Annotated in this window: 92 protein-coding genes, 1 pseudogene and 1 riboswitch (1 of these 94 cut by a window edge); of the genes and pseudogenes, 66 read left to right on the forward strand and 27 right to left on the reverse strand. The window is 47.5% G+C overall.

The features are described 5' to 3' along the window. Positions 1 to 1359: the 3' portion of an amino acid permease gene (locus tag BGM27_RS13745; RefSeq protein ID WP_007410036.1), read on the forward strand. 54 nt of this gene lie to the left of the window's left edge; the window shows 1359 of its 1413 coding nt (coding positions 55-1413); the start codon falls outside the window, past its left edge; its stop codon occupies positions 1357 to 1359. A 51-nt stretch (positions 1360 to 1410) separates the two neighbouring features. Here BGM27_RS13745 and BGM27_RS13750 read toward each other — a convergent pair whose 3' ends face one another. Both BGM27_RS13750 and BGM27_RS13755 read right to left on the reverse strand, forming a co-directional pair. Further along, positions 1411 to 2325, reverse strand: coding sequence for a class I SAM-dependent methyltransferase (locus tag BGM27_RS13750; RefSeq protein ID WP_007410037.1), 915 nt, complete (start codon positions 2323 to 2325; stop codon positions 1411 to 1413). A 146-nt stretch (positions 2326 to 2471) separates the two neighbouring features. Further along, entirely contained in the window at positions 2472 to 3410 is a 939-nt protein-coding gene (locus tag BGM27_RS13755; RefSeq protein ID WP_007410038.1) for an iron-hydroxamate ABC transporter substrate-binding protein, read from the reverse strand. A gap of 247 nt (positions 3411 to 3657) precedes the next feature. Here BGM27_RS13755 and BGM27_RS13760 point away from each other — a divergent pair, with 247 nt between their 5' ends. From BGM27_RS13760 to BGM27_RS13770, 3 genes are read left to right on the forward strand one after another with little or no spacing between them, the layout of a single operon-like run. Continuing rightward, positions 3658 to 4695, forward strand: coding sequence for a FecCD family ABC transporter permease (locus BGM27_RS13760; protein ID WP_031378357.1), 1038 nt, complete (start codon positions 3658 to 3660; stop codon positions 4693 to 4695). Beyond that, positions 4695 to 5705 carry a FecCD family ABC transporter permease gene (locus tag BGM27_RS13765; RefSeq protein ID WP_007410040.1) on the forward strand — a complete coding sequence of 337 codons (1011 nt, stop codon included), beginning with the start codon at positions 4695 to 4697 and terminating at the stop codon, positions 5703 to 5705. The genes BGM27_RS13760 and BGM27_RS13765 overlap by 1 nt, the downstream gene beginning before the upstream one ends. Positions 5706 to 5723: 18 nt before the next feature. After that, a complete protein-coding gene (locus BGM27_RS13770; RefSeq protein WP_007410041.1) occupies positions 5724 to 6527 on the forward strand; it encodes an ABC transporter ATP-binding protein in 804 nt (267 codons plus the stop codon). A gap of 37 nt (positions 6528 to 6564) precedes the next feature. Here the strand turns inward: BGM27_RS13770 and BGM27_RS13775 are convergent, their stop codons facing one another. From BGM27_RS13775 to BGM27_RS13785, 3 genes are all read right to left on the reverse strand, one after another. Continuing rightward, positions 6565 to 6987, reverse strand: a complete 423-nt coding sequence (locus BGM27_RS13775) for a regulatory YrvL family protein (RefSeq protein ID WP_007410042.1) — start codon at positions 6985 to 6987, stop codon at positions 6565 to 6567. 69 nt (positions 6988 to 7056) lie between these two features. Next, positions 7057 to 8217, reverse strand: a complete 1161-nt coding sequence (locus BGM27_RS13780) for an oxalate decarboxylase family bicupin (RefSeq protein ID WP_007410043.1) — start codon at positions 8215 to 8217, stop codon at positions 7057 to 7059. A 117-nt stretch (positions 8218 to 8334) separates the two neighbouring features. Further along, the gene (locus BGM27_RS13785; protein ID WP_007410044.1) at positions 8335 to 8490 is read right to left on the reverse strand and encodes a YvrJ family protein; all 156 of its coding nucleotides are present in this window, start codon (positions 8488 to 8490) and stop codon (positions 8335 to 8337) included. Positions 8491 to 8731: 241 nt separating this feature from the next. Between BGM27_RS13785 and BGM27_RS13790 the strand changes: the two genes are divergently transcribed. The 5 genes from BGM27_RS13790 (at position 8732) to BGM27_RS13810 (ending at position 13075) form a co-directional block, all read left to right on the forward strand. After that, positions 8732 to 9268: a sigma-70 family RNA polymerase sigma factor gene (locus tag BGM27_RS13790; RefSeq protein ID WP_087920805.1), complete on the forward strand. Its 537-nt coding sequence runs from the start codon at positions 8732 to 8734 to the stop codon at positions 9266 to 9268. Further along, positions 9265 to 9501 carry a sigma-O factor regulator RsoA gene (gene rsoA / locus BGM27_RS13795; protein ID WP_003151778.1) on the forward strand — a complete coding sequence of 79 codons (237 nt, stop codon included), beginning with the start codon at positions 9265 to 9267 and terminating at the stop codon, positions 9499 to 9501. Before BGM27_RS13790 ends, rsoA begins: the two co-directional genes overlap by 4 nt. A 173-nt stretch (positions 9502 to 9674) precedes the next feature. Next, positions 9675 to 10394 carry a response regulator transcription factor gene (locus BGM27_RS13800; protein WP_003151779.1) on the forward strand — a complete coding sequence of 240 codons (720 nt, stop codon included), beginning with the start codon at positions 9675 to 9677 and terminating at the stop codon, positions 10392 to 10394. Next, on the forward strand, positions 10391 to 12133 hold the full coding sequence (locus BGM27_RS13805) for a HAMP domain-containing sensor histidine kinase (protein ID WP_015240563.1): 1743 nt from the start codon (positions 10391 to 10393) through the stop codon (positions 12131 to 12133). The genes BGM27_RS13800 and BGM27_RS13805 overlap by 4 nt, the downstream gene beginning before the upstream one ends. 63 nt (positions 12134 to 12196) lie before the next feature. Beyond that, the gene (locus BGM27_RS13810) at positions 12197 to 13075 is read left to right on the forward strand and encodes an SMP-30/gluconolactonase/LRE family protein (RefSeq protein ID WP_007410048.1); all 879 of its coding nucleotides are present in this window, start codon (positions 12197 to 12199) and stop codon (positions 13073 to 13075) included. A 50-nt stretch (positions 13076 to 13125) separates the two neighbouring features. Here BGM27_RS13810 and BGM27_RS13815 read toward each other — a convergent pair whose 3' ends face one another. Further along, positions 13126 to 13917 (reverse strand): SDR family NAD(P)-dependent oxidoreductase, encoded by a 792-nt coding sequence (locus tag BGM27_RS13815; RefSeq protein WP_007410049.1) that lies wholly within the window; start codon positions 13915 to 13917, stop codon positions 13126 to 13128. A gap of 187 nt (positions 13918 to 14104) precedes the next feature. Here BGM27_RS13815 and BGM27_RS13820 point away from each other — a divergent pair, with 187 nt between their 5' ends. From BGM27_RS13820 to liaR, 11 genes are all read left to right on the forward strand, one after another. Beyond that, positions 14105 to 15049, forward strand: a complete 945-nt coding sequence (locus tag BGM27_RS13820; RefSeq protein ID WP_007410050.1) for an ABC transporter substrate-binding protein — start codon at positions 14105 to 14107, stop codon at positions 15047 to 15049. Then, positions 15012 to 16058 (forward strand): FecCD family ABC transporter permease, encoded by a 1047-nt coding sequence (locus BGM27_RS13825; RefSeq protein WP_020954312.1) that lies wholly within the window; start codon positions 15012 to 15014, stop codon positions 16056 to 16058. The genes BGM27_RS13820 and BGM27_RS13825 overlap by 38 nt, the downstream gene beginning before the upstream one ends. Continuing rightward, on the forward strand, positions 16055 to 17281 hold the full coding sequence (locus BGM27_RS13830; protein ID WP_007410053.1) for an ABC transporter ATP-binding protein: 1227 nt from the start codon (positions 16055 to 16057) through the stop codon (positions 17279 to 17281). The genes BGM27_RS13825 and BGM27_RS13830 overlap by 4 nt, the downstream gene beginning before the upstream one ends. Beyond that, entirely contained in the window at positions 17278 to 17847 is a 570-nt protein-coding gene (locus tag BGM27_RS13835) for a cob(I)yrinic acid a,c-diamide adenosyltransferase (protein WP_007410054.1), read from the forward strand. Before BGM27_RS13830 ends, BGM27_RS13835 begins: the two co-directional genes overlap by 4 nt. Positions 17848 to 18011: 164 nt before the next feature. Next, complete coding sequence (locus BGM27_RS13840) at positions 18012 to 19280, forward strand: MFS transporter (protein WP_007410055.1); 1269 nt, start codon at positions 18012 to 18014, stop codon at positions 19278 to 19280. A gap of 166 nt (positions 19281 to 19446) precedes the next feature. Further along, positions 19447 to 19827 carry a protein liaI gene (locus tag BGM27_RS13845; protein ID WP_007410056.1) on the forward strand — a complete coding sequence of 127 codons (381 nt, stop codon included), beginning with the start codon at positions 19447 to 19449 and terminating at the stop codon, positions 19825 to 19827. Positions 19828 to 19840: 13 nt separating this feature from the next. Beyond that, positions 19841 to 20518, forward strand: a complete 678-nt coding sequence (gene liaH / locus BGM27_RS13850) for a stress responsive protein LiaH (protein WP_007410057.1) — start codon at positions 19841 to 19843, stop codon at positions 20516 to 20518. A 105-nt stretch (positions 20519 to 20623) separates the two neighbouring features. Next, on the forward strand, positions 20624 to 21493 hold the full coding sequence (liaG, locus tag BGM27_RS13855) for a LiaG family protein (RefSeq protein WP_007410058.1): 870 nt from the start codon (positions 20624 to 20626) through the stop codon (positions 21491 to 21493). Between the two features lie 26 nt (positions 21494 to 21519). Then, complete coding sequence (liaF, locus tag BGM27_RS13860; protein WP_003151794.1) at positions 21520 to 22251, forward strand: cell wall-active antibiotics response protein LiaF; 732 nt, start codon at positions 21520 to 21522, stop codon at positions 22249 to 22251. Next, positions 22248 to 23330 (forward strand): two-component system sensor histidine kinase LiaS, encoded by a 1083-nt coding sequence (liaS, locus tag BGM27_RS13865; RefSeq protein WP_007410059.1) that lies wholly within the window; start codon positions 22248 to 22250, stop codon positions 23328 to 23330. Before liaF ends, liaS begins: the two co-directional genes overlap by 4 nt. Then, complete coding sequence (liaR, locus tag BGM27_RS13870; protein WP_007410060.1) at positions 23308 to 23940, forward strand: two-component system response regulator LiaR; 633 nt, start codon at positions 23308 to 23310, stop codon at positions 23938 to 23940. Before liaS ends, liaR begins: the two co-directional genes overlap by 23 nt. A 42-nt stretch (positions 23941 to 23982) precedes the next feature. Here liaR and BGM27_RS13875 read toward each other — a convergent pair whose 3' ends face one another. From BGM27_RS13875 to gerAA, 3 genes are read right to left on the reverse strand one after another with little or no spacing between them, the layout of a single operon-like run. Next, complete coding sequence (locus BGM27_RS13875; RefSeq protein WP_007410061.1) at positions 23983 to 25098, reverse strand: Ger(x)C family spore germination protein; 1116 nt, start codon at positions 25096 to 25098, stop codon at positions 23983 to 23985. Further along, positions 25095 to 26195: a spore germination protein gene (locus tag BGM27_RS13880; RefSeq protein WP_007410062.1), complete on the reverse strand. Its 1101-nt coding sequence runs from the start codon at positions 26193 to 26195 to the stop codon at positions 25095 to 25097. Before BGM27_RS13880 ends, BGM27_RS13875 begins: the two co-directional genes overlap by 4 nt. Beyond that, on the reverse strand, positions 26170 to 27612 hold the full coding sequence (gerAA, locus tag BGM27_RS13885; RefSeq protein ID WP_020954311.1) for a spore germination receptor protein GerAA: 1443 nt from the start codon (positions 27610 to 27612) through the stop codon (positions 26170 to 26172). Before gerAA ends, BGM27_RS13880 begins: the two co-directional genes overlap by 26 nt. 116 nt (positions 27613 to 27728) lie before the next feature. Here gerAA and BGM27_RS13890 point away from each other — a divergent pair, with 116 nt between their 5' ends. Both BGM27_RS13890 and fumC read left to right on the forward strand, forming a co-directional pair. Then, on the forward strand, positions 27729 to 27914 hold the full coding sequence (locus BGM27_RS13890) for a YvzF family protein (protein ID WP_003151806.1): 186 nt from the start codon (positions 27729 to 27731) through the stop codon (positions 27912 to 27914). 67 nt (positions 27915 to 27981) lie between these two features. Further along, a complete protein-coding gene (gene fumC, locus BGM27_RS13895; protein WP_007410064.1) occupies positions 27982 to 29370 on the forward strand; it encodes a class II fumarate hydratase in 1389 nt (462 codons plus the stop codon). 36 nt (positions 29371 to 29406) lie between these two features. On the opposite strand, the gene BGM27_RS13900 is transcribed toward fumC, so the two are convergent. Beyond that, positions 29407 to 30282, reverse strand: a complete 876-nt coding sequence (locus BGM27_RS13900; RefSeq protein WP_007410065.1) for a TetR/AcrR family transcriptional regulator — start codon at positions 30280 to 30282, stop codon at positions 29407 to 29409. A 178-nt stretch (positions 30283 to 30460) separates the two neighbouring features. On the opposite strand from BGM27_RS13900, the gene spxO reads away from it, so the two are divergent. Beyond that, positions 30461 to 30625 (forward strand): anti-adapter protein SpxO, encoded by a 165-nt coding sequence (spxO, locus tag BGM27_RS13905; RefSeq protein ID WP_007410067.1) that lies wholly within the window; start codon positions 30461 to 30463, stop codon positions 30623 to 30625. Positions 30626 to 30652: 27 nt separating this feature from the next. On the opposite strand, the gene cssS is transcribed toward spxO, so the two are convergent. Together cssS and cssR are read right to left on the reverse strand one after the other, a co-directional pair. Then, a complete protein-coding gene (gene cssS, locus BGM27_RS13910) occupies positions 30653 to 32008 on the reverse strand; it encodes a two-component system sensor histidine kinase CssS (RefSeq protein WP_007410068.1) in 1356 nt (451 codons plus the stop codon). Beyond that, positions 32005 to 32682 (reverse strand): two-component system response regulator CssR, encoded by a 678-nt coding sequence (gene cssR / locus BGM27_RS13915; RefSeq protein ID WP_007410069.1) that lies wholly within the window; start codon positions 32680 to 32682, stop codon positions 32005 to 32007. Before cssR ends, cssS begins: the two co-directional genes overlap by 4 nt. 276 nt (positions 32683 to 32958) lie before the next feature. Here cssR and BGM27_RS13920 point away from each other — a divergent pair, with 276 nt between their 5' ends. Beyond that, the gene (locus tag BGM27_RS13920) at positions 32959 to 34320 is read left to right on the forward strand and encodes a S1C family serine protease (RefSeq protein ID WP_007410070.1); all 1362 of its coding nucleotides are present in this window, start codon (positions 32959 to 32961) and stop codon (positions 34318 to 34320) included. Positions 34321 to 34366: 46 nt separating this feature from the next. Here the strand turns inward: BGM27_RS13920 and BGM27_RS13925 are convergent, their stop codons facing one another. Next, positions 34367 to 34831: a Dps family protein gene (locus BGM27_RS13925; protein WP_007410071.1), complete on the reverse strand. Its 465-nt coding sequence runs from the start codon at positions 34829 to 34831 to the stop codon at positions 34367 to 34369. A gap of 89 nt (positions 34832 to 34920) precedes the next feature. Continuing rightward, a complete protein-coding gene (locus BGM27_RS13930; protein ID WP_007410072.1) occupies positions 34921 to 35763 on the reverse strand; it encodes an oxidoreductase in 843 nt (280 codons plus the stop codon). Positions 35764 to 35895: 132 nt separating this feature from the next. Here BGM27_RS13930 and BGM27_RS13935 point away from each other — a divergent pair, with 132 nt between their 5' ends. From BGM27_RS13935 to BGM27_RS13950, 4 genes and pseudogenes are all read left to right on the forward strand, one after another. Continuing rightward, entirely contained in the window at positions 35896 to 37677 is a 1782-nt protein-coding gene (locus tag BGM27_RS13935) for a M3 family oligoendopeptidase (protein WP_007410073.1), read from the forward strand. A gap of 118 nt (positions 37678 to 37795) precedes the next feature. After that, positions 37796 to 38233, forward strand: a complete 438-nt coding sequence (locus BGM27_RS13940) for a YusW family protein (protein ID WP_007410074.1) — start codon at positions 37796 to 37798, stop codon at positions 38231 to 38233. A 155-nt stretch (positions 38234 to 38388) separates the two neighbouring features. Continuing rightward, a complete protein-coding gene (locus BGM27_RS13945) occupies positions 38389 to 39213 on the forward strand; it encodes an ABC transporter ATP-binding protein (RefSeq protein ID WP_007410075.1) in 825 nt (274 codons plus the stop codon). 2 nt (positions 39214 to 39215) lie between these two features. Beyond that, positions 39216 to 39483 (forward strand): annotated as a pseudogene (locus BGM27_RS13950) (YusU family protein). Between the two features lie 192 nt (positions 39484 to 39675). On the opposite strand, the gene BGM27_RS13955 reads toward BGM27_RS13950, so the two are convergent. Then, positions 39676 to 40716: a ketopantoate reductase family protein gene (locus tag BGM27_RS13955; protein ID WP_007410076.1), complete on the reverse strand. Its 1041-nt coding sequence runs from the start codon at positions 40714 to 40716 to the stop codon at positions 39676 to 39678. 12 nt (positions 40717 to 40728) lie between these two features. Further along, positions 40729 to 41475 carry an acetoacetate decarboxylase gene (locus BGM27_RS13960; protein WP_007410077.1) on the reverse strand — a complete coding sequence of 249 codons (747 nt, stop codon included), beginning with the start codon at positions 41473 to 41475 and terminating at the stop codon, positions 40729 to 40731. A gap of 122 nt (positions 41476 to 41597) precedes the next feature. Between BGM27_RS13960 and BGM27_RS13965 the strand changes: the two genes are divergently transcribed. After that, entirely contained in the window at positions 41598 to 42485 is an 888-nt protein-coding gene (locus BGM27_RS13965; protein ID WP_007410078.1) for a LysR family transcriptional regulator, read from the forward strand. Positions 42486 to 42599: 114 nt separating this feature from the next. On the opposite strand, the gene BGM27_RS13970 is transcribed toward BGM27_RS13965, so the two are convergent. From BGM27_RS13970 to BGM27_RS13985, 4 genes are all read right to left on the reverse strand, one after another. Then, positions 42600 to 44195: an MDR family MFS transporter gene (locus BGM27_RS13970; RefSeq protein ID WP_007410079.1), complete on the reverse strand. Its 1596-nt coding sequence runs from the start codon at positions 44193 to 44195 to the stop codon at positions 42600 to 42602. Positions 44196 to 44215: 20 nt separating this feature from the next. Continuing rightward, entirely contained in the window at positions 44216 to 44677 is a 462-nt protein-coding gene (locus BGM27_RS13975; protein WP_003151828.1) for a MarR family winged helix-turn-helix transcriptional regulator, read from the reverse strand. A 138-nt stretch (positions 44678 to 44815) separates the two neighbouring features. After that, positions 44816 to 45148: a spore coat protein gene (locus BGM27_RS13980; protein WP_003151830.1), complete on the reverse strand. Its 333-nt coding sequence runs from the start codon at positions 45146 to 45148 to the stop codon at positions 44816 to 44818. Between the two features lie 11 nt (positions 45149 to 45159). Beyond that, complete coding sequence (locus tag BGM27_RS13985; RefSeq protein WP_003151832.1) at positions 45160 to 45417, reverse strand: hypothetical protein; 258 nt, start codon at positions 45415 to 45417, stop codon at positions 45160 to 45162. Positions 45418 to 45506: 89 nt separating this feature from the next. Here BGM27_RS13985 and BGM27_RS13990 point away from each other — a divergent pair, with 89 nt between their 5' ends. Continuing rightward, positions 45507 to 46415, forward strand: coding sequence for a proline dehydrogenase family protein (locus BGM27_RS13990; RefSeq protein WP_007410080.1), 909 nt, complete (start codon positions 45507 to 45509; stop codon positions 46413 to 46415). A 29-nt stretch (positions 46416 to 46444) separates the two neighbouring features. Here the strand turns inward: BGM27_RS13990 and BGM27_RS13995 are convergent, their stop codons facing one another. Next, entirely contained in the window at positions 46445 to 46585 is a 141-nt protein-coding gene (locus BGM27_RS13995) for a YuzL family protein (protein WP_003151836.1), read from the reverse strand. Between the two features lie 190 nt (positions 46586 to 46775). Here BGM27_RS13995 and BGM27_RS14000 point away from each other — a divergent pair, with 190 nt between their 5' ends. The 19 genes from BGM27_RS14000 to sufB all read left to right on the forward strand — a co-directional run bounded on the left by BGM27_RS14000 (position 46776) and on the right by sufB (position 63558). After that, a complete protein-coding gene (locus tag BGM27_RS14000; protein WP_007410081.1) occupies positions 46776 to 49145 on the forward strand; it encodes a 3-hydroxyacyl-CoA dehydrogenase/enoyl-CoA hydratase family protein in 2370 nt (789 codons plus the stop codon). 10 nt (positions 49146 to 49155) lie between these two features. Continuing rightward, positions 49156 to 50331 (forward strand): acetyl-CoA C-acetyltransferase, encoded by a 1176-nt coding sequence (locus BGM27_RS14005; protein ID WP_003151841.1) that lies wholly within the window; start codon positions 49156 to 49158, stop codon positions 50329 to 50331. An 18-nt stretch (positions 50332 to 50349) separates the two neighbouring features. Further along, complete coding sequence (locus BGM27_RS14010) at positions 50350 to 52134, forward strand: acyl-CoA dehydrogenase family protein (protein ID WP_007410082.1); 1785 nt, start codon at positions 50350 to 50352, stop codon at positions 52132 to 52134. A gap of 113 nt (positions 52135 to 52247) precedes the next feature. Further along, positions 52248 to 52604, forward strand: coding sequence for an arsenate reductase family protein (locus BGM27_RS14015; protein WP_003151843.1), 357 nt, complete (start codon positions 52248 to 52250; stop codon positions 52602 to 52604). Positions 52605 to 52663: 59 nt separating this feature from the next. Further along, positions 52664 to 53047 (forward strand): glycine cleavage system protein GcvH, encoded by a 384-nt coding sequence (gcvH, locus tag BGM27_RS14020; RefSeq protein WP_003151844.1) that lies wholly within the window; start codon positions 52664 to 52666, stop codon positions 53045 to 53047. A gap of 54 nt (positions 53048 to 53101) precedes the next feature. After that, positions 53102 to 53338: a YusG family protein gene (locus BGM27_RS14025; protein WP_003151845.1), complete on the forward strand. Its 237-nt coding sequence runs from the start codon at positions 53102 to 53104 to the stop codon at positions 53336 to 53338. Between the two features lie 69 nt (positions 53339 to 53407). After that, positions 53408 to 53773 carry a toprim domain-containing protein gene (locus tag BGM27_RS14030; RefSeq protein WP_007410083.1) on the forward strand — a complete coding sequence of 122 codons (366 nt, stop codon included), beginning with the start codon at positions 53408 to 53410 and terminating at the stop codon, positions 53771 to 53773. A 2-nt stretch (positions 53774 to 53775) separates the two neighbouring features. Beyond that, on the forward strand, positions 53776 to 54096 hold the full coding sequence (locus tag BGM27_RS14035; RefSeq protein WP_007410084.1) for a thioredoxin family protein: 321 nt from the start codon (positions 53776 to 53778) through the stop codon (positions 54094 to 54096). Positions 54097 to 54192: 96 nt separating this feature from the next. Further along, positions 54193 to 54543, forward strand: coding sequence for an SCP2 sterol-binding domain-containing protein (locus tag BGM27_RS14040; RefSeq protein WP_007410085.1), 351 nt, complete (start codon positions 54193 to 54195; stop codon positions 54541 to 54543). A 108-nt stretch (positions 54544 to 54651) separates the two neighbouring features. Continuing rightward, positions 54652 to 54758, forward strand: a riboswitch (SAM riboswitch). 105 nt (positions 54759 to 54863) lie between these two features. After that, on the forward strand, positions 54864 to 55889 hold the full coding sequence (metN, locus tag BGM27_RS14045; RefSeq protein WP_003151850.1) for a methionine ABC transporter ATP-binding protein MetN: 1026 nt from the start codon (positions 54864 to 54866) through the stop codon (positions 55887 to 55889). Then, entirely contained in the window at positions 55882 to 56550 is a 669-nt protein-coding gene (locus BGM27_RS14050) for a methionine ABC transporter permease (RefSeq protein WP_007410086.1), read from the forward strand. Before metN ends, BGM27_RS14050 begins: the two co-directional genes overlap by 8 nt. Positions 56551 to 56563: 13 nt before the next feature. Then, a complete protein-coding gene (gene metQ, locus BGM27_RS14055) occupies positions 56564 to 57379 on the forward strand; it encodes a methionine ABC transporter substrate-binding lipoprotein MetQ (RefSeq protein WP_007410087.1) in 816 nt (271 codons plus the stop codon). 93 nt (positions 57380 to 57472) lie between these two features. Further along, the gene (locus tag BGM27_RS14060; RefSeq protein WP_031306536.1) at positions 57473 to 57850 is read left to right on the forward strand and encodes a carboxymuconolactone decarboxylase family protein; all 378 of its coding nucleotides are present in this window, start codon (positions 57473 to 57475) and stop codon (positions 57848 to 57850) included. A 192-nt stretch (positions 57851 to 58042) separates the two neighbouring features. Continuing rightward, positions 58043 to 58195 carry a YuzK family famiily protein gene (locus tag BGM27_RS14065; RefSeq protein ID WP_003151857.1) on the forward strand — a complete coding sequence of 51 codons (153 nt, stop codon included), beginning with the start codon at positions 58043 to 58045 and terminating at the stop codon, positions 58193 to 58195. Between the two features lie 176 nt (positions 58196 to 58371). Then, positions 58372 to 59157, forward strand: a complete 786-nt coding sequence (gene sufC / locus BGM27_RS14070) for a Fe-S cluster assembly ATPase SufC (RefSeq protein ID WP_003151872.1) — start codon at positions 58372 to 58374, stop codon at positions 59155 to 59157. 17 nt (positions 59158 to 59174) lie between these two features. Next, the gene (gene sufD / locus BGM27_RS14075; protein ID WP_007410088.1) at positions 59175 to 60488 is read left to right on the forward strand and encodes a Fe-S cluster assembly protein SufD; all 1314 of its coding nucleotides are present in this window, start codon (positions 59175 to 59177) and stop codon (positions 60486 to 60488) included. Then, the gene (sufS, locus tag BGM27_RS14080) at positions 60488 to 61708 is read left to right on the forward strand and encodes a cysteine desulfurase SufS (RefSeq protein WP_007410089.1); all 1221 of its coding nucleotides are present in this window, start codon (positions 60488 to 60490) and stop codon (positions 61706 to 61708) included. Before sufD ends, sufS begins: the two co-directional genes overlap by 1 nt. Continuing rightward, on the forward strand, positions 61698 to 62141 hold the full coding sequence (sufU, locus tag BGM27_RS14085) for a Fe-S cluster assembly sulfur transfer protein SufU (protein ID WP_003151877.1): 444 nt from the start codon (positions 61698 to 61700) through the stop codon (positions 62139 to 62141). The genes sufS and sufU overlap by 11 nt, the downstream gene beginning before the upstream one ends. A gap of 19 nt (positions 62142 to 62160) precedes the next feature. Further along, positions 62161 to 63558 carry a Fe-S cluster assembly protein SufB gene (gene sufB / locus BGM27_RS14090; protein WP_007410090.1) on the forward strand — a complete coding sequence of 466 codons (1398 nt, stop codon included), beginning with the start codon at positions 62161 to 62163 and terminating at the stop codon, positions 63556 to 63558. A gap of 35 nt (positions 63559 to 63593) precedes the next feature. Here sufB and csn read toward each other — a convergent pair whose 3' ends face one another. Both csn and BGM27_RS14100 read right to left on the reverse strand, forming a co-directional pair. After that, complete coding sequence (gene csn, locus BGM27_RS14095; RefSeq protein WP_003151879.1) at positions 63594 to 64430, reverse strand: chitosanase; 837 nt, start codon at positions 64428 to 64430, stop codon at positions 63594 to 63596. A 136-nt stretch (positions 64431 to 64566) separates the two neighbouring features. Beyond that, entirely contained in the window at positions 64567 to 65028 is a 462-nt protein-coding gene (locus BGM27_RS14100; RefSeq protein WP_007410091.1) for a DUF2691 family protein, read from the reverse strand. A gap of 77 nt (positions 65029 to 65105) precedes the next feature. On the opposite strand from BGM27_RS14100, the gene BGM27_RS14105 reads away from it, so the two are divergent. The 3 genes from BGM27_RS14105 (at position 65106) to BGM27_RS14115 (ending at position 67400) form a co-directional block, all read left to right on the forward strand. Then, the gene (locus BGM27_RS14105) at positions 65106 to 65807 is read left to right on the forward strand and encodes a class I SAM-dependent methyltransferase (protein ID WP_007410092.1); all 702 of its coding nucleotides are present in this window, start codon (positions 65106 to 65108) and stop codon (positions 65805 to 65807) included. Positions 65808 to 65844: 37 nt separating this feature from the next. Then, complete coding sequence (locus BGM27_RS14110) at positions 65845 to 66960, forward strand: NAD(P)/FAD-dependent oxidoreductase (protein WP_007410093.1); 1116 nt, start codon at positions 65845 to 65847, stop codon at positions 66958 to 66960. A gap of 65 nt (positions 66961 to 67025) precedes the next feature. Then, a complete protein-coding gene (locus BGM27_RS14115) occupies positions 67026 to 67400 on the forward strand; it encodes a nucleotide excision repair endonuclease (protein WP_007410094.1) in 375 nt (124 codons plus the stop codon). Positions 67401 to 67438: 38 nt separating this feature from the next. Here the strand turns inward: BGM27_RS14115 and BGM27_RS14120 are convergent, their stop codons facing one another. Further along, positions 67439 to 67711, reverse strand: a complete 273-nt coding sequence (locus tag BGM27_RS14120) for a DUF1648 domain-containing protein (RefSeq protein WP_007410095.1) — start codon at positions 67709 to 67711, stop codon at positions 67439 to 67441. A 124-nt stretch (positions 67712 to 67835) separates the two neighbouring features. On the opposite strand from BGM27_RS14120, the gene BGM27_RS14125 reads away from it, so the two are divergent. Genes BGM27_RS14125 through BGM27_RS14135 form a run of 3 tightly spaced genes read left to right on the forward strand, consistent with a single transcriptional unit; the run spans position 67836 to position 69890 of the window. Further along, positions 67836 to 68366 carry an SdpA family antimicrobial peptide system protein gene (locus tag BGM27_RS14125; RefSeq protein WP_007410096.1) on the forward strand — a complete coding sequence of 177 codons (531 nt, stop codon included), beginning with the start codon at positions 67836 to 67838 and terminating at the stop codon, positions 68364 to 68366. Beyond that, positions 68363 to 69307 carry a sporulation-delaying protein SdpB family protein gene (locus BGM27_RS14130; protein WP_007410097.1) on the forward strand — a complete coding sequence of 315 codons (945 nt, stop codon included), beginning with the start codon at positions 68363 to 68365 and terminating at the stop codon, positions 69305 to 69307. The genes BGM27_RS14125 and BGM27_RS14130 overlap by 4 nt, the downstream gene beginning before the upstream one ends. Next, on the forward strand, positions 69300 to 69890 hold the full coding sequence (locus BGM27_RS14135) for a sporulation delaying protein family toxin (protein ID WP_007410098.1): 591 nt from the start codon (positions 69300 to 69302) through the stop codon (positions 69888 to 69890). The genes BGM27_RS14130 and BGM27_RS14135 overlap by 8 nt, the downstream gene beginning before the upstream one ends. Before the next feature lie 33 nt (positions 69891 to 69923). Here BGM27_RS14135 and BGM27_RS14140 read toward each other — a convergent pair whose 3' ends face one another. Beyond that, complete coding sequence (locus BGM27_RS14140; RefSeq protein ID WP_007410099.1) at positions 69924 to 70850, reverse strand: MerR family transcriptional regulator; 927 nt, start codon at positions 70848 to 70850, stop codon at positions 69924 to 69926. A gap of 196 nt (positions 70851 to 71046) precedes the next feature. Between BGM27_RS14140 and BGM27_RS14145 the strand changes: the two genes are divergently transcribed. The 5 genes from BGM27_RS14145 to BGM27_RS14165 all read left to right on the forward strand — a co-directional run bounded on the left by BGM27_RS14145 (position 71047) and on the right by BGM27_RS14165 (position 76043). Then, positions 71047 to 72033, forward strand: coding sequence for an SIS domain-containing protein (locus tag BGM27_RS14145; protein WP_007410100.1), 987 nt, complete (start codon positions 71047 to 71049; stop codon positions 72031 to 72033). Between the two features lie 73 nt (positions 72034 to 72106). After that, positions 72107 to 73372: an ABC transporter substrate-binding protein gene (locus BGM27_RS14150; RefSeq protein WP_032865287.1), complete on the forward strand. Its 1266-nt coding sequence runs from the start codon at positions 72107 to 72109 to the stop codon at positions 73370 to 73372. A gap of 24 nt (positions 73373 to 73396) precedes the next feature. Further along, complete coding sequence (locus BGM27_RS14155) at positions 73397 to 74287, forward strand: carbohydrate ABC transporter permease (RefSeq protein WP_020954308.1); 891 nt, start codon at positions 73397 to 73399, stop codon at positions 74285 to 74287. A gap of 3 nt (positions 74288 to 74290) precedes the next feature. Next, on the forward strand, positions 74291 to 75175 hold the full coding sequence (locus BGM27_RS14160) for a carbohydrate ABC transporter permease (RefSeq protein WP_007410103.1): 885 nt from the start codon (positions 74291 to 74293) through the stop codon (positions 75173 to 75175). Positions 75176 to 75188: 13 nt separating this feature from the next. Continuing rightward, positions 75189 to 76043 carry a PfkB family carbohydrate kinase gene (locus tag BGM27_RS14165; RefSeq protein ID WP_007410104.1) on the forward strand — a complete coding sequence of 285 codons (855 nt, stop codon included), beginning with the start codon at positions 75189 to 75191 and terminating at the stop codon, positions 76041 to 76043. Between the two features lie 24 nt (positions 76044 to 76067). Here the strand turns inward: BGM27_RS14165 and frlR are convergent, their stop codons facing one another. Further along, the gene (gene frlR / locus BGM27_RS14170) at positions 76068 to 76796 is read right to left on the reverse strand and encodes a transcriptional regulator FrlR (RefSeq protein ID WP_007410105.1); all 729 of its coding nucleotides are present in this window, start codon (positions 76794 to 76796) and stop codon (positions 76068 to 76070) included. Between the two features lie 155 nt (positions 76797 to 76951). Here frlR and BGM27_RS14175 point away from each other — a divergent pair, with 155 nt between their 5' ends. Continuing rightward, positions 76952 to 78058, forward strand: coding sequence for an ABC transporter ATP-binding protein (locus tag BGM27_RS14175; RefSeq protein ID WP_007410106.1), 1107 nt, complete (start codon positions 76952 to 76954; stop codon positions 78056 to 78058). A 49-nt stretch (positions 78059 to 78107) separates the two neighbouring features. Here the strand turns inward: BGM27_RS14175 and BGM27_RS14180 are convergent, their stop codons facing one another. Next, complete coding sequence (locus BGM27_RS14180) at positions 78108 to 78977, reverse strand: endonuclease I family protein (RefSeq protein ID WP_007410107.1); 870 nt, start codon at positions 78975 to 78977, stop codon at positions 78108 to 78110. A gap of 199 nt (positions 78978 to 79176) precedes the next feature. On the opposite strand from BGM27_RS14180, the gene allC reads away from it, so the two are divergent. From allC to BGM27_RS20545, 5 genes are all read left to right on the forward strand, one after another. Next, positions 79177 to 80418, forward strand: a complete 1242-nt coding sequence (gene allC, locus BGM27_RS14185) for an allantoate deiminase (protein WP_007410108.1) — start codon at positions 79177 to 79179, stop codon at positions 80416 to 80418. A 60-nt stretch (positions 80419 to 80478) separates the two neighbouring features. Further along, positions 80479 to 81690: a pyridoxal-phosphate-dependent aminotransferase family protein gene (locus tag BGM27_RS14190; protein WP_254122862.1), complete on the forward strand. Its 1212-nt coding sequence runs from the start codon at positions 80479 to 80481 to the stop codon at positions 81688 to 81690. Positions 81691 to 81811: 121 nt separating this feature from the next. Then, positions 81812 to 83008, forward strand: a complete 1197-nt coding sequence (locus tag BGM27_RS14195) for an MFS transporter (protein ID WP_007410110.1) — start codon at positions 81812 to 81814, stop codon at positions 83006 to 83008. A 56-nt stretch (positions 83009 to 83064) separates the two neighbouring features. Next, positions 83065 to 84198 carry a hypothetical protein gene (locus BGM27_RS14200; protein ID WP_007410111.1) on the forward strand — a complete coding sequence of 378 codons (1134 nt, stop codon included), beginning with the start codon at positions 83065 to 83067 and terminating at the stop codon, positions 84196 to 84198. Between the two features lie 124 nt (positions 84199 to 84322). Then, positions 84323 to 84502 (forward strand): hypothetical protein, encoded by a 180-nt coding sequence (locus BGM27_RS20545; protein ID WP_007410112.1) that lies wholly within the window; start codon positions 84323 to 84325, stop codon positions 84500 to 84502. Positions 84503 to 84567 lie beyond the last annotated feature (65 nt).

Here is an 84567-nt window from a genome sequence, read left to right on the forward strand (position 1 = left end):
AATATGGTAGGCTCGGGCATCTTTTCGCTTCCGAGTACGCTCGCAAAAATCGCGAGCCCGTTCGGCGCTACATCAGCATGGCTTTTAACGGGAGCCGGTGTGTTAATGATCGCGCTGGTCTTCGGCCACTTATCCATCCGCAAGCCTGAGCTGACGGCGGGGCCGCAAAGCTATGCGCGTGCGCTGTTCAGCGATCGGAAAAAAGGGAATGCAGCGGGCTTCACGATGGTGTGGGGCTACTGGGTGGCGAGCTGGATCAGCAACGTGGCGATCATCACGAGCCTTGCCGGATATTTAACATCATTTTTCCCGATTTTAACGGATAAGCGTGAAATGTTTTCGATCGGCGGTCAGGCGGTTACGCTCGGCCAGCTGCTGACGTTTGCCGTATGTACGGTTTTATTATGGGGCACTCACACGATTCTCGTCACCAGCATTAACGGTGCGAGTAAATTAAATTTTGTCACGACGTTTTCAAAAGTATTAGGATTTATCTTCTTTATCATTGCAGGTTTATTTGTGTTTCAAACGTCGTTTTTCGATCATTTTTATTTTCCGGTTCAAACAGGTCCTCACACAGTTGAGGGAATCGGCGGACAGATCCACAATGCGGCGATTTCAACATTATGGGCGTTCGTCGGAATTGAATCGGCAGTCATCTTATCCGGGCGCGCCCGTTCGCAGCGCGATGTGAAACGCGCCACCATTACCGGATTATTGATCGCGCTTGGCATCTATATCATCGTGACATTGATTACGATGGGCGTGCTTCCGCATGGTAAGCTTGTCGGCTCGGAAAAACCGTTTGTTGACGTATTGTACGCGATCGTCGGCAATGCGGGAAGCGTCATCATGGCGATTCTGGCGATTTTGTGTCTGTTCGGAACGATGCTCGGCTGGATTCTTCTCGGCTCTGAAGTTCCGTATCAAGCGGCGAAATCAGGAGACTTTCCCGCTGCTTTTGCAAAAACGAATAAACAGGGAAGCCCGGTTGTGTCGTTAATCGTAACGAACGTGATGTCACAGATCTTTATCTTTTCAGTTATTTCCCGGACGATCAGTGACGCGTTTACGTTTTTAACGACGGCGGCGACGCTCGCTTATCTGATTCCGTATCTCGTATCAGCGTTTTACAGCCTGAAGCTCATTTTTACGGGTGAAACGTATGACGAGATAAAGGGCTCAAGAGTAAGAGACGGTATCATCGCCATCCTTGCCTGCATTTATTCTTTTTACGTCATTATTACCGGAACGGCCGATTTAACGACCTTTATTCTCGGTATCGGGCTGTTTTTCGTCGGTTTGCTGTTATATCCTTTCGTCTCAAAGAAATTTGCAAACAACAGACAATCGGTATGACAAAAAGACATCTCACGTCTGTGAGATGTCTTTTTTGTTTGCGGCAGCGGGTTACGTTTTGACGGCGTGTATATAATGAATGGTCTCGAATGCGGTTAAATGGTCAGTGCGTCCGCTGAAAAAACGGTCATTGACGTCCGCCGGAGATAAATGTTCATAAATAAGCAGACCTGATGATTCTAATATTTTTTCGATTTCTTTATAACTGAAACACGATAACATCGGTTCTCCGCTTGCTGCAGCCATTTTCACCATGTTTTCCACTCTGTTTGACAGTCCTCTTTCTTCAAAAAGGGACTCATCTGCATAATCAAACACGATAGAGCTTCCCGGCGGGACTTCAGCAAATAATTGTGTGAGCAGGCGGGCGAGATGCTTTTTCGTAAGATAGTATGACACACCGAGCAGGCTGAAAAAGGTTTTTTGGCGTGAAAAACCTTCCTGATACAGACGGCTGAAAGAAAGCGAAGCGGCGAAGTCCATCGGTACAAAATGAAGATGATGGGAAATGTCGAGATTCAGATGTTTCAATCTGTTTATTTTGTCTTCCTGTGAAGCGGGATGATCGATTTCAAATATGTCTAAGGCGTTTGTCACCTCAGGATGCCTGAAACAGAAAGTATCCAGCCCCGCGCCAAGGATGACATACTGTTTGGCCCCGAGCTTCACTTCATTCAAAAGCACTTCTTCACAATATGCGGCACGGGCTAACGGTGTAGGAGACAGCTGGACTTGAGTCACCCATTTTAAGATGTCATCCGGTTGGCCTTGAAGCCTCTGGGCCATGTCTTTGCTGAAAAATGATATACCTTGAATCAGATGATCGCGAATGTCCGAATGCTCTTTTTCGGAAATCAGATCTTGTGCCATAAAATCATCAAATATCACCGGGGTGTCGTATTTACTGTGGTACGCCCTTCCGAAAGCAGACAGCAGGGAAGTCATACCCGCCTTGTTTTCTTTCATATAAAGATCCTCCGTTTTGTACATCAATCTCCGGCCGGGAGAATCTTATTATACACGTTAATCCAAAAATGTAAATTATAGCATAAACGAATTTTTTTGTCAAGTTTTAAGCGTAATAAAAAGCCGCTGTGACAGCGGCTTCGGGATTACTTCGTTAAGCTTTTTGTGATGTAGTCAAGCTGGCCTTCAAGTGAGATCGGGTCTGAGAAATAGAAGCCGATCGGATCAATGCGGTAGACATGGTTTTGTTTGACGGCATCGAGGTTCTTCCAGATTGAGCTGTCAAGCACGCCTTTGTCGTCACCGCCGGCCTGCCATGGCCCCATAAAGATGTAGTCTCCCGCGAAGTCAGGCAGTTTCTCGAGTGAAATGCTGGCGTAGCCCGGTCCTTGATTAATGGCTTTTTCCTGCGTCAGTTTTGTGGCCTTCAGCCCGAGTTTGTCATAAATGATGCTTCCGCCGCGGCCGAAGTCTTTACCGAATACATAGATGTCTTTTCCGTTTGTCTGCATGATGGAGATGGTTTTTGAGCCGACCGCTTTTTGAACCTTTGTTTTAGCGGCAGCGGTTTTCTTATCCCATTCAGCCAGCCATTTGTCTGCTTTATCTTCAGTGCCTGTCATTTTCGCAAACTCTTTGAATTGATCAATGTTGCTGAGCTTGTCATATTTAATGGCGATGGTCGGCGCGATTTTTTCCAGTTTTTCAATATCGGCGCCTTGTGTCGTCCAGACAACGATTAAATCCGGCTTTAAGTCAATGATTTTTTCAACGGACGTGCCGTCGCCGATGTTTGTCACACCTTTTGTTTTCCCTTTGTAATAAGGGTTTTTAAATACGTTTTGCGGCGCGCCGACAATATTGATGCCGAGCTGTTTAAAGTCGCCGTAGTAGCCGTCAGCCATGACGACGACCCGTTTCGGGTGCTTCGGAATTTTAATATTGCCGTTTTCGGCTTTATACGTGATGGTTTCTTCTTTTTCAGAAGAACCTTTCGAGTCTGAAGAATTGCCGCATGCGGCCAAAGCGGCGATGAGCAGCATGGCAATCAGCGCTGCGCCGATTTTCTTGTATGTATGGAACATCTGACATTCCTTCTTTCATGAGTATTAGTGATAAAGAGAATCATTATCAGTGTGATTATATCACTGCTTTCATAGAGAAGCACGCTCTTTTTTAAGAAAAACTTTCTTTTTTTATATGAAATTAGGTCTATTAAAAGAGAAGATAAAAGTGCTATACTGAAACAAGTCATTGATAATCATTATCATTACCATTCTTGTTTTGAGAAAGGAAGAACGAGTGTTGGGTCTATTGAAAAAGAAACAGACAATGACGGCTCTAGGGGCATCAGGGAGTGAAATCCAGTGGACGGCGCGTTCATTCAGAGCGGCTGTGCTGCTGTGTGCCGGGATTGCGGTTTTATTGATCGGCGCGGCCCTGTCTGTTTCCATCGGAGCTGCCGATATTCATCTGCGGACGGTGTGGGATGCTCTCTTTCACTTTCAGCCGCAAAATACATCTCATCAAATCATACGCGATCTGAGGCTGCCGAGAACCGCCGCCGCCGCGCTCGTCGGGGCTTTTTTAGCTGTGTCCGGGGCGATTATGCAGGGGCTGACGCGGAACCCGCTTGCTGAGCCTTCCATTATGGGCGTGACGTCGGGGTCAGGATTTGCGATCGCATTGGCGTTTGCTTTTTTTCCGGGCCTGTCTGCGGCGGGACTTGTTTTGTGGTCCTTCGCGGGAGCGGGAATCGGAGCGCTTATTGTGTTTGGCATCGGCCTGTTTTCAAAAGGCGGTCTGACACCGGTGAAGCTCGCGCTGGCCGGTACGGCAGTCGGCTATTTCTTAACGGGGCTTTCAAGCGCGATTGCGATCCGTTTTGATGTCGCCCAGGATGTGAAGTTCTGGTATGCCGGAGGAGTTGCTTCCGTGAAATGGGAAGGCGTGCAGCTGCTGTTGGCGGTCGGGGTTATCGGACTTTTGCTGGCATTTCTGATTGCGCGCTCAGTGACGGTGCTGAGCTTGGGTGAGGAGCTGGCCAAAGGGCTCGGGCAGTACACATCGCTTGTGAAAGTAATCGGAATGTTTGTCGTTGTCCTCTTGACGGGGGCTTCAGTCTCAGTCGCCGGAGCCATTTCTTTTATCGGCTTGGTGATTCCGCATATCACCCGATTTTTAGTCGGGGTAGATTACAGGTGGATCATTCCCTGTTCGGCGGTATTCGGCGCCGTTCTGTTAGTCTTCAGTGATATTGCCGCAAGACTCGTCAATGCGCCGTTTGAAACACCGGTCGGCGCTTTAACCGCCCTTATCGGCGTTCCCTTTTTCTTTTATTTGGCGCGCAGGGAAAGGAGAGGGCTGTAATGAATGTAAAATCGAAAAAACCGCTGGCGGTCATGGCCGTTACGTTTTTGCTCATATGCATCGTCTTTTTTATCAGCTTAAACATGGGCGTGATCCGGATTGCGCCTCTTGATACGCTACGTGTCTTTTTCGGACAAGGGGATGCCCGGGATCAGCTCGTTTTATTTGAATTCAGACTGCCGCGCATGGTGCTGTCATTGCTGGTCGGCGCCGGAATCGCGGTTTCAGGCGCGATTTTTCAAAGCGTGTCTCAAAATGACTTGGCGGAGCCGGGCATTCTCGGGATTAACGCCGGGGCGTCTTTGGCGGTCGTTCTGTTTATCTTCTTTTTCCAAGGATCAGCTGCTGATTTAAGCATGGCCGGTACATGGCTGCTTCCGGTGAGCGCTTTGGCGGGGGCTTTTCTGGCTGCGCTGCTCATCTATGTGCTGGCTTGGAAAAAAGGCGTTTCACCTGTCCGGCTCGTTTTGGTCGGGATCGGCGTCAATGCGGGGTTTAATGCGCTTCTCTTGATTTTTCAGCTGAAAATGGACCCGCGGGATTTCATGCAGGCGCTTGTATGGATTTCCGGTTCGATTTGGAACGCCAATTGGAAAATGGTGCTGTCCATTTTGCCGTGGCTGCTGGTTCTTTTACCGTTCAGCCTCTATAAAGCCAGATATTTAAATGTGCTCCAGCTCGGTGATCAGCTGGCGGCGGGGCTTGGCACCCGGGTTGAAAAGGAGCGGCGCGTTCTGCTGATGTGCGCCGTTGCCCTGACCGCGTCATGTGTTGCGGCAGCCGGCGGAATCGCTTTTCTCGGACTCATTGCGCCGCATTTGGCCAGAAGGCTTACCGGACCGCGCCACCAGACGCTTATCCCGGTTTCGGCTTTAATCGGAGCATTTTTATTTCTGCTTGCCGATACGCTGGCGAGAAATGTGCTTGCACCGTCCGAAGTTCCCGTCGGCCTGGTGATTTCCGTGCTCGGAGCGCCGTATTTTGTATATTTGCTGATGAAAACGAAATAGAGGAAGGAGACTGCCGCGATGAACTCATTATCGGCGGAACAGCTTACTGTCGGTTATGGCGACCGTTTGATAGCGAAAGAATTGGATATCGCCGTCCCGAAAGGAAAAATTACAACACTGATCGGTCCGAACGGCTGCGGAAAATCGACGGTTCTCAAAACGATGTCAAGAATCATGAAACCGAAATCCGGCGCCGTCTATTTAAACGGACAGGCGATCATGCAAAAATCCACGAAAGACATCGCCAAGGAAATGGCAATTCTTCCGCAGACGCCTGAAGCGCCGAGCGGGCTGACGGTGTACGAACTTGTTTCTTACGGCAGGTTTCCGCATCAGTCCGGAATGGGCCGTTTGAGTGATAAAGACCGTGACATGATCAAATGGGCGCTTGAAGAGACGGGGATGGCCGAATTTTACGACCGGCCGATCGAAGCGCTTTCCGGTGGGCAGCGGCAGCGTGTGTGGATCGCCATGGCGCTCGCTCAAGAAACGGAGCTGCTGCTTCTTGATGAACCGACCACTTATTTAGATCTCGCCCATCAGCTTGAAATTTTGCAGCTGCTGGACAAATTAAACAAGGAGCAGGGCCGCACCATTTTAATGGTCATTCATGATCTGAACCATGCCGCCCGTTTTTCCCATTACATGATCGCCCTGAAAAAAGGGCGCGTCATCAAGGAAGGAACGGCGGAGGAAGTCATGACTCCCGGCATATTGAAAGACGTTTTCCAAATTGACGCACAGATTGTAAAAGATCCGCGCACGAACAAACCGGTCTGCTTAACCTACGATTTAATCCGGCATGAAAACGCAACGGTATGATGAAAAAAAACGCAGAGCCATTCCGGCCTGCGTTTTTTTATTGCGCCCGGGGCTGCTTTTCTCCGGAGACGCATTTATCCAAAACGAAAAAAACCCCCGCCACAATCAGCTCCTCCGTCGTTGACAGCCAAATCTTTTCAATCAGTTTATCCGTCGTATACGCGGTCATCCAGAGGAACAGCAGCTGAACGGTGCTGGCTAAAAGGAGAAAAGGCAGCCTGCCCGTCCCAAAAAAGGTAAAGCTATGTATCATCAGCCGCTCAAGCGGTTCAAAACATAAACCGAGAAGAATAAAAAGCACGGAAAAAAGCAGGACGTACGCCATCGATCCGTAGCTCGTCCCGGCTAATGAAAATACGGCCATCATCACCATAAAATACCCGAATAATACGGCAGCGGCTGCCAGGGCATACCGAAGCACATGAAGAAAAAACATTTTCGTCCCGTTTTGATTGATCATCTGTTCAGCTCCTTTTCACACAGAGGAGACTTGCAGAGACGGAACTCTGCAAGCCGGTGTGTATCTTCTTCAGCATTTCTTTTTGACGACAGGGTGTTTCTCTTTTGAAAGAATATCCGTAAAGTCTTTGCCCAGATCCAGATGCTGCTGGACGAATTTCTCAGGAAGCATGGCAAGCCATTGGTTCAGGGACACATCGGCATAGTGGTCATCCTTGAAGATTTCCAGGAAGACGAGCGGCTCATCTCCCAAATTCTCCACATAGTGGCCCATTGCGAACGGGACGTAACCGACATCCCCGGCCTGATAGTTAAATGTTCTCGCATGGCCGTCCGATGCAAAAACCGTCATCCGTCCTTTACCGGAAATATAATACTGCCATTCATGCGTGTTCGGATGCCAGTGCAGCTCTCTCATTGCGCCCGGTTCGACCACGACAAGCGCTGAAGCGATCGTTTTGGACACTTTGAAGTTTGTGGAATCCGCGATATATACTTTGCCGCCATCCGTCTCAGCAGTCGGACCTTCATCCAGCAGGCGGTAAGTGAACGGATAAGGCACTTCACCGTTCGGGCCTTCCACAATGTCATCTTTCAGCTTCCCGGGAACCGGCTCTTCAAAGATATATTTTTCTTTCCCGGGCAGGCCGGCGAGGTCTTTTTCTGAAACCCCGAAGTTGTTGGCGATGACATCAAGCGGTGTGTGGGCAAGCCAGTCAGTCACTTGGAATGTGCTGTTTTCTGAGAAAGAACCGTCATCAAAAACCAAGAGGAATTCACAGCCTTCTTTCAGCGCCTGAATGGAGTGCGGCAGGCCTGACGGGAAGTACCACAGATCTCCTTCCTTCACGTCATCGATAAAACTGCGTCCCTGTTCATCAACAATCGTGACCCGCGCTTTGCCCGTCAGCATATATGCCCATTCCGCTTCTTTATGCCAGTGCAGCTCACGGATGGCGCCCGGTTTTAAACGCATGTTGACAGATGCCAGATTCTCAGAAATCGGCAGCTCGCGAACGGTCACCTCACGCGCGTATCCGCCCTTTTCCAGCCGGTTGTGCACATCTGAGAAAGAGAATTTCATATTATCCACTGTGCCGTGATCCGTTTCCGGCGGCGTCAGCATATCCGGATTTTGGCGGTCTCTTTCAAGGTTGCGCGGAATCGTGACGGTCGCCCCTTTGTCTCCTCTGATCGGCTGCGGGATATTGCAGTTGTTTTCTTTTGACATGTAAATCGTCTCCTCTCAAGCTTTGTTTTTTCAGAAAGAGAATGTGAAAGGCCTTTCGTTTTCCCTTCTGCTTTGTTAAGTGATGCGTTCCGATGAAAAGTCAACTTCGTGTGAAAATTAATTTTTCATTTTCTGATCTTTCAGTTCCGTCATCAGTTCGATCAGGGCGTCAAACTTCTTCTCAAACCGTGTGAGAAGATACATGGCAATCAGAGCCGGAAAGCCGAGATTGCCGAGCTGTCTGACCGCTTCTTCTATAAAAACCTGATCCATTATCAGCCACCTCCTGACTTGACCTGCAGTCATGTATATAAGTGAAAGAAAGAGCGGCTCCTGTAAACCTGATATCGCGGTTGAGGGTCTTTTTTTGTTCCGGAAAATCCGGGACATAAGGAGTGCGGAATCTTAGTCGGAAAGGAGTAGTTTACTTTTTTTTGCTTTCTTTCATTTAATTTAAATAGGGGGCGGTTTTATGGACTATCAAGTTCTTTTACGGTCAAAATGCAAGGAAATTATGAAACATCCGATCGTTAAACATTTTTTAAGTGACCCAAAGCATTACGAGAAATTTAAAAATGTGCTGGAACATTCAGACGAGAAGGATGCAAAATCACTGGACGACCATTTTAAACAGTTTTATAAGGAAATCCGGATCATCAAATATATGAACTCTATGATCCGGATTTTCTCCATCGATTTTGACAAGCGCATCCGTAAAAATCAGAAGCGCTATCCGCTGACGGTGGATCAGCCGGAGGGAGGTGAAGCGCTTCCCTATGAAATGGGAAAAGACGCGTATGAAGAGTTTCTGCGGAAGCAGGGGGATTTGAGCCAGCATGTCCAAAACCGTGATTTATACGAAGCGCTTCAGACGTTAACCGATAAACAAAAAAGCGTGCTGACGAATATTTATCTTCACGGAGCGACGATGAAGGAGATTGCCGAGTCGCTGGGTGAATCACGGCAGAACATTTCCAATATTCATAAAAAAGGGCTCGACAATCTCAGAAAGCAGCTGGACAAGCAAAAAAAGGGGGAAAATAAGCAGTGAACGGGCCATTTGACTTCAACAAAGAGAACACAGATACCGACGAAATGGAACTTTTGATTTCGCGTTTTTCGCCAATGATAAAAAAAAAACTGAGCAATACATCATACCAGGAAAGAGAAGATCTTGAACAAGAATTGAAGATTAAAATAGTTGAAAAAGCGGACATGCTGTTATGCCAGGAAGTGCCGGGTTTTTGGGAATTTATTCTTCATCTTATAAATGAAAGCTCCTGACAAAAGCGGCGGAATGATGGATATTCCGCTCTGACAACGTGAGAAAAACGAGAAGAGATGTCCGGTCTCGTTTTTCTTTTCTGTTTCCCCGCAAGACCTCCGCACTAAAAAGGTACCAAATCTTATCCATATAATGATATGATGAAAAAAACAAAGAGAAAGGAACGTCCAAGGTGGAAAATGCGTCAATTTTAATTGTAGACGATGAGAAGGCGATCGTTGATATGGTCAAACGCGTTCTCGTCAAAGAAGGCTATCACAACATTAAGACAGCCGGAAGCGCTGAGGAAGCGATCGAGTTTGTTAAACATGAAACCGCGGATCTGCTCGTGCTGGATGTGATGATGGAAGGCATGTCCGGTTTTGAAGCATGCACCGAAATCCGGAACTATACCGACGCTCCGATCTTTTTTCTGACCGCCCGTTCTTCTGATGCGGATAAGCTGTCAGGATTTGCATTGGGAGCTGACGATTATATAACAAAGCCGTTTAATCCGCTCGAATTGGCGGCGCGGATCAGAGCGACGTTAAAGAGAACCTATAAGCGCGAAGAGAAAACGGCGGTAAAGACGTATTCATACAGTCATTTTTCCTATTCACCGCAAAACGCCGAGCTGATCGTCGGGGGCGAGCCCGTCAGCTGCTCCGCACAGCTTCTGCAATTGCTTCAATATTTCTGTGAACACCCTGATGTGGTGCTCTCAAAAGATCAGATCTATGAAAAAGTATGGGGATATCCGTCTTACGGCGACAACAACACCGTCATGGTGCATATCCGCAAGCTCAGAGAAAAAATTGAAAAAGACCCCAGCAATCCGTCCTATATTGTAACGGTGCGCGGCCTCGGTTATCGGTTTATTCCCGATCAAGGAGAAAAAGGAACCCGCTCATGAGAATGCGCGGAAAATTTCTGCTCCACTTTTTCGGACAGCTGCTGCTTGTCATCCTGCTGATGTCCGTTTTGGCCGTCGCTTCTTTCTTCTATTTGGATTGGCGTTTCAGCGAAGCGGAAGCCAATGCGGGACTGACCAAAGCGACCGCGGACTCGTTTGAAGCGTGGCTTGATAAAAACGAAGACGGCACATGGGATGTCGATGAGTTTTTAAAGATGTCGGTCCGAAAGCAGAAGGGCTGGCTGCAGATCATTAATGACAATGAAAAAACGGACTACGCGTACAGAGTGCCGAAAGACGTCCCGAGCCATTACAGCAGAAAAGATCTCTTATCCATTTACCAGTACCGGAATTTTGACAACTACAAGCTGAATTACTGGACGGTCACGATAAATGATGAGACCTATTTGATTCTGTTCGGCTGGAAATCCGCCAGTGAGCAGCTTCTCACTTACATCGAATCACAGGAGCCATCCCTCGCTTCCCTTTCTCAATATAAAAAGAGCACGGTTGATTATATTAAACGGGAAAAAGGGGCGGTCTACCTTCTCGAAGACAGCGGCAGACTGCTCGGGGATATCAACAGCACGAAAAAAGAACGGAACACCGTCAATGAGCTTGAATTGCTGAAATACAGTTCCAAGCCGTGGAATTACAAACGGGAAATTTCTTTTAAAAGACTCGATAAAACGAAATGGATGGTCGCGTCGGTGCCGAACCCCGTGTACATCCCCGATCACGAGTTTAACAAATCATTTTTGAGAAATGTGATGAAAACACTCTTCCTCTTGATCGGAATCCTGGTATTTATGATCTGCATCCTGACCATCTGGTACTCTTTCCGTTTCGGCTGGCCGCTGTTTCATACCATCAAATGGCTTGTCAATTTATCAAAGGGCCGGCTTGAAGAGCCGAAGAACCGCAAAGGACAGCCGGTCAGCAAAAACAAAAAAGGCAAAACAAAACAGCCGTTCCGCTTTTTCGCCGAGATTTTCGAATCGATGGATCAGCTGACCGACACGCTGAAGCGGGATAAGAAAAACAGAGAAAAAATCCAGGCGACAAGGGAAGAATGGATCGCCGGGCTGAGCCATGACTTAAAAACCCCGCTGAGCACGATTTACGGCTACAGCATGATGCTTGAATCGAAGCAATACGACTGGACCCCGGAAGAAGTCAAAGAAATGGGGCAGATCGTCCGGGAAAAATCAGAATATATGTCTAAGCTGATTGAGGACTTAAACTTAACATACCGCCTCAAAAACGCGGCCCTCCCGATCGAACGGCGGCTGATCAACGTCGTGCCGTTTATCAGAAACGTCACGAACGATTTCACGAAAAACACGTTCTCGGAAGGCTATGACATCGCCTTTGAAACCAAAAAGGAAGACATTCTTTTCGCCATTGATGAAGCGTGGTTCCGCCGTATTCTGGAGAATCTGCTGGCAAACGCGGTTAAGCATAATAAGAAAGGGACCGCCATTCGGGTCGTGCTTGAGGAATCAGCCGAACAGCTCATTCTGAAGGTGAAAGATAACGGAAGAGGAATGGACGACGAAACGATTCACCAGCTGTTTAACCGTTATTACCGGGGAACGAATACGAAGGGACCGTCAGAAGGAACGGGACTCGGGCTCGCCATTGCCAAGGAGCTGGTTCACCTTCATAACGGAACCATCCATGTCAACAGCAGAATCAGCGCCGGAACGGTGATTACGATTCTTTTTAAAAAAGATTGAGTTTGGACGCCGCTTTGTCGGGAATAACAATAGAAGACTGACAAGCAAAAGAGGTGTTCACACATGGAAGCAGCATTACGAGCAGATACGAGAGCAGTTATCGGAGAAGGCCCTTTATGGGACAAGGACAAGCAATGCCTGTACTGGGTGGATATACTGGGCAGCCAGCTCCATATCTTCACTCCGGCTGACGGAATCAACCGTTCCGTTAAATTCAAATCATTTGTCACGGCTCTGGCCTTGTATTCAAAGGAAGAGCTGGTGATGACGATGAAAGACGGTTTTTACCTGTACAATCTTCGGGAAGACACATTGACGAAGATGAAGCAGCCGAAAGACATGCGGGAAGATATCCGTTTCAATGACGCAAAATGCGATCCGTCCGGCAGATTATGGGCGGGAACGACGAGCATGGAAGGCAAAGAAGAGGAGGCTTCGCTGTACCGTCTGAATACGGACGGCAGCCTTGCCAAAATAAAAGACCAGGTCTCCACCTCGAACGGTTTGGATTGGGATCGGGACCGAAACCTGATGTACTATATCGATACTCCGACGCAGGAAATCGTCTGTTATTCATATGATCCTGAAACCGGAGCCGTATCAGATCCGAAAACGGTCTACCGCTTTCCGAAGTCGCAAGGATCTCCCGACGGAATGACCATTGACCGTGACGGAATGCTGTGGGTGGCTCTGTTCGGAGGCGGCCGTGCCGTCCGGATTGACCCGTTTTTGCATAAGGAAATTGCATCTATCGAAGTTCCGGCGAAATACGTCACCTGCTGCGCGTTCGGAGGCAGAGACTTGAACACGTTATACATTACGACCGCGACGGAAAAATTGACGGAAGCCGAAAGACTTGAGCAGCCGCATGCGGGCGGCCTGTTTTCAGCAGAGCTTGAGACGGGCGGCTGGGAGCCGGTTCCGTTTGCAGGCATGATGTAAAAAAAGCCCTGGCATATGGGGAAGTTCCCATTGTGCCGGGCTTTTTTGTGTTAAATGGAGCGGATGATGCCGCCTTCAACCCGCTGTGCGGTGCCATTAATGGCAGAAGCCGCTGATGAAGCGAGAAATACAATCGTATTGGCGACTTCTTCCGGGGTTGCATAGCGCTGAATCAATGATGTCGGTTCATTCACTTTAAAATAATCCCGGACGAAGCTGTCTGTGTCTTCTCCGGCAGCCTTTGCGGCTCCTTCCATGTAAGAAGCGACGCCTTCGGTCCATGTCGGTCCCGGCAGCACGGAGTTGACCGTGACATTTGTGCCTTTCGTCATTTCCGCCATTCCCCGGGACAAGCTGATTAACGCCGTTTTCGTCATTGAATACGGAATCATTTGCGCAAGCGGTTTGACACCGGCTTCACTGGAGATGTTCAGAATCCGTCCGCTGTTTCTCTCGAGCATTTGCGGCAGAAAACGCCGGCACAGGCGCACGGCGCTCATAACATTCACTTCAAAATACCGAGTCCATTCGTCATCAGACACCTCAGCGAAGTCCTTTACTTCAAAAAAACCGAGATTATTGACGAGAATATCGACTTCCCCGATTACACCCGCGCGCTTTATCAAGTCATCCGCCTCATCCTGACGCGATAAATCCGCAGCGATGCCGTGGACCGTTCCGTAAGCGGAAAGCTCCTCAACCGTCCGTTCCACAGTTTCTTTTTTTCTTCCGTTTATAATCACCTCGGCGCCTTCGGCTAAAAAGCTTTTTGCCGCGGCTTTTCCGATGCCTGAGGTTGATCCTGTAATCAAAACGAGCTTTCGTTCAAGCTGTAATTCCATGATAATCCTCCTTTTTACACCATTGTGTAACAGTATACATGATGAATTTTAGTGTGTACGAACAATTTGCTTTCATGCAAAAAGGCCGGATATACAAGCCTTAAAGACTTATAGTATAATTACTGCGAAAAAAGGATACGAATGTCAAAGAGACAATCGTTTACCATAATCAGGGGGAGTTAAAAGAATGAAGAAGATCACTGCCGTCTGGGCGGCGCTTTTGGTCACCGCCTTTGTGATCGCCGGCTGTTCCGGCGCACAGGAAGAAGGAAGCGCGGCCAAACAAAAAGCCGTCTCAACCGAAGCATTCCCGGTAACCATTAAGGATGCCGCGAACGAAAAAGTAACCATAAAGCAGGCACCGGAAAAAATCGTTTCCCTCATGCCGAGCAATACGGAAATTACATACGCGCTCGGACTGGGAGATAAGGTCGCAGGCGTCACGACAAATGATACATATCCGAAAGAAGCGGTAAAAAAAACGAAAGTCGGAGATATGAATGTGAACGCTGAAAAAGTCATCGCGCTGAAGCCGGATCTCGTGCTTGCCCACGCGTCCTCTATGTCCGCTTCCGCCGATGCGATGAAGCAGCTGAAAGATGCGGGCATCACCGTCTTAACGGTCAATGATGCGCAATCGTTCCAAGATGTGTACAAATCAATCAGCATGATCGGAAAAGCGGCCGGCAAAGAAAAGCAGGCGGATAAGCTGATCAAATCGATGAAATCCGACCTTTCCGGCATAGAAAAGAAAGCGGCGGCCATTTCTGAAAAAGACGAAAAGAAAGTATTCGTCGAAGTGTCTCCTGACGGCTACACGACGGGGAAAGGCACGTTTATGAACGAAATGCTTGAAGATATACACGCGAAAAACGCCGCCGGCAGCCAGACCGGCTGGGTTCAGCTGACGGATGAAGCGATTGTCAAAATGAATCCGGACGTCATCATTACGACAGACGGCGTAAAGGCCGCTGAAGTGGAAAAACGCGCCGGCTGGGGTGCCGTCAATGCGGTCAAACACCACAATGTCTATTCTGTTGATCCCGACCTTGTCACACGCTCAGGCCCGCGCCTTGTCAAAGGGGTCGAGAAGCTTGCAGAAAGCGTTTATCCTGAAACGTTTAAAAAGTAACCGCCCGCTGGCCTACACGGTCAGCCTGCTGTTTTTAGCCGTTTGTACGGCACTCGGCATTTCAATCGGCAGTCTGCATATTCCTTTATCCGACGTTTTTTGGATCGGGATCGGCCGGACATCCTCGGCTGACCCTATGAATGTAAATATTATGATGAATATCCGCCTGCCGAGAGTCGTTCTGGCTGCCCTTGTCGGAGCCGCGTTATCCATTGCGGGAGCGGCGTTTCAGGGACTTCTGAAAAATCCGCTCGCCGACCCTTATACACTCGGGGTATCTTCGGGAGCCTCAGCGGGAGCCGTTATCACCTTGTTTTTCGGCATTCAGATTCCCGTCCTCGGCCGGTTCACACTACCGGTTGTCAGCATCGCCGCAGCCATTGCGGTCATGGCGGCGGTTCTGTTTTTCAGCCGCCTCGTTCATGCGTCGATGTCGGTTTCGACGCTCATTTTGACAGGCATCATCATGAATTCTTTTCTCGGGGCTCTCATATCGCTTGTGATCGCTTTAACGGGCAATGATCTGCTCCCGATTGTCCGCTGGCTGTTAGGAAGCGTGTCAATGAGGGGCTGGGGCTATGTCGCGCTGTTTCTGCCTTTTTTTCTGGCCGGGACGGCGCTTCTGCTTATCAATGGCAGAGAATTAAACATTATGACTTATGGAGAAGAAAAGGCAAGGCTGTTAGGCGTCAGTACGGGAAAAAGAAAATGGCTGATGATCGCCGCCGGATCTCTGCTGACGGGAGGAGCGGTTGCCGTCTCGGGGACGATCGGATTTGTCGGCCTTGTCATTCCCCACGTGACACGGCTTTTGTGGGGGACGGATCATCGCCATTTACTGCCGCTGTCAGCATTGACGGGCGCCGGGTTTCTCATTTTGGCGGATTTGTTTTCCCGCACCGTCATTGAGCCTGTCGAATTGCCGATCGGCATTATGACGGCTTTGGCGGGAGCGCCTGTGTTTGCCTTGATTCTGCTTCGCCAGCATCATGGAGGGAAACGCTTATGATCAGGGTGAGCAGCCTGTCCGGCGGGTACGGAGGCCGGATGATTGTAGAAGATGTCAGCTTTACCGCCGGAAAAGGTGAATTTGTCGGCATACTCGGTCCGAACGGCTCGGGAAAAACAACGCTGATGAAATTGCTGACGGGAATGCTCTCTCCGTCAAAAGGCGAGGTGCTCGTAGCAGGCAGGCCCGTCGGCGGATACAAGCCGCGGGAACTTGCGAAAATCATGGCCGTTTTGCCGCAGCATACGGAGCAAGCTTTTACATTTACCGTTAAGGAAACAGTGTCCTTCGGCAGATATCCGTATCAAAAAGGACTCTTCAGACAGATGGATCAACATGACGAAGACATTGTCCGGGAAGCGATGGAAATGACGGGCATCGACCGATATGCGCAGCAATCCGTCCGCAATCTGAGCGGCGGGGAGCGGCAGCGCGTCTTTCTGGCGCAGGCGCTGGCTCAGCAGCCTGAGGTGCTGTGTCTGGATGAGCCGACGACCTTTCTTGATCTCAAATATCAGAAAGACCTGCTTGATACGGTGAAGCGGTTGACGAGAGAAAGAGGCCTGACGGTCATCAGTATTTTTCACGACCTAAACGCCGCAGGCCAATATTGTGATCAGCTCCTGATGATGAAAGACGGACGCGCTTTTCCGAAGCAGACGCCGGATCAGGCTTTGAAAAAAGAGACGATTGAAGACATTTACGGCATCACCGTCAGCGCTGTTGCCCAGCAATCGTCACCGAAACCGCTGATCGCTTTCATGCCGGAAGCGCAGGAGGAAAGAGAGCCTGTCAACGTTCCGTTCGCCTCTCTGATAAACAAAAGCGGAAATACCGTAACGCTTCATACAGAACGGCCGTTCAGAATGTTGTCAACCGCATCTGACGGCCCGGGCTTTTCGTGGAGCCGCCGGCTTTCCGGCTCAGCGGCCGCTGGTTTGATCTGCCGTACGTTTGATTCGGTCACAATTGCCGTGACTGCGCAGCATACCGTTTGGGTGCTGATCAGCGGACGTTTATCGGAACAGGGATTTGTACGGCTGTTAACGGCAGCGGCTGAAGCGAGAATGCAGGCTCTTTCCGGCAGACAGGCAAAAGGCGACATTGTCATTTGCGCCTTGCAGACAGGAGAGGCGATGGATGTCCCTCACGCGGAAAGAGCCGTCAGAAGAGGAACCGCGGCATGTGTAAAAGCGGCGGAAGAAGGAGGAATACAACGATGAAGCTGTATACGAAAACCGGTGATAAAGGACAGACAAGCCTGATCGGCGGCAGAACGGATAAAGACAGTCTGCGGGTTGAAAGCTACGGGACGATTGATGAGCTGAACAGCTTTATCGGGCTTGCGCTTGCGGAGCTTGATGATTGTGAGAATTGCGGTGATGTGAAAGCCGAACTCCGAAACATTCAGCATGAGCTGTTTGACTGCGGCGGCGACTTGGCGACGGTCACTGAACATAGAAGCTATACATTAAGAGAGACATCTATTTCCGCATTGGAAGACTGCATAGACCGTTACACGGCTGAAGCGCCCCCGCTTGAGAAATTTATTCTTCCGGGCGGGCATAAGGCGGCTGCTCAGCTTCACATCGCGCGGACCGTCACGAGACGGGCTGAGCGTCTCATCGTGAAACTCGGCAAAACAGAAGAGATAAACGATACGGTGATGCGTTACTTGAACCGCCTGTCTGATTATTTTTTCGCGGCGGCAAGAGCGGTTAACGCAAGACAGGGCGTTCAGGATATAGAATATGAAAGAAGCGCCGCGGTATTCCGTGATGATGAATAATGTTTTGTTCAGCCGGCATCAGCAAGCCGGCTGTTTTTTTATAGAGATATCCATCAATTGAACCTTTATTGACAGGAGGAAAATGTATCTTATGCATTATTGACTGAAAAATTAAAAAATGAGATATTATAAGAAACATTGTAAAATAATGGGGGATTTGATAGATGGATACATATAATAAGAGCGAGAGCATCTGGAATAAAAATTTCACCCTTCTGTTTATCTCAAGGCTGGTTAAATTGTCAGGCGACGGTTTTGCCTTTAATTCCATTCTGTGGTTTTTGATTTTTGACGGGGAAGGCGCGATCGGCACGTCCCTGCTCATTGCGGTCACGTTCCTTCCGGAGGCGATGCTGGCGCCGATTACCGGGCCTTTTATGAAGCAGCATACGCTGAAATTCTGGATGTATTTCTCCGACCTGACGCGCGCGGCGGTCGTGTTGATCATTCCGGTCTGTTACTTTAACGGTTTTTCTCCTTTATGGTTTGTCATGCTTCTCATGATTGTGCATTCAGCCACGGGAGCCGCTTATAATCCTGCATCTATCTCATTAATCCCCAATATTGTCAGAGAAAACAGCCTGCAGAAAGCGAATGCGGTCATCCAGTCATCAGGCCAGATCGTCAGGCTTGCCGCCATTACGCTGAGCGGGGTGTTCTTAACATTTATCAGTCCCGCTTATTCTTTGTTTATCGCTCTTATATTCTATCTTCTATCAGGTTTTCTCGTACTCTTTATGTCATACCAAGTCCAGCATGCCAAACAGGATACAGTCGCCGTCAGACAGCGCGGGACGTATTTCGGAAGGCTCAAACGGGGTTTCGTTCTTGTCAGGAAACACCAGATTTTATACCCGCTCGCCATCTATTGTATCTTCATGAATTTTGCGGCCGCTCCGTGGGAGGCGCTCTCTGCCGTTTATGTCGCCGAAGATTTAAACATGCCGCCGATCATCTACTCGCTTTTGAAAGCGACAGGCACGGGCGGAGCCTTTTTAATGGGTTTTATTTTGGCTAAGGTGAAGGTGAACAAATACGGTCTCCTGTTTGTGTCAGCGGGAATCATAGAAGGAGCGGCATTTTTCATCACCGGCCTCAACACTTTTCTGCCGCTCGTCTTCCTCGCCGCGTTTGCGTTCGGATCTGCCGTCAGCGCTATTAATGTGCCGGAATATACGATTATTCAGACGTCTGTGGACCATGATGACCAGCCGCAAGTCTATGCCGTCATCCATATGATCTCAAACATATCCATTCCGCTCGGCGCGGTTCTTTGCGGATACGCGGCTAACGCCTTCGGTCCCGGAAAAGTCATTGCCGCCGGCGGTCTCGTTGAAGTCCTGTCCGGTCTGGGAATATTGTTCTTTACGAAGCTGGCCAAAGCTGAACGCTCAGATCTCATCAGGGAAAAAGAAGCGAGCATCAGAATATAGATTTTTCGTGAAACGCCCTGCGCCGTCCGGTGCAGCGGCGTTTTTTTATGCGAAGGTCCGGGGGCTTATACGACTCCGGTCTGATATGAAAATCAATCTCTGACTCGTTTTGCCGGCCGCGGGATTTGTTTATAGTAAAGACAAGGAAAACGAAAGGAGGATCTGCATGAATATAAATGGTAAAACGGCAGGCGGCTTTCTGCTGATTGTGTTCGGACTTTCTGTCTTTTTCGGAGGAGGCCATTTCGCATTTATCATCCCGCTGGCGATCGGAGGCCTGATGCTTTACTGGGGAATCAAACGTTTTTCAAAAGGCCGGGCGGTATCGGGTATCATCGCGGGCGTCATCGGAGCTATGATTCTCGTCGGTTCTCTTCCATTTATCGTTGCGATCGGACTGGCCGGCGCCATGGTGTATTTCGGGTGGAAGATGATGAAGCAGGGCGGCTCAGATACCGCTTCCCGCCAGTATGAACCGGAAGCGGCATCACCGGGCTATCAATCCGGATTTGACTCTGAATGGGAAGAATTTCTGAAGAAAAAATAAGGAGGAAGACAAAATGGTCTTAAAAAGAATAAGAAATATGTTCGTCGCATCTGTTAACGAAGGGCTTGATAAATTAGAAAATCCGAAAGTCATGCTGAATCAATATGTGCGTGATATGGAAAGTGACATCGCTAAGGCGAAACAAACGATTGTCAAACAGCATACGATCGTCCATCAGTTTAAGAAAAAACAGGAAGACGCCTCCGAAACGGCGGCAAAACGGAAAAACCAGGCTCAGCTTGCTTTTGATGCCGGGGAAGAGGAGCTGGCGAAAAAGGCGCTGACTGAAATGAAATACCTTGAGGGAAAAGCGGCCGAACATGAAAAAGCGTATGAGCAGGCGAAAACACAGCTGGCAGAGCTGAAAGAGCAGCTGGAAACTTTAGAAACGCGCCTCCGCGACGTAAAGGATAAAAAACAGGCGCTCATCGCCCGCGCAAACGCGGCAAATGCGAAGGAACATATGAACGCTTCTTTCGACAAAATTGACAGCGAAAGCGCCTACAGAGAGTTCCTTCGAATGGAAAGCCGCATTGAAGAAATGGAAGTCCGCGTCAAATACGGCACTTCAGCTGAGGCGAACACAGAATACAGCCGCTCCCAATATTCAGACGAGGTGGAAGCTGAGATTGAAAAAATGCGCTCGCTTTCTCTGGAAAAAACAGAGCGTCAAAAAGCGGCTCATGAATAATGTGCACAAGGGAAGATCGGCGCGTTTACGCCTCTTCCCTATACGCACGTATCAATTATCCGGCTTTTCCTTTATAATAAAATGAATGAAAAAGGATGGAACGTAATGAAGCGTAAGATTGCCAAAGGACTGATGGCGGCGTCCGTTCTGATCTGCTGTCTGTTTTTGGTGAAAGAAGTGTTTGCCGGGCGTTTTTTTCCGCTGTGCGAAACAGAAGCGGAATCGGCAAGCATACCGCCGCGTGCCGTCAACAGCCTGTCGGTTTCATCGGAACAGACGGATGTAAAAATCATCGCGGAAGCGCGGAATGATATCGCGGCAAACATGACGGGACCGGCGGGGAAAATGTTTGTCCAAAGCAGGGGAAAGACCCTCAATCTTAAAGCGAAGGAGAAAGGGTTCCAATTTCTGAATCTCTTTCAGCGCCCTCTGCTGATTGTCCGCATTCCGTATGATTATCATCGGGACATCACCGTCCATACATCAAGCGGCAGCATTGCCGTCGACGGAAACAAGGGGCTGTCTCTTGCGCACCTCGGCGTCCGTTCTGTAAGCGGGAACATGTCGCTGAAGCACGTGAAGACGGATGTGTTTGAAGCGAAGGGGCTGTCGGGCAATCTCACAGCAGCAGGCCTTGCGGCAAAAACGGGGGCTGTCCGTTTATCCTCGGGACATGTCGGGCTTCAACATGTGGCGGGCGCCCTTGACGTGCGGGTCGCTTCTGGCAGTGTCGATGCCTCGCTTGAGACGGCGGATGCTCCCGTATCCGTCAGGCTTGCGAGCGGCAGCGCAGCGATCAGCCTGCCGAAAGACGGAAGTTTTACGGTGAACGCCGAGACGGCAAGCGGAAGGATTCGGCCGTCTTATTCCTTTGAGAAAACGAGTAAGGAAGGCGGGGCATTTACCGGCATGAAAGGCAGCGGCGCCAGGCCGATTGATATAAAAGTGACGAGCGGCAATATTGCACTGCAATAGTCAAGGAAAGGAGGGGCAAGCAGCTGATGGCAAAAAAACAGATTCTCGGACTTATCATCGCCTTATTAGGCGTCAGCATGTTTTTGCGTATTATCGGCATCGGCGACTTCTTGTTTTGGCCGCTCTTTTTTCTGATCACAGGTTATATTTTTAATAAATATTCCCGCGGCTGGCTCGGCTCCGTCCTGTATATCTTCGCCGCTTTTTTATTTTTGAGGAACCTGTTCAGCGCCACCTTTAACCTGTTCGGCTATGCCTTCGCCGCCTTTCTCATATACGCGGGCTACAGGCTCCTGAAAGGAAAGCGCGTGTATGAACATAAAGAGAAGAAAATCAATCTTGAAAAAGAAGAGCAGCCAAAGCCTTCCGCCCAGACGGAAAGCAGACAGCCGGACCTCCGCAGCTTTTTTATCGGCGAGCTCCGGATGATGAAGGACCCGTTTGAGCTGAATGATTTAAATGTTTCCGGATTCATCGGCGATGTGAAAATTGATTTGTCAAAAGCGATGATTCCCGAAGGAGAAAGCACGATGACCATCAGCGGTGTCATCGGCAATGTCGATGTGTACGTCCCGCCGGATATCGAAGTGTCCGTCAGTTCATCGGCTTTTATCGGCGATATGAACCTGCTCGGCTCTAAGAAAAGCGGCATGAGCCCGAATCTGTATAAAGTATCGTCTGAGTACGGCGACTCGCCGCGGCGGATTAAAATTTCAATTTCGTTATTCATCGGCGATGTGGATGTGAAGTATTTATGAGGAAAAAATTACTCGCCAATATTCAGTGGCGCGCCATGCGGATGACCGCGGGACTCAGTCTGCTCCTTTGCGCGGTGTTTATTACGCTGATGCTGCTGTATTACGGGCTTGACCCGATGCTGCTGTTTTCTTCCGGCTGGTTCGGTATTCCGTTTGTGGTCATCCTGCTTTTGGCGTCTCTTTCGGCGGGGTTGATTTCCGGTTATGTATATGGCGGCCGCCTTAAAACAAGAATGGATACACTGATTGAAGCGGTTTTGAAATTTGAAAACGGTAATTTTGCTTATCGGGTGCCGCCGCTCGGCGATGATGAAATCGGTCTGGCGGCAGACCAGCTCAACGAAATGGCCAAGCGGGTCGAGCTCCAGGTCACATCGCTGCAAAAGCTCTCCAACGAACGGGCGGAATGGCAGGATCAAATGAAAAAATCGGTCATCACTGAAGAACGCCAGCGGCTGGCGCGCGATCTGCACGATGCCGTCAGCCAGCAGCTCTTTGCCATTTCTATGATGACATCCGCCGTCTTAGAGCAGGTGAAAGATGCGGATGACAAAATCGTCAAACGGATTCGCATGGTTGAACATATGGCGGGGGAAGCGCAAAACGAGATGAGAGCGCTGCTATTGCATTTGCGGCCCGTCACTTTAGAAGGAAAAGGCTTAAAAGAAGGGCTGATTGAGCTGTTAAAAGAGTTCAAAGCGAAGCAGCCGCTGGATATTGAGTGGGACATCAGCGATACGGGTGTGTCAAAAGGCGTTGAAGACCATCTGTTCCGCATCGTGCAGGAGGCGCTTTCCAACGTTTTCAGACATTCAAAGGCGACCAAGGTCATCGTCAGGCTCGGCGCGAAACATCAAAAACTTCAGCTTAAAGTCATTGATAACGGGGCGGGTTTTACGATGGATCAAGTGAAAGCATCCTCATACGGCCTGCATTCCATCAAGGAAAGAGCGAGTGAAATCGGCGGCATAGCGGAAATTATCTCCGTAAAGGGAAAAGGCACGCAGATCGACGTGAAAGTCCCGATTTATCAGAAAACAAAAGGAGAGAACGACAGTGATTCGAGTGTTACTGATTGATGATCATGAAATGGTCAGGATGGGTCTGGCCGCATTTTTAGAAGCACAGCCGGACATTGAAGTCGCCGGTGAAGCATCAGACGGGCAGCAGGGCGTCGATCTGGCCGCAAAGCTTTTGCCGGATGTGATTTTAATGGACCTCGTCATGGACGGCATGGACGGTATCGAAGCGACAAAACAGATCTGCGCGACACTCAATGACCCGAAAATCATCGTGCTGACGAGCTTTATTGATGACGACAAAGTGTATCCGGTGATCGAAGCGGGAGCGCTCAGCTATTTGCTGAAAACGTCCAAGGCGGCAGAAATAGCCGAAGCCATCAGAGCGGCTGCCAAGGGCGAACCGAAGCTTGAATCGAAGGTGGCGGGAAAAGTGCTGTCAAGGCTGCGCCATTCAGAGAATCAGCTTCCGCATGAAACGCTGACAAAAAGAGAACTGGAAATCCTCTGTCTCGTCGCGGAAGGCAAGACGAATAAAGAGATTGGTGAAGAGCTGTTCATTACGATTAAAACGGTGAAAACCCACATTACGAATATATTGTCAAAGCTTGATGTCAGTGACCGCACGCAGGCAGCCGTATATGCCCACCGCAATCATCTCGTGACATAAGAAAAGGAGAGCGGTGCCAGCACACTCTCCCGAGGAACGGGGTCATTGGGACATTCCCTTTGTTCCGAAATCCCTGATGGCGACTTTGACTTTGTATTCAATATCCGATTCACTGAAGTGATGATCCCAGTCAGAGGATATCTTTTTCCATTTATCGGGATAATGAATCCGGACTTGATCGCCTAACCCGGTAATATCCACTTTCAACTCATGCTGCATGTAATCAATGAATGCCATGACATCTGAATGAATGCTGCGTTTTACCGCGTTTTTGATTTCATTTATATAGGACTCCTTGAAGGAATCTTCTTTCGGGTTCCAATCCTCAGATAGACGGCCTTCAACAAACCGGGTAACGATAAACTTGAATTTTCCGTTTTTATATTGTGTTTTTACATCATATTTGCTGGAAAATACCTCGAAAGACAAATAATAATTGTCATGCTTTGCAAACGTAACGCCTCCCTTTACCGTGCCTGTGAACAGGTTCATATTCTGGACTTGTAAAGGAGTTAGATTCGCATACCAGAATTTATTTTTAATAATGGTAGCGCCCCAGATTTCCAGTCTGCTGCCCACTTTGCGAACTTGAGGAAGGGCAAAGGTCTCGCCCTTGGCGATTCTCTCGGATATTTCCCCCAATGTCACGGGCTCCATCATCCGGATGGTGACCGCATTATTCTCCGTTAAGTCATAGATCGTATTTGACGCAGGCTCTCCCTGGTCACTGATTTTGAAAATATCTTTCGTTTTATCCGGCACCGTCATCACATTGCAGCTTCTTCTCGTACCGTTGTCCCTGATAAATTGGTTCATCAATGCGTCAAGCGGGATGTCGTCCTTTAACAGCGCCTCGGAAAACAGCATGATACGCAAGTGCTGGGAGAAAGCGGGGTGATTTTTTAATGATGCCGTTCGTAAGGCTTGATGGACGGTTTCTCCGGAAGTGGAAGTCACCTTTGTCGTGTCGCTCCCTGACGACGACTGCTGGGAACTTGCTTTTTGCGGAACCAGAATCTGCTGCGTCACTTCCACGTTTTCTTCCTCGGGTTTATCGAGCCCGACGCCGATAACGAGACTCAAATCTTCTATATTGCGGCTGTCCCAGCATCCGGCTAAAAGCAATGTGCAAAGAATGATTACGATATATTTCTTCATTGCGCTTTTTTCACCTTCCTTTTCACAGCGACGACTGCAAACATCAGTAAAGGCAGCAAAAAGAAAACCAAGAAGATATAGCCTAGAATATCACTGAACAGCATCAGCTTGTTAGCGTCTTTGGGCATCAATGATCCGAAGAATGTCGCAATGCCTACGAAAATGATGCCCTTTTTGTGCTTCAGCCCGAAAATTTTATTAAGACCCGATGTCGCGAAATATCCGTACGATACATAGGTGGCGAAAAATTGGATAATCCAGACGGCAAGCAAAAAAGACTCGAATCTTTCGATAAAAAGCCCTTTGATTTCAAATGATTGAAAAAGCGCAATCGTAGGCCAGATCATTGTTTTGACATCCTGGGTGGTTAAGGCGCCGACGACGAGCACGTAGGTAATGATGTATAAAATAATCGGGATGCCAAAGCCCATGGCCGACATACGGAACGTGTGCTTTTTATTTTTGATGTGCTCAGGGAGAAACAGCATAATCTCAATTCCTAAGAATGAAACAGAAACGACGGTCAAGGAAGCCATAACGGGAGAAAACCCCTGTCCGAGCACCGGCCGCAGGTTGTCCAGATCAAATATTTTAAAGCTGAAAGAAAACACCACCAGCAAAATAATGATCGTAATCGTTAAATAGAAAGGAAAGAGCCTGCCGAGATCGCTCATGCCGCCGATAATTAAATAAACGGAACAGGCGATAAAGATAAACAGCGTAACCGGCACGGGCGTTCTCTCCAATAAAAAGAACTTGACCATTTCCGCCATCGCCCGGGCTTCGAAGCTGGCGACTCCTATAAAATAGAGACAGATCATAAGATTGACGATATTTCCCGCCCATTTGCCGAGGCCTTCGTTCATATAATCAAACAATGATCCGTACTGATGCTTTTTCATAATGAGCGTATTGAGATAAATCAAAAAGATAAAGATGACGCCTTCCAGACATAATGCAATCCAGCCGTCCGGCGAATTCGCCCTTGATGACAGCGACCGCGGCATGGTAAGGAGTCCCGCCCCGAGCATCGTGTTGGAAATCAATGCCGTCCCTTGATAGCTAGTAAGCTTATTGAGAGTTGTTTTCTGGCTCATTTACGTTTTTCGCCTCTTTTGGTTGATTTTTAATAGGGAGACGGAGAATAGAGTCGTTTGCGTTTTTTAAGCTGAAAAATCCATTCGGCGAGAAATACGGAGAACCGAAGCTTCGCTGTCTCGATAAATGAGTGTAGATCGCCAGCATAAATAAAATCATGCCGTACAGCCCGAAAGCTGCGGCGGTAAACATCGAAATGAAACGGAGCACACGGAATGACAGACCCATCCCGTACTGCGGCACCGTAAATGAAGCAAGCGCGACAATGCTGACCACGATGACCATGATGGAGCTGACAATATTCGCTTCAACGGCCGCCTGGCCGATGACGACTCCGCCCACCAATCCGATCGTCTGGCCGAGCGGGCTGGGAAGCCTCAAGCCCGCTTCTCTCAGCAGCTCTATCGTAATTTCCATTACCATCGCTTCAATGATAGGCGGGAAGGGAACGTTTTCTCTGTTCGCCGCGATGGTGACTGCAAGCGATGTCGGCAGCAGCCCTTGGTGAAACGAAACGAGGGCGATATAAATGGACGAAAAAAACAGCGTAATAAAAATAGACGTAAACCGCAGCACCCGGATGAGCGAGGCGGAAATCCACCGTTCATAATAATCATCGGGAGACTGCATTAAAATTCCTAAAGAAGCCGGAACCACCAGCGCAAACGGCGAGTTGTCGACAAGGATGGCGACGCGGCCGTTGAACAAGGCGGAAGAGACTTTATCAGGCCGTTCCGTATTTTGTATTTGCGGAAAGGGCGAATACTTATTATCCTCAATAAGCTCCTCAAGCGTTCCGGAATCCTGAATGTCGTCCATCTTCACTTCGCTGAGGCGCTTTACAACATCGCTGACGACAGATGGGTCCGCCTTATCATCTATGTACATGACCGTGGCGTATTTTAACTTATTTTCTCCGATCGGAACCTTTTTCGTTTTCAGCTTCGGATGGTTCGTGCGCTGCCTGATCATGGCGACGTTTGTATCAGAATCTTCTATGAAGGCGATTTTCGGACCTCTTACGACCTTTTCGGATGTGGGTTCATTCACGCTTCTTTTTTCTCTTTTTCCCGTGGACAAAATGTATACGCTGTCAAGTCCGTTAATAAACACGGCGCATTTTCCCCGCAGAATGGAGATGACGGCTTCCTTCGACGTAAAGACGGGACGGGCGTCGATCTTATCAAGACGTTTCGTCACCGTATCCAGCGTCAGAGTGTCTTCCTCCCGAAGCAGCGTTTCAATCGCCTCTTTTATTTTGTCTTCGTCGTTCATTTCACTCAGATACATATAATAAAAAACAAGCCCGTTCGGAAGCATCTTTTTATTTTGAACCAGGTCATCATTCTGCTCTACGTGGGGAAGCACCAGTGCCAGATTAACGTGTATGTATTCCTTGAATTCCGATTGCGCCATCGACAGTCACCCGCCTTCCAATCCTTAATTGAGGTTATCTTTTCCTGTTAAAAAAATGATATACTATGATAAAGTATTTAATGGAACAAGTTTTTTTATGAAAGCGGAGGAGAGATGTGGCACAAGTCAGACTGGCAGGAAATGCCGAAGAAATTGAACAGCTCATCAAATCATTTGAAGCGCATTACGAAGTGGCTTACACGTCGAAAGAATACCGTAAAACAAATCCGAAGTATAAATACTCTAAGGATTCGCGCGTCTATCTTGAGCTGAAATTAAAAACGGCCAAGGCCGAAAAATAAAAAGGGTTTCATCTGTTACTGGCGAATAATACTCAGGGTGAAGCAACTGTTATGGAGGGATACATAAATGGACTACAGAATTGAAAAAGACACCATGGGAGAAGTTAAAGTTCCGGCAGATAAATTTTGGGGCGCTCAGACACAGCGCAGCAAAGAGAACTTCAAAATCGGTTCAGAAAAAATGCCTCAGCGTGTTGTGAAGGCGTTTGCAATATTGAAAAGAAGCACAGCGATCGCCAACGAACGCCTCGGCAACTTAGAGTCTGAAAAAGCACAGGCGATTGCCGCTGTATGTGACGATGTTTTAAACGGCAAATACGACGATAACTTTCCGCTCGTTGTCTGGCAGACGGGAAGCGGCACGCAAAGCAACATGAACATGAATGAAGTGGTGGCCAACCGCGCGACTGCTTTATTGAAAGAAAAAAATTCCGAGCTGAAGATTCATCCGAATGATGACGTTAACCGCAGCCAAAGCTCAAACGATACATTCCCGACGGCGATGCACGTTGCGGCGGTTCTTGCCGTATATGAGCAGCTCGTTCCGGCGCTTGATCAGCTGCGCGCGACGCTTGATGAAAAAGCGAAAGCTTATCAGGATATTGTGAAAATCGGACGCACGCATTTGCAGGACGCCACTCCGCTGACGCTCGGACAGGAAATCAGCGGCTGGGTATACATGCTTGACCGTTCGAAAGAAATGATTCTTGAGTCAACGGAAAAAATCCGCGCGCTTGCCATCGGAGGCACGGCAGTCGGCACGGGAATCAACGCCCATCCGCAGTTCGGTGAATTCGTCGCGGAAGAAATCACAAAAGTAACGGGGCAGACATTCAAGAGTTCGCCTAACAAATTCCACGCGCTCACAAGCCATGATGAAATCACTCACGTTCACGGCGCGTTAAAAGCATTGGCTGCCGACCTGATGAAGATTGCCAACGATGTCAGATGGCTGGCAAGCGGCCCGCGCTGCGGAATCGGCGAAATCGTCATTCCTGAAAATGAGCCGGGAAGCTCTATCATGCCGGGCAAAGTCAACCCGACGCAAAGTGAGGCGCTGACAATGATCGCCGCGCAAGTGATGGGAAATGACGCGACAATCGGATTTGCGGCCAGCCAAGGAAACTTCGAGCTGAATGTCTTCAAACCGGTTATTATCTATAACTTCCTGCAGACCGTGCAGCTGCTCAGTGACGGAATGAATTCCTTCCATGACAAATGCGCTGTCGGTATTGAGCCGAACCAAGAGACGATTCAGGAAAATCTCTCTAACTCATTAATGCTTGTTACGGCGCTTAACCCGCACATCGGTTATGAAAACGCCGCGAAAATCGCCAAGCTTGCCCACAAAGAAGGCCTGACGCTGAAAGAAGCGGCATTACAGCTGAACCTTCTGACAGAAGAACAATTTAATGAAATGGTGCGTCCGGAAGATATGGTGCACCCGAAAGCATAAAAAGAAAGAACGGCTGCAGTCATTGCGGCCGTTCTTCTAAATAAACTGCTGTTTCAGTAAAAATCTGAGCTGTTCTGCATCTTCAGCCAGCAGGTCGGATTCCTTCAAATTCAAAATCATTCCTTTGATGATTGCCGGTTTCGGCGACTTTTTCTTCATTTCCGCTTCCAGAATATCCAAGCTCTCGGTGAATTCAGATGCTTGCGTCTTATCCATCGTGCCGATGCGCGTGCGGAGGGTCTGCAAGATCGATTGGCTTAAAGGATCGGGCTGCCCGTTATGAAGGGGCCCAAACAGTGAGCTTGCCTCATCAAGAGAAATAAACGCTTCATCATGTCTGTCCGCCATTCCGTTTACGATGTCATCAATTCTGTGAATCACGGTATTTGCCAAAAGCGAAGGCTGTACGGACCGGCCGGTCAGAATGAGATATTCAAGATACATCTGACTGATTCCTTCTATTAAAAAACAAAGCTCGGCTGTGTATGGTTCAGCTTTTTCTCCGTAAATCGCAAGAAGACTGTCGATATGAAACTGCAGGATCGACCGGCGGATTCTCTTTCCGCACTGCGCCGCTTCTTCGGTATAAGGAAGTGAACCGTCTTTCATCTGCACGGTAATAAAATCCTGATGGGCGAGAATCGATTCGTAAAACACCGCAAGCTGTTTTTGGTAAGCGGCTCTCGGACTGTCACCCTCCGTTTGGATCGTCGTGATTCGGGTAAACGTTTTATCATAGTAGTAATTCAGCATGGATAGGAGCAGTGCTTCTTTGGAAGGAAAGTAAAGATAAAAAGCGCCTTTTGAGATTTTGCATTCATCGGCGATTTCCTGAACCGATGTAGATTTGTACCCTTTTCGGGCAAACAGTTTGATTGCTGCTTCAATGATCAGCTTTTCTTTTTCCTTCAATGGTTCCACCCTTTCGGAGCCAGGAGGCTGGCTTGTGCTTCTCATGTATGACTATATGGTCATATTGATATTCCGTAAATTTAACCTGATTGTAACTTGTTTTTTTGTTTTGTTTTATTTATATTATAAAGTGAGCTGACCGAATGGTCAAAGTTCTGGCGAAAGGGTGAATCTGAAAATGAAAGAATTAGATGAAATGATCAGCCGCTTGCGAAACAGAGGAATTAAAGTCGAAAAGGTGAAATATCCGAAAAAGACAATTTGTGAAAAGAAATGGGTTCATCAATGCCAAAAACCGCTGAAAACAAACTACAGAGATTTTAACGGCTATTCCTTCACATAAAAAAAGACTGCAATGAAACACTACAGTCTACTTTGGTATGATAATTCGGTAGATTACACCCGATTGGTCATTTTCAATTGAAATTGATGCTTTATGCAGGGTTAAAATCCGTTTTACGATGCTGAGTCCTATGCCGAACTCGCCTTTCTTCCCTTTATTAAAAGGCTCGTACAAGCTGGATAGCATCTCATCCTCAATCGGAGGCCCGTCATTTTTAACCGTCATGACAATCTGCTGCTGATTTTGGCTGATCCGAATGTGAATCGCCGTTTCTGCATAGCGGATTTGATTTTCGAGAATGTTTTCAAGAAGTTTGCTCCATTGTTCCGGATCACCGGGCATCATTAATGCATCTTCTGTTTCAACGGTCCACGATAATTCCTTCCGGGCCCATTTGAGCCGTTCAATGACTTCTTCCGTGACCTTCACAATGTCAAATGTCTCATGGTGCACCCGCTGCTTCATTAAATAATCAAGCTTCGTTAAATATAATAAATCCTTAATTTTCTTCTCAAGTTTTTCTGCTTCGCCTTCAATGACATCAATTGTGGTTTCCAGATCCCCCTTAGGAAAAATCCCGTCCTTTATTGATTGAGTATAGCCCCTTATCACCATGACAGGCGTTTTTAAATCATGAGAGATATTTTGCAGGAGCGTTCTTTCCGTTTCGTCTTTTTGCACCAGCTTGCTCCGCATGTCTTCAATGGTATGGCCTAATTTTCCGATTTCGTCTTTTCTGTCGACGATGACCGGATCATCCCAATCCTGTTTTGAAATCCGTTTGACATGCTTCTCTAAGGAAACGAGCGGGCGCGAGAGATATTTGGCAAGCCAAATCGCCGGAATCCAGCTTAACAAAATCACGCCGGCAATGATAAAGAGCAGCTGCTTGAACAGGGTGAATGCCAGATCATCACGATAAGAATCAAGGGCGTAAGACAGCATCATCGCATCCTGGCCGTTAATGGTGAGGCCTTTTTTAATGACGAAAAACACTTTTTCACCGCTGATGTCCGCGCTGTATCGTTTCGTGACGCTGTGCTGGCGGCCCGCGAGCTTGTACACCTTATGGATAAAGGAAGAAGAAAAGTAGTTCAAGTCTTTGTCACTGGCCGACTCCTCCCGTTCCGGCAGAAGAACGTGCTGAACGGATCGGAAAGTCGTCGGCGCGGTCGCATCCTCGCTGTAATATCCCCGCTCGATCGATCCGGGCAGCCGGTACTCCGTCAGTACATGCTGTTCATTTTCAATGGTCGTATACGTTTCATCCGTGAAAAAATTACGCAGCGTATTTGAGAAAAGCACGAGAAGCAGAATCGAAATGGCTAAGAGGATGCCTGAGATGACCACCCATATTTGAAAAGCAAGCGGCTTATTTTTCATGACGTCATCATCCTGTAGCCGAATCCGTAAATGGTTTCAACCTTTAACCCGGGCATTTTTTTCCGCAGCCTCCGCACAAGATCATCGACCACCCGGTCAGTGCCGAAATAATCATGGCCCCATATTTTCAGCAGGATATCTTCTCTGGAAAAGGGGTGTCCTTTATGGTGAAGAAATAAAAGCAGCAGATCAAATTCCTTAGACGTCAAATTGACCAGGCTGCCGGTTTCATCATAAACCTCTCGGGCATCTTCGATCACATTGTAGGAAGAAACGGTGATGCCGGTTTTCTTTGCGGCGGGCTGTTCTTTATACACGAGCTCGAGCAGCTTCTGGACCCGTATAATAAGTTCTCTCGGCAAAAAAGGCTTGGCGATATAATCATTGCTTCCAAGCTCTAACCCGAGGACTCTGTCAATATCGGCATCCCGCGCGGAAATGAAAATAACCGGCACATCGGGATCTTTTTCTTTTATTTCTTTTATCAATGTATAGCCGTCCGTATCCGGAAGCATGATGTCAAGAATCCACAAGTGGGGAGACGGCTGCATCTGCTTTCTGGCATCTTCGCCTTTTGTGAAAGATGTAATGTTCCAGCCTTCATTCTCTAAATATTTTGTGAGCAGTTCATTCAGGTTATCCTCATCTTCAACTAGATAAATGGTGTATGACAAGGCATTTCACATCCTTTCAACGTCATTATACTAGTTTTAACACACTCAAGCCGCATTTTCATAATTTCACATATTCTTTTCATTTTTATCCCACAATGTTTGTTTATGATGTGTATAAGGGAAGAAAGGAAGAAAAAAAGCGGGGAAGATAACATGTTCAAACACATTTTGTTTTGGAGCTTTGCTTTTCTCCTTATTATTGGGACAATAGAACTTGTACATGCGATGAATATGTAATCGATAGAATGAAAACATGCTGAAGGAGTGTGCGTGAATATGAATGATCATCGAGATGACGGCAGAAGCCGCGATCAGTCAGATCTTTCACATACGGAACAAAACAGAAATGAACAGCAGCAGATCAGCCATCAGGAGCCCGAGCTGCTCGAAGGGCCCGTCTCGAAAGAAGCGGAAAACGAGACGGCGGCCGGTACGGAATTTGAAAAAACGGCTGCCGTGAAAAAAGAAAAAAAACGGAGAGCCGCTTGGCTGAGCCCGATTTTAGGCGGCATTATCGGCGGAGGCCTCGTGCTTGGCATTGTGCCAAACCTGCCGGGTGAGCAGCATAAGACAGAAGCCGTTTCTGATACGAAACAAGTTCAGTCTTCGAATTTTACGTCAACGCCTTTGAAAAATACCTCAAGCGTAGCGGATATGGTAGAAGATTTGGAGCCCGCGATTGTGGGAGTGTCCAACTACCAAGCTTCGCAAAGCAGCCAGTTCGGACTTGACGGCGGTTCAAGCTCTGAAACGGAAAGCGGCACGGGGTCAGGCGTCATCTTCAAAAAAGACGGCGAAAAAGCGTACATCATTACAAACAACCATGTCGTAGAAGGTGCGAACAAACTGTCGGTCACTCTTTACAATGGGAAAACCGAAACGGCAAAGCTTGTCGGAAAGGATGCCATCAGTGACTTGGCTGTATTGGAAATCAGCTCGTCCAATGTCAAAAAAGCGGCCAGCTTCGGGGATTCCTCCAAGCTCCGCATTGCCGATAAAGTGATTGCCATCGGCAACCCGCTCGGCCAGCAGTTTTCCGGCACCGTCACACAAGGTGTCATCAGCGGGCTGAACAGAACGGTAGACGCCGATACATCCCAAGGCACAGTGGAAATGAACGTGATTCAGACGGATGCGGCGATTAACCCCGGAAACAGCGGCGGCCCGTTAATCAACTCAAGCGGCCAAGTTATCGGGATCAACAGCATGAAAGTCAGTGAAAACGGCGTGGAGTCACTCGGCTTTGCCATTCCGAGCAATGATGTAGAACCGATAGTCGACCAGCTGCTTGCAAAAGGAAAAGTCGAGCGCCCATTTTTAGGTGTGCAGATGATTGACATGGCGCAAGTGCCGGAAACTTATCAGGAAAACACGCTCGGACTGTTCGGCGACCAGCTGTCTAAGGGTGTTTACGTAAAAGAAGTGCAGTCCGGCTCGCCGGCTGCGAAAGCGGGCATCAAATCAAATGACGTCATTGTACAATTGAACGGCAAAGATGTCGGCAGCAGCGCTGATATCAGACAGATCTTATATAACCAGCTGAAAATCGGCGATAAAACGACTGTTCAAGTTCTCAGAAACGGAAGCAAAAAGACGCTGAACGTCACATTAACGAAACAAACCGAAAGCGCAAGCTGAACGCATAAAAAAAGCTGAACCTGCAACTGAGGTTCAGCTTTTTTCGTCATTCTCCCAAGTAGGCTGACAGCATCCACACATGCTTGTCCGCTTCTTCAACTAATCCGACAAACAGGTCGGCAGTTGACGGGTCATTTTGTTCCTCGGCGATGCCGATGACAAATTTTGATTCGCGGCTGATTTGTTTATAGTCTTGAACCAGTGATTCCACCATTTCAGAAGCCGTTTTTTCTTGGCCTTCATCCGTAATGGAAGCTTGTTCAAGGTAAGTGTGTAAAGTCGCCGCAGGCTGTCCGCCAATGGCCAGAAGACGCTCTGCGATGGCATCCGCCGTTTCCGCCGCTTCGTTATACAGTTCTTCAAATTTTTCATGAAGCGTAAAGAAATGAGGGCCTTTTACATACCAATGGAAGCGGTGCAGTTTAGAGTAAAGGATAAACCAGTTTGATAATTGTGTGTTCATTGATTTCTCAACAAGAGTTTCAGTTTTTTTCGCGTTTTGTGTATTCATATTCATCGTCCTCCCTGTGATCTGTTAATTTAATTATATCACGTATCAAATAAAAATCAATACTAAATTATAATAATTATAATTTAGGTTTAAGTGAACAGCTTTTTTCTCACAACAGATTCCCAGGCGGACCACGGAAAGAGTGAGCGGAAAGCCAATGTCAGCTTAACGCCCCTGCCGATCGGATACCGCAGTTTCTTCAGCCGTTTCCTTTGTGCCAATTGATAAATCAGCTCCGCTACGTCATCAGGATCGCCGCTTTTGGATGCGTTGGCTTTGAAGTAAGCTTCTATTTGCTGATAATAGCGGTAATAAGGCGAATCTTTGCCGGGTGCCGTAAGATGATTGGAGAGAGATGTCTCCCATATAGACGTTTTGTAGGAGCCCGGTTCTATTAAAGCGGCATCAATTCCTAAAGGCAGCAGTTCGAGGCGCAGGCTCTCTGTAAACCCTTCAACCGCGAATTTGGAAGAGACATACGGAGATAGAGCCGGGAAACCGGTCAGTCCGCTGATACTGCTGATATTGAAGATTTTCGCCCCGCTATGTTTTCGCATATAAGGCAGCATGATTTTTGTGACGTGAATCAGACCGAATACATTTGATTCATACTGCTGTCTGTAATGTTCCATCAGCACATCGTCAATAAACCCCCCGTACGCAGTGCCGGCGTTATTGACGAGCAGGTCAATCGGTCCGAAACCGCTGATGGTGTTCCCGAAGTCAGACACCGACTGCTCATTTGTCACATCTAAAGAAACGACCGTAACATGTTCGGATGCACCCGCTTGAGCGGCGGCCTCTTTCAGTATTTCAGCTTTCTCCGGCTGTCTGGCTGTTGCGATGACGTGATAAGACCGGGCGAGCTTCAGCGCTGTCAGCAGCCCGAATCCGCTCGTCGCGCCGGTTACAATGGCAATTTTTCTGTTCATCTTATAATCCTCCCCGTTTGTTCTTATCTCATAGTGTATAACATCTCGCGGAAAGAAGGAGAAATCGTTCGGAAATATGTCAGAATTGTTTTATAATGGAGTCAGCTTCGGATAGAAAGGGGTAAAGAAAAGATGGCATTAGAGGGATTGAAGGAAACATGGGATTTAAACTCCATTTTTGAGGGCGGGAGCCGGTCGGAAGAGTTTCAGCAATACATACAAGAGCTCAAAAAGCATCTAAGCGCTTTTCAACATGCGGTTGAAGCGTTTACAGTTCCGACGCATGCGGATGAAAGCCGGGAGATGATCAATCTGATTGATAGGTTTGAACGGTCAGCGATCATGATCAGGCAGGCGGGAGCGTTCGTCGGCTGTCTTCAGGCTCAGAACACTCATGATCAGAAAGCGAATGAATGGAGGGCGCGGATCAATCAGCTGAGCAGTGATTTTAAATCCGCTCTGGTCACCCTTGACGATACACTTGCCCGGATTGACGAGCCGGTCTGGGAGGAGCTGCTGCAAAAACCGGAACTTCAGGATCTCACATATGTTTTAAATGAAAGAAGAGACCGGGTCAAAGAGAAGCTCAGCGCTTCAGAAGAAAGGCTGATTGAAGGCCTGGCCGTTGACGGCTATCACGCATGGGGCGACTTGTATAATGCGGCTGTCGGCAGAATGAAGATTCCATTTGAGGATAAAGAGCTGTCGGTCGGCCAAGCGGAAAATATGATGGCGCACCCGGATCGCCGCATCAGACATCAAGTGTTCAAAGAGCTTAATGAAGCGTGGAAAGGAGAAGAGGAGCTTTTCGGCAGCACGCTGAACCATCTGGCCGGCTTCCGCACGGAAATCTATAAAGCGCGGGGCTGGAAAAGCGCTTTGGAAGAGCCGCTTGCGATCAACCGGATGAAAAAAGAAACGCTGGATGTCATGTGGCGGGTCATTACCGATCATAAAAAGCCTTTTGCCGAATACCTGAATCGAAAGGCGTCTCTTTTAGGGCTTGAGCGGCTGAACTGGTATGATGTGGACGCGCCGATCGGCGAGGCTCCGAAAGAATACACATATGATGAAGCGGCCAATCTGATTGTCAGCCAATTTTCGACGTTTGGCAAAAAGCTGTCCGCATTTACGGAAAAAGCGTTCCGTGATCGGTGGATAGAAGCGGAAGACCGCAGCGGCAAACGGGTCGGCGGTTTCTGCACCAGCTTTCCCGACAGCGGAGAATCCCGGATTTTTATGACGTTTTCCGGAAGCGCTTCGAATGTATCGACGCTGGCGCATGAGCTCGGTCACGCGTTCCATCAGGAGGCCATGCTTCAAGTGCGGCAGCTGAACAGAGCCTACGCTATGAATGTCGCTGAAACAGCCTCGACCTTTGCGGAAATGATCGTCGCCGACGCCGCTTTGAAACAAGCGGAGACAAAGGATGAAAAGGTGTTCTTGCTTGAAGATAAAATTCAAAGAAGCGTAGCCATGTTTATGAATATTCATGCGAGATTTTTATTTGAAACGCGTTTTTATGAAGAGCGCAAGCAGGGCGTCGTTCCGGCTGAGAAACTGAATGAACTGATGGAAGCGGCGCAGAAAGAAGCATTTTGCGATTCATTAGGGGAATACCACCCTCATTTCTGGGCGTCAAAACTGCATTTTCATATTACGGGAGTGCCGTTTTACAACTTTCCGTATACGTTCGGTTATTTATTTTCGCTTGGAATATATGCAAGAGCTCTTCGGGAAAAAGCGGATTTTGAAGAAAAATATATCGCGCTTTTGTGTGACACGGCTTCGATGACCGTTGAGAATTTGGCGATGAAGCACCTTGGAGCGGATCTGACGGAACGGTCGTTTTGGGAAGACGCGGTCCGCCTTGCCGTACAGGATGTGCAGGAATTTTTAGAGCTGACTGAATGATAATCTTGAGATGAACCGGCCGGAGTGTTATCGCTCCGGTTCTTTTTTGTTTAATGAATGACAGCCGCCTCCCTTGGAAATACCTAAAAACGATCGGAATGGAATGGGAGTGAATCGCATGAGATGGATCAGAACGGCGGGCGTTTTATGTCTTACGCTGATGCTGATTGCCGGCTGCCGATTGAATGAAGAAAAACGGGAAGCGGAACAAGACAGCACACCCGTATCATCCGCGAAGCCGGTTCCTTACAGCAGCTTTTCCCTTCGCGTCAGCTACGGAGCCGGAGAGCATAACCGCTATGAAGGTTTGTATGAAAGTAAAGGCGGTCATGAAAAGGCTGACATCCGGGACAAGCTCTCAGGGGTTCACAGAGAGGGCGAGGAAGCGCTTGATGAAATGAAGATGATCCTTGGAGAACTTGCTGTAAACAGCCGGATGCAGGAAAGCGAGGTCGTCCGGCAGGTGCTCTCGGCTTTTAATTTGGACAGCCGCTATGACCATTTTTATTTGAAACTGAAAAAGAACGACGGAGAAATGACGGAAATAAAAAAATAACCGCCGCCCGCTGCTTTTTTGCCCAAAACTAATTGATAATGATATTCAGAGTCATTAATTTCTGTTACAATATAATCATGATCTCACGTTGAATGTTTAGGCAATTTGTTTATATACATAGTGTTGGGAAACTCAAAAAAGGAGCGGTTAGCGGTATGAGTGCAATTTCTACAGAGACGCTGAGCTTAGGGTACGGAGAGACTGTTATCATTGACGAATTGGATGTCGCGATTCCAAAAGGCGAAATCACTGTATTGATCGGAAGCAACGGCTGCGGAAAATCGACGCTTTTACGTTCATTGGCCCGGCTGATGAAACCGAGGGGCGGTACTGTGCTTTTAGAAGGAAAAGCCATCGCTAAGCTTCCGACGAAGGAAGTGGCAAGAGAGCTCGCTATTTTGCCGCAGAGTCCGTCAGCTCCCGAAGGCCTGACGGTGCATCAGCTTGTGAAGCAGGGAAGATACCCTTATCAAAGCTGGCTGAAGCAATGGTCCAAAGAGGACGAAGACGCAGTGGCAAAAGCGCTTAAAGCGACGAAGCTTGAGGAAATGGCCGACCGTCCGGTGGATTCCTTGTCAGGCGGACAGCGCCAGCGCGCATGGATTGCGATGACACTCGCTCAGGATACGGATATCATTCTGCTTGACGAGCCGACAACCTATCTCGACATGACGCATCAAATTGAAATTCTTGATTTGCTGTTTGAATTAAATGAAAAAGAAAAACGCACAATCGTCATGGTGCTGCACGACCTCAATCTGGCATGCCGTTATGCCCATTATCTGGTCGCCATTAAGGATAAACAGATTTACGCAGAGGGCCGTCCCGAAGAAGTCATCACTTGCGAGCTTGTACAGCAGGTCTTTGCGATGAACTGCCAGGTAACGCAAGACCCGCTGTTCGGCACGCCGCTTTGCATTCCGCACGGACGCGGCAGATGTATCGTGCAGGAAGCGGCCCTCACCGCCCGATTGTCATAATCATGAAAAAGGGAAGGGAACGGTATGGAAGAGAAACTGCAGCAGCAGCTGGACGGCCTGCTTGAGAAATACACGGAACTATTGCTTGGCGAAACAAACCCGGATGTAAAGGAAGAAGTCAGGCAGTGGATTTTGTATACACATATCGCAAAAAGCATGCCTCCGCTCGTCAAACATTGGAATCAATCCTACCCGGACGCCAAAGAGGGCATCAAAGCTGCGATACAGCATATTAAACAGCTCAATGAAGCACACAGAAAAAAACAATAAAAAAGCTTTCGGCATCAAAGAGAGGTGCCGAAAGCTTTTTTTGCTGAAAAGGAATCAATAAAGGCGCCGTTCAATTCATAGCGAAGAACATTAATGTAACTAATGCACCCGTTTGTTTACGTATATTTCTTCCGCTTGCTGAACCAAGAAAAAAGGACCGCCGCAGCAATCCCTTTCTCTCTTTCCTATATATCACATTTCCTTTCGGATACGTAATAACTCTTCAAATGATTTTATATTTGTATCAAAATTGGGCACTGTTTGAGATTCCTCGGCACATTTGACTTGTGCTACAACCAAATCATGAAAAGGTGTTGAAATGCCCGTACCTTCTGCCATTTTGGGAATAACTCCATTAATATAATCAATTTCAGTTTTGCGTTTTTTCTCAAGATCCTGAAGCATACTTGCTCTTAGCAGCCTAGATGGTTCCATGGCTGACCTAAATGTTTGGATACGTTCAGGAATATCATTTTCACTTCTTAATTCCAAAGATTCTAAATCAAGGCCGCCCATTTTCGCAAATTTGACACCATTGGCGTGTCCAACCTTAATCGTCTCATCTGCGATATGGACTGCACTAACAATGCCGATTTCATGGTCAAGAATGTCTCCGTATTCTCCGTTTAATGCAGCCGATAAACCACTGAATGCATTATTGATAAGTAATTTTGACCACTTCGTTCCAACTAAATTATCGGAAATATGTGTTCCGCCGATAAGGTCTAAAACCGATTTAATACGCTGGATTCTTTCTGTTGTTTCACCATGTAATTCTCCAATTTGAAAAGCGTACTCTTTAAATTGAGTATACTCAGTTGTAAGTCTGGATACGCCTGGTTCAATAAATGTAGCACCAAATTCAACAGAACCTGCAATAACGCGTTCATCACCAACGATCGAAGCAACTTTCTGTTCAGGTATACCGTTTTGCAAGGAACATACTACACTGTCATCCTTTAAAAAAGGCAGCAACTCTTTAAGGATGGAGTCATTATATAATTGTTTCGTCAGAAGTAATATGAAATCATACTTGCCTGATTTGTTTTCAGGGGTGATGGCTTTCACCTTTGCTTGAAATTCCGTTGTACCAACTACTTTAGCACCAATTTGATTTAGAGTATCTACATGTTCTTTGTACGAATCAATCAATTCGACATCCATTCCGCCAGCAGACAGATATGCTCCAACTATGGTTCCTAAAGAACCTGCTCCTAAAACTGCAATTCTCATTGTCAACGCTCCTTATTTTTCCTCTAAGTAGTTATAAACCGGCTGTGCTGCATTTAAGGTTAGATCCGTAATAATATGAGATGCTGAAACGACTTCTAATACAGGCAAATCTGCAAGAGGTGCCAGAGCATGTTCAAATAATTGAAGCCGCGCCGGTCCAGTCCAGGCACCTTTAACTTCTATATTCGTTATTTGCGTCCGCACCAAATCACAAACCCTTAAATCACCATTGTAATCAGTAGCAATCTTAACCATAAAATTAGGTCGGCAAATTTCCCTTTTCGCTTTTTCCTTGTCCATTTCGAAATGTTTATATCCCATAGTGGCAGTTGCCACACGAAGACTGCCATAATCCAATGTGCCAACAAGAGTATCAGAGTCTATATACAGCTTAGGGGCACCCAATTTCTTTGGATATGCAGTAAGTTCCCGTCCGCTTGCAATAGCCGGGAAATTGTCAACATACATAGAATGTACATAATCTCCTTCTTCACCATTAAAGCTGACAGGGATGACTTGTCCTGCCTCTGTATAGGCACCAAGTCCGGAAACATCGGGCATCCACATGACTTCGAATTTCACTAAAGGTTCAGTAATTTCAAGAGGTTCCGGCACTGCTGCATGTAAAGCTTTTTCATCCGTTCGGTAAATAATATTTAAATATTCACGGTTAACAAATTTATAATTTGGGATAGGATAAGCAGGGGCTGTTAGTGGCGTATTTAAATTTTTTGCTATATCTTTCACATCAATTTTCATTGAATGACACCCTTTCCTTTTCTTTAACTATGCTATTATCTTACATTCGCATTTACATTTAATCCAATACATAATAAGGTATATATATATTTATTGAAATAAATGAGGGGGGGTGCAGACAGATGGAATTGCTGCAGCTAAAATACTTTCAGACAGTTGCCTATACTGAACATATCTCTAAAGCGGCAGAACAATTAAAGATTGCCCAGCCTTCTTTAAGTCTCACTATAAAAAGACTTGAGAATGAACTGGGAACAACCTTGTTTGAGAGAAAAGGCAGAAATATTAAGCTGAGTTCAGCAGGGAAAATTCTTTTAAAACATGTAAACAGGATTTTTACTGAGATTGAAAATGCACAAACGGAAATTCAATTGGAGGAACATCAAATTTCTGACACCATCAGAATATCTATTTCCAATCCAAGATTCCTTGCAGGACTGATGAGTGAATATATCAACCGCTCTCCTCAATCAAAAATTCTCCAAGCAATCGGAGTTAAAAGCGAGATCATAACAAGTTTAAAAAAAGGGGACATTGATTTAGGAATAACAGGTCATCCGATTCAAGATGAAGAGATAGAGAGTTGTGTGCTGGTAAATGAAGATATCGTTCTGGCTTTGCCCTCAAACCACCGATTTACGGGTAAAACTGAAATTTCTTTACGTCTTGTCGCCGATGAACCATTTATTACCCTTGCTAATAATGAAGAGTATAGAGGTTTCACAGCCTCGCTTTGTGAGAAAGCTGGTTTCACCCCAAATATTGCATTTGAGGCAGATTCTCATTTACTGGTCGAGATTATAAAGCTGGATCAAGGTGTGGCGTTGCTTCCTATTTCAGTTTGCAGAACATTGGGGCTGAATTTTATAAAAGTGACTGATCACTCTGCTTCATATCCAGTCGGCTTATCTTGGATGAGACATAAGCTATTATCTTCTTCGGTAAGAAATTTTCGTGACTTTATTATGTCGTACTATAAAGATAACTATGAAATGTTTAAGGTTTATTAAAGAATTCCATCACTATTTTTTTGAATTTTCACCCCCCATTTCCAATGAGGCGGAAGACTGGTCATTCCCAGATGATATAAAAAAATCCCGCGGCATCCGCGGGATTTTTCTTTGTTAAACGGCTTTCGCCTTTTCTTCTTGTTTGCCTGTCTTTTTGTTTGTCAGTTTAATTGATTTAACAAACAGCGTGAGGATCAATCCGGCAGCGATAAAGGCCAGGCCTGTGAAAAACACGCTGTGAAGCGAATCCATCAGTGACGTTTTCAAAACCGGCACGATATGGGAAGAAAATGCGGCCGGAATCTGCTTAATCGATTCCTGGCTGAACAAGGATTGAAGCAGCCCTTCAGGATTCTTGTCAATCATACCTTTAAACTGGGCGGCAAAGGCACTTGCCTGTTTCGGCAGTGAGTCTAAGTAAGGCACCAGTCTGTCGGTTAAAAGGCTTCCTGATCTGGCATTCATGACAGCGCCGAGCACCGTAATGCCGAACGTTCCCCCGATCATCCGGAAAAATTGGCTTGAAGAGGTCACAACACCCAGCTCTTCTTTTGAAAACGTTTCTTGCAGAGCGAGTGTGAGAAGCGGCATGACGAGCCCCATTCCCAGACCGATCACGGCCATATAGCATGTAGCCGCGAGCTTGCTTGTATCCAGCTGTAAGGTTGTTAATAAGAAGAAGCCGACGGCCATGATCAGCATGCCGATCATGATTTGCGGTTTAATACCGATCTTATAAACCAACTGGCCTCCGATAATACTTGTGATAATCATAGATACCATCATCGGCGTCATAATCGTGCCGGACGCGGTGGCGCTGACTCCGATAATTCCCTGCATAAAGAAAGGAACGAACGTAACGGCGCCGAACATGCCGATACTCATGAAAAAGCCGATCAGATTCAGTACGGTAAACGTTCTGTTTTTAAACAGGTACATCGGCAGAATCGGCTCTTTTGCTTTGATTTCAGCGAAAATGAATCCGACAATCCCGGCAAGTGCAAGCGCAAAGAGACCGAGAATCTGCCAAGAGCCCCATGCGTAATCCTTTCCTCCGAAGCTGAGCGCGAGGAGGAGGCTGACGATTCCGACGATCATTGTGAAAATGCCGGCGATGTCAAAGTTAATCGGCCCGGTCTGTTTTCTGCCTTGAAGTCCTCTTGCGATAAAGATCACGGCTAAAATTCCGACAGGCAGGTTGATATAGAAAACCCATTTCCAATTTAATGAGTCAACAATCCAGCCCCCGATTTGCGGGCCGATCACGGAAGCAAGCCCGTAAATCGCCCCGAAAAGCCCTTGGAACTTGGCACGCTGTTTCCCTGTGAACAAATCCCCGATGACGATCATAGCCATCGGCATCATGACACCGCCGCCGATTCCCTGAAGTCCGCGGAAAATAATCAGTTCCGTCATGTTGCTGGCCATTCCGCACAGTGCGGAAGCTCCCATAAAAATCAATAAACCTGATACATAGACGACGCGGCGCCCCAATAAATCTGCAAGTTTCCCCGCAATCGGAACGATCGTCGTCGAAGTTAAAAGATATGCCGTGGTCAGCCACGTCATCATGCTTAATCCCCCGAGGTCACCCACGATTTTAGGAATCGCCGTTCCTACGATGGTGCCGTCAAGGGCTGAGAAAAACATGGCGATGATTAAGCCGGTTATTAATAATGTGCGTTTTGGATCTTTCTTTTCAATGCTCATGTTTCGGCAGCTCCTCTTTTCTATTCGTTTTCTTTTTGATCAGCCGCGTATTTCTCGGCTGCTTCCGCTACTTTGCGGATGATGTTCACGGACTGAATCAGTTCATCGTCAGTCAGAACGGATAGGTTTCGCGCCAGTATCGCTTTCCGTCCTTCCACAACATCTTCGAATTTTGTTTCGCCTTTTTTGGTGAGGCTGATGTCGATGACGCGTCTGTCCTGCTGGTTATGTTTGCGGACGATAAGTCCTTTTTGTTCGAGGCGGTCGGCCATCAGCGTCACTGCACTCGGCTTTACCTCCATGCGTTCCGCAATTTCGGAAACTTTGCAGCTCCCGTGTTTTTTCAGGCTGGCTAAAACAAATAATTGGGCAGGCGTCACCTCGTGTTTTGCCATGCTTTCCACCATTTCAGGCTGTATGTTTTGCAGCAGCGTCTGAAGAGATTTCTGGATGTCAGACACATATTGATCCGCGTTTTTCATAACTCCTCCTCATCTTGTTCCTTGAGAAAATAATTAACATTAGTTAAATATAAATAAGGATTAATGATAAGTCAATCTTTTTGTGCAAAAATAAAAAAAGGATTGATGCTTGTCGAAAACATCAAATCCTTCTTCGTTTTACTGCTGGTAGGGAGACTGCTGCTGAATGGTCTGCCGGAACTTCTGATACGATTGCTGAAGCTTTTGGGTATCGGCTGCTTCAATGGAATACCAGCCATTTTGAAACATCACATCGTATAATCTTCTTTGCGCTTTTTGTGACTCATCGAAAATCGCCTGAATATCTTGATAAAGAGACTCGTGGCTGAACTCGTGCAGGGCTGTGCAATATGAAGCCGTGATGTATTTTTCCGTCGTCAGCAGCTCATTCACCAAGTCTCTGTCATTCATTTGCGCCGTATTGGGCACAGGCGTTTGCGGATTCGTGATTTTTTGGTTTTGCTGTTCCATGTATTGTCCTCCTATTGCATATAGCCTGTTGTTGTCTGTCCGCCTTGATCGGGGTTCAAGCGGCCTAATATGTGCTGATAATGCTTCTCATGCATCCGGCCGATCTGATCAAGCTCTTGTTTTAACGTCTGATTCTGGCAGTGTTCCGCCATAAAATGCGCTTTTTTCATGGCAAGCAGATTCCAGTTCAGCATGTCCTCAAGATACAAATGGTCTTTCGTTGAGATGACGGCAGGCGGCAAGTTTCCGTGCTGCTCTTGGTTGTTCATTTAAACGCCTCCTTCAATTCTGTTCTTTTTAGCTTTCTCTGCGATCGGAAATTCATACACGAATAAAAGAAAAAGGAGGGAGTTCATCCTTGCTGCGGAGCATATGTTTATTTTTGTCGAAAAATAAAATGCTTACAAAATTCGCCCAGGCTTACGGAATCCGCTTCGGTGCGGGAAGGTTCGTTGCAGGGGAAACACTCACGGAAGCTGTGAAAACGGTAAAGCGGCTGAACCAAAAAGGGCTGTCGGCTTCGATTGATTATCTAGGTGAATATGCGGGTTCAGAGAAGGATGCGAAAAGGACGGCGGAAGAATGTAAAAAAGCAATCAGGGCGATTGCCGAGAATCAACTGGATTGTGAGCTGTCGCTGAAATTAACATCCATCGGTCTGGATATTTCCGAGAAACTTGCGGAACAGCATGTCAGAGACATATTGACGGAGGCAAAAGAACGCGGCGTGCCTGTAACGATTGATATGGAGGACTATTCAAGATGCGGCCGTACGCTTGAGCTGTATAAGCGGTGCAAGCCGGATTTCCCGATGCTCGGCACCGTCATTCAGGCTTATTTGTACCGCGCAGCTGAAGACATCAGCGGTCTGATGCCATACAAGCCGCGGCTCAGGCTTGTAAAAGGCGCTTATAAAGAATCGGCGGCCGTTGCATTCCCTGATAAAAAAGCAACCGATCTTCATTTTCAGCAGCTGATTAAGCTGCAGCTTTTGAACGGCCATGAAACGGCGGTGGCGACACATGATGATGACATCATTTCTTATACGAAAACACTCATCAGCGAACATCAGATTCCCCGGGAGCAGTTTGAATTCCAAATGCTGTACGGCATCAGAACGGAGCACCAGAAGGAGCTTGCCGAAGAAGGATACAGGATGAGGGTGTATGTCCCGTACGGAACCGATTGGTACGGGTACCTGATGAGAAGAATTGCCGAGCGCCCGGCAAATGCGGCATTTGTGCTGAAAGGGATCTTCAAAAAATAACGGCTGCTCCAAAAAGCAGCCGCAGCATGTTATTCCATGTTGTCTTTTTTATATTGCTGATTTTGGCTCGTCCGTTTGCCGCCGCCGTATTTTTGCTTCGGTCCCGCATTTCCTTTCATGCTGGCCGCGCTCACTGCGGCAGAAGACGGATCTTTTCTCCCTCGCACCATTCCCTTCACCTCCGGGTTTAAGTTTCCCGCCCGCGCCACGGAACATGCGGAAGCAGAAAAATTTAAAAAAATTCCATATTTGCTATTGAAGTCATCCTGAAAATCTTTTAAGATGTAAGAAGAAAAGGGTTTCATTTTTTTTGCCGAAAAAATGAATGACTATTCATTCAAAGTTCAAGGGGGATGACTCATGCACAAGTTTATAAAGAAAGCAGCCGTTCTCGGATCAGGCGTCATGGGGTCCGGAATTGCCGCGCACTTGGCTAACATCGGAATTCCCGTCCTGCTGCTTGATATTGTGCCAAACGAGCTGACAAAGGATGAGATGAAAAAAGGGCTGACATTAGAAAGCCCGGAGGTCCGCAGCAGGCTGAGCCGATCGGCCATGCAAAAGCTGCTGAAGCAAAAACCGGCGCCGCTGACTTCGGCTGCCAATCTCGACTATATAACGGCGGGGAATTTGGAAGATGACGCAGCTCAATTGAAGGATGCTGATTGGATTATTGAAGTCGTCGTCGAAAATCTTGACGTAAAAAAACAGATTTTCTCACTCGTTGATGAATACCGGAAACCGGGAAGCATCGTGTCGAGCAATACGTCCGGTATCTCCGTCACAAAAATGGCGGAAGGCCGATCTGCCGATTTTAAAGCTCATTTCTTAGGAACCCATTTCTTTAATCCGGCCCGCTACTTAAAGCTTCTGGAAATCATTCCGATTCAGGAAACAGATCCTGACGTGCTGGAGTTTATGACTTCATTTGCAGAAAACACGCTCGGGAAAGGGGTCGTCATCGCAAAAGACACGCCTAACTTTATCGCCAACCGCATCGGTACGTACGGCCTGCTGGTCACGGTAAGAGAAATGCTTTCTTCCGGCTGCCGCATCGGCGAGGTGGACACGGTGACCGGGCCTTTGATCGGCAGACCGAAAAGCGCGACCTTCAGAACCCTTGACGTTGTGGGGCTTGATACGTTCGCCCATGTGGCAAAAAATGTGTATGATAAAGCCGACGGCGCTGAAAAAGACATGTTTAAGCTTCCTGAATTTATGAATGACATGCTGAAAAACAATTGGCTGGGCAGCAAATCAGGCCAAGGTTTTTACAAAAAAGAAGGTAAAACAATATATGAACTCGATCCGCTGACCATGACATACGGTGAGCGCTCGAAAATGAAGACGCCCGCTTTAGAAGCCGCCAAACAGGCAAAGGGCGCCAAAGGCAAAATGAAAGCGCTTATATACTCTGATGACCGCGCCGGACGCCTGCTTTGGAATATTACATCGCAAACACTCTTATACTCAGCCCGGCTTTTAGGTGAGATCGCTGATGATATCAAAGCAATTGATGACGCCATGAAATGGGGCTTCGGATGGGAGCTCGGACCGTTTGAGATGTGGGATGCCATCGGCGTCAGAAAATCAGCGGAGCGGCTCGAAGAAGAAGGCGCAGCACTCCCCGGCTGGGTGAAAGAAATGCTTGATCAGGGCCATGAAACATTTTATATGAAGGAAAACGGAACACCATTTTACTATTCAGACGGCCAATACAGGGCTGTGAAAGAAAATCCGAAACGGATCAGCCTGCAAACGTTAAAAGAAACAAAAGGCGTTATCACTAAAAACAGCGGAGCAAGTCTGATTGATCTCGGCGATGATGTCGCGCTGCTGGAATTTCATACGAAAAGCAACGCGATCGGCTTAGACATTATTCAGATGATTGACAATGCGCTTGAGGAAACGGAGCGGAATTATAAAGGTCTTGTCATCGGTAACCAAGGCAGACATTTCTGCGCGGGGGCAAACCTTGCGATGATTTTGATGGAAGCTCAGGATGATAACTTCATGGAAGTCGATTTTGTCATCCGCCGTTTTCAGCAGACGATGCTGAACATCAAATACAGCGCTAAACCCGTTGTAGCGGCGCCATTTGGGATGACACTCGGCGGCGGCACGGAAGTCTGTCTCCCGGCGGCACGCGTTCAGGCGGCGAGCGAATCGTATATGGGTCTCGTTGAAACCGGCGTCGGTCTTATTCCGGGCGGCGGAGGAAACAAAGAGCTGTACATGAATTATTTGGACGGCGGAAGTGAACTGATGGACGCAGCGATTAAAACCTTCGAAACAATCGCGCTTGCCAAAGTGTCCGGTTCGGCACACGAAGCCCGTGATATGCAGATTTTGTCCGCGGCTGATCGTGTCAGCATGAATCAGGATCACCTGCTGCACGATGCGAAACAGCTGGCTGCTTCCTTATATGACAGCGGATACCGCCCGCCTGCCCGCAAAAAAGTGAAAGTCACCGGGGAAACCGGATGTGCGGCATTACTGCTCGGAGCAGACCAAATGAGACGGTCGGGTTATTTATCCGATCACGATATGAAGATTGCGAAGAAGCTGGCCCATGTCATTGCCGGCGGAAGAGTCCCGTTCGGCACGGAGGTTTCAGAAGAATATTTACTTGAGATTGAAAGAGAAGCCTTTTTAAGCCTCGCTGGCGAGGCGAAATCTCAAGCGAGAATGCAGCATATGCTCGTCAAAGGCAAACCTTTACGGAACTAGGAGGGTGTTTATGAGAGAAGCAGTCATTGTGGCCGGTGCGAGAACCCCGGTCGGTAAAGCGAAAAAAGGATCGCTTGCAGCCGTTCGTCCTGATGATTTAGGCGCGCTTTGTGTAAAAGAAACGCTGAAACGGGCAGGCGGCTATGAAGGAAATATCGATGACTTAATTATCGGATGTGCAACACCTGAAGCCGAACAAGGATTAAATATGGCGCGGAATATCGGTGCGCTGGCGGGGCTTCCTCATACGGTGCCGGCCATTACGGTGAACCGCTACTGCTCTTCCGGGCTCCAATCCATCGCTTACGGTGCTGAAAAAATCATGATCGGCGCGGGAGACACCGTTATTGCGGGCGGTGCGGAATCCATGTCGCAAGTTCCGATGATGGGACATGTGACCCGCCCGAATATCGCTTTGGCGGAGCATGCGCCTGAGTATTACATGAGCATGGGGCACACAGCGGAGCAGGTAGCCGAAACGTACGGCGTATCCAGAGAAGACCAGGATGCATTTGCCGTCCGCAGCCATCAGAATGCCGCAAAAGCCCTTAAAGAAGGGAAATTCAATGACGAAATCGTGCCGGTTGAAGTATCGCTGACAGAAGTCGGTGATGACCATAAGCCGCGGAAAAAACAATTTACCTTTTCTCAAGATGAAGGCGTTCGTCCCGGCACATCGGCTGATGTCTTGGCGAAGCTCCGTCCGGCTTTTTCTAAAACGGGAACCGTGACGGCCGGGAACTCTTCACAAACAAGTGACGGCGCGGCGGCTGTCATGCTGATGGATCGCGAAAAAGCTTCGTCGCTCGGATTGGCGCCGCTTGTCAAATTCCGTTCCTTTGCCGTAGGCGGCGTTCCGCCTGAGGTAATGGGGATCGGTCCGATTGAAGCCATTCCGCGGGCGCTCAAGCTTGCCGGACTCGAATTACAGGATATTGGGCTTTTTGAATTGAATGAGGCCTTTGCTTCACAGGCCATTCAAGTCATCAGATCGCTTGGGATAGATGAAGAAAAGGTGAACGTCAACGGAGGCGCCATCGCGCTCGGACATCCGCTCGGATGCACGGGAACGAAGCTGACCCTGTCACTCATTCATGAAATGAAACGGAGAAACGAGCAATTCGGCGTGGTGACGATGTGCATCGGAGGCGGCATGGGCGCTGCCGGCGTATTTGAACTCATTTAAAAAAAGGGGGAAACGAACATGAAACAGGAAACGGTCAACGTCAAAAAAGGCGGCAGCTTTCTGATTGAAGAGACGGGATATGATCAAATATTCACTCCGGAGGACTTTACAGACGAACACAAAATGATCGGCAAAACGACAGAAGACTATGTCGTAAACGATGTGCTTCCTTATATCGATGAAATTGAAAACCATCAGTTCGAGCATTCGGTCAGACTGCTGAGAAAAGCCGGAGATCTCGGCCTCCTCGGAGCAGACGTGCCTGAAGAGTACGGCGGAATCGGTCTGGATAAAATCAGTTCAGCCTTCATTACGGAAAAGTTTTCACGTGCCGGCAGCTTTTCGCTGTCTTACGGCGCTCACGTCGGGATCGGCTCATTGCCGATCGTGTTCTTCGGAACGGAAGAACAGAAAAAAAACTATTTGCCGGACTTGGCTTCAGGACAAAGAATCGCGGCATACGCCTTAACTGAGCCCGGTTCAGGTTCAGATGCCCTCGGCGCGAAAACCACGGCTGTTTTGAATGAAGCGGGCACACACTATATTCTTAACGGAGAAAAGCAATGGATTACAAACTCCGCCTTTGCAGATGTCTTTGTCGTCTACGCTAAAGTGGACGGAGATAAGTTTTCTGCATTTATCGTAGAAAAGAACTATCCGGGCGTGTCAACGGGACCGGAAGAGAAAAAAATGGGGATTAAGGGTTCATCGACAAGAACGCTGATTTTAGATCAGGCGGAAGTCCCAAAAGAAAACCTTCTCGGCGAAATCGGAAAAGGCCATGTCATCGCTTTTAATATCCTCAATATCGGGCGCTACAAGCTTGCCGTCGGCACAATCGGCGCTTCAAAACGGGTGATTGAGCTGTCTGCCGCTTATGCAAACCAGCGCCGGCAATTTAAAACGCCGATCTCAAGCTTCACGCTCACTCAGGAAAAGCTTGCGACGATGTCAGCTCGGCTTTACGCGATGGAGAGCTCTGTATACAGAACAGTGGGCTTATTCGAAGATAATATGAGCAGACTGACGGAAGAGGAGCAAAAAGACGGACGCGAAGTCGCGAAGTCAATCGCCGAGTACGCGATTGAATGCTCGCTCAACAAGATGTGCGGTTCTGAAACGCTTGATTATATTGCCGACGAAGGCGTTCAAATTCACGGCGGTTACGGATTTATGCAGGAATATGAAGTGGAGCGCGCCTATCGCGACTCAAGAATCAACAGAATTTTTGAAGGCACAAATGAAATCAACCGCCTGATCGTAACGAGCACGTTCCTGAAAAAAGCAGTAAAAGGTCAGCTGCCGCTCTTTGAAAAAGCAAAAGCGCTCCAAGAAGAACTCATGATGCTGATGCCTGAAGAGCCGGGCTCAGAACCTCTTGAACAGGAAAAATACATTGTCAGACAGGCGAAAAAGATCGCCCTCTTGACAGCGGGTCTCGCGGCGCAGAAATACGGCAAAGAGATCGAAGGCGAGCAGGAAATCATGGTGAACATTGCCGATATTGTCAGCGCGCTGTACGCTTTGGAATCAGCGGTCCTCAGAACGGAAAAAGCAATTGCAGCGGACGGTGCCGAAAAAGCTGCGCAGAAGCTGTTATATACGGAAATCTTTGCCCAGGAAGCCCTTCAGAACATTGAAGCGCACGCCAAAGAATCACTGATCGCCATGGAGGAAGGAGATTCCCTCCGCATGATGCTTTCCGTGCTGCGCAAACTGACGCGCCTGACGCCGAAAAACCTCATTCAGAAAAAACGTGAAGCGGCAGCCGCCGTCTTCCGTGAAGAAAAATATACGGTCTGATCACATGCTGAAAGCGCTCCTTCATCAGGGGCGCTTTTTCATGAAGCAACGTTATAGGTTTTTACAAGTGATTGTGTTAAAATAACGACGATCATTTACAAGGGGTGAAGAAGATGTCGTTAAATTTTTACTGGTACCCTAAATGCGGAACGTGCCGTAATGCGAAAAAATGGCTGGAAGACCGCGGTAAGGAAATAAACGAAATACATATCGCGGAGGAAACTCCGTCGAAAGAAGAAATTAAAGACCTCTATGAAAAGAGCGGTCTTGAGCTCAAAAAGTTTTTCAACACGAGCGGAATGAAATACCGCGAGCTGAACTTAAAGGAAAAACTGTACCATATGTCAGAGGATGAACAGCTCGAACTCCTGGCATCAGACGGTATGCTCCTGAAACGCCCGATTACGACAGACGGCGAAAAAGTCACTGTCGGCTTTAAAGAAGACCAATTCGAAAAATATTGGATGTAATGCCAGGTTCAAAGAATTATGGTATCTTCTTATTATAAGAAAAAAATGGAGGGATTTAGATGAGCACACCGAAAGATATGCGTTATTCCAAAGAGCACGAATGGGTCAAAGTTGAGGACGGAAAAGCCCGCATCGGGATTACACATTTCGCGCAAGCCGAACTTGGCGACATCGTCTTTGTCGAGCTTCCGGAAGTCGGCGCCGAAATTAAAGCGGACGAGCCATTCGGCAGCGTGGAATCCGTCAAAACCGTTTCCGAACTGTACGCACCGATTAACGGAACGGTGACGGAAGTGAACGAAGACCTTGATGACAGTCCTGAATTCGTAAACGAGTCTCCGTATGAAAAAGCGTGGATGATCGTCGTGGAACCGGCTGATGCTGAAGAAATCGAAAACCTCATGACTTCCGAGCAATATGACGAAATGACACAAGAAGACTGATCGGATAGCAAAGGGGCCATTTGGACATTCTATCTGTAACGGGAGGTGTCTAAAATGGCTTTTGATAAACAAAAGGTCGATGTGACGGAGAACGTTACGGGCCGCTTTCAAAACGGCCGGTTTTCCTTATTTCATGAAAATGAAGCCATCGGCGAGATGACAGGCATGGACCAGTACGAGCTCAAACAGGGCTTTTCATTTGAAAATCAAAAATTTTATAAAACAGCCGATGTCATAAACGGCAGCGATCCGAAATATGTCGATTGCGATTATGAGAATGGCTGGTGTTAACAGTTGGCGGTGAATTTCACTGCCTTCTTTTTCAATCTGACGCTAAAACAATCGGCAGGTGACGCGCTTATGTACAACGGAGATGAAAAGGTCATTATCGTAGAAGGAAAATCTGATAAAATCAAAGTCAGGGAAGTGCTCATCGAACCCGCGGAAATCGTCTGTACAAACGGAACGATCGGCCAAACCGAACTGGAAGATTTGGCGGACCGCCTGTTTGACAGAGACGTCTATATTTTAACGGACGCAGATGACTCCGGAGAAAAATTAAGAAAACAGCTGAAACGGGAGCTTCCCGAAGCGCGCCATATTTATATAGACAGAACATACAGGCAAGTCGAGTCGTGCCCGGGCCATCATCTCGCATCTGTGCTGATCAGAGCCGGCTTTGATGCTGACACTGTATTTTTGAAAAAGAACGACCTGAGGTGGTAAACATGAAAGAACTCCTAGAAAATGAACTCGAATCGATTCAGGATGACGTTTATCTCCTGTATTTGTACACCCCGTTTTGCGGCACATGCCAGCTGGCGTCCAAAATGCTAACTGTCGTCGAAGAAATGCTGCCCGGCGCCGCCTTCTATAAAAACAACGTGAATTATTCCCCCGCATTCGCCAAAGCCTATCAGATTGAAAGCGTTCCGTGCTTTTTGCTGTTTAAAGGCGGAGAGCTTGTTGAGAAAGGATACGCCTTCCGCTCCGTTTCCTATTTATATGAGCTGATTAAACAAAAAACATCGCAAACGTTCCCGATGTGACAATATTTACAGGAAAATGTCGTGCGGTTTATAAAGGGTTCTGTCCGTTAAAAAGAGAAAGTGTATGTATGGCCATTAAAACGGGAGGTTATACGAGTGGAGAAAATAGAAGTTTCAGAGAATGACGGACAGCATCTGTTTTTGAAACCGCTATTAAACGCCTCAACGCTGCTGATTACATTCCAAGGAGAAACAGAAGCCTTAACGGTCTCAATTAACGGACAGGGAGAAATGAGAAAAACGTCGGTTTCAAAGGAAAAATCTAATTTGACCTTTTACGGAAACCAGACGGAAATCATTCATCTTCTGCATGGTGATGTCTCTTTGCAAAAGCTTATCCAAAGCGGAAAACTCAAAGTGAAAGGATCATTCAGAGCTCTGCTGAAGCTGGAGGCCATCCTCTGGCTGACAAACGGATTTTTTCAGGCGATCAGTAAACGGCCGTAACTCAATCTACTATGTGACAATAGCTTCCAATATTTATTTTATTGACTTTTTATCATTCGCCGTGCTATTCTACAGTAAGAATTTCCGGACGAAAATACGATATGTTTTCTCTTATCAAGAGAGGTGGAGGGAAGTGCCCTATGAAGCCCGGCAACCATCAACAATGTTGAAATGGTGCCAATTCACTCGAAGCGGTCTGCTTTGAAAGATGAGAGAAAGGCCTTTTTCAATAAGCCTTTCTGCTCATTTTTGCAGAAAGGCTTTTCTTTTGCGGAGAAACCCGGAAGATTTCTTAGAATAGTGTAAGGCGGGTGATTGCTTTGATCCATCTTCAAAATGTTTCAAAAATTTACAAAGCGAAGCATGGGGATGTCAATGCTGTCCAAGATGTCACTCTTGATATCAAAAAGGGCGAAATATTTGGAATTATAGGATATAGCGGAGCTGGTAAAAGTTCCTTAATCCGTCTCCTGAACGGCCTTGAAAAGCCGACGTCGGGAACCGTGGAAGTCGCGGGGACGGAATTAAATAAAGTAAGCAGCCGCGGGCTGAGAAAAGCGCGCCAGGAAATCAGCATGATCTTCCAGCATTTTAACCTTCTGTGGTCGCGCACCGTCCGGGAGAACATTATGTTTCCGCTGGAAATCGCCGGCGTGAAAAAAAGCGAACGGGTCCGCCGCGCTGATGAATTGATTAAACTGGTCGGATTAGAGGGGAAAGAAAAATCTTATCCGTCGCAGCTGAGCGGCGGTCAAAAGCAGCGTGTCGGCATCGCCCGGGCGCTCGCCAATAATCCGAAAGTCCTTCTGTGCGATGAAGCGACATCAGCGCTCGATCCGCAGACGACCGATTCAATTTTGGATCTTTTATCCGATATAAATGACAGACTCGGCCTGACGATCGTGCTCATTACCCATGAAATGCACGTCATCCGAAAAATCTGCAACAGAGTCGCAGTCATGGAAAACGGGAAAGTCGTTGAAGAAGGCGAAGTACTCCAAGTTTTCAGAAACCCGCGCGAACCGATGACCAAGCGTTTCGTTCAGCAGGTGACAGAACCAGAGGAGACGAAAGAAACCATCCAGCATTTTCTGCAGGAAACAGCGACAGGAAAAACGATTCAGCTTTCATTTGTCGGGCAGGCAGCCGAGCAGCCCCTCATTACGGAAATGATCCGAAACTTTGATGTGGACGTCAATATTCTGCAGGGGAAAATTTCACAGACGAAGGACGGAGCCTACGGTTCTTTATTCATTCATATTGACGGTCAGGAAAAAGAAGTAGAAAACGTGATCCGGTTCATCAAAGACAAACAGGTAGAAGCAGAGGTGATCACAAATGTTTGAAAAATGGTTCCCGAACGTTGATATAACCGAGCTGTGGACGGCCACATACGAGACCCTTTATATGACGGTCATCGCTTTAGTTTTTTCATTTATCATCGGAGCGGTTCTCGGTCTTCTGCTCTTTTTAACGGGCAAGGGAAGCTTATGGGAAAATAAAATCATTAACACCGTGATTGCGGCGGTCGTTAATATTTTCAGGTCTATTCCGTTTCTTATTTTAATTATTCTGCTTCTCGGCTTTACTAAGATTTTGGTCGGATCGATTTTAGGACCGAACGCCGCATTGCCGGCGCTGATTATCGGCTCCGCGCCGTTTTACGCCCGTCTTGCGGAAATTGCGCTCCGGGAAGTCGATAAAGGAGTCATCGAAGCTGCCAGATCAATGGGAGCAAAGACATCGACGATTATCTTCAAAGTGCTGATTCCTGAATCAATGCCTGCGTTAATTTCAGGCATCACCGTTACGGCCATCGCCCTGATCGGATCTACCGCCATTGCCGGCGCCATCGGTTCAGGCGGACTCGGAAACCTTGCATATGTAGAAGGCTACCAGTCCAATAATACGGATGTAACGTTTGTAGCGACAGTATTTATACTCATCATCGTCTTTATCATTCAGATTATCGGTGATGTAATTACAAATATAATAGACAAAAGATAAGGGAGGATTTACATTGAAAAAGATTGTATTAAGTGCGCTGCTGCTTGTGTTCGCGGGAGTTTTGGCCGCCTGCGGATCAAACGGCTCGAATAAAAAGGAAATCGTCGTCGCCGCGACAAAAACACCGCATGCTGAAATCTTAAAAGAAGCGGAACCGCTCTTGAAGGAAAAAGGCTACACATTAAAAGTAAAAGTGCTGAACGATTACAAAATGTACAACAAAGCGTTAGCTGATAATGAAGTGGATGCGAACTACTTCCAGCACGTTCCTTACCTTGAACAGGAAATGAAGGAAAATAAAGATTACAAACTCGTGAATGCCGGAGCCGTTCACCTTGAGCCATTCGGAATTTACACGAAAAAATACAAATCACTGAAAGACCTGCCTAAAGGCGCGACCATCATCATGACTAACAATGTCGCTGAACAAGGCCGTATGCTGGCGATGCTTGAAAAAGCCGGACTGATCACACTTGATCCGAAGGTGAAAACGATTGAAGCGACTACGAAAAACATTACGAAAAACCCGAAAAACCTGACATTCAAAAAAATCGCCCCTGAATTAACGGCGAAAGCATATAATGAAGAAGAAGGCGATGCAGTCTTCATTAACGTCAACTATGCGATTCAAAACAAACTGAATCCGTTAAAAGACGCGATTGAAGTGGAATCAACGAAAAACAACCCGTATGCAAACATCATCGCCGTACGCAAAGGTGACGAAAAATCAGAGAAAATCAAAGCGCTTATGGAAGTGCTTCACTCTAAGAAAATCAAAGACTTCATTGAGAAAAAATACGACGGAGCCGTGCTTCCCGTATCTGAATAAAGCGAAAACCCCGGATGAGTCATCCGGGGTTTTTTTCGGGTATTAATCGGAGAACTGTCCATAATAAAAGGGAAGGTTAACTTATTGGAGGGAATGGCAGTGGCTCAATACCAGGATAACGGCAAAAGCGTGCATGACGCGTTAAAACAATACAAAGAAGGTTTAGGCATATTTGAACAAAAAATGCCGATGATGGGGCGGAAGTTTAATGAATTTACTGAACAGTGTTTCTCAGCGGATTCATTAACTGAAAAAGAGAAACAATTAATCGCTCTGGGTATCAGCATCAGCGCTCAAGATGAATTTTGCATGATTTATCATACGAAGGGCTGCCTTGACCAAGGGGCCACAGAAGAAAACATCCTTGAGGTCATCAGCGTCGCGGCGGCATTCGGGGGCGGCGCGGCTCTCAGTCAGGGAGTGACCCTCGTGCAGCAGTGCATTCAGGAATTCGGACATACGACGCATTAGAATGAGCAATCGTGTGAATACCGTTTTTCAGATAAAGCGAGCGCCGGTTTCCGGCACATTCGAAAGGATTCAGGGGCACACACTCTTTGGCCGGAGCAGCGGATCATTGTTACAATAGAAACAAATATATGAAGGGATTGATTCATTATCTGCACCAGCCACGAGAGACTGGACCTTGACTATACGCCTGAAATGGAAAAAGCGATGCAGAAGTCACACGGCATCGGCTACGAGGAATACGGACGGCGTCTTTCAAAAAGGATGGAAGTCGAACGGCAGAGGGAGCTTGAATATCAAAAAAGCAAGTTCCTCGCAGCGCAGCTTAATGAGAAAATCGGTCAGTAAAAAAGGGTGGATTTCCGCCCTTTTTCTGTTTCAAACAGCTTTAATTACGCCTTGATCTTTGATAAACTTTAGGAATGTTCCGGGTAATATAAAAAGTTGTATTTACTTTTCATTTGTTATAAAATTAGAATGAGAATAAATTGAGAATAATGATTATATATTTTGGAGGTATAGATATGGCTGCTTCAACATTAACGATCAAGGATCTTCACGTTGAAATCGAAGGAAAAGAGATCTTAAAAGGTGTAAACCTTGAAATAAAAGGCGGCGAATTCCACGCTGTCATGGGGCCGAACGGTACCGGTAAATCCACGCTTTCAGCAGCGATTATGGGACACCCGAAATACGAAGTTACAAAAGGCAGCATCACGCTTGACGGCAAGGATGTACTGGAAATGGAAGTGGACGAGCGCGCTCAGGCGGGTCTTTTCCTGGCGATGCAGTACCCAAGCGAAATCAGCGGTGTGACAAATGCCGATTTCCTTCGCTCTGCGATTAACGCACGCCGTGAAGAAGGCGATGAAATTTCTCTTATGAAATTCATCCGCAAAATGGACGAAAACATGGAGTTCCTTGAAATGGACCCTGAAATGGCGCAGCGTTACCTGAACGAAGGTTTCTCAGGCGGGGAGAAAAAACGCAACGAAATCCTTCAGCTTATGATGATCGAGCCGAAAATCGCCATACTTGACGAGATCGATTCAGGTCTTGATATCGATGCGCTTAAAGTCGTTTCTAAAGGAATCAACAAAATGCGCAGCGAAAACTTCGGCTGCTTAATGATCACTCACTACCAGCGCCTTCTGAACTACATCACGCCTGATGTCGTTCACGTTATGATGCAGGGACGCGTAGTGAAATCCGGCGGCGCGGAGCTTGCACAGCGCCTTGAAGCGGAAGGTTATGACTGGATTAAACAAGAACTAGGCATTGAAGACGAAACTGTAGGCCAAGAAGCGTAAGCGTTAGGGGGATAATCATGACATTGGAAACGAAACTATCCGTAGATCAGGAATATGTCAAAGGCTTTTCCGAAAAGCATCAAGAACCTGCCTGGCTGAAAAACCTGCGCTTACAGGCTCTTGAAAAAGCTGACGATCTGCCGCTGCCTAAGCCTGATAAAACAAAAATCACAAATTGGAACTTTACAAAGTTCAACAAGCATACAGTAGAAAATGCGCCGCTTGCTTCTTTAGAAGATTTAGCTGATGAAGCAAAAGCGCTGATCGATATCGAAAACGAAGACAAAACGTTATACGTGCAGCGTGACCAAACGCCCGCTTTCCTTTCTCTTTCTAAAGAACTGAAAGACAAAGGCGTCATCTTTACGGACATCTTAACGGCTGCCCGTGAGCACAGCGACCTCGTTGAGAAGTATTTCATGAAAGACGGCGTTAAGGTCGACGAACATAAACTGACTGCGCTTCATGCAGCATTAATGAACGGCGGGGCATTCCTTTATGTTCCTAAAAACGTTCAGGTGGAGACGCCTGTTCAGGCCGTTTACGCTCATGAAAGCAATGACACGGCATTGTTCAACCACGTGCTGATCGTCGCTGAAGACCACAGCTCCGTCACATACGTTGAGAACTACATCAGCACGGTGAATCCGAAAGAAGCTGTATTCAACATTATCAGTGAAGTGGTCACAGGTGATAATGCCAGCGTGACGTACGGCGCTGTTGACAACCTGTCAGCAGGCGTCACAACATACGTCAACCGCCGCGGAGCCGCGCGCGGACGCGACAGCAGAATCGAGTGGGCGCTCGGACTGATGAACGACGGCGACACGATTTCTGAAAACACGACAAACCTCTACGGAGACGGCACATACGGCGATACGAAAACCGTAGTTGTCGGAAGAGGAGAACAGACAGAAAACTTTACGACGCAGATCATCCACTTCGGTAAGGCTTCTGAAGGCTATATCCTGAAGCACGGAGTCATGAAAGATGCCGCATCTTCCATCTTTAACGGAATCGGCAAAATCGAACACGGCGCGTCTAAAGCAAACGCTGAACAGGAATCCCGCGTTCTGATGCTGAGTGAAAAAGCACGCGGAGATGCAAACCCGATTCTTTTAATTGATGAAGACGATGTAACTGCAGGACATGCGGCATCTGTCGGCCGTGTGGACCCGATCCAGCTTTACTACTTAATGAGCCGCGGAATTCCGAAAGAAGAAGCGGAGCGCTTAGTCATTTACGGATTCCTTGCTCCGGTGGTAAAAGAGCTTCCGATTGAAGGAGTTAAGAAACAGCTCGTCTCCGTCATCGAAAGGAAAGTAAAATAATGAATATCACCGATATTCGTGAACAGTTCCCGATCCTTCATCAGCAAGTGAACGGACATGACCTCGTGTACCTTGACAGCGCGGCGACTTCCCAGAAGCCGCGTGCTGTCATTGAAGCAGTGGATCAGTATTACAGCAAATACAATTCCAATGTCCACAGAGGCGTTCATACTCTTGGCACGAGAGCGACAGACGGCTATGAAGGTGCGCGTGAAAAAGTCCGTAAGTTTATCAATGCGAAATCAATGGCTGAGGTCATTTTCACAAAAGGCACGACAACTTCACTGAATATGGTGGCGCTGAGCTATGCCCGCGCCAGCTTAAAACCCGGTGATGAAGTGGTCATCACCCAAATGGAGCATCATGCGAATATCATTCCGTGGCAGCAGGCAGTAAAAGCAACCGGCGCGACTTTAAAATATATCCCGATGCAGGAAGACGGCACGCTTTCGTTAGACGACGTCCGGCAGACTGTCACAAGCCATACGAAGATCGTGGCAGTCGCTCATGTGTCAAACGTGCTCGGCACGATCAACCCGATTAAAGAGATCGCCAAAATTGCTCATGACAATGGCGCGGTCATCGTGGTGGACGGGGCGCAAAGCACACCGCACATGAAAATCGACGTTCAGGACTTGGATTGCGACTTCTTCGCGCTTTCTTCCCATAAAATGTGCGGCCCGACGGGAATCGGCGTGCTGTACGGCAAGAAAGAACTGCTTGAGAATATGGAGCCGGCCGAATTTGGCGGCGAGATGATCGACTTTGTAGGGCTTTATGAATCAACTTGGAAAGAGCTTCCGTGGAAATTTGAAGCAGGCACACCGATTATCGCAGGCGCGATCGGATTGGGAGCCGCGATTGATTTTCTTGAAGAGATCGGACTCGACGAGATTTCCCGGCATGAGCATAAGCTTGCAGCCTATGCGCTTGACCGTTTCGAGCAGCTAGACGGCGTGACGGTATACGGTCCGAAAGAGCGGGCGGGACTTGTGACATTTAATCTTGATGAGGTTCACCCTCATGATGTCGCGACTGTCCTCGATGCTGAGGGCATTGCGGTCAGAGCCGGCCATCATTGCGCCCAGCCGCTCATGAAATGGCTGGATGTATCTGCTACTGCGAGAGCGAGTTTTTATCTGTATAATACAGAGGAAGAGATCGATAAGCTCGCGGAAGCCCTCCAAAAGACAAAGGAGTACTTTACAAATGTCTTTTAATGCAAATTTAGATACATTATACAGACAAGTGATCATGGATCATTACAAAAATCCGCGCAACAAAGGGGTTTTGGATGACAGCATCGTCGTCGATATGAACAACCCGACTTGCGGCGACCGGATCAGACTGACAATGAAGCTTGACGGCGATACCGTTCAGGAAGCGAAGTTTGAAGGGGAAGGATGTTCTATCTCCATGGCTTCAGCTTCCATGATGACGCAGGCGATTAAAGGAAAAGATATTGATACCGCCCTTTCCATGTCTAAGATTTTCTCAGACATGATGCAAGGGAAAGAGTATGACGACTCGATAGATCTCGGGGATATTGAAGCTCTTCAAGGCGTTTCGAAATTCCCGGCCCGGATTAAATGTGCCACCCTTTCATGGAAAGCACTTGAAAAAGGAGTCGCTGGCGAAAAAGGCGGCAATTAAAAGATTGGAGTGAAAATGGATGGCTAAAAAAATGCCTGAAATTGGTGAATACAAGTACGGTTTTCACGATAAGGACGTTTCCATTTTCCGTTCAGAGCGCGGATTGACAAAAGAAATCGTAGAAGAAATTTCACGCATGAAAGAAGAGCCTCAATGGATGCTTGATTTCCGCCTGAAATCTCTTGAGCATTTCTACAACATGCCGATGCCGCAGTGGGGCGGGGATTTAAACTCTTTAAACTTTGACGAAATTACGTATTACGTAAAGCCGTCTGAGCGTTCAGAGCGTTCTTGGGATGAAGTGCCTGAGGAAATTAAACAGACATTCGACAAACTCGGTATTCCTGAAGCTGAGCAAAAATACCTTGCCGGTGTTTCTGCACAGTACGAATCCGAAGTTGTTTACCACAATATGAAAGAAGATCTTGAAGAGCAAGGCATCGTCTTCAAAGACACAGACAGCGCGCTGAAAGAAAATGAAGACATTTTCCGCGAGCACTGGGCGAAAGTCATTCCGCCGACTGATAACAAGTTTGCGGCGCTGAACTCAGCTGTTTGGTCCGGCGGATCTTTCATCTACGTGCCTAAAGGCGTGAAGGTTGAAACACCGCTTCAAGCTTACTTCCGCATCAACTCTGAAAACATGGGTCAGTTCGAACGTACGCTGATCATCGTTGACGAAGAAGCAAGCGTTCATTACGTAGAGGGCTGTACGGCTCCTGTGTACACAACAAACTCGCTTCACAGCGCGGTTGTTGAAATCATCGTCAAAAAAGGCGGCTACTGCCGTTATACAACAATTCAAAACTGGGCGAACAACGTTTACAACCTAGTAACGAAACGTACGGTTTGTGAAGAAAACGCGACGATGGAATGGGTTGACGGAAACATCGGTTCTAAATTGACGATGAAATATCCGGCTGTCATTCTGAAAGGTGAAGGCGCGCGCGGCATGACGCTTTCTATCGCTCTTGCGGGTAAAGGACAGCATCAGGACGCAGGCGCGAAAATGATTCACCTTGCACCGAATACGTCATCCACAATCGTATCAAAATCGATTTCCAAACAGGGCGGAAAAGTAACATACCGCGGTATCGTCCACTTCGGACGAAAAGCGGACGGCGCCCGTTCAAACATCGAGTGTGATACGCTCATTATGGATAACAAATCAACTTCTGATACAATCCCTTACAATGAAATCCTGAACGACAACATTTCATTGGAGCACGAAGCAAAAGTATCAAAAGTTTCTGAAGAACAGCTTTTCTACTTGATGAGCCGCGGTATTTCTGAAGAAGAAGCAACAGAAATGATCGTTATGGGCTTCATCGAGCCGTTCACAAAAGAACTCCCCATGGAATACGCAGTTGAAATGAACCGTTTGATTAAGTTCGAAATGGAAGGCTCCATCGGTTAATAGTAAAACCCCGCCATATGGCGGGGTTTTTTTGTTTATTGAATAGTGAAATTTCCGTATTCGCTTGACCGGACATGAATCGGCCCGTTTAAATTGTAGTTCTTCTCTTTGACAATATCGCGGAAAACGTCGACACGGGCAACCGATTCTCTCCATTCGTCCTGGGTGTCCTCATCTGACGGATTCATCAGATCGTCATAGCGCACATCCAAGAATTTATTGAGCCATTTCTTCTCGTCAGTACCGTCTTTCGGTGACCCGCCCATTTTTTTGTTCGTGCGTTTAATCAGGGCATAAAAGGAGTCTGGATCATCGCCGTCGCCATGCTGAATCACCGTATCGTACATCACTGCTTTTGCCAAGGCCGTTTTCAGTCCGGCATTTTCTGAACGTTTCATCGCCGGCTGATAATACAAGCTGTCATTTACCTTATCTTGGGCAGCGCGGAAGGCTTTATCATTGCCAAGTGAGCGCCAGGCAGAAGCGAATCCTTTCAGATTGCTGATGTCATCGCTTTCGTCCTTCGCAAGACGTCGCAATTCAGGCAAATACTTTTTCAATTTGTTATTTGGCACCGCTTTCGTGTATACTTCGACTACTTCCAGCGCATCTCCGGTAGCCGTCGTAAAGCCGGCCCGCCCGCAAGTGTAACCTCTTCCGTCATCCAACGCTTCAACATATCCGTATTGGATTTCCGTCTTTCCGTTTTCAAAAATGCTGGTCAGCTGTTCCGCCCGGCGCTTCTGATCCTTATTCAGCCCGGCCGCAAAAACCGTACCGCTCATCATCAGGGTAAAAAACATGGTGAAAATAAGTGACGAAACCGCCGTCTTCTTCCAAAAACCTGCTTTTTTCTTCAAGCTGATTTTCATTGCCATACCCCTTTCATATGTAAGTTACGCACTCAGTATACATGAGGGGGTTGTTTTTTTGTTGAAAACACACGAATTTGTCAATATTTTGAATCCTAAGCCCTATCAGGCGCTTCATAAAAAGAACGCACCTTCATCAGACAGACAATCCCGTTCTCGCGTCATTCTCATCTGTAACATAGTCAACGCGGAGAAATCCGCATTGTACAGCCTGCTGATAAAGGGCTTCGAGCATATCCGGATCTTTGCAATATAACGTTACATACGAGCAATCTGCGATGAGAAGCACAAGTTCACAGGAACTCTCCAAATACTCCTCGTACGTATTGATTTCCGTTACCATCCCGCCCGGGAAAGCTTTCAATTCAGCAAAAATCATATAATAAGGGTTTCCTTCCAGACGCTGACGGAGTTCTTGACCCTGAATGATGCGCTGATTTTGCGGAAACAGGTCTGTATCGGTGTCTTCTTTGAATTCCGTATACGCCTCTCCATCACCGATAAACCACGTATAGGAAGAGATGGGGAACGGTTGTAATATATCTGCCGCAAACCGTCCGAATTGATTTGGGATGTCAAAAGTAATGCCGCGTTTCATATGGTCGTATCTCCTTTTGGCTTTTGCTAGAATAATATGGTATACCATTTGGATAAATATTGAAAGGGGTGGGTGTTATGACAACACGATACGGAATTGATGCGCCTTATGGAGCGTTTGGATTTATCTTTATTGCGCTCCTTTATGCCGCAGGCACGTTATACGGCATGATTCCTCCTTACTGGGGCTGGCTGACGGGCACCTTGTTTTTATTGCTCGGTCTTTGGATGCTCTTGTATTCAACGGCCATTAAACTTTTACACCGCCATCGCATTCTTGCGCTATCCGGTTTAAAGCCGGACATGAAGGTGCTTGATGTCGGTACGGGGCGGGGGCTATTAGCCATCGCCGCGGCTCAAAAAGGCGCTGACGTCTCAGCGATTGACAAATGGTCAAGCTGGGACCTGGTCGGAAACGGAAGAGACGCATTTGAAAAGAACAGACAGGCTGAAAGAGCGCCGGAAATTGATTTGTATGACGGACTGGCGCAAGACATGCCGTTTCCTGATGAGACGTTTGATCTTGTCATTTCGCATTTTACCGTACACAACATTTCAGGCAGAAAAAAGAGGGAACGGGCGATTGCGGAAATGGTGAGGGTGCTGAAGCCTGGCGGCATTTTGGCCGTGTCAGATATAAAAAATACATCACAATACAGAGAGATTCTTGAGGAAAACGGCTTTCAGACAAGAACGTATTCCTTTTATTATACGTTTCCGTTTTCGAAACTCATCATTGCTGTCAGGACTCCGGTAGGAACCGGGCGCTCCATTTGTTAAAATAAATAAGACAAAACAGATAGAAAAGGTGTTATACATGAAGTCTTATTTGATTATCGGGGCCGGCATTCTCGGTGCTTCCGCGGCTTATCATCTCGCAAAGGCCGGGGCGGATGTAACGGTCATTGACCGGAAGCACCCGGGGCAGGCGACTGACGCCGCGGCGGGGATCGTCTGCCCGTGGCTGTCACAGCGCCGCAATCAGGCATGGTATGCGATCGCAAAAGGCGGAGCCCGCTATTATAACCAATTGATACAGCAGCTTGAAGCTGATGGAGAAACAGAAACCGGTTATCAAAAGGTCGGTGCTGTCAGCCTCCATACGGATGAAAAAAAACTCAGCCAAATGGAGGAAAGAGCTTATAAAAGAAGAGAGGACGCCCCTGAAATCGGTGACATTACAAGGCTGACTCCGGAAGAAACGAAGGCGCTGTTTCCCGCGCTGTCGGAGGAATACGGGGCGGTTCATGTCAGCGGCGCGGCCCGGGTGAACGGGAGGGCGCTTCGTAAGGCGCTGTTAAATGCGGCCGTTAAGCACGGAGCGGCTGTTTACAATGAAGAAGCGTCAATATTGACAGAGGACGGTGCCGTCATCGGTGTGAAAACCGCAGAACGCACGCTTACTGCCGACCAGGTTCTCGTAACGGCCGGCGCTTGGGCGAGAGAGCTGCTTGAGCCGCTCGGCATCCGTTTTTCAGTATCATACCAAAAGGCGCAGATCGTTCATTTAGAGCTTCAGGGAGAGGAGACGGGCGGCTGGCCCGTCGTCATGCCCCCAAACGATCAATACATTCTCGCCTTTGACAGCGGCAGAATCATAGCGGGCGCGACTCATGAAAACGATACCGGCATGGATTTGCGGGTGACGGCCGGCGGTCTCCGCGAGATTTTTGACAAAGCATTAACCGTGGCGCCGGGGCTTTCAGACAGTACTATGATAGAGACAAGAGTCGGTTTCAGGCCGTTTACTCCCGGTTTTCTTCCCGTCATCGGCAAAGTGCCGAATATCAGCGGACTCCTCGTTGCCAACGGGCTGGGCGCCTCAGGGCTGACGAGCGGGCCGTATCTGGGGGCTGAACTGGCGAAACTCGCGCTCGGGCAGCAGACGGAAATTGATTTGAGCCTTTATGATCCGGCCGGGGCGCTTGAATAAAAAATAGCTTTTGGCGCATTCTTATGATAGGATGGAGCTTTAATGAATAAGAGGACGTGACCCATTTGATAAAAATAAACCTTCCTGCTCCTGATGTAACCATTACGGAACGGCAGCAGTCACCGTCGGAGAATGAACCGGCGATTAAAGCGATTTACGGTTTCATTGATTTTCACCAAATTCCGAGAGACAAAGGCGGCATCTTTATGTTTTATAACATTCATGATGAGCTGCTGTTTGTCGGGAAAGCCCGTAAATTAAGACAAAGAATCAAAAAGCATTTTGAAGACAATGTGTCGCCTGTTAAACATCACAGGGACGAAGTGTATAAAATTGAAGTATGTGTCGTAAATGATCCGATGGAAAGGGAGATTTACGAAACGTACGCGATCAATACCCTTCAGTCGAAATACAACATTGAGAAAGTATTTTATAAATAAGAAAAACCGGAGCTTAAGGGCTCCGGTTTTCTTTATGTTTACAGTGCCAGCCACATCACGGCAATATGCACGATCAGCAGACAGTAAACGACGAGGAATAGCTGGACGACCTTTTTTCTGAATAACATGCAGATCATCATGAGCACGGGAAAAATCAGGACGCCGGCCGTTTTATTGATTGATGTATTCGGACGGTTCGACACGTCATAGTGAATGGCCATATCAGCAGGAAGAAACGGATAAAACACAATCGACAGAATAAAGGCGAGAACTACAGCTCCCCACAGCACTTTATCATTCATCAAAAACATATGAACACTCCCTTTTTTACATATAATAGTATATTAGTCCGAAAAATCTAATTTATCAATATTTTACCTGTTGATTGGTGTATAATCATGTCAATGAAATTTCCATACGCTAGGAGGGTTTCAATTGACTGACAAGAAGCAAACCAGCATGTTTTCATTCTTTCTTTTTATCATGGCCGCCTGGATCATCGTTTTGTTTTTTACCGTCATCGCGGCACTGCCAAGCTCCGCCATCCAATTAACCAAGCATCAATCCAAAACCGTTTCCATGATTTATCCGCAAAGCTGGGGATTTTTCAGTAAAGATCCGAGAGAAGACAGCTTGAATATCTATCTTCTTGATGCCGATGAGGAGCTCAGATGGCCGAATAATTCTCTGAAAAATGTCATCGGCTTAAACCGCTACGGCCGGACGCAAGGGATAGAGCTCGGCCTTATGCTGGAAAAGCTGCCTTCCAAAGAGAAGTGGAACGACTTCACGACTGGCCAAGACATTAAGGATACCACATTTTTGAAAATGAAAAATGAGTCTCCCTCCCCAAGGCTGAAAGGGAAAATGATCATTACATATGAACGCATTACCCCATGGGCATGGAGCCAGCATACCGAAACGAAAAGAACCATCCAAAAATACATCGGAGTGGATGTCAATTGATTCAGGATGCAAAAAAGCAGCTCACCTTATGGATGATGAAGAATCCGCCTTGGACAAATGTGTACGGGCTTGCCAGAAGCTTAATCGCGCTCGGCACGCTGCTGACATTGCTGTTCAATCCGGCGTCTGTCTTCTTCAAAACGCAAAATCAAATGCTCAGTTTTTCCGACACGTTCAGCCTGTTTCTGCTGTTTCCCGATTTCCGTTACATTGAGATCGTCAAAGCCGTTTGTATCTGTATGTTAATCCTTGTCGTCATTGGCTGGCGGCCGCGAATCACCGGTTTTTTTCACTGGTGGATTTCGTACAGCTTCCAAAACTCCGCCGTTACCCTTGACGGAGGAGATCAGGTGGCTGCCGTTTTTACACTGCTGCTGCTCCCGCTGACATTAACCGATCCGCGGAAATGGCACTGGTCTCCGTACGAGGCGTCTTTTGAGAAAAGACCGCTTGAGCCTTATTACCGCTCCTTATGCTGGGCGACACTGACAATCATCAGAATACAGGTCGCGATGCTGTACTTTAACTCTGTCATTGCCAAACTGATGGAAGAAGAGTGGCAGAACGGAACCGCCGTTTATTACTATTTGAACGATCCGATGCTGGGTCTGCCGGATGCGCTTCACGGTCTGTTTGACTTTATCCTGCAGTCCAAGCTTGTCGTCATCCCGACTTGGGGCACGCTCATTGTGCAAACCATTATGTTCTGCGCTTTGTTCGCTCCGAAAACATATTGGCGTCTGATATTGTTTATCTCCATTTTTATGCACGAAATCTTTGCCGTTATGCTGGGGCTTACCTCGTTTTCCATTACGGTGGCTGGTATTTTGGTCCTGTTTTTGGTGCCGGCAGAGAAAACAGTAGCTTTGAACCATTACAATCCCCTTTTTATCAGATACAATTTTTTCAATAAAAGGAAAAGGAGGAAATTATTTGGTTAAAAGCAAGAAGTCCGCAGCTGCCATGATGCTGGTGTTTGTTTTAATGGTCGCATTAGTCGGCCCGCATGCCGCGGCGAAAACTGAGCCGTCGGTCTCTTATTCGGGTGAAGACATTTTTTCCGGCATCTTTTTCGGACAAGGTGAGGTCGCAAAACTCCTTCCTGAAGTATGGGATACCAAGGCTGTCAAAAAGATTGATCAGGATGAATTAAAGCAAGTTTCCGATCAGGTGATCGCTGATATTAAAAAGTCATCGCCGGATTATTTTAAAGAGTTGAAAGCGGCGGTCTACAGCGGCGATTATGAGAAAGTGAACAGCGTCATTGATCAAGGTTCGCAGATTATGGCGAAAGTGCTGAAAGAAGAGTTTGACAAAAAGAGCATGGACAAAGGAAAATCAACGGCCATCGGCCAATGCGCAACGGCTGTATGGGTATTTTTAAACGCGGCGGCCGCCATTGAGACGATCGCTCTTGCGGTAGCGGCCATCATTTTGACAGTAGCAAGCGTTGACGAAGATTCCGACTTAGGAAAAGAGCAGCTCATCGCTAATGTCGTTGACCGCATTAACGCGCAGCACTGAGGCTGAAGAAAGAAAACGCTAAGGAGACGAACCTTAGCGTTTTTTTGATTGAAGCATCTGTTTTAAATATGCTTCTGAATCAAAGCCGAGTTCCTCGTCGGCTTCTTTTTTCAGTTCAAGCTGAAGTCGCACGTACGTGTCATATTTCGGGCTGAGCTTTTGAAGAAGATTGCTGAAAGGCGATCCCTCCTTCAGCGCGGGCAGATCAGAAGCTGATTCTCCGACCTTGATCAGGCTTTCCCTGTATTCTTCATCTGTCTGCACTCTTTTCACAAGCTGAATGATGATGTTTTTATGAGTGTCCCAAGTGGCGGGGTCTCTCTCCAAAATCCGCTCGATAAATTGATCATGCTGTACTTTGTGCTGCTGGAGCTGAGCCGGATCCTCCTTGCCGACCAGCTGCATCATCGGGTGTGCAGCCGGAACTTCTTCCATATCATCCAATACTTTAATAAGCTCCGCCCATATCGTTTTTTTCTCATCTGTATCAATAGAAAAGTCGAGGAACGGTTCAAACAGCGCGGCGATAAATTCTCCGAAATCTCCCGGGAACAGTTTTTTCAGCTGAAGTCCCATATACTTCGGTTCATCTATTTTGACCTCGCCGATATCATGCAGAATTGAATCGACATTTTCCGCATCTTCCACGCGCTTGATCAGCATTTCAGTCAGTTTCCGTTCCTGCTCAAGCTCTTCAATCTGCCGGCTGAGCTTTTGATGCTGCTGGCGCAGTATATCATGCAGACTGCTGCCCTCTAAGAGGAACGCTTTAATATCGCTTACAGACAGTGCCAGCATTCGGAGGGCGGCAATCATTTTCAGCGTATTCACGTTCTGAGCGGAATACTCACGGTATCCGTTATCAGGGTTTTTGCTGACGGTGATTAAACCTTCCTGCTCATAATATTTGATGGCTTTTTTCGTGAGACCCGTCTGTCTGGCGGCTTCTTTTATATTCATTCTGAATCACTCCCTGTTTTTCATTCTAAACGTGTCTCTAAGGGTCAGGTCAAGAGAGGGCGGGAAATAAGACGGGTTTATTTTATATTTTAGAAATTTCAGAAAATATGATTGACAACGCACCTTTGTTGCGATTAATATAACGTTATATAATGTTATATAACGTTATATAATAAAACACTGAGGAGTGAAGGATTTGAGTCAAACTGCCGCACAAGTGAATCACAAAGTTCAGGCTTTCTTGGATGATCTGAAAGGAAAAACGATTGACCACGTCTTTTTCGTCGCTTGCGGGGGTTCTTCAGCCATTATGTATCCGAGCAAGTACGTGTTTGACAGAGAGGCGAAAGCCATCAGCTCTGATCTCTACAGTTCAAATGAATTTATTCAGCGCAATCCCGTTCAGCTCGGAGAGAACTCTCTCGTGATTTTATGTTCTCAGTCAGGCAATACGCCGGAAACGGTGAAAGCCGCCGGTTTCGCCAGAAAAAAAGGCGCGCTTACGATTGCGATGACCTTTGAGCCTGATTCGCCGCTAGCGAAAGAAGCCGAATATGTCGCGGTGTATGACTGGGGTGAGAATGCACAGGCGATAAATACGAATTACGGGGTTCTGTATCAAATCGTGTTCGGCGCTTTACACGTGCTGGAAAACCATCCCGCGTTTGAGTCGGCGATCGACGGACTCAATAAGCTCCAGACCGTATATGACAAAGCGCTTAAACAAGAAGCGGATCACGCAAAGGCATTCGCGAAAGCCCACGAAAAAGAAGATATCATTTACACGATGGCAAGCGGTGCGAACTACGGCGTCGCTTACTCCTACAGCATCTGCATTCTCATGGAAATGCAATGGATTCATTCCCACGCCATTCATGCCGGAGAATATTTTCACGGACCGTTCGAAATCATTGATGAATCCGTTCCATTTATTATCCTGCTCGGCTTAGACGAAACAAGACCCCTTGAAGAGCGGGCGCTTTCCTTCTCAAAAAGATACGGCAAAAAACTGACTGTGCTTGATGCGGCAGCATATGATTTTTCCGGAATTGACGATTCTGTAAAAGGCTATCTGGCTCCTCTCGTATTAAACCGGGTGCTCAGAAGCTATGCGGATGCGCTGGCGGAAGCAAGGAACCATCCGTTAAGCCAGCGGCGTTACATGTGGAAAGTCGAATATTAAGAACGCGCATTATATTTCACCGGACTATAATGATATATAACGTTATAGTCCGGTGACAAAGGAGGAAAAGCATCTGAAAAAGCTCATCTGCCTGTTCGTTCTGTTAGCCGTATGTCTGTCAGCCGCCGCCTGTTCAAGCCAAAGCAGTTCCTCTGACGGAAAAGTGACTCTGAAGTTTTTTCACAGGTGGCCGAAGGAGCCGGAAAAAAGCTATTTTGAAGAAGCGGTCAAAGAATTTGAAGCCGCTCATCCGGATATTCATATCCAAACGGAAGCGGTCTTAAACGATTCTTATAAAGACAAGGTGAAAGTCATGCTCGGAACAACGAGCCCCCCTGATATTTTCTTTTCATGGAGCGACCGGTTTGCTTATAAATTCATCAAAGGAGATAAAGCCCTCGATCTGTCGTCTTACTATCAGCAGGATAAAGATTGGTCCTCACAGCTTGTGCAGTCACAAATCAAACCTTTTACGCATGACGGAAAACAGTACGGTGTTCCGTGGCAAATGGACGCTAAATCATTCTTTTATAATAAGGACATTTTTAATTCATTACATTTGAAGCCCCCGGCGACATGGGATGAACTGATCACAGTCTCTGAGAAATTGAAAGAGAACGGATATATTCCGATCAGTTTCGGAACAAAAGCGCCTTGGACCATTTCTCATTATATCGGGACGCTGAACCAGCGTATGGTGGATGAAAAAACGCGGGCGAAGGATTACAGCCCGGAAACCGGGGAGTTTACGGACGAAGGCTATGTCAAAGCGCTTGAAAAGCTTCAGGAACTTCTGCCGTACTTTACAAAGCACGTGAACTCCGTTGATCACGAATACGTGCGCCAGCAGTTTACGAGCGGCAAAGCGGCGATGATTTATGCGGAAACGGCAGAAATTAAGCTCGTCGAACCGGTCAATCTGGGCTTGTTTCCTTTCCCGAAAATCAGCGGCGAAAAGGGATCTCCCCGTGCACTGACCGGATCTCCGGAAGGATTTATGATTTCCTCAAAAACGAAGCACCCGAAAGAAGCCATGGAATTTCTTCAGTTTTTAACCTCGAAAAAAATGGGAGAGAAGCTGATAAAAGACGTCGGTAAATACAGCGCGGTTCAGGGAACGGCGACAGAAAACAATTCCACCCCGATCCAGCGTGAAGCCGTGCAGGATATCGTCCGCGCCGAAACAATGGTGCCGTGGTTTGATATGGATGTTGACGTTGAAATCGCCGATGTGTATGCGGCAGGCGTTCAGCAGATGCTCGGCGGCACAATGACACCGCGCGAGGTGATGAATTCCGTGCAGAAAGCGGCGCGTCAAGTCAAAGCGTCATCTGAATAGAACAGATTTCTTTGGAGAAAGGAGATGAGGATTTCCTTGGTCAGCCGAAAACGTTTCATTCCGTATCTGTTTCTCGCGCCCGCGCTGATTTTTCTGCTGTTCGTTTACATTCCGATTATTGAGAATGTGTTTTTCAGTCTGTTTGAATGGAGCTCATTTCAACCCGAAAAGACGTTTATCGGTTTGAAAAATTATATTGACCTGTTTCACGATCCCGTATTTTTTACAGCGCTCCGCAACAATGTGCTGTATGCGGTCATATCGCTGATTTGCCAGGTTGGCGGCGGCTTAATTCTGGCGGCCGTGCTGGAAGACAGATTGGTAAGAAAATGGTCGCCGTTTTTCCGCACGGTCTTTTTTCTTCCGGTCGTCATTTCCATGACCGTCATTGCGCTGTTGTTTGATTTTATTTATAACCCGGAAATCGGGCTTTTGAATCAGCTGCTGGAAGCCGTCGGACTTGATGAACTGACCCGGGCGTGGCTGGGCGATGAAAACACCGCTATGCTTTCTGTCATTTTTGTGTCTCAATGGCAGTCTGTCGGTTACATCGCCATGCTGTACATTGTCTCGATTCAGAGCATTCCTGCTGAATTATATGAATCGGCGCAGCTGGACGGAGCCGGAAAAATCCAGCAGTTTTTTCACATTACGGGGCCGCAGACGAAAGAAATGTCGTTTGTTGCCGTGGTGATGACGCTGACCGGCGCATTTACCGTATTTAATGAACCGTATATTCTGACCGGCGGAGGGCCGGGCAATGCTTCAGAAGTGCTGAGCACATTTTTGTATAAGAGCGCTTTTACAAAGGATATGATGGGCTACGCTTCTGCGATCGCGACGGTGGTGCTTTTGCTGACGCTTGCTCTGTCGCTTATTCAGATGAAATTCTTTAAGACCGGAAAGGAGGAGTAGCCGATGCTTCCTGAAAAGACGGACTTGCGTCATGCCCGTCAGGCCGTCAGAACAGGCGGAAAACCGAGAAAATGGTATGTCGGGGAAACGTCCGTGTGGCTGTTTCTCTTTATCTACCTCATTGCCGTTGCATATCCGCTGTTATGGATGGCGGTCAGCGCCTTTAAAAGCTCGGATGAGATTTTTGAGCACAACTGGTCGCTGCCCTCTGTCTGGCATCCCGAAAACTTCGTATCCGCATGGAACCAAGGGATTTCCGCTTATTTTATGAACAGCGTCATTGTGACCGTGCTGACTTGTCTCATCACCGTATTTGTGAGCGCCTGGGCGGCATACGGGCTTGCCCGTTTTCAATTTAAAGGAAAAGGGTTTGTGCTGATCATTTGTCTTGGCGGCTTGATGCTGACGCCGCAGGTCAGTCTTGTGCCGCTGTACTCCATTATCCAGTCATTGGGACTGTACAATACGTATTGGGCATTGATTCTTCCGTACGCCGCCTACCGTATTCCGTTTACCGTGATTCTGATCCGTTCCTATTTTTTGTCGATTTCCAAAGAGCTTGAGGAAGCTGCCTATCTGGATGGATGTACAAGTTTCGGAATTTTTTTCAGAATATTCTTACCTATGAGCGTGCCGATTCTGGTGACATCAGGCATTTTGACGGCTTACCATACATGGAATGAGTTTATGTTTGCGATTATTTTTATCGATGATGAAAATTTACGGACGATTCCGGCCGGGCTGATGCAGTTCAGAGATGCGCTGCAGACGGATTGGGGCGTGCTGCTGGCCGGGCTGACGATTTCTGCTGCTCCGATCATCGCGCTGTTTTTATTGATGCAGAGATATTTTATCCGCGGCATTGCTGCGGGAAGCGTGAAAGGATAAGGAGGATGAAAAGATGAAACTGATAGCGGCCGGAGATAATGTAGTAGATTATTATCAGGATCAGGAGACGTTTTACCCGGGCGGAAATGCGTTAAACGTAGCCGTGCTTGCCCGGCGCTTAGGCCACGAAACTTCTTATATCGGGATTCTCGGCAGTGATGAAGCGGCGGATCACGTATTGAATGTGCTGAAACTGGAAAAGGTGAATGCCGATCTGATCCGCCGGGCATACGGAGAAAACGGGATGGCGGTCGTCACGCTTGATGAAAGAGGGGACAGGATATTTGCCGGATCAAATAAAGGCGGCGTGCAATCGCGTCTGACACTCGCTTTTCAGGAGAATGACATCTCATTTATCGCCGGACATGATCTGCTGCATACGAGCGTATACAGCAGGATAGAACGTGACCTTCCGATGCTGAGCGGCCATGTGCTGATTTCCTTTGACTTCTCTGTAAAACGTGACGAAGCCTATTTAGAAGCGGTCTGTCCGTACGTGACGTATGCGTTTTTTTCCGGGAGTGATTTGAGTGAAAGTGAATGTATGCGGCTTGCCGAAAAAGCCCGCGGTTTCGGAGCGAAAATCGTCTGTCTGACAAGGGGAGAACATGGCGCGGTGTTATCGGATGGGGAACGCGTCTATCATCAGCCGGTGGTAAGAGCTGATATAATAGATACATTGGGCGCGGGTGATTCTTTTATCGCCGGGTTTCTTACCGATTTCTTCGAGCATCAGGATATTCGGCGAGCGCTTACTGCGGCCGCCGGGACGGCTGCCAAAACATGCGGAGGGTTCGGAGCGTTCGGTTACGGGCATCCCTACAGGCCGGGCGGCGGGAAAAGCAGTGAAAAAACGAGAATACGATAAGCATTGTCTCGTTTTTTATACTTGTTACGCATAGGGACTGTTAATGGTAAACGTGACGCGGTCGGTATGCATTACAAACAGCGAGCTGTATATCGGCTTGTCTTTTGACATAAAAGCGGTTTTGTCAATTTCAAAAAGCGCATCCCCGATATCACAAGCCAGATAGCGGCTTTCTTCCTGCTTGGCGTATACGACATTTAACAGCTTCGTATTATGGGTGGGCACCACCTGATAGTGCTGTTTCAAAATGTCATGCATCGACACGCCGCCTTTAATATGCTTGCCGATGTCGGGAAATAAACTGAGCGGATAGTGGGCGATTTCGAATGAGAGCGGCTGGTCGTCGTGAAATAAAATGCGTTTTAATTCAAGAACGGGACTTTCGGAAGCGACGCGAAGTTTTTGGGCGATGGATTTAGGCGCTTCGATGATTTCATGGGAAAGGATCTGGTGTTTCGGTTTTTTCCCCGTTGATTCCATAAATTCAGAGTAGCCGTTGACCGCGATGAGCTCCCGCTTCAGTTTAGGGCTTTTAACGAACGTTCCTTTTCCCTGCTGCCGGACGAGCCAGCCTTCTTCCACAAGATCAAGGATGGCCTTCCTGACCGTTATGCGGCTGACGTTGTACGTTTCGCACAGCTCATTTTCAGTCGGCAGTTTTACGGACGGCGAATAAACGCCCTTCTTGATATCGTCCGCGATAATTTGTTTCAGCTGAATATATAAAGGTTTCGAGCTCCCGTTATTTAACAATGGGACGGACCTCCTTTGTCAAGTAGTAGTACTATTATATGTATTATGACGTTATAATACAAATTTGCTTTTCATTTATGAATCTATCAGAAACCCCGAACATTTTTAACATAACAGAAAGATGTGGCGGTTTCCAGTATTGGAGGAGGTTTCGAATGGCATCATTAACATTTGACCATATCAAAAAAACATACGGCGCCCAATCGGCGGCAGTGAAGGATTTTCACTTAGATGTAAAAGATGAGGAGCTGCTGGTGCTAGTCGGTCCCTCCGGCTGCGGCAAATCTACGACACTCAGAATGATTGCCGGACTAGAGAGCATTTCTGAAGGGAAGCTTTATATCGATGGAGACACGGTGAACGATCTGCTCCCGAAGGATCGCGATATCGCGATGGTTTTTCAGAATTACGCGCTGTATCCCCACATGACGGTGTTTGATAATATGGCGTTCGGCTTGAAGCTCAGAAAGCTGCCGAAAAAAGAAATCGCAGAGCGAGTCCGGACGGCCGCTGATATTTTGGAAATCGGGCATCTGCTCAAGCGGAAACCGAAGGCTCTTTCAGGCGGACAGCGGCAGCGGGTTGCGCTCGGCCGGTCGATCGTGCGGGAGCCGAAAGTGTTTCTGATGGACGAGCCGCTTTCCAACTTAGATGCGAAATTGCGAGTGACGATGCGCGCCGAAATCAGCAAGCTCCATCAGCGTTTGAAAGCGACCATCGTTTATGTGACGCATGATCAGACGGAAGCGATGACAATGGGCGACCGGATTGTCGTGATGAATGAAGGAGATATTCAGCAGGCCGCAAGCCCCCATGAGATTTATCATTATCCGGCGAATCTGTTTGTGGCGGGTTTTATCGGTTCTCCGAGTATGAATTTTATAAAAGGCGCCCTTGAAGAAAGTCACGGGCAATGGTATTTTGCCGGTTCGTCCGTTCGTCTGCCCATTCCGAAAGAAAAAGCGGCCGTTCTTGTGCAGAAAGGATACAGCGGTAAGGAGATGATTGCGGGGCTGCGTCCGGAGCATTTGACGCTTGCCGGACAATCAGAGCACCCGCCTGAAGCGGTGTGCCGCGCTGTGGCGGAAGTATGTGAAAACTTAGGCGCGGAGATGTACGTTCATGCGGTGAACGGAGATGACCGCATGACGATCCGTCTTGACGGCGCTTCACAGGTGAAACCCGGCGATGCCATTCTCCTTGCGGTCAATATGAACCGGGCCGTCTTTTTTGATGCCGACACTGAAAACGCCGTATATTGAAAAAGGGAGCCTGATGATCGGGGCTCCCTTATCACTTCTTATGATACGATTACCAGATTTCATCCGCCCATTCCGGATGGTCGATAAACGGATTGCGGTTATGCTGATAGTCTTCGTAAATGATTTCGTTCCGCCGTTTTTCCTTACTGTCGACGGGGTCTTGTTGATTCCATTTGAGCAAAACGGACAGTTTTCCCATGTAAGGAGCTGAGCCGTTTCCGGTTTTATCATTCAGCTCAAGGTCGGGATACCCGTCGTCTCCTTCATAACGCACCGCCATGTAAAACAGCATGCGGGCGACGTCTCCTTTAACCTCATCGCGCGGCTCCCAGGAATCACCGTCGTAATAATTGCCCGGCGCTTTCGGGTATTCTGAGCCGCCGTTATCAAAATCCATATTTCCTCTGGCACTGTTCACCTGGACGTCTGCAGGGCGCAGATGATGAATGTCCGTCCCGGGGCCGGCAGCTGTTCCGAAGTTTCCGTGTGACTTTGCCCACACGTGTTCCCGGTTCCAGTCCCCGACGCTGCCGCCGTTTTTACTTTTGGCCCGTGATTCCTGGGTGTAGAGCAAGATGACATTGTTCGGGTTTGCCGGATCTTCGTCAGTTTCCTTCAATGCATTCCATACTTGGCTGTAAGACAGCTTTGTATGTCCGCTGATGATGCGGTGCAGGGCGCTCTTTAAGGCCGTTCCGCTTTTTCCGGAAGCTTCTTTGTAATATGTGTCCGTATCCGCAGACGGAGTGATGACAGCTGAGGCAGTTTGCGGAAAAAGAGTTGTGCCGCCGGCAGTTGAAACCGCCATCCGGCTGTACAGATTCGTGTCAGCCGGCGCGCCCGCAGAGGCTGACGGCGCGGCCCATCCAAAAATGAAAAACAGGCAGACAATCGGCAGAAACCAAAGTTTTTTTGTCATGACTTGCCCTCCTTTACCTCTATTATCCAAAAAATAAATCTAATATTCTATCTTTTTTGAAAAATGGTTCCTTCGGCTTATTGGTCAAAGTATCCGGAAAATCATTGATTTTTTAGAGGATATGATAATGAACTCGTTATGCGCTCCTTCTATAATGAAGATCATCTTGTCAGTTTTTCAGTTTAAAAGGAGGGCGTGTATGGAACATCAGCAGCTTTCGGCGGCGAATATCGGGATTTACGATGACATACAATGGCTGTCTCAATTCGGCGCTTCCGCTTCCGGCGGAGTGACGAGGCTTTTATATACGAAAGAATGGATGGACGCCCAGCTTGCCGTCAAAAAGAAAATGGAGGCGTTCGGGCTGGAAACGGCATTTGACGATGTCGGAAACGTGTTCGGCCGGCTGAACGGCACAGAATCGCCTGGTGAGGTGATTCTGACCGGGTCGCATATTGACACCGTTATTGACGGCGGCAAATATGACGGTGCGTTCGGCGTGCTGGCGGGCATGCTGGCGATCCGGCATTTGCATGAGACGTGCGGGCGTCCGAAAAAAACGCTGGAGGCTGTGTCGCTCTGTGAAGAGGAAGGGAGCCGTTTTCCCATCACCTATTGGGGCTCAGGCAATATCACCGGTGCTTTCTCGCTTTCAGATGCGGAAACGCCGAAAGACGCGTCCGGCATTTCTCTGAAAGAAGCCATGCGGCAGAACGGCTTCGGTGCAGGCCGTTATCCAGCACCGCTGCGCACAGATATCAAAGCCTTTCTGGAAATTCATATTGAACAGGGGCAAACGCTTGAACGATCAGGAAAGGATATCGGGATTGTCACCGGGATTGCCGGACAGAGACGCTATACCGTTACGCTTGACGGTGAATGCAACCATGCCGGCACCACTTCAATGAAATGGCGGAAAGACCCGCTCGCGGCGGGAAGCAGCATCATCCACGAACTGATGCTTTCAGCGGAAAGACAGCCGGAAGAGCTCCGTCTGACGTGCGGGAAAATGACGGTTGAACCGAATATGGCGAATGTCATTCCGGGCCGTATCCAGTTTTCCGTTGATATTCGCCACCGGCAGGAAGACGTGCTGGCAGCCTTCCATCAGAAACTGGCGTCGATTGTTGAAAACATCAGCCGCAGCAAAGGAGTCAGGCCCATTATTGATGAATATATGAGGATAGAGCCGGTTCAAATGAATCAGACACTGACGCGTACCACAGCGGAGGCTGCAAAAGAACTGGGGGCGGACCCGGAGAAAATCGTAAGCGGAGCGGGACATGACGCCCAGATGCTCGGTAGAACCTTTCCGGCCTGCATGCTGTTTGTACCGAGCCGTGGCGGGATCAGCCACTCGCCGCTTGAATTCACACCCGTACATCAGCTTGAAACCGGCGTCCTTACGCTGGCGAATGTATTACATAAACTTGCCTATTAACGTAAAGGGGGAATCGGCGTGCCGACCAGAAAAGAATTGTGCATTCCGCAAAGAACGATTATGACACCGGGACCGACAGAAGCTGAACCGAGAGTGCTGAGGGCGATGGGCGCTCCGATCATCGGCCAGTTTGACCCGGCATTTACCGGCATCATGAACGAAACGATGCAAATGCTCCGAGAATTGTTTCAAACGGAAAACCGCTGGGCCTATCCGATTGACGGTACATCAAGAGCGGGGATTGAGGCTGTTCTCGCAAGTGTGATAGAGCCGGGCGACAGCGTGCTCGTTCCGATATACGGACGCTTCGGATACCTGCTGACTGAAATCGCCGAGCGGTACGGAGCGGACGTTCATACGATCGAGTGTGAATGGGGAACGGTCTTCCGGCCTGACGAGATTATCAGCGAGATGAAAAAGATTTCCCCGAAAATCGTCGCTATGGTGCACGGAGAAACATCAACGGGGCGGATTCACCCGCTGAAAGAAATCGGGGAAGCGTGCCGCGCCCAAGACGCACTCTTTATCGTGGATGCCGTGGCCACGATCGGAGGCTGCGCCGTAAAAACGGATGAATGGAAGATTGACGCAGTCATCGGGGGAACGCAAAAATGCCTATCGGTCCCCTCCGGAATGGCGCCGATTACTTATAATGACCGGACGGCAGCTGTCATTGCCGCGCGTAAAAAGGTAGAACGGGGCATTGCGACGGCAGCTGACGGCAAAAGGCTGTCCGGTCATCGGCCGGTTACGAGCAACTATTTTGATCTGAGCCAGCTCGAAGATTATTGGAGTGAAAGAAGGCTGAATCACCATACAGAAGCGACAGCAATGCTTTATGCGCTGCGGGAGGGTGTGCGCCTTGTCCTGGAAGAAGGACTGGAAGAACGGTTCCGCAGGCATCGGCGTCATGAAAAAGCGCTTACGGCGGGACTTGCAGCGATGGGCCTTGATTTATTCGGCGATCCGGAGGCGAAGCTGCCTGTCGTCACATGCGTGAAGATTCCGCCGGAAGCAGACGGCGAATCGATCAGAAGTATGCTTTTGTCTCAATTCGGAATTGAAATCGCCAGCTCATTCGGTCCGCTGCAGGGGAAAATTTGGAGAATCGGAACGATGGGCTACAGCTGCAGAAAGGAAAATGTGCTGTTTGTGCTGGCCGGACTTGAAGCGGTTCTGATCAGACACGGTGTTGCCGTTAAAGCCGGGGAAGCGCTGCAGGCGGCCCTTAACATATATGATCTGCCGGCTGAAACCGGTGTGCTGTCATGAGACATGAAAACGAGATTGAAATCATCTGGACTTTTTTCCCTTTTCCCCGTTATACTGAATGGTATAAAAAATGACAAATATGGAACGATCATCTGTTTGTCTGGGGAGAAGGTAAGAAATCATGGCGTACATGGGCCGATTGTCAATTTTAATGCTGAATATGTTTATTGCGATGCTTGGAATCGGATTGATTATTCCGATTATGCCCGCATATATTACCGAATTCGGAGCGACGGGGAGCACGATGGGTCTGCTTGTTGCGGCGGCGGGGCTTACACAGCTTTTATTTGCGCCTATTGCCGGGGAAATAACCGACAAATACGGACGGCGGAAACTGATTATTTTCGGCATCGCCGCCTTTGCCGTGTCACAATTGATCTTCGCTTTTGCCGGAAGCCTGTGGCAATTGTTCGCATCCCGCCTTTTGGGCGGAATGGGCGCGGCGTTTTTAATGCCGTCAATGTTCGCTTACATAGCGGATATTACGACCGAAGAAGAACGCGGGAAAGGAATGGGGCTGTTCAGCGCGGCGATGACGCTCGGTGTCGTCATCGGGCCCGGTGTCGGAGGCTATTTGGTTCATTACGGCATGTCTGTGCCGTTCATCGTGTCTGCAAGTCTCGCCTGCTTTTCAACGGTGCTTTCATTTTTCTTTCTGCCTGAAACGCTGGGACGTGAAAAGCAGCTGGAAGCCCGGGCAAAAACGGAAAAACGTGAGCATCTGTTTAAGCAAATGTCACGCGCGCTCAAATCGCCGTTCGCGTTTATGCTGATTCTGGTTTTTGTGCTGAACTTCGGAATTATGAACTTTGAATCCGTTTTCGGCCTTTACGTTGATCATAAACACGGATTTAAAGCCTCTGATATTGCCTTTATTATTACGGCTGCGGGTCTCATCGGCGTGTTTGTGCAGGCGGTCGGCGTCAGTTATCTCGTCCGCAGGTTCGGGGAAAAGCGCGTCATTAACGTGACGTTGATCGGGGCTGCTGCAGGACTTGTGTGGTGCCGGTTTGCGGGTTCATATTGGGCCGTTTTTGCCGCGGCAATCTTTTTCCTGACGCTGACATCGCTGCTCCGGCCGGCGGTTAATACGATGCTGTCGAAGCTCGCCGGTGACCAGCAGGGGTTTGCCGGAGGGATGAACACCTCATTCATCAGCTTAGCGAATATCGCCGGACCGTCAGCCGCCGGTTTTCTCTTTGATGTAAATATGGAATTTCCGTATATGCTGGGAGCGGCCATTCTCGCCATCAGTTTTCTGGCCGCGCTTGGCTGGGGCAAAAAGACACAGACCCGGCCGTTCACGCAGCAAGGATAGAATCAAAAGCCTCCGGGTATCCGGAGGCTTTTTGCTATCTCATAGGGAGGAAAAAAATGAATAGACTTAAAACCTTGTTTATTTTCATTTGCATACTGATCGTCACAACCTCTTGCGGTCTCATCCAAACTGGGAATGAAAAAGAGGAAAGAAGCAGCAATCAAAAGACTGTATTAAAGGATATTGACAATGCGAGTTTTATTGTTGGTTTTTCCAACACTTTAGATAGGGGAAGTGAGATTGGGGTTTACAGTGAAGATGGTACTAAAATGGATAGCTTGGAATTGAAAAATGGTATAAATTTCACGATGTCTTCACATAACAAAAATAATACATTCTTCTCGTCAAATAGAAGCAATACTCACTTGATGATAGACAATAAAACCGGAACAATAAACAAAATAAAAGAAAAGAGTTTGTCAAAAACAACTGAAAATGAAGGTGCTTTCTTTATAAGAAGTTCTGATGGTTATCTCATCCATGACATTAACGTTGGATATACAGACAAAGGGCTGAAAAGTGAATTGGTGTACTGGAAGGAAAACAGCCGAAAAAACAAGAAACAAATAAAGCTTGATGGAGAACTTGGATCATCAATAGCCGTCAAAAATAAAATTTATGTCATTTCAAGTGATGAAGAAAGTATGTCCGTCATTTCAATCAACCCAGAGACAAATAAGCAAGAGAACAAGGCATCCATACCGAATAAAGGGATATACTTTATGGATGAAAAGGATGCATTCCAAGCAGTAAATGCAAATACATTTATACTGACGGTTAATGATAACGTGAATGAGAAAGAGAATTCTAAGCTCATATTAATAGACAGAGAGACGCTAAAGGTAAAAAAAGAAGTCGAGATGGAGAAAGGGTTTCATCCTGCAAAATTGAAAATAGTAAAAGATCAGATTCTAGCCGTTTCTTTTGATGGGAAGCTGCAGATATTTGATAAAAAAATGGTTAAGAAAAACTCTTTCAATTTTTATGCGGGGGATGATAACAAATTAATGAATGATGTTCAATTCACTGACAGAGAGATGTATGTTTTACTCAAAAACTTTGATATCCAGCGCGATAAGAAGCTTGGAGACATCACGTCTTATGATTTGAAATCAGGCAAAAAGCTAAAAACAATCCCGCTAAAAGCAAACAAAGAGTGGGAAATTGCACGTTTTGAAATTTTAAAATAAGTTGAGGTGATTAGATCAGCTCCAGTTATATCTGCATATATTATACTCAGCATTACCGGGAGATTCCAGCATGGTTCTGGTTACCCTGTAAAGGGCATTAAGATAAGCGAAGGGATGGATTGACATGAATAGTATCAGGTACATATTGTATTTTGTGATTTCTTTCGTTTTACAGCTTCTCTGGTTCTTCTTAGTAAAAGAAAATTCTAATGTAACTATACTAGACATGTTGATAATGTCTCTGTTATTCACATTATTTATGTTCATCTTAGATAAATTTCTCAAAAAAAAGCAGGCTGCATAGGGACTGACCCCATAAGATGAGACAAATAAAAACACCTTCAAGTTTGAATACGGATGATTGTTATC

Origin of the sequence: Bacillus sp. FJAT-27001 (assembly GCF_019039175.1) — a bacterium.
Lineage (GTDB): Bacteria > Bacillota > Bacilli > Bacillales > Bacillaceae > Bacillus > Bacillus velezensis.

Coding starts and splice junctions, on each gene's coding strand:
- BGM27_RS13750 (WP_007410037.1), bottom strand. CDS start 2,325: ATGAAAGAAAACAAGGCGGGTATGACTTCCCTGCTGTCTGCTTTCGGA.
- BGM27_RS13755 (WP_007410038.1), bottom strand. CDS start 3,410: ATGTTCCATACATACAAGAAAATCGGCGCAGCGCTGATTGCCATGCTG.
- BGM27_RS13760 (WP_031378357.1), top strand. CDS start 3,658: ATGACGGCTCTAGGGGCATCAGGGAGTGAAATCCAGTGGACGGCGCGT.
- BGM27_RS13765 (WP_007410040.1), top strand. CDS start 4,695: ATGAATGTAAAATCGAAAAAACCGCTGGCGGTCATGGCCGTTACGTTT.
- BGM27_RS13770 (WP_007410041.1), top strand. CDS start 5,724: ATGAACTCATTATCGGCGGAACAGCTTACTGTCGGTTATGGCGACCGT.
- BGM27_RS13775 (WP_007410042.1), bottom strand. CDS start 6,987: ATGATCAATCAAAACGGGACGAAAATGTTTTTTCTTCATGTGCTTCGG.
- BGM27_RS13780 (WP_007410043.1), bottom strand. CDS start 8,217: ATGTCAAAAGAAAACAACTGCAATATCCCGCAGCCGATCAGAGGAGAC.
- BGM27_RS13785 (WP_007410044.1), bottom strand. CDS start 8,490: ATGGATCAGGTTTTTATAGAAGAAGCGGTCAGACAGCTCGGCAATCTC.
- BGM27_RS13790 (WP_087920805.1), top strand. CDS start 8,732: ATGAAACATCCGATCGTTAAACATTTTTTAAGTGACCCAAAGCATTAC.
- BGM27_RS13805 (WP_015240563.1), top strand. CDS start 10,391: ATGAGAATGCGCGGAAAATTTCTGCTCCACTTTTTCGGACAGCTGCTG.
- BGM27_RS13810 (WP_007410048.1), top strand. CDS start 12,197: ATGGAAGCAGCATTACGAGCAGATACGAGAGCAGTTATCGGAGAAGGC.
- BGM27_RS13815 (WP_007410049.1), bottom strand. CDS start 13,917: ATGGAATTACAGCTTGAACGAAAGCTCGTTTTGATTACAGGATCAACC.
- BGM27_RS13820 (WP_007410050.1), top strand. CDS start 14,105: ATGAAGAAGATCACTGCCGTCTGGGCGGCGCTTTTGGTCACCGCCTTT.
- BGM27_RS13830 (WP_007410053.1), top strand. CDS start 16,055: ATGATCAGGGTGAGCAGCCTGTCCGGCGGGTACGGAGGCCGGATGATT.
- BGM27_RS13835 (WP_007410054.1), top strand. CDS start 17,278: ATGAAGCTGTATACGAAAACCGGTGATAAAGGACAGACAAGCCTGATC.
- BGM27_RS13840 (WP_007410055.1), top strand. CDS start 18,012: ATGGATACATATAATAAGAGCGAGAGCATCTGGAATAAAAATTTCACC.
- BGM27_RS13845 (WP_007410056.1), top strand. CDS start 19,447: ATGAATATAAATGGTAAAACGGCAGGCGGCTTTCTGCTGATTGTGTTC.
- liaH (WP_007410057.1), top strand. CDS start 19,841: ATGGTCTTAAAAAGAATAAGAAATATGTTCGTCGCATCTGTTAACGAA.
- liaG (WP_007410058.1), top strand. CDS start 20,624: ATGAAGCGTAAGATTGCCAAAGGACTGATGGCGGCGTCCGTTCTGATC.
- liaF (WP_003151794.1), top strand. CDS start 21,520: ATGGCAAAAAAACAGATTCTCGGACTTATCATCGCCTTATTAGGCGTC.
- liaS (WP_007410059.1), top strand. CDS start 22,248: ATGAGGAAAAAATTACTCGCCAATATTCAGTGGCGCGCCATGCGGATG.
- BGM27_RS13875 (WP_007410061.1), bottom strand. CDS start 25,098: ATGAAGAAATATATCGTAATCATTCTTTGCACATTGCTTTTAGCCGGA.
- BGM27_RS13880 (WP_007410062.1), bottom strand. CDS start 26,195: ATGAGCCAGAAAACAACTCTCAATAAGCTTACTAGCTATCAAGGGACG.
- gerAA (WP_020954311.1), bottom strand. CDS start 27,612: ATGGCGCAATCGGAATTCAAGGAATACATACACGTTAATCTGGCACTG.
- fumC (WP_007410064.1), top strand. CDS start 27,982: ATGGACTACAGAATTGAAAAAGACACCATGGGAGAAGTTAAAGTTCCG.
- spxO (WP_007410067.1), top strand. CDS start 30,461: ATGAAAGAATTAGATGAAATGATCAGCCGCTTGCGAAACAGAGGAATT.
- cssS (WP_007410068.1), bottom strand. CDS start 32,008: ATGAAAAATAAGCCGCTTGCTTTTCAAATATGGGTGGTCATCTCAGGC.
- BGM27_RS13920 (WP_007410070.1), top strand. CDS start 32,959: ATGAATGATCATCGAGATGACGGCAGAAGCCGCGATCAGTCAGATCTT.
- BGM27_RS13925 (WP_007410071.1), bottom strand. CDS start 34,831: ATGAATACACAAAACGCGAAAAAAACTGAAACTCTTGTTGAGAAATCA.
- BGM27_RS13930 (WP_007410072.1), bottom strand. CDS start 35,763: ATGAACAGAAAAATTGCCATTGTAACCGGCGCGACGAGCGGATTCGGG.
- BGM27_RS13935 (WP_007410073.1), top strand. CDS start 35,896: ATGGCATTAGAGGGATTGAAGGAAACATGGGATTTAAACTCCATTTTT.
- BGM27_RS13940 (WP_007410074.1), top strand. CDS start 37,796: ATGAGATGGATCAGAACGGCGGGCGTTTTATGTCTTACGCTGATGCTG.
- BGM27_RS13945 (WP_007410075.1), top strand. CDS start 38,389: ATGAGTGCAATTTCTACAGAGACGCTGAGCTTAGGGTACGGAGAGACT.
- BGM27_RS13955 (WP_007410076.1), bottom strand. CDS start 40,716: ATGAGAATTGCAGTTTTAGGAGCAGGTTCTTTAGGAACCATAGTTGGA.
- BGM27_RS13960 (WP_007410077.1), bottom strand. CDS start 41,475: ATGAAAATTGATGTGAAAGATATAGCAAAAAATTTAAATACGCCACTA.
- BGM27_RS13965 (WP_007410078.1), top strand. CDS start 41,598: ATGGAATTGCTGCAGCTAAAATACTTTCAGACAGTTGCCTATACTGAA.
- BGM27_RS13970 (WP_007410079.1), bottom strand. CDS start 44,195: ATGAGCATTGAAAAGAAAGATCCAAAACGCACATTATTAATAACCGGC.
- BGM27_RS13975 (WP_003151828.1), bottom strand. CDS start 44,677: ATGAAAAACGCGGATCAATATGTGTCTGACATCCAGAAATCTCTTCAG.
- BGM27_RS13980 (WP_003151830.1), bottom strand. CDS start 45,148: ATGGAACAGCAAAACCAAAAAATCACGAATCCGCAAACGCCTGTGCCC.
- BGM27_RS13985 (WP_003151832.1), bottom strand. CDS start 45,417: ATGAACAACCAAGAGCAGCACGGAAACTTGCCGCCTGCCGTCATCTCA.
- BGM27_RS13995 (WP_003151836.1), bottom strand. CDS start 46,585: ATGGTGCGAGGGAGAAAAGATCCGTCTTCTGCCGCAGTGAGCGCGGCC.
- BGM27_RS14000 (WP_007410081.1), top strand. CDS start 46,776: ATGCACAAGTTTATAAAGAAAGCAGCCGTTCTCGGATCAGGCGTCATG.
- BGM27_RS14005 (WP_003151841.1), top strand. CDS start 49,156: ATGAGAGAAGCAGTCATTGTGGCCGGTGCGAGAACCCCGGTCGGTAAA.
- BGM27_RS14010 (WP_007410082.1), top strand. CDS start 50,350: ATGAAACAGGAAACGGTCAACGTCAAAAAAGGCGGCAGCTTTCTGATT.
- BGM27_RS14015 (WP_003151843.1), top strand. CDS start 52,248: ATGTCGTTAAATTTTTACTGGTACCCTAAATGCGGAACGTGCCGTAAT.
- gcvH (WP_003151844.1), top strand. CDS start 52,664: ATGAGCACACCGAAAGATATGCGTTATTCCAAAGAGCACGAATGGGTC.
- BGM27_RS14025 (WP_003151845.1), top strand. CDS start 53,102: ATGGCTTTTGATAAACAAAAGGTCGATGTGACGGAGAACGTTACGGGC.
- BGM27_RS14030 (WP_007410083.1), top strand. CDS start 53,408: ATGTACAACGGAGATGAAAAGGTCATTATCGTAGAAGGAAAATCTGAT.
- BGM27_RS14035 (WP_007410084.1), top strand. CDS start 53,776: ATGAAAGAACTCCTAGAAAATGAACTCGAATCGATTCAGGATGACGTT.
- BGM27_RS14050 (WP_007410086.1), top strand. CDS start 55,882: ATGTTTGAAAAATGGTTCCCGAACGTTGATATAACCGAGCTGTGGACG.
- BGM27_RS14060 (WP_031306536.1), top strand. CDS start 57,473: ATGGCAGTGGCTCAATACCAGGATAACGGCAAAAGCGTGCATGACGCG.
- BGM27_RS14065 (WP_003151857.1), top strand. CDS start 58,043: ATGGAAAAAGCGATGCAGAAGTCACACGGCATCGGCTACGAGGAATAC.
- sufC (WP_003151872.1), top strand. CDS start 58,372: ATGGCTGCTTCAACATTAACGATCAAGGATCTTCACGTTGAAATCGAA.
- sufD (WP_007410088.1), top strand. CDS start 59,175: ATGACATTGGAAACGAAACTATCCGTAGATCAGGAATATGTCAAAGGC.
- sufS (WP_007410089.1), top strand. CDS start 60,488: ATGAATATCACCGATATTCGTGAACAGTTCCCGATCCTTCATCAGCAA.
- sufU (WP_003151877.1), top strand. CDS start 61,698: ATGTCTTTTAATGCAAATTTAGATACATTATACAGACAAGTGATCATG.
- sufB (WP_007410090.1), top strand. CDS start 62,161: ATGGCTAAAAAAATGCCTGAAATTGGTGAATACAAGTACGGTTTTCAC.
- csn (WP_003151879.1), bottom strand. CDS start 64,430: ATGAAAATCAGCTTGAAGAAAAAAGCAGGTTTTTGGAAGAAGACGGCG.
- BGM27_RS14100 (WP_007410091.1), bottom strand. CDS start 65,028: ATGAAACGCGGCATTACTTTTGACATCCCAAATCAATTCGGACGGTTT.
- BGM27_RS14105 (WP_007410092.1), top strand. CDS start 65,106: ATGACAACACGATACGGAATTGATGCGCCTTATGGAGCGTTTGGATTT.
- BGM27_RS14110 (WP_007410093.1), top strand. CDS start 65,845: ATGAAGTCTTATTTGATTATCGGGGCCGGCATTCTCGGTGCTTCCGCG.
- BGM27_RS14120 (WP_007410095.1), bottom strand. CDS start 67,711: ATGTTTTTGATGAATGATAAAGTGCTGTGGGGAGCTGTAGTTCTCGCC.
- BGM27_RS14140 (WP_007410099.1), bottom strand. CDS start 70,850: ATGAATATAAAAGAAGCCGCCAGACAGACGGGTCTCACGAAAAAAGCC.
- BGM27_RS14155 (WP_020954308.1), top strand. CDS start 73,397: ATGAGGATTTCCTTGGTCAGCCGAAAACGTTTCATTCCGTATCTGTTT.
- BGM27_RS14160 (WP_007410103.1), top strand. CDS start 74,291: ATGCTTCCTGAAAAGACGGACTTGCGTCATGCCCGTCAGGCCGTCAGA.
- BGM27_RS14165 (WP_007410104.1), top strand. CDS start 75,189: ATGAAACTGATAGCGGCCGGAGATAATGTAGTAGATTATTATCAGGAT.
- BGM27_RS14175 (WP_007410106.1), top strand. CDS start 76,952: ATGGCATCATTAACATTTGACCATATCAAAAAAACATACGGCGCCCAA.
- BGM27_RS14180 (WP_007410107.1), bottom strand. CDS start 78,977: ATGACAAAAAAACTTTGGTTTCTGCCGATTGTCTGCCTGTTTTTCATT.
- allC (WP_007410108.1), top strand. CDS start 79,177: ATGGAACATCAGCAGCTTTCGGCGGCGAATATCGGGATTTACGATGAC.
- BGM27_RS14190 (WP_254122862.1), top strand. CDS start 80,479: ATGACACCGGGACCGACAGAAGCTGAACCGAGAGTGCTGAGGGCGATG.
- BGM27_RS14195 (WP_007410110.1), top strand. CDS start 81,812: ATGGCGTACATGGGCCGATTGTCAATTTTAATGCTGAATATGTTTATT.
- BGM27_RS14200 (WP_007410111.1), top strand. CDS start 83,065: ATGAATAGACTTAAAACCTTGTTTATTTTCATTTGCATACTGATCGTC.
- BGM27_RS20545 (WP_007410112.1), top strand. CDS start 84,323: ATGAATAGTATCAGGTACATATTGTATTTTGTGATTTCTTTCGTTTTA.